This is a genomic window from Vibrio sp. Vb0667, from assembly GCF_033391095.1.
In genome coordinates, this window is the sequence record NZ_JAWPOL010000006.1 from 1 (window position 1) to 115,343 (window position 115,343).

Genomic DNA, 115,343 nt, shown 5'->3' on the forward strand with positions numbered 1-115,343 from the left:
TCGACCCCACACACTTTTGCTGCTTCTAAAAGGGTTAGACCCTCTTCTACAATTCTATATTTTCCATCGATGACAATTTCTATCATGCAACCCCCGCAGCAAAGCAAATCCAAATCTGCACAAGTAAAACCATGCATTCTATAAGGATAATCATTTGTAAGACAAGTTAGTGTGATGTAAAACTTATAAACCACATTTTTCACGTGTCATAAAAAGCGAGGGTTTCTTTCGCTAACTTTCAACACTCGGTGTTTAACAAACGTTTTACTCGCTCGAAAGTGCGAAAACTGAAGGGTTGGACTATTTTGATAATAAGAGTAATAAATGATTGACCTTACCCTTAGGTTAACCTTTAGAATCGAAGGGTTTTCATCATTTTCATCAAACACATGGGAAAGGGTATGCACTTAAAGCCGCTGCATACAATCTGGTTAACTCTCTTCACGACGCTAGTACTATTGGTATCTAGTGTGGCGAACAGTGAGCCGTTGATGAATATTCAAATGATGTCTACTGGCATGGCTCACCATCCCTCTATGATGAGTGACAGCGAACACTGCGGTATGCCTGGCATGATGGACGTCTCCATGACAGACGCTTCTCTGTCCGAAGATGGCGATGCAAGAGAAACCAGCATGAACTGTGGTGGAGGCTCCGGCATGGTTCATACCTGCTGTAGTGCCGCGTGTACGATAGTTTTCGTCCCCCTACCGAATCCTATCAATAGCCCAATGCCCGTCGTCTATCGCGCAACCATTACTCCTGAAGTTGCTTCCCCAGTCGTACACGTCAGCCGCGACCTGTACCGACCTCCTATAGCCTAAATCCGTCCTAGCATTCGACCCTGCGCGTGTATCGCAGGTTGTTTTAATGCGCCTGAACGATGAGGTGACAAGGCTTTACTGTTCCCGCAATAAAATCCGCACCTCCATCGATCCGGCGAACACTGGATTTAGATTATGGATATCAAACCATACCGCTTAGCTGCACCTATTTTTATGGTGGCTCTGGTCGCTGCGCCAACCTTGGTTAACGCCGCTGGTAAAGAGACGCACGCAGCACAAAATTCCGCATCAAGTGAGCGAGCTTCGACGACCAAGCTTGCCCAACTGATCAACGTCGCTTTGAGTAACGATGGCAATCGTAAGCAATACTCAGCGCAATCTGCTGCCATGCGTGAAACGGGCGTCGCGAGTGCGACCTTAATCGACCCAAAACTGAAAGTGGGTTTTGGTGGCTTGCCTGTCGACAGCTTCAAATTCGATGAAGACCCAATGACCAACATCTCCGTTGGTTTAATGCAACAATTTGAGCGTGGCTCGACGCTTGATTTACAGCAGAAGAAAGCCAATCAACAAGCTGACGGCCTTGGGCTTCAAGTCCATGCTCGTGAGCTTGAGGTAGCCAACAACATGACTCAACTTTGGTTAGAACTTGGTTACCAGCAACGCGCTGAACAAATCATGCTTGAGAACCGCAAGTTGATGAAGGAGATGGAAAGCTTTATTCAAACCAACTATTCGATTGGTAAGAGTGAAGCGCAAGATCTGCTTAACGCCCAACTTCAAGTCAGCAAGTTGGATGAGAAACTGCAAGCCAACGCACAAATGCAACGTCGTCTTATCTCTCAACTCTCCGAATGGTTGGGGTCAGATTGGTTGGCGAATGAACAGGCCCTGCATGCGAGCAATCAACTTAATTGGGACACACTGAACAGCAAACTTGCTGCCAGTCAGGGTTCCACCAAGCATTATCAGCAACTCAGTCAACACCCGATGGTTAAGATGGCCGACGTCAGCATTTCTGCCAATAAAACGCAGGTGGAAATTACTGAGCAAGCCTACACCCCACAATTTGGCGTCGAAGTAATGTACGCCTACCGCCAAGCCGACAACATGATGGGTGAGCCAGCATCAGATTTGGTCAGCGCTTACCTCACCATGGACATTCCGTTGTTTACGGGTGACCGCCAAGATCGCAATCTCGCGGCCGCTCAATACCAAGTTGGCGCGGCACAATCACAAAAAGACACCTTACTAACGCAGATGAATGCCAAGGTGAACACTTTGCTGGTTGATCGCGGCAACTTAACCCAACGCTTAGAACGTTATCAATCCACCTTATTGCCTCAAGCGAAAGCGCGCATCCAAGCCGTTGAGCGGGGTTATCAAAACAACACAGCGCAGTTTAACGATGTGATTTCCGCCACGACTGACGAGTTGGCTCTGCAATTGGAGCAACAACGTCTACTGACCGATCTCAACATCGCAAACAGCAATTTAGCCACCCTACTCGGTGGTTTCGACTATCAAGTGGCTTCACCGGAAGCTCGCTCTATTTCGACATATTAATTTGTGATTCCCCAAGACAGTTGGGGCTACAGCTAGGCGGCAAACGAGAGAATCCCATGAGCACTTTCCCTAACAAACTAAGGGATCTGCTATGTGATTTGGGTGAACGAGAGCAGGCAACAACGCTGTAGCGTCAAATGTGAAGGGGAAAATAAGGTAAAACAATGAAAACATTTAAAATTGCAACCATCGCGCTGATTGTTGGTGGTGCTTTAGGGTTTGGTGCTAATCATTTTCTTACGGGCTCGACTCACGACATGAGTGCTATGGGTGGCGAATCTGCTGCAAGCTCTAATGATCCGCTTTACTGGGTTGCCCCAATGGATCCGAATTACAAACGCGACAAGCCGGGTAAGTCCCCAATGGGCATGGATTTGATTCCGGTTTACGCAGAAGACCTATCCGGTGAACAAGACGCACCGGGTACAGTGACTATTGACCCTTCAGTAGAGAACAACCTCGGGGTTAAAACCGCAAACGCGACACTACAACAGCTATCACCACGCATCGAAACGGTTGGCTATATTGCCTTTGATGAAAGTCTGTTATGGCAAACCAACGTTCGTGTGGCGGGTTGGGTAGAAAAACTCTACATCAATGCCGTGGGTGAGAAAGTGAAGAAAGGCGATGTGCTTTTCACTCTCTACTCTCCTGAACTGGTTAAAGCACAAGAAGAATTGCTGAATGCGTACCGCACTGGCCGCAAAGGTCTTGAAAAAGGCGCGACCGAGCGCTTGGTAACGCTTGGGGTTGACCGTGCTCAAATCAAATCCATTACTCGTAGTGGTAAAGCATCGCAAACCATTGAAATCAAAGCGCCTGCTGATGGCGTTATCGCGAGCTTAAACGTGCGTGAAGGTGGCTATTTGTCCCCTGCTCAAGCGGTGATCAGTGCAGGTCCTTTGGACAATGTTTGGGTTGATGCAGAAGTCTTTGAGCGTCAAGCGCACTGGATGAAAGCGGGTTCTCAAGCCACGATGACCCTTGACGCGATTCCGGGCAATGAATGGCAAGGTGTTGTCGATTACGTGTACCCAATCCTTGATCCGAAAACACGTACGTTGCGTGTGCGTCTTAAATTCCCTAATCCAGATGGCGCATTGAAGCCAAACATGTTCGCCAATATTGCCTTGCAGCCTGTTACTGACGACGCAGTGTTAACGATTCCTAAATCATCTGTTATCCGCTCTGGTGGTATGACTCGCGTTGTTCTAGCTGAGGGCGAAGGCAAATATCGCTCCGCTCGAATTGAAGTTGGCCGTGAAGCTGGCGAACAAATCGAAGTATTACAAGGACTTAAACAAGGCGATAAGATCGTTACTTCATCTCACTTCATGCTCGATTCTGAATCAAGCCAGTCGGCGGATCTGTCTCGCATCAATGGTGTAGAAGCAGCGGCAGAAACAGCATGGGCCAAAGGTGAAATCACAGACGTAATGAAAGATCACCGCATGCTGACCATCAACCACCAACCTGTACCAGAATGGGATTGGCCGGGCATGGTAATGAACTTCACTTTCGCAGATGGCGTTGAAATGGGTGACTTGAAAAAAGGTCAGGCTATCGAATTTGAAATGCAAAAGACGGAGTCCGGTCAGTACCAAATCATCGAGTATAAGGCAGACAACAGCGTCATTGCCGCAGAAGTTTGGCTAACTGGTGACATTAGCATGCTGATGGCTGATTTTGGCATGATCACCTTAAACCACCTACCGGTTGCAGAATGGAACTGGGATGCAGGCGAGATGAACTTCTCTGTGGGTGAAGACGTTGATCTATCGGGTTTTGAAGAAGGACAGAAAGTTCGGTTTCTAGTTGAAAAACAAGGTTCTGACTACGTTCTTAAACAGCTAGTTCCTGCAACAACAGCCGTCGAGGGTTAATTATGATCAATGCTATTATTCGTTGGTCACTGAGCAACCGATTCCTAGTGTTGGTCGCGACCTTAGCCCTTGTATTAGGCGGACTTTACAGTGTAAAGAATACGCCTGTTGATGCGATTCCGGATCTTTCTGATGTGCAAGTGATCATCAAGACAAGCTATCCGGGTCAGGCTCCTCAAGTCGTCGAGGATCAAGTCACTTACCCACTCACCACCGCCATGCTTGCCGTGCCGGGTGCTGAGACAGTTCGTGGTTACTCCTTCTTTGGTGACTCTTACGTTTATATCATTTTCAACGATGATACCGACATGTACTGGGCACGTTCGCGCGTGTTGGAGTACTTAAGCCAAGTAGCACCAAAGCTGCCACCGAACGCAAAACCAACCCTAGGTCCTGATGCAACGGGCGTGGGCTGGGTTTACAGCTACGTATTACAAGACAAAACCGGCAAGCATGATTTGGCGGATCTTCGCAGCCTGCAAGACTGGTTCTTGAAATACGAATTGCAAACCGTTGATGGCGTTTCTGAAGTCGCTACCGTGGGCGGTATGGTGAAGCAGTATCAAGTGCAGATTGATCCTGCCAAACTGCGTGCGTACAACCTCACTTTGCAACAAGTGAACATGGCAATCCAAAACGGTAACCAAGAAACCGGCGCGTCCGTTATCGAAGTTGCGGAAGCCGAACACATGGTTCGTACCACGGGTTACCTAACCAGCATTGAAGACATCAAATCACTGCCTCTAAAAGTCACCGAGAAAGGCACGCCGTTGCTATTAGGAGACATCGCAGACATTAACCTTGGCCCACAAATGCGCCGTGGTATCTCAGAGCTGAATGGCGAAGGTGAAGCGGTAGGTGGCGTTATCGTGATGCGCTTTGGTGAAAACGCCAGTGAAGTGATTGCGAAAGTCAAAGACAAACTCGCAGACCTACAACGCAGCCTGCCAGAAGGCGTGGAAATTGTTGCAACTTACGATCGCTCTACCCTTATCGATTCAGCGGTAGAAAACCTATGGAAGAAGCTTGCAGAAGAGTTCATTGTCGTTGCGATTGTGTGCGCGTTATTCTTATTCCACATTCGTTCTTCGTTGGTTATCGCTCTGAGCCTACCGGTTGGCATTCTCACTGCGTTTATCGTAATGCATTGGCAAGGCATCAACGCCAACATCATGTCCTTGGGTGGTATTGCAATTGCCATCGGTGCCATGGTGGATGGGGCAATCGTAATGATTGAAAACGTTCACAAGCACATTGAACGAACGCCATTGACCGACAAGAACCGCTGGCAAGTAATCGGCAAAGCCGCAGAAGAGGTCGGCGCACCGCTGTTCTTCTCGTTGCTTATCATCACTCTTAGCTTCGTACCAGTGTTCGCCTTAGAAGGCCAAGAAGGCAAGATGTTCTCGCCGCTTGCGTTCACTAAGACTTACGCAATGGCAGCGGCAGCAGGTTTGGCAATCACACTCGTCCCTGTTCTTATGGGCTACTTCATTCGCGGTAAGGTGTTACCGGAACACAAAAACCCAGTTAACCGTGGCTTGGTCGCGTTGTACCGTCCGCTGTTGAACACCAGCTTAAAATACCCTAAGACCATGATTGTTATCGCATTAGGTCTGATGGCATCGGCTTACTACCCAACCAGTAAACTGGGTAGCGAGTTCATCCCTCCGCTGGATGAAGGGGACTTGATGTACATGCCAACAACCTATCCGGGTATCTCAATTGGTAAAGCACGCGAGCTTCTACAACAAACCAACAAGCTGATCAAAACCGTTCCAGAAGTGAAAACCGTATGGGGCAAGATTGGCCGAGCTGAAACTGCAACCGATCCAGCGCCACTCACCATGATTGAAACCGTGATTCAGTTGAAGCCACGCGACCAATGGCGTGAAGGGGTAACAACCGAGTCACTGCGCAAAGAGTTCGACAAGCTGGTTCAGTTCCCTGGTCTTACTAACGCTTGGGTAATGCCGATCAAAACGCGTATCGACATGTTGGCAACGGGCATCAAAACCCCTATCGGCATTAAGATCTCCGGACCCGATCTGAAAGTGATTGAGAAGATCGGTTCTCAGTTGGAGCCAATTCTTAACGGCGTACAAGGCACGGCATCGGTTTATGCAGAACGTGTAGCAGGTGGTCGTTATGTCACGATCGACATTAAACGTCGTGCCGCAGCGCGTTATGGCTTAAGCATCAAAGACGTTCAGCAAGTGATCTCCACTGCGGTGGGCGGTATGAATGTGGGTGAAACCATTGAAGGCTTGGAGCGTTACCCAATCAACGTTCGCTACCCACAAGACTACCGAGATTCAGTGGTTAAACTGCAAAACCTACCATTGGTGACACCAAATGGCGCTCGTATTGCGCTGGCTGATGTAGCGGACATTCGTTACGAAGACGGCCCTCCGATGATCAAGACAGAAAACGCGCGTCCAAACGGCTGGGTATTTGTCGACATCGATGGTCGTGACCTTGGCTCTTACGTAGTGGAAGCACAGCAAGTCGTGGCCGATCAACTAGAACTTCCTGCGGGTTACTCGCTGGCTTGGTCTGGTCAATACGAATACATGGAGCGTGCGAAAGATCGCTTGAGTGTCGTGGTACCAATCACCATCGCCATCATTATGCTGCTGCTTTACTTCAGCTTCCGTCGTGTCGGTGAAGTGATGATCATCATGCTTACCCTACCACTCGCTATGGTTGGTGGTTTGTGGCTCATGCATATCCTCAACTACAACTTCTCGATTGCCGTTGGGGTCGGCTTTATTGCCCTAGCAGGCGTCGCGGTTGAAATTGGGGTCATCATGCTCGTCTACCTCAACCAAGCGTGGCACTACAAAAAACTCGATGCAGAAGAGAGCCAACAGAAGCTTGAGGCGAAAGACCTAACTGATGCCATTCGTGAAGGTGCAGGCCTACGTGTTCGCCCAGTAATGATGACGGTACTGACGGTCATTATTGGTCTGATTCCGATCATGTACGGCGAAGGGACAGGATCAGAAGTAATGCAACGTATCGCCGCACCAATGATTGGTGGTATGGCATCAGCACTGCTGCTGACGCTGTTGGTGCTTCCAGCCATCTTCAAGCTGTGGAAACAACGTGAGTTGCGCCAAAGCAATGCAACTAATCACCAAGCTAGTGATGTAAACAACAAGGCTTAACCCCTACCTTCCTCTCAAACATGCCGTTTGAGGGGAAGCAACCAAGTTAATAATGAATTAAAACAAGGATATAAAAATGAAAAAGACACTAATCACTCTTGCTCTAGCCCTAACAACAACGACTGCGTTTGCCCAAGTGGATCATTCAAACATGGACCACGCGAACATGGATCATAGCAACATGAAGCATGAAAATATGGACCACGGCAGCATGAAGATGGACCACAGTAAAATGGACCATTCAAACATGATGGATATGCCGGGCATGTCGGCAGTTGGTATGCCAGCAAAAGGGGCAAAGCCAGACAAGGTGGTACACGTTATCTTGGGTGATGACATGACCATCAAGTTCAAAAAAGACGTTAAAATTGAGCCAAACGATGTGGTGCAATTTGTGGTCATGAACACCGGTAAGATCAACCACGAGTTTACGATTGGTTCGGCTAAAGAGCAGCTAGAACATCGCGAAATGATGAAGACAATGAGTGGCGATCACATGCATGACTCAGGCAACGCAGTTACGGTAGAACCAGGTAAAGCGAAGCAATTACTGTGGCACTTCCACGGTGACAACAAGGTTGAGTTCGCGTGCAACATTCCGGGCCATGCAGAATCGGGCATGGTTAAAAAGATTGAACTGTAAGTAATTATCCAACTAGACAAAGGAGCTGATGATTCAGCTCCTTTTATTTCTCTGGATCAAACTATTCGTTAGCTCATGATAAGAAATTCTGAGCCAGTGTCTCACGCTAAGATATTTTTATGACCGAATCACCGACGTAATATATAAGCCAAACTACGGGCCTTGATAGCAACACTCTTCTCCTCATATTGAGACCGTATTAGCGTATTGCAAAGAATCCTACATAAAATAGACATAGATTTAACAGTGTTTAGAGTATTGGCTCGTTATAGTTTACGTGACATCGCTACGGTGCGAACTAAAACTAAAATTGAAGAACACGATCCATGAAAAAGTTATTTTTGTTGGCTGGGCTAATGGTTTGCTCAACCCTAAGTTACGCGTCCCAACTGAATGAGGACATTTCTCTCCTCGAGCAACAAACCTCAAGCAGAATTGGGGTGTCAGTTTGGGATACCCAAGCAGACGAGCGTTGGGACTACCGTGGCGATGAACGCTTCCCACTCATGAGCACATTCAAAACCCTAGCTTGTGCCAAAATGCTAAGTGATATGGACAGCGGTAAGCTAAGTAAGAATGCGACCGCAAAAGTCGATGAGCGCAGTATCGTTGTATGGTCTCCAGTGATGGATAAGCTCGCAGGCCAAAACACACGCATAGAGCACGCGTGTGAAGCCGCTATGTTAATGAGTGATAATACTGCAGCCAACTTGGTATTAAATGAAATTGGCGGCCCTAAAGCCGTAACAATGTTTCTGCGAACAATTGGAGATAAAGCAACGCGCCTAGACAGAATAGAACCTCGCTTGAACGAAGCCACACCAGGCGACAGCCGCGACACAACCACACCTAACGCCATACTAAACACTCTTCGAACTTTGGTCGAAGGCGAAACGTTGTCTTATGAGTCTCGTGTACAATTAAAAATCTGGATGCAGGACAACAAAGTTTCAGACTCGTTAATGCGTTCTGTATTACCAACAGGTTGGTCTATTGCAGACCGTTCTGGTGCGGGTGGTCATGGTTCGCGTGGCATTAACGCGATTATATGGAAGGAAAATCATCGACCTGTTTACATTAGTATTTATGTCACAGAAACCGAGCTCTCACTTCAAGCTAGGGACCAGCTCGTTGCGCAGATAAGTCAGTTGATTTTACAAAAGTACAAAGACAATTAAGTCTCTACTCACCTGACCCCATTTGTATCCTTTTCTAGCCCTTCTCTTCCAGAAGGGCTCATTCTGTACTTCCATCTTAAAAACACCACTTATTGAGTAATGACTTACTTATAAATAGGTATAAGATTTACTTATTTAGGGTGAGTTAACGCCCACATTAAGCAACCAAATGCACACAAACGGCGATAATTAAACCATACTCTTACCAAGAAGCACATTTTCTACAAAATAGCTTCACGTAATTTATTGTTGGTATTTGCAACATTGCCAAGGAGATGTCTATTGAGACTTGAAAGAACTTTTAACCCTGATGACTTATCGATGCAAAACATGGAAAGTCCGATATGTATGCCGATAGGGTTTGTTCACTTTTTAGCTCAATCGGAAACACTACAGCAAGTACTTGATACGGTGGCAGAATGGATAAATCGTATATTTAATTCTGACCGTGCGAGTATCACACTTTATGAAAACAATGATCATCTAAAGGTCTACTCTTTCTCTGGTAGTAAAGCGATTCCCGCTGAATTTTTAGTGCCCATTCATCAAGCGTTTGTTGGCCGAGTGTTCAAAAAGCAACAACTGATGATCTGCGATGATGTTACGCAATCTGATGAGATCGATTGTATGATGCTCGCATCCAATGGTATGGGTACGTGTATGGACGCGCCTTTAATGCACGGTAAAGTCTGCCTAGGAACGCTTAATGTTGCGCATCATCAAACGCACATTTACACAAACGAACAAGCGGCACAGCTTCAGTGCATCGCTAATTGGATTGCTTTAAACATTGCCCTTCATATACAGATTATGAAGATGGAGCACCTCGCCACGACGGATGATCTAACAGGTATTCCAAACCGCAGAGAGTTCATGCGACAAATCGAAAGCCGCCTAAATGAATACCGAACCCAGGGCATTGACTTCCATGTTGCTATTTTAGATCTCGACAATTTTAAAAGCCTCAATGACCGATTTGGTCATGACGCAGGCGATAAATCACTGATCCATGCAGTTAATACTATTAAAAGTCATCTACTTGATTGTGACTTACTTGCCAGAGTTGGCGGTGAAGAGTTTGCCATCGTATTAAGAAGTCGCTCATCACAGCAAGCTCTAGACACATTAGAAACGATTCGTAATGCACTAGAAACGACGACCGTTCAACATTCAGGTTGTGATATGAGCTTCACCGCGAGTATTGGGGTAACTCAAGTCTGTCGTCTCGACGACTCATTTGAACCATTAGTTAAACGCGCCGACTTAGCACTTTACAAGGCAAAAGAAACTGGAAGAAATCGCGTTGAGTTTCATATTGGTGAAGAAAGGTAGAAAAAATAAAAAAAGGTAGCGACTCATTGCGCTACCTTTTATCGATTCTAACCCGCTTAAAATAACTAATACGAACTTTAAGCCAGTTAAAAATAAGAATGAGCAAATTTAATTATGCTTTCTTAAGATCTTTAGCTGGGTAAGTTAGTGTTTTTTCGCCTGCTTTTACATGTGTGTAAAAACCGCCACTGCTTAAACCTGTAACAACCATTTCGCCAAGATCGATACCTTTAGTCGCTACTACTACGTCACCGATTGAAAACATATTGAATACCTTGTTTGTTTAGATTAAGACACTAAGTCGTTGCGCGGTATTTAATACGATATTAGGCAAAGCACCTAATCGAGTTTTTTATCGTAAAGATTAATTTATATTTGTCGTGAACTCTAAGTTTCCACATTGAAAATCACAGGATATTTTCCAAAAAAAGATGCGCTATTCTTGTGAAATACGGTAATATTTTCTAGCATCAAGTGCGGAGGTATTCTCCGCCCTCATTGGAGAAAAATGATGAAGAAAGGCCTAAAAATGCGTGCATTAGAGCGTTCTGATTTGCGCTTTATTCATGAACTGAATAACAACCGAAATATCATGGCCTACTGGTTCGAAGAACCTTACGAGTCTTATGACGAGCTCGAAGAACTTTATCGAAAACATATACATGATGACGCTGAAAGGCGTTTTGTCGTCGAAGATGAAGACGGCATCGTAATTGGCTTAGTTGAGCTGATCGAGATTAACTACATTCACCGCAGCGCGGAATTTCAGATAATCATCGCCCCAGAGCATCAAGGCCGAGGTTATGCGACAGAGATGATTAATCGTGCGTTAGATTACTCATTCTCAATTCTTAATCTACGTAAAATCTACTTATTAGTCGCAGTGGATAACGAAGTCGCTATTCACTTATACAAAAAGTGCGGCTTTATCGAAGAAGGTCACCTTGTAGAAGAATACTTTATTAACGGCGCTTACAGCGATGTTAAGCGCATGTATATATTAAAACACCAGTACCAGAAAAAGATCGAAGAAAACAACTCAATTCACTAGTTCATTCTATCAAAGTAAAAACGCAGCTATTTGGGCTGCGTTTTTATTTATTCAAATTGATATTGATATGATAATACGATGCGCTTGTCTGCTTCATCCAAATAGGTGTTGTTGTCCATGCCAAACGTCATTACGTTAAAAGAGTGGCGTTTGCTCACGAGGTAACCAAGACCAATACCACCAAAGAAGCCTTTGTAGTTCTCTCCTTCACTGTTTTCTGAGCCGTAAGTGCCTGCTGCAAAGCTGATTAACGTCAGCTCTTTGGTAAACGATTTCAGCGCAAATGCACCAACGTAACCGCTACTGCCTGAAGAGCTCATCATATTGAAGCCATTCTCTGCACTTGGCGTACCCGTAAAGTTAGGCTCGCTACAGAGACTACTTTCTGCACCGTCACAAACAGGAACATCACCAGTGTTGTACGTATAGCCTGCCATTGGGAAAATTTGGAAGCCTGCTGGCTCAATCCCGAAATAACTTAGCGGCATAAAGGTACCAACGCTGTAGTTGGTTTGATCCGCGCCGTTTACGTATTCATTTTTACCGAAGTTGAAGTTCACGATACCGACCGGAAACAACCACGAGCCACCAATACGCCACTCGCTCGCATCATCATTGATACGCAGGTTGATTTTGCGCGCTTGGTCAAGCGCAAGTGAGCCCGAGAATGAGATGTTTTGATCATCAAAATCGTAGTTGTTTGCGTACGACGCGCCAAATTTCGTGATGACTTTTGTTGGGTCATCCGCCAACTTGTTTTTATTGTCTTTTACTCGATGCTCGGCACCATGAGCCAGCGTACTGACCAACAAAGTTATACACACTAACGCTAGTTTATTTTTCATTTTTCAGTCCTTTGAGATGTTGAATACCCGCACTTAGCTGCGCAGATATTTTTTGAATCATCACTCACTGGATGTGACAAAAGCGCCCTAACTACCTTAGATGGCGTGACAGCATCCAGTGCAGGTAGTTAGGGTAGAATGGCCTGTAAGGAAGGCGTTTTAGCGATTAGGAATGATTAGTTTTTCCAGTTGTAGCTCATGCTCATGAAGTACAGTGCAGGCTCATCAAAGCCCGCTTGGAAGCGTGGCGTTTCTGACGATTCCATCAAGATCGCTTCAAACGCGAAACCAATTGAGTTTTCTGAATCCAATTTGTAATCAATGCCTGTACCAATGCGGTACGCCTTGCCAGTAGGAACGGTAATGTCACCGTTTGATTGGCTTTCATACATGCTGGTATCGAATGCAAAACCTGCATTCCACATCATTTTTTCATTCAGTTTGTACTGAGTACCCAATGCGATTTGGTAAGTGTCTTGTGTCTCTACGCCCAGCGTGGTTGTGTATTCGCTCCAGTCTTGCCAGTTCACGTTCCACATCACCGCTAGGTCATCATTCACTTCATGGTAAGCACTGAAGATCAGTTGTTGTGGAGCAATGGAGTTACTATTGTCGAATTCAAATTCGGTTTCAGAAGAGTAAGACAGGCCAAGACGCGTACCTGGTGTTGCCTCATAAAGCACACCTACTCGGCCGTTAACCTGTGTGTCTTGGTCTTCGTCATTGAAGTTCAAGGCTCCCTTCGTTTCTACTTCATACATACCGTACTGAATGCCAAGCGCCGCACCCACAGACCAGTGATCATTGATGCGGTAAGAAGCGGAAGGTTGAATGGTCAAGGCTTGCGTCGTTGCTGTAGGAATATCTAAATGATTATTCAAAAGACCTTCGTACTCGAGGCCAAGGCCGTAATTGCCATACAGACCAATACCCAGCGTCCATTTGTCGTTCACTTGTTGGCTGTAAAATGCCGACGCCATAGGAACAAAACCAATCACGTTGCCCGCATCGCCAGTCATCGTGTCTAGTTGCGCGTCACCGTAAAGGCCAATCAGGTTACCAGAGAAAGATTTACCAGAAATATTCGCCAGACCAGCCGGGTTTGCTGCCATTACTGAGGCATCTTGCGCACGAGCCGCCATACCAGCGGATGCCAAACCAATATCCGATGCTGTTGTTTCGTAAAGGTATAACCCACCCGCTTGCGCAGCAGCACAAGTCAGTAGAGAACTCGCTACGACGATTTTTGAAAGATTTTTCATGTTAAAACCTATTATTGTTAGGGGAACCCACGCTGCGACGGTGGTTGTATATCAATGAAAGGCATTGGCCAATCGCACACAGCGTGGGGGTGTTGTGGAGTCAGTCAGTTGAAATCAGCGTTATTGCTCGCTCACCTCAAGTTCAGTGGGTTTCTTTCGCTTAAACTTCTCGCGCAGAGATTGCATCATCACGAAGAACACTGGCGTCAGCAACGTGCCTACAAACGTAGAGAGAATCATGCCGCCGAATACTGCAAAGCCCAGTGAGTGACGAGATGCCGCACCGGCACCCGATGCAATCACCAACGGGAATACCCCCCAGATGAAGGCGAATGCGGTCATCTGTACTGCACGGAAACGGATTCGAGCAGCTTCTTTGGCAGAATCAATGATGGATAAGCCCTTTTCTTCTCGCAGAACTTTGGCAAATTCCACGATAAGAATCGCCACTTTGGCGGACATACCGATCAAGATGACCACACCAATCTGCACATACAAGTCGAACGGTTGTCCCACCAGCAGTAGCGTGCCCATTGCGCCGAGAATCGCGACTGGAACCGCCATCATTACCGCAGCAGGAATGGTCCAACTTTCGTACTGAGCCACCAAGAACAAGTAGGTGAACAGCAAAGACAATGCGAACGCGATTGGTGCCATGTTGCCTGCTTTCATCTCTTGGTAAGTCATGCCGGACCACTCGTACGAGTAACCACTTGGCAAAGATTCTGCAGCCAGTTTTTCAATCGCTTTTACAACATCACCCGAGCTGTAGCCTGGCGCTGGCGCACCGTTCACGGTTGCAGAACTGAACATGTTGTAGTTCGACAAGGTATCTGGGCCGAAGATCGGCTTCACTTTCACTAGCGTTGCCAGTGACACCATTTTTCCAGAGCTTGAGCGAACAAACAGATGGTTGATGTCGTCGATATTGTCACGGTATTGCTCTTCTGCTTGCACTTTCACTTGGTACGAACGACCAAACAAGTTGAAGTCAGAAATGTAGGCGCCGCCCAACTGTGCTTGCAGTGTGCTGAAGATTTCATTCAACGGTACGCCCATCGAAATCGCTTTATCGCGATCAATATCGATGTAACGTTGCGGAATATTCGCACGGAAAATCGAGAACGCACGTGCCACTTCAGGCAGTTGGTTGATTTGGGCAACAAAATCAGCGGTTGTTTTTGCCAACTCTTGTGGAGAACGGCCCAAGTTGTCCTGCAGCACAAGGTTGAAACCATCCACCGCACCCATACCTTTGATTGCCGGTGTCGCGAAAACGAACGAAGCGGCATCTGGCGTTGAGTTCAGCATTTGGTTAACTTTATTCATCAATGCGCGTTGGTGTAGCTCAGGGTCTTTACGTTTGCTCCAGTTATCCAGTTTGATGATCAACATGCCCGAGTTTGGAATCGACGCCATGTTAATTACCGAGAAGCCCGCAACCGAAACCACGTTCTCCACACCTTCCATCTGTTTTAGCTCATCAACGTACTGCTTCATTAATGGTGCAGTACGCTGCAATGCTGCTGCGTCTGGCAAACGCATTTCGACCATGAACACGCCTTTATCTTCGTTCGGTACGAAAGAGGAAGGTACGGTCATGAACGCAAATGCCAGCACCGCAATAAGCGCGCCATAAACACCGATACTCAGCACAATGCGACGGCTCAAGAAGCCAACTACACCTTGGTATTTGCGCGTTATTGCCTCAAAACCTCGGTTAAACGCACGCAAAGGCGCAATAGGCTGCGAGTGAGTTGATTTCAACATCAACGCACAAAGCGCTGGCGTTAACGTTAATGCGTTGATCGCAGAGATCAGCACCGACACACAGATGGTGACTGCGAACTGGTTGAACATTCGACCGGAAATACCCGGCAATAGCGCAACCGGTACGAATACCGCCAACAAAATAAGCGTTGTTGCCAATACTGGCCCCGTCACTTCTTTCATAGCTTGGATCGTGGCCGGAATCGGGTCTAAATGCTCTTCATGGATAACCCGCTCCACGTTCTCTACCACGATGATCGCATCGTCCACCACGATACCGATGGCGAGGATCAAGCCAAACAACGAGATCGTGTTAATGGTCATGCCCATCACGCCCATGATTGCGAACGTCGCAATGATGGAAACCGGAATCGCTAAGGTTGGAATGATGGTCGCTCGCCAGTTCTGCAAGAAAACGTACACAACGAAGGTGACAAGAAGTACCGCAATCACCAGCGTCTCGTAAACTTCATCAATCGACGTCTCTACGTATTCAGTAGAGTCATAAGCGATGTCATAGACCAAATCATCAGGAAACGATTTTTCGTACTCTGTCATGGCCTCTTTCACGCGTTCCATCACGTCTAGCGCGTTCGCGGTCGGTAACTGGTACAAGGCCAGAACGGCGGCTGGTTCGTTATTCATACGACCATCAGCTTCGTAACCTTGTGCGCCAACTTCCACACGAGCCACATCTTTCAAGCGAATCAAAGAACCTTTCTTGCTCGCACGAATGATGATGTTCTCGAACTCTTCCGCAGAAGTGAGTCGACCTTTAGTTTGCAAAACATATTGATATTGCTGATCATCTGGAGCTGGCATACCACCGATCTTACCCGCCGCCACTTGGATGTTTTGCGTTTTAATTGCGCCAATAACGTCGCTAGCAGAAAGCTTCAAGGTAGCCAGTTTATTTGGGTTCAACCAAATTCGCATTGAGTAGTCTTTCTTACCCAGAAGCGTAATGTCACTCATACCTTCGATACGTTTTAGACGCTCGACAATATTGAGATCCGCGTAGTTAGAAAGGTAGATACTGTCGTGAGACTGTTTCGGAGAACGCAGTGTGATAACGCCCAGCATGTCGGAAGATTTCTTCTTAACCGTCACACCGATTTGGTTTACTTCTTGTGGTAGAGACGACGTCGCCTGTGCCACCAAGTTGTTCACACGAACCTGCGCCATATCGCCATCTGCGCCCACTCGGAAGTAAATACGCAATGTGTATGAGCCATCGTTACCAATCACAGAAGACATGTAAATCATGTCTTCAACGCCGTTGACTTTGGCTTCTATCGGTTGTGCTACGGTCTTTTTAACCACGTCCGCGTTTGCACCCGGATACATGGTGCTCACCGTAATTACCGTTGGAGAGATTTGAGGATACTCAGAAATTGGCAAGACTTTCAGGGCGATCATACCCATCAATGTCATCGCCAGTGAGATCACCAAAGCAAACTTCGGCCGATGAATGAAAAATTTACTTAACATCAGTACTCACTCAGCCTTGTTCACTCTGTAGTTCAACGTCTTTCACCGTTGCACCCGGACGCACTTTTTGTAGACCATTAACGATGACTTTTTCGTTAGCCGCCAAGCCAGTCAGCACAGCACGTTTCACACCGTAGGTCTGACCGAGTTCAACGTTACGACGTGACACCACGTGATCATCACCAACCACCATGACGTAGTCACCCGCTTGGTCTTGCTGAACAGCCGCCGATGGGATAAGCAAACCATCAATGGTTTTGTTGCGCAGCTTGATGGTCAAGTTGCCATATTCACCCGGCATAAGCGCGTAAGTTGGGTTATCGAATTGTGCTTCTGCTCGAATTGAGCCTGTTTCTAAATCGATCTTGTTGCCAACGGCGTAGATCTTGCCATCAAGCGGATACAATGAACCGTCTGAAAGCGTCAGTGTTAAATCAACATCCAGTTTGTCATCGTTACGATGAGCCACATCAATCGCGCTTCTTACGCGGCGGTAGAGCTTCTCATCAACATCAAAGCCAAAGCGAATTGGGTCGATTTGAGTGATCGAAACAAGAGGAACGAGTTGAATTTTCGAAATACGGTCACCCACTCGGAAGTTGCTGAAACCCACGCGGCCAGAGAAAGGAGCACGCACAGAGCTAAATTCAAGATCGAGCCTTGCTGAAACCAGCGTCGCTTTCGCCTCTTCTACCGAGGCAATCGCTGCGGCGTGCGCAGCAATGGCGTCATCGTATTGCTGCTCACTGATGCTTTTATCTTTGATAAGTTTCTTCACACGTTCTGCATCACGCGTAGTTTGAACGAGTTGTGCTTTTGCTTTTTGCAACGACGCTTTTGCATACGCCAGTGCCGCTTTGTAAGGACGGTCGTCGATTTCAAACAGCAATTGGCCTTTTTCGACCATATCGCCATCTTTAAAATGAATCGCGGTTAATTCGCCACCGACTCGAGGCATAATATCAACGTCATTTACCGCTTCAGTTCGACCGATAAAAGTATGATAAGGAGTGATTTTTGTTTCGGTTAGGGTAACGGTTTCAACAGAGGGTGCTTGGGCAGTTTTCGTTGCGATATCGCCAGTTTTGCATCCTGATAGCAATGCAGAAGATATAGCAATAGATACCAACGCAAATTTATATTTGGCTTTCATGATAAACCTACTTTATTTAGAAAGTGCCCTAGCCTAAATATATAAATATATGGATAAACACACTTTCTATTCTGGAAATAAACGAGGGAGTTAGAATTGGTAGTTAAATTCGATACGGTGATCACCATCACCGAAATTAACGTGCTCATTCCAGTTTGCAAAGTAACGAATATTTGCGCGAGGATTAATTTGATAAGACAACGCAAACTCATGAGTCAAGATATTATCTTCACCCGCGTAATAAGTATCTTTATATTGACTAGACCCTGACAACGTATGCATATACATTGGGTTGTAGTTAACCCAGATTTTATCGGTTAATTCAATTTTTGAGTACATACCGACAACGGTGAAAGTACCTGGAATTTCGTAACCTTTGTCATCACCACTAAAATCATTAGCAATAGTGACACCCGCACCAGCTAAAGGAAATAACTGCAACATACCAAACTTAGGTAGACCTTGAATAAAGCTATAAGATGCATCTAATTTATCGTTATCAACGTCGTAGTTTACATCTAATTGACGGCCTAGACCTTTTGCGACTTCTACTTGGAAATTACGTAGTCGGAAAGAGTCAATGCTGTCATCAACGTTGGCATATATTGGATCATCATTGTCGCGAATGCCAAATAGCTCACCACCAATGCCTTTCATTTCAATGATGTTCATCGCCATGGTACCAGGCTGGCTAGATTGGTAAGTTTGACCGATTTTGATGTTCGCGCCTTTATCAGTAATACCAAAGCCCGCTTGGGTGTATACCGCAAGTGGGTCAGACATATCTTGTAGTTCTTCGTTATTGTTTGTCTGCGCATAGGCAGAAGACGCGAGTTGTAGGGCTGCAACCATAATGGCAACAGACGGTTTCACTAAATTCATAAAACTGTATCCATTTTAATGATTATAAAATTATTCACGTCATGAGGTCATCATAAATAGCAAGCAACACAACTCGCTTTGGATAACATAAATTATCAAAGCAAATTCAATAATGACGAAACATTCGACGTTTTAATTAAAATAAAATAAAGCATCGTAAAAGTTCAATCACCGCTACTTATATCTTATATAACTTGAAATTTGGTAATACCAATGAAGAAGGAAATATTAAAACTTATGAAAATTCAATTATCATTAGAACAAATGATTAATTAATTTTACCATATAAATAGAGAGTGCAATGGATTTAGGTGATCGCGATCAATGTTTCATTTCGATCGTACAACACTCTTCAGATTAATTAGAACATTATAATAATTTAAAAACCTTAGTTTGATTAGCCTAGCATCAGATTAGAATAGTAGGCCTATAATAAATAAAAAGGGAATCACTCTCTGTGATTCCCTTTTATTATCGAGCGATAAAGCGCCGATGCGTTTCGATAACTAAAACGCAAACAATTCGCACTATTGCAGTTTCTCTATTCCCATATTGAACAGTGCAAAACTATAAATATCTGCATTTGTCTCAATTATTTTACGCGTTGGTGTGCCTGCACCATGTCCTGCATTGGTTTCGATGCGAATTAAGGTCGGATTTGAACCCGCTTGCTTCGATTGCAACTCAGCAGCAAATTTGTATGAGTGAGCAGGAACAACACGGTCATCATGATCACCGGTTGTAATCAATGTTGCTGGGTATTCCACCCCTGCTTTTACATTGTGCACCGGCGAATAACTTTTCAGATATTGGAACATCTCTTTACTTTGCTCTGCCGTGCCGTAGTCATACGCCCAACCAGCACCTGCGGTAAAAGTATGGTAACGCAGCATATCCAGTACGCCGACTGCTGGCAGCGCCACTTTAAACAGCTCTGGACGTTGCGTCATAACGGCCCCTACTAACAAGCCACCATTCGATCCACCGTTAATGGCTAACTTGTTTGATGACGTTACCTTTTCATCAATTAGGAATTCAGCCGCAGCAATAAAGTCATCAAACACATTTTGCTTTTGCATTTGAATGCCAGCGTTGTGCCATTCTTTGCCATATTCCCCACCACCACGAATGTTCGCTACCGCGTAAACACCACCAAGCTCTAACCAAGCCGCACGTGTCGGGCTAAAAGATGGCGTGAGGCTAATGTTGAAACCGCCATAACCATATAGGATGGTTGGTGCACTGCCGTCCATCGGTGTCCCTTTTTTATAGGTGATGATCATCGGCACTTTTGTTCCGTCTTTTGAGGTGTAAAACACCTGGCGAGATTCATACAAAGCAGGATCAAATGGCGCTTTAGATTTGTAGTACACCTCGCTATCACCGTCTTTGATGTTCAGACGATAGGTCGTGCTTGGCATCTTGTAGTTGGTGAAAGAATAGTAGACTTCGGTTTCTTCTTTTTTCCCCGAGAAACCGTATGCGCTGCCAATATCAGGCAATTTGATTTCTCGGATGAGTTTGCCGTTCATGTCGTATTGCTTCACCATCGAGATCGCATCAACAATATAGCTCGCAAACAAATTGCCACCCGCGGTAGAAACACGTAACACGTTCTTTGTTTCAGGAATCACATCTTTCCAGTTTTTGGGCTGCGGCTGACTCGCATCCACCGTCACGACGCGTTTGTTCGGCGCATTAAGGTTCGTAACCAAGTACAGTTTCGTGCCTTGGTTGTCTATCACCCAAGTATCAGAACTGGTGTTATCTAAAATGGTTTTCAGCGGGCTATTTGGCTTACTCAGGTCTTTGAAGAACAGTTTGTTACCCGACGTCGATACGCTGGCTGAGATAAACAAGTAGCGTTCATCTTCCGACGTGTAACCCCCAACGTAGCGATACTTTTCGTCCTTTACACCACCGAAAATTAATTGGTCTTCACTTTGTTTCGTCCCTAGTTTATGAAAGTAGAGCTTGTGTTGGTCTGTCTTCGCGGAAAGTTCACTCCCTTTTGGCTTGTCATAACTTGAGTAATAGAAGCCTTGATTGCCGAGCCAACTGATGCCACTGAACTTAATATCCACCAGCGTTTCACCGACGGGCTTTTTGGTTTCTGTGTCTAACACAATGACTTTGCGCCAATCGCTACCGCCTTCCGAAATGCTGTATGCAACCAAAGAACCATCACGTGAAAAGCTCACTCCCGCTAACGATGTGGTGCCATCTTCACTAAAAGTATTTGGATCGAGGAAAATTTCTGCTTCGCCATCACCTAACTGCCGATGAAGCACATCTTGGTTTTGTAGCCCGTCATTTTTGTAAAAATAAGTGAACTTACCCTCTTTGAACGGTTGGCTTTGCTTTTCGTAGTCCATGAGCTTAGTGATGCGCTCTTCAATCTGCTCGCGGTAAGGGATTTTCGACAGATAATCAAACGTCACTGCATTTTGTGCCTTCACCCATTCTGCGGTTTCTGGGCTGAGATCGTCTTCCAACCAGCGATAAGGATCACTCACTTTTGTACCAAAGTAGTCATCGACAACATCCACTTTTTGTGTGGTTGGATACGTGATGGTTTTCGGGGTTACCTGTTCAACCGACGATTGCGCCGCTTCATTTGCATACGCCACAGACAACACACTTCCGAGTACGAGAGCCGTTGTGAGTGCTAGGGTATTCTTTTTCATGAAATTCCTTTTTATTTTTCTGTTGTCTTTTTGTGCAATACATCAGAACTCTACTATATATCGACAAAATGAATCTAATTTCATTAAACGAGTTGTGAAAGCCATCCTAACTCCCTCATTTCCTTCCAGTTCTACAAACTAGTAAGTGGCGGTGTAGAACTTGGGAACAATACTGAAGAGCTACGATGGCGTTTACTCTCTTTCGTCTAAGTCAGCTCGATTTGGCGCAAAACCCCAGACTCAGAAGCGAAATCTTGGTCGTGACTAATCAGAACAAATCCACCTTTGTATGTGTTTAACGCCTGACTAAGCATTATTTTTGACTCGAGGTCGAGATGGTTATCTGGTTCATCAAGCAGCAGCAAAGGCTGAGAATTTTGGTGGCTGACTATCAGCATCGCGAGCTTCATCTTCTCGCCACCGCTCAGTAGGCGCCCCAACCGAAACACTGCATCTCGACGAAAACCGATCCCGGCCAATAAGGTCCTCGCTTCACTTTCCGTCATCTCTTGGCAGCTCTCCATTACGTTCTCAAGTAACGAAAGATTTGGATTCACTGCACCAAAATGTTGGTCGAGATAATACAAAGGCGTATTCACTTGCAACTCACCACTCTGCAACGATAACTCGCCAAGCAACGTCTTTAACAAGGTTGATTTTCCGCAGCCATTTCTCCCTTTGAGATGGACTTTGTCGTTCGCAAAAATCTGCAACGTGATAGGCGTAGAATTCCCAAAAGGTAATATACCTTCTTGTATCGACAACACTTTTCGCGAACGGTTCGGATTATCTGTAAGATAAAGCTTTTGCGCCTTGAGTTGCTCATGTCGCGATTTCAACGCCTGTTCTTTGGCTTGTAAATGCGCTTGTCTGAGTTGCTCATTCTTATTGCGATTTGAAGCGCTGGCGGTCGCGCTATCCTTTTTTCCATCAAGCAAAATTTTGGGCTGACTGCCGCCTTTGCGCAGTTTGTTCCCTTGCGCGGCGCGTTGGTCTGCTTTTTCGCGATTTTTCTGGGCTTGCTCGGCTAACCGTTTTTTCTGTTTATCGACTTGCGCTAACTGCCTCTCGACCGCTTGCAGTTCAGTGCGTTTTTTCTCGGCGTACACATCGTAATTTCCACCAAAAGCCTGTAAACCTAGGCCCGATAGCTCCCAAATTTCCTCCATCTCTCGCAGCAGCTCACGATCGTGACTGATGAGTAAAATCGCACCGCTGAAATGCGTCATAGACTCTATCAGCCATTGTTTCGCCTCGGTATCGAGGTGATTGGATGGCTCATCGAGAATCAAAAGATCCGTTTCGTTTTCAAATAACTGCCATAACTGCAAACGCGCCAACTGACCACCACTGAGCCGAGCACAAGAGAAATCAGGGTCTTGCGGCAAGCCCATCGCAGCAAGCTGCTGTTTGAGTTTCAGTTCAATATCCCACTGTTCGCCAACCAGTTCGAACCAATGCTCAGAAACATCACCTTGTTCAATCTGCTTCAAAGCATGTAAGACCGCATCTTTGCCCAGAAACTGGGCGATCGATTGCTGACCTGAAAGCAGATCAGACGGCTGCTGGCAATACATCATGAAAGAAGAGGGAGCAGTCACAACACCGCTGGCAGGCTGAATTTCTCCCGCTAAAATGGAAGCCAAAAGCGACTTGCCGATGCCATTGCGCCCAACCAAACCAACACGTCGTTTAGTCATGGAACAAGAAATAGACTGGAATAGCGTATCGCCATTATCAAACTGATGGCTAACATTAAAAGCTTGTAAAACTGGCATAATTTGCCTCCTGTATGACAGGGACAACAGCCGTAGCTATGATTTGAAATGGCAACAAAACGCGTGCACAAACGCATTAAGCTCTATGTAAAGCTCGACGATATACGTCAAATCAAAAAGTCGTCTTGTTGCAAAGAAATATCGGAAAGTGAGCTACGCCTACTAACCCTGCAGATCCAAAAAATAAGTAAAAATATGGATAACAGGTTTAGTTCTTCATGTTGGCGTAATCTCCTAGAGAAATGATGCGCAGAGTGTAGCCGCTTTTTTGTTCAAGAAGCAAGCTTTCTAACCAAATGTGAACAAAAAGAAAGTTTCACAGTAAGTTGTTATATCACATTAACTTTTTAACAAGTCTTTGAACAATTTCGAGATCTTAGCAACACAATTTTTATCCAAGCCATACTATGCTTAGGGTAAAGATAATCCACATAAGGGCGTGGTTATGAAATACAAACATATCCTTGTTGCACTCGAACTGTCAGATGAAAGCACCGTGCTTATCGACAGAGCGGTATCAATGGCAAACTATCTCGACTCCGATATCTCTTTTATTCATATTGATGGTACGCACGGAGAAATCTATCGTGAGCTTGTAGACATTAAAGAAAACCCGGATCAAAGGCCGTTGAATGAGCATTCAATGGAATGTTTAAAAACATTTAGTGATTACATGGACTACCCACTTAAACACTTCTTTGTAGGTACGGGTGATTTGGCTGATAAATTGGAAGTCACCATTAAAGAGCAAGAAGTGGATCTGCTGATTTGTGGTCACCACCAAGATTTCTGGAGCAAGATCATTTCTTACTCCAGACACTTAATTAACAAGTCACCGGTGGATATTCTAGTCGTCCCTATTCATGATTAGTAAAACGTAACGCTTCCCAAAACCACCAATTTATTTGGTGGTTTTTTATTGATATTGAAACAGCTTAAACAGTTTTCCAAACTAGCTTGGCGATCATTTATGAGTTACATTTTCTAACCAACCCGCGCTCCTACTGGGCATGGTTATTTAGATAGCAAGGATCCCTATGGCAAATAAAAAAGTACTCATTCTCTTTGCTCATCCTTCCCAGCATCGTTCAGAAGTGAATACTCCACTTTTCAAAGAAGCTCAAAAAATTGAAGGCGTGACATGTGTTGATCTCTATGGCGAATACCCTCGTTTCGATATTAATATCGACCGTGAGCAGCAACGCTTACGTGAGCATGACGTGGTGATTTTCCAATTCCCACTATATTGGTATTCAACGCCTGCGATTTTAAAAGAGTGGCAAGATCTGGTTTTGGAATATGGCTTTGCTTACGGTACAGATGGCACAGCACTGCAAGGCAAGACCATGCTTTGTGTGCTGTCTGCAGGGGGCAAAGAAGAAGCTTATAAGGCAGAGGGCTACAACCACTTTACGATTCGTCAACTGCTTGCGCCTATTGAACAAATGTCCGCACTGACCGGCATGAACTACATTGCCCCTCTCGCGATGTTTGGCGCACGTACAGCAGATGAAGAAGGGCGAATCCCTCGTCATGTTGAGCGGTACAAGAGCCTGCTAACAGCTTTAGTCGAAGATAGGTTGGATGTTGAAGCTGCGGCGTCATTAATCAAGCTTAACAGCGCATTGCCAGAGCTCATTAAGGAGGCTTCATGACAGGGATATTCTTACAAGCCTTCGTATATTTGATTGCTGCTGTAATTGCAGTCCCACTTGCTAAGCGTTTGGGACTTGGGTCCGTTTTAGGCTATCTCATCGCAGGTGTGGTTATTGGCCCAATTATCGGTTTAGTCGGTGAAGAAACAACAACAATCCAGCACTTTGCCGAGTTTGGCGTGGTGATGATGCTGTTTCTCGTTGGCTTAGAGCTCGAACCCAAAATGTTGTGGGCGATGCGCAATCGCTTAATGGGCTTAGGAGGTCTGCAAGTCGGCGGTACCGTCGCGGCGATTATGGGTATTGCCTTATACTTTGACCAGCCTTGGACCATAGCCTTAGCCATAGGTTTGATCTTCGCCCTCTCTTCTACTGCGATTGTTTTGCAAACTTTTAGCGAAAAAGGATTAACGAAGACGGAAGGTGGACAAAACGCTTTCTCCGTGTTGCTTTTTCAAGATATTGCAGTGATACCAATGTTGGCGTTCATTCCCCTATTGGCCTTACCTGAATTAATTGAACAGGCACAGTCCGCAGCACAAACAGCCGCAGCGCACCATGAAGAATTAAGCCTCGTTGCGGGGTTGCCAGGCTGGGCATACGGCATCGTAATCACAGCATCGATAGCAATCGTCGTCGTTGGTGGACACTTTTTAAGTCGACCGCTGCTCAATTATGTGGCTAGCTCTGGTTTGCGAGAAATCTTTACCGCAACTGCACTCATGCTTGTCATTGGTATCGCTGCACTGATGAGTTTAGTGGGCTTATCTCCTGCCTTAGGAACCTTCTTGGCTGGCGTTGTATTGGCGAACAGTGAATTCCGCCACGAGTTAGAATCCAATATCGAACCATTTAAAGGCCTATTGTTAGGTCTGTTCTTTATTACCGTTGGCGCAGGGATCAACTTCTCGGTCCTTTTTGATAATTTCTGGTTGGTCATGGCATTGACCATTGGCGTGATGGTTTTGAAAGCCTTGGTGCTGTTTATTCTTGCACTGATATTTAGGGTGAAAGGCAGCAACCGCTGGCTGTTTACCCTAAGCTTGGCTCAAGCAGGTGAATTCGGCTTTGTGCTTCTAAGCTTTTCAGTGCAAAACCACGTCATCCCATTTGAACTCTCACAAACTCTTGCGTTAGTGGTTGCGATTTCGATGTTCCTGACACCAGGTTTGTTTATTCTGTTTGATAGAGTGATTCTGCCGCGCTTTGAAAGCCAGTCAAATGAACGCGAAAGCGATACGATTGAGGAAACAGGCACGGTGATCATCGCCGGCATCGGCCGCTTTGGACAAATAGTGAATCGCCTATTGGTATCAAACGGCGTGACTACCGTGGTACTTGACCATCAATCTGACCAAGTCGATAACATGCGCCAAATTGGCACTCGCGCCTATTTTGGCGACGCGACTCGACCAGATATGCTACATACAGCCGGCATTGAGCACGCCGCTGCTTTGGTTGTGGCGATTGATAACCAAGAATCGAGTGTAGAACTGGTGAAGTACGTTAAGCACACGTACCCAAAAGTAACAGTGATTGCACGTGCCTTTGACCGTGGACATGGCTATCTTTTGCGTCAAGCGGGGGCTGATATTATTGAATCAGAGACCTACCATTCTGCATTGGAGATGGGCGGTCATACAATGAAAGCCCTTGGCATTCACCCCTTCTTCGTTGAACAACAGAAGGCGACATATAAGCGTGTTGAAGCACGTAAGTCAGAAATACTTTACAAAGCTTGGGAGGATGATTCTGAAGGTGAACGCTATGACAACAATTTCCGACAACTGTTTATTCAGTTAGAGGAGAAAATGGCGGAAGAGATGCAAAAAGATCGTCATGACAAACTATCGCGGTCAGAACGTGGTTGGACACCGCCACCTAAAGGTTACGCCGATGACTTTAATGAAGATAACGTCCAAGAGCTAACACCACCAAGAGAAGAGCCTATCCAACGATAACGCACTCCATATTAAAAACCTCCCACTTGGGAGGTTTTTATTTTTTCAGTACAGAGCCACACGCCGTGCAGGATAAAATGATCTTCTCGATATTACATAAGATCATTCATTAAAATCTCATACTCTTCGTTTGCTTCTTCCACTAAATGAGAAAGCTCTAACGCATCAGTAACTGCAAGATTGAACTGCCACGGAGTTGTGTCTTCTTTACCACAGATTCGAGTTTCACACCCACGACTCTCAAAAGACAAATCATCAAACTCTGTGGTGTGGCGCTCTTGAAGTTCAACAATCTCAACTTCTAATTTACCGACAGGATTGACTTTAACGTGGGCATGTAACTCCGAACTGTTAGACAAACAATAATCTCTATGAACCGCAATCATGGCCGCCTCCTTGGTCTGCCAACTGACAACTCAACATTGAGTGTAGACGAGGGATTTTGAACGTGGCGTGAAATAATAATGAAGATTGATCTGTCTCATTAGAACAGACAATTGTTGTCATGAAGGCATGAGCCAGTATGAATCTCATCTGATTTAAACTGTTCTGAGATCGTAATAGTTGGCATTTACCGAGACTTTCCCTATTATCGAAACAAAATTACTGTGGTCATTCTTTAGAGGTCAGTATGGAGCTTGAAGCCGTTGCTAAAGCACTAAAAGAGTTAGGGCATCCGACTCGTTTAAGTATTTACAAAGAAGTCGTCAAAGCGGGATACAAAGGTATCGCGGTAGGCGGCGTACAAGAAAAGCTTGGCATTCCAGCATCCACTCTCTCTCATCATATCTCGAGCCTTGCTTCAGCTGGTCTTCTCACCCAGCGCCGCGAGGGTAGAACCCTTTTTTGTGTTGCAGAGTATCAGTGCTTAGATGACGTAATTGGTTTTTTAAAAGCAGAATGTTGCGTTAACGAGTGCTCATAAATTTCTAGCAAAAACGAGAGAGTTTGAGTTTCTATTGAACTTCAGCAGAACGTGAATGACGATGAAAAACATACACACCGAAGTTGCTAACCTCGGTGTGTACATCTTCTACTTCGCGACGAGTAACATCGACGACTTAGATGGTACGATTAACTTACCGTCAGTTGGAATGATTTGTTCTGTCATCAAATCAACCCAATTACCATCGATTTTTAATGTCAAAGACTGTTGACGCTGTGATTTATTAAGCACCACAATACCTTTGTCACCTCGCTTCAGTACGAGCATGTCATCGTTACCTTCAAGAACACTCATCGGCTCGCCATGCGTCATATTATGGAACTGGATCATTTTTGCCATTCTCGGATCGCTCCATGCACCTTGCCATCTTGGCTGACCATTTTTACCTTTAATACCGCTGGTGTTTAAGTCGGTATAAATCAACGGCACACCACCATCTCGGCCTAGAATATAGGCATAAGCTAACCATTCGTTCTCCTCGTCCATGATGAGATCAAGAAAGACATCATTGTTAGGAATATCATGTGTGATAGCAAATGTAATCGCACGACCGGGGGACAGAGCCTGACCAAAACAATAGGGATCAATCAGAGACTTGAAGCTGCCCTTTTTAGCAAACGCCTTAAACATGGTTGAGAACAAAGGGAAATCGTACGCACCTAGGCGAGTTTCCTGTAGATACGGCTCAAGAAACAGCTGATACTCTTCTTCCGTCGCACCGCCATCGGTAATAATTTCACCAAATATATGCACATCCCGCGTGATGTCGTCTGTCCAAACACGCTTAAGATGCTCTAACGTCATGTGTTTCGCAGCGTCAATACGAAAACCTTTCACACCAATAGCTTTCAGCGCCTTTAGGTACGCTCGCTGCTGCTCAACGACATGGTCACAAACACGAAGAGTTGGCAAGCCAGGATCGGTTGGCCCACCTGTGATACGTCCGTTTTGAACCTGCCACTTATCTTTCCAGTCTTTGATGCCGAATGCTTCAACAAAGTCCTCTTCATCAAAAAGTGGTTGAGATAGATCGCCAAACAACGCTAGCGACTGATATTTCTGTTTGTCGTTCTGGTATTCCTCCAAGACCTCTTGTCTTGGGTACTGAAGGTCTCTGCGAAGGTGGGCCTCATTTGCCATATGGTTAAACACTACGTCGGCATAAACCCACACACCAACTTGCTCCAGTTCACGAACCATATGAATAAAATCTTTGGTATCACCCAAATCATTATCGATAACACGATAATCTTGTGGTTGATAACGCTGCCACCAGCGCTCATCGTGTGCGCTTTTCATTGGTGGCGAAACCAACACAGAGCCATAACCAAGCTCGCGGATTTCTTTTGCTCGTTGGGCAATGTCAGCATACTTCCAATCAAACGCATGTAAGATAACGTTTGCACCGAATGATTGTGTTTCCTGTGAGCCACTCATGTTGTTCTCCTGCTCGTTTCCACTCACGATTACTTGTTTGCATTTTTTTGTGAGTGAATTCAATAATCGAGATTATAAAAGCTATTCATCAGAGGCACTCACCCTTTTAGCACTAACTCAAGGCTGAAATCGAAGGCGTAGCGACTCATCCATTGCACAGCGATAAATCGTTCTGAGTGAATAACGGGCACACGACATACAACCCGAACAGACCAACACAAAACTAAGGCATTGTTTTGATTAACAAAAACTTAAATTTAAAAAGATAGAACATAAGACCTATGTACGCCCTAAAATAGGCCCAAAGGATAAAAATAGCCAAGCCAACCCGTTGAGTAATCAATTGTTAATAAAACGAAACTGGCAGATGGATCACGTTTGGCGCGTTTCAAAAATCCAGTAAATCACCATACCTAGCGTTAAAAGACTAAAGATTTCCGTTTGTATCTGTCCCGAAATGACTTCAAAATGCGAAACTTAGCTTATCTCTATGGGGTATGCTCTACCTTGGAGGATAATAATGAATATCAAAGAATTTTCTGACCTCGTCGGGCTATCTGCTCATACACTTCGATACTATGAAAAAATCGGTTTACTTAAACATGTCCATAGAAACGCGAGTGGACATCGAATGTATAGTTCGAAAGATCTAAACTGGATAAGCTTTGTTAAGCGTTTAAAAGAAACTGCAATGCCACTTGAAGAGATTCTAGAGTATGCCAAATTAAGGGAAGTCGGCTCTCAATCTGTACCACAACGTCAAGCTCTGTTAGAACAACACCAAGAAAACCTCAAACGCCACATTGATCAGCAGAAAAAGCACTTATCGGCTCTAGAAGAAAAAATTGCCTTGTATAAAAGCGGAAAAGTTCGTTGACTTAGAGTTAACTCTAACGATTAAGGTGTGTTTACGTTTATTCACTAGGAACATACCGATGGAACAATCACGCTTTAACAAAGGATTAGAACTACTCTCGCAAATTGATGGCGACGCTGGTCATAATGTCATCGAAACCTTACAAGATATTTGTCCAGATTTAGCTCAGTACACCATTGAGTATCCGTTTGGCGATATTTATGCTCGCCCGGGCTTAGACCTAAAATCGAGAGAAATCGCAACCGTCGCCGCGCTAACGGCAATGGGGAATTGCGCGCCGCAACTAAAAGTGCACTTAAATGCAGCGCTGAATGTAGGCTGTAGCGAGGATGAGATTAAAGAGATCATTTTGCAGATGTCCGTCTACGCAGGGTTTCCCGCGGCATTAAACGGCATGTTTGCATTCAAAGAAGTGCTAGCGGAAAGAGCAGAGCAATAACGACGTTGAAATCAATTTAACCGCAATTAAAAACGGCCCTTGGGGTTCGGGCCGTGATTAAAACAACGAGTGAATTAGCGCTCAGGAGTTTCAAGCAGTTTAACCGCGCAATCTACCGCGTTGTTAATGCCTTGACTGCTCTCCAACTTGCCTGAACTTGCAGGACCAAGGGCACAAGAATACAAAGCCAGCTGCTTATCGAACGGCAGATCCAACTGTTCATAGAGATTTTGTCGGATTCTTGCATGTTGTTCTGGTTCTTGGTTAGCAAGGCTAATCAACGTTTCATAAATAAGCGTTTTCATGTCTTTCCCTTTTCACTTTATTGCACGGGGTGCATATATATTGTATCCATTTGGGAAACACAAATCAGAAGCTAGGTCACAGAACGCGTCGCTAAAAAAGTTTATGTGCGCGGTAAATTGCAATACAAACCTAAAGCCGTTTAGAAAAAGGGCAACTGATAACTCGATAGATCAGCCGATTAACTAGCATTCGCCGCTGTTTGTTTATAATCGTGTCCGATATAAACAAAAACGTCGCTGTATCAGCGACGTTTTATCTCGACTTTAGTTAATCGAACCTGTTTAGTTGAAGTGCACTAGCATTTCAACGTCATCGCCTTGCTCTGGAGCCTGAAGAGCGAAGTGCACGTACCCTGCTTCAGTAACAGGAATCGCAAGGTATTCATTGCTGCCTGCATAGTTGGACGCATACTCGTGCTGCTCTACTGTAGGCCAATGCTCCCTACTCGCGTATAGATCGACATTACCAGTTTGAGAGTGAGCCGTTAGCCATACACGAACCTCTTCTACACCTTCAGGCACATGAACTGCTGCATAACGCTGCTTGTGAACGGTAAGCATTTTGGCTTCACCAGACTCTAGTACCACAGGTGCTAAATCATCTTGCACTTGGGTTGGCGGTGTTTGCGCTTCCACTTCTAACGCAGCCACAAGATTTACTGAGTCATAGCTATCACGTCCAGTTAAGCTGATGTAGTAACGACCCGCTTTAACGTAACCATCTTGCTCTGGTTCAAACACAATCTCTTCATTGCTGCCATCAGCATATTGACTCATTTCGAAATCATAGTAATGCGCGACTTTGTTGTAGCTCATGTAAAGATCCGCATCACCCGCACCCTCAATAGATACATTGAAGTTAACGGTGTTGGCTGGAACATCAACGTAGAACAGTTTTTCGCTGTATGCTTCGCCACTGAGCTGAAGGCTTTGGTTCGCCGTCAATTCAGTCACTTGTGCTTCAGGGCTTGTTGGTTCTGTTGGCTCTTCTGGGTCTGTATCAGGTTGCTCAGGTTCCACTTTTAATGTGTCCAACCAACGTTCAAACTCAGCATCGTATTGTTGACCTAAAGACGTCACCTGCTGTGCCCATTGTTCGAACTGGCCAGAGCGCGACAATGCCAACAAGCTTTCGACGTCTTGTGGATGATTTTCTAACATGAATCGAACAGCTAGATAACCCCAACGATAGATACGATTGGTATCGTGAGAGTACGTGGTATCAAACACAGTGGAAAGGCTCAGTTTACCATCTGCAATCAGCTCAATCGCAGCTTGGTAACCTTGCTTGTAATGCATGTATTCAGCAAAACCTTCTAGCCACCAAACAATATGACCATGAGCCAAGTTATCGCTGAACGAACCGTATTGGTTAAATCGTGCATCTAAATAGTGCGTGTATTCATGTTCTAGGTTCAAGATAGAGAGATCTTCACCATTCGCGTAGCGATAAGCGACGAAACGCGCAGTATTGTCCGCTTTTGAAGGGTCACCTTCTAGGTACTGACCACCGTTGTCCGTTGTATTACCAAATAGGAATGAAGAGTAATCAACGTAACTAGTGTTACTCGCGAATACCGCCACTTCAACACGATCATTCAAATCATCAGCGACAGGTTGATTACCCGTATTCGCAACTCGATGGAAGTCGGCTTCTTTTGCCGCTAGCACTTCACACGCTTTCGCTGCTTGAGCATCGGTCAGATCCTCAGAGCGAATAATGGCAGGTCCCTGACATTCAAAACGATTTGGCATTACACGTGCAGCTAAATCTTGCTTGGCTTGCTCAATATTCAGACCATTTAGGCCTTCTGGTGCGTAGTAGCTCATCATTTCAACGGCAGCAAGCCATAGTTTGTCATGCTCACTACCCAGTGGATAACGCTGCATCACCTGTTGCATTACTGCCAATGCTTTGCGTTTGGTCTCCTGATCTGGGCTCGCGAGCAAACGACCAGTTTCACGTAATGCATTGAAAACGATAAAGCTTGCATCCGTATCTAATGCCCAAGCATTATCAGATGCGAATTTCACCAACGTATCAATATGGTGTGTATTGTTTGCCATGTATCGGTAGAACGCATCGTTCGCCGCATGGCCTGCCATAGAGCGGAACAAGTTGTTCAAACCATCGACCCATTGCGTGTCCTGCGCGGTTTCACGATTAAAGTGCATCAACGCGACCATCATGCTATCCATGGTCAGCGGCAACTGCTTAACGTTATCAACCATCAAAGTCAGGCTCTTCATTGCACCAACTTGTTCACGACCCTGATCCAAAGCATGAGGGTTGTTTAGGAATAGGTTCGTCGACTGAGCAAAACGCTGACTCAACGCTTGCGAAAACTCAGGTGTACCAGTACCAGCGTTGTAGCGAACGTAGTAGGCCGCTCGAACAAATTCGCCTAAGTTCTCTAGAACACGGGCTTGATCTGCTTCACCACGATAGCGAGCGATTTCTTGATCCAGCGCGACTTGGATACGGCTTAGGCTCGCTTCACTATAGATATCATTCAGCGTTTCTGAAGGTGCTGAAAACCAAGCGTGGTAGCAATCATACTCAGCACCAGAAACGGCAGTAGCCAGATCTCGCGATTGTTGTAAATCAGCAACAGCACACTGATTTTGTGCAAAAGAGAAGCCAGACACACTCGCTAGCATACAAGCAAGCGCCAAACGATGGCGCGGGAAAAAACGGATATGAGACATAACAACACTCATTGATTATTAACATACATTGAGTGGGGATTTATATTCTTTACAGCTCAAACAGTGAAATCAGTGTCATAAAATTTATGAAACCGCTCCCAAAAATAGGTTTTTTACTCTAATTAAATGGGAGCAATCCCACTCCCAAAAAACTCACAATTATCAATAAAAACATTAATTTACCTTTTTCTAAATAACGACTTTATGAGGAAAATTGACCTTAAACGCCCCCCTTAACTCTTCCAGATAGAGTTCACGACAATCAAAGGTTCTAAATTAAATTTTGATGCTTGATACCATCTATTTTTATTTGTGACTCATTCCCAATAAGTCATCGAGTGCATATCAAAAGGCTGGCGTTAATGGTAAATTCTCCGCCAAATCAAACACATTTACTCCTCCAGTCATTGATGAGTGAATAAAGCAGATATTTGGCTAGGGATAATACATGTCACTTTGGGGATTTTTGGGAGCGGGGATTGCCTACTTCATGACAACGTTTGCCTTTGTTTTTGGCGGCATTTTTTGGTTATGTGCTGAAGGTAATACATTAAGAGAAACAAAGCGCCAATCATCAATAATGTCCGGGGTTATTGCTTGTACTATTGGAACTTGGGTGCTTGCTTTTGGTGTTTACGTTTACGGTTACTTTTGGGATAACTCTTCTCACTATTATTTTTATTTGCTCGCTCCATGGGGACTTGCCATTTTTGGGGTAAAACTTCGTAACCGCTGGGTTAAGCAATACGCGCGTGTAAAACACGCAAAAGAAGAACAGTGGCAAAAGCGCTGGCGAGAATTATTAGGGGAAGATACTGAAGATCTTCCACCATATACACATGATTACGAGCTCTACTCGGGCATTTGGCAAGCCAATGAAGCGCTCCGAGAACAGTGTTTTGCGGCCCTTCCTCACGGGAAAGCAGTCTACGAGAGAGTGAAAGCCTTCCAAACGATGGCCTCCCCCGCTGGTGACATAAACAATCAAGTTTTGCTGAGTAAACTCGATCAACTAGAGGATGAAATCATTCAAGTTCTTGAGCAACACTCGCAAAAGAAAGTAAGCATTGAAACTGGCGCTGGTACTTTACGCAAAGAGTCAAAACGCAATGTTTATCACCATGAGAATAGCCCAACAGAAGAGCAACTGTACGACTCAATCAACCTCCAACATGATTTGGATCGAGAGCTACGCAACATTATCTATGATCGGCTCGGTTACGATGGCGAAGATGAGTACTTTTTCCTCCAAGCGCCACTCGAAGAGCTTACCGAGAATGAAACCGCAATCAACTGGATGCTCTGGGGGTTAGTAAGCGACCATTTTGCTGTTGACCCATACCAAACGGCGTTGGATCTCAGCCTAATGAATGCGGAACCAAGATGGGGGCAAAATGAACGGTTTGTAATGATTACGGCTCAATAAACGCAAGTACTAAGTCTAACTTTAATACAACCTATTCTGAGACCACCCTCGCGTTGGTTAACTTAGCCAATAAGCGGCCAACGCGATCGCGCATTTCACGTCTATCGACAATCATATCTAACGCACCATGCGCTAGTAAAAATTCACTTCGCTGAAACTCGTCTGGTAACTTTTCACGTACCGTTTGCTCAATGACCCGTCTTCCCGCAAAGCCAATACTTGCTTTAGGTTCACCAATATTGATGTCTCCTAACATGGCTAAACTCGCCGAGACGCCACCATAAGTTTGGTCCGTCAATACTGAGATATAGGGTAATCTGTGCTCAGATAAGTGGTTTAACGCGGCGCTGGTTTTTGACATTTGCATGAGAGCCACCAAAGACTCTTGCATGCGCGCCCCTCCGCAAGCGGAAAAACATACTAACCCAGATTTTGTATTAATTGCGCTTTCAACTGCTCGGACAAACTTCTCGCCAACCACTGCGCCCATCGAGCCTGCCATGAAAGAGAATTCGAATGCACACGCAACAACAGGCAGCCCCAATAACTTGCCCTCCATCACCACCAACGCATCTTTTTCTCCAGTCGTTTTCTGTGCTAAAGCAATTCGCTCTTTATATCGCTTTAAGTCTTTAAAACCCAAAATATCTTGTGGCTCCAACTCACTTGCCAACTCTTGTTGTGTTCCATGGTCCAGAAAAGAGATCAACCTTTGACGCGCAGCCATTCTCATGTGATATGAGCATTTAGGGCATACTTCCAAATTTTCTTTTAACGCGGCACGATAAAGTATTTGTTCACACTCAGGACACTTTGTCCAAACGCCCTCAGGGATAGACGCTTTGCGCGAACCTATTATATTTTTATTCTCAAATAACCGTTCTAACCAGCTCATAAATTCACCACTATTGATTACGTCCTAGCGCGATATCTCGTTGTTTGTTCGCTTAAACTTGTAAATAAAATTGTATGTAACTTAGTACAGGGATAAAGTGCGATATGCTGGCTTGATAATCCAATAAAGTGGGATAATGAAATGTTTGATAACGTTGACCAAATCTGGTTAAAAAGTTTTCACTGTGTTTATGAGAACAACAGCTTTAAGCGAGCCGCTGAGTGTTTGAATATACCAACATCAAATATCAGCCGACACATTGCCCTGCTTGAAGAAAAGTTAAACATTAGGTTGTTCAATAGAACAACAAGGCGAATGACGCCTACCGAGGCTGGAGAAGAGCTCTATAGCAGCACTCGTCCGTTATTGGAGCAACTCAACGCCGCACTAGAAACGGTAACGCGCCACTCACACACGGTAACAGGGGAACTGCGAATTCTTATGCCAGGCACACCTGTACTCGCCAAAGCGGTTGTCACCTTTTGCACGCAATACCCGTCAATCTCTTTGTCTTGCGATACAACGCTAAACCCTAAAGATGATGTTATTGACAGCTTTGATGTCATTTTGAGTTTTCATAGAGGGACTTTGTCAGACAGTAACTGGGTGGCGAGAGAGATAAAACGCTGGCCCAGTGCCATTTTAGCCGCGCCTCAACTAATTGAGAAATACGCCACCCCTTACAAAATTACGGATCTAAGTCATGTTCCCTGCATCACGACGCTTACCGCAGTAAATGGTGCACCATGGGTATTCAGAAGCCCTGCTGGGGGCCATATTACTCAAACTGTGCAATCTTCATTCAAAGTAAACAGCGGTCATCTCGCCAGATATGGCGCGTTATCAGGGCTTGGGTACGCAATATTGCCAATTGAGTCATGCCAAAATGAGATCAAAAATGGTGAGCTAGAAATCGTCACTCTAGAGTACGAACCTGAGGATTTAGTGCTTTACGCCTTTTACTCGTCTAGAAAACATGTAGCTAAGAAAATATCTATGTTTGTTGAACATTTAAAGCAAAATGCGAAACTTAACGCTTAGCTAAGCTTTACTCAACTAATTTATCATATTTTGTTTTATCGTCTAGAAAGGACAGACACCGCTAAGCGATTTGAGACTCGATTTTTTCAAATAAAAAAGCCAGCAATTAACATTTACTGGCTTTTTATTAAAGAGGGTCAGTTGGCGTTTAGATTCTAAACGCTCCCACGTGACGATCGAGTGTTCGCGATAGCTCCGCGAGTTGTTGACTTGATGCTTCTAGTTGCTCACTCGCCGTTAGCGCACTTTTCACTGAGTGGCTGACGGTATCCATGTTCATATTAATTTCGTTTGCTACCGTTGATTGCTGTTCTGTTGCGGTTGCTACTTGAGTATTGATATCTGAAATAGTCGTCACTTGTGCAGCTATTGCTTCTAAAGCCTGTCGAGCTAACTCGGTTTCTGCCGTTCCTTCTTCAATAAGAGTCTTACTATTGCTCATTGAATTCACCGCACTTTGAGCTTCAGTTTGTAGCTGGTGAATCATGTTGTCAATTTCATCGGTAGAATGAGCCGTTTTAGTCGCTAGGTTGCGAACTTCATCAGCTACGACTGCAAAACCTCGGCCGGCATCACCAGCGCGTGCAGCTTCGATAGCCGCATTGAGAGCCAATAGATTGGTTTGCTCCGAAATACCTCTAATCACCTCTAGAATACTACCAATCGACTGAGTATTTTCAGCAAGACTCACGATAATGTTGGAAGTGCTGTTCATCTCGTTTTCAAGATTAGTCATCGCCGTTTTGGTTCTTTCTAGCGTCGTGTAGCCATCTTGCGCTTCATTACTTGCTGCACTCGCAGCATTTGCCGCTCCAGCAGCATTGGAGGCAATTTCATTGACCGTCGCAATCATTTCGTTCATGGATGTGACAACCAGCATGGTTTGCTCGTTCTGCTCTTGCCCTCTTGTGAGCGCTTGTTGAGATTGCCCACGCAAAGCGACAGCTGAACTATTAAGCTCCACACCAGTATTTACAACTTGTGTAATAATCTCATGTACTTTCCCAACAAAAACGTTGAAAGCAGAAGAAATTTGCGCGACTTCGTCATTACCTTTCGCTGGCAAACGAACGGTTAAGTCTCCGTCTCCTTTTGAGATGTCTTGTAGAGCGTCTTTAAGCGCAGAAAGCGGTCTCATCAGTTTATTTAGCAGAAGTGACAGAATCAAAACACACATAACGAAGATCGCCACCATAGAGATCAACTGGTAAGTAATAATTCCATTCGTCGCTTGGCTCACTTCGGTAATAGGAATACCAATATCAAAAGTACCGTATAACTGACCATCCACATAAATTGGTGCCATGATGTCAAACACCCATACTTTCTGTACATCGGCATACCACTTTGAGTACTGTTGAACACCTCTCGTCGCGCCTTCAACAGTATATTCGTCGTTATAGGTTTTGTTCAGCTTGTGCTTATCACTGTGGGCTACTGCCGTCACGTTACGATCAATTACAACGGCATAGCTCACGTCTGAACGTTGTTTCAGCCCCTCAACAAGCGATTGTAAATCTTGCATTGGATTGGCTGAGTTCTCCAAAATATAACTCGCATTTCCCGCTAGAAACTCAGCTTGAACTTGGGATTTGTTTAAGATGATGTCATCGATTTTCTGACTCGAAATTAGGTACGTTGATGCCATACTCGCCACGACAGCAATACCAAACATGGCGCAGACTGCTAATAAGATGATTCTTTTCATTATAATTGTCTCAATACAATTCAATTGATGCTCATTAATCGAGCGCTAAGCCTTTCTTCTCCAAAACCAACCAAACTGCATTTTGGGTCTGTTTGGCAGAGCAAGACATAACTTTATAACTATGTATCTGCTTGGTTCCCGATTACTTTAGACAGAAGGAAAAAAAGTCTTCAAAACGTCACATTTCTACGAGGTTTGGCGAAGGGACGAGTACGCAAAAGGAAACGTTTGCATAGTTAAATTTAACTATGCGACCAAATTGGTATCGAACATTAAAGAAAAGAGTTCTAATTAGCGTTTTGCCGTCGGGAGCGCTGTGGTCAGTGCTCCCGTTTTATCATTTAGTATCTCAGGTTCAGATATTAGAGCCACAATTGCAGCGGTTGTAATCCGAGATGCTTGGTGAAGCGAGAATGACTTGGTTTGTAGATATGGCAGCGATGTCGGATCGAGTGATTCTCAATCAAGAATCGGCAGCAAAACATGCAAACCAAGGCATGAAGCCATTACCCATACAAAAAGAAAGGAAAAGAGTCTTTATCATAGAGTTTAACTCGTCAGCGATATGTATCCATGCATACCCATGTATAAACCAACTGCACTGATCAAGACGCCCGATAAGTAAGGAGCTCGACGTGCAACATCATTCAAACCGCTCCATTTAGATGTCGCTTTTTGCACGCCCACTGCTGCCACAACGCCAACAGCAACCAGAGTCAAGGCTAAGCCAATACTGAATGACACAACTAAAGTCGCACCAAGAGTCATTGCCTTAAGCTGCAAACAGATAAGCAAAACCGTTACCGCAGCAGGGCATGGAATCAAACCGCCCGTTAATCCAAACAGCAGAATTTGCCCATTCGTCACGTCTCGATTCTCAAAGCGTTTTTGAATGTCTAAAGCGTGAGCGCGTTCGTGAGCATCTTGATATTCCTTATCTTCGCTTTCTAAATGAGAACCAGGACGGAAATGTACATCAAAGTCATGGGTATGATCATGGTGCCCGATGATCAAAGTGACAGAAAGTCCATTAGAGACTTTAATGCAAGACGCCGATTCCAAGTATCCATCACGCTCTATAAAGTTATAGATATCAGCAGGTTGATAACCATCACTCGATACCGAAACCTTGATACCTTCAGCAGTTAAAGGTTTACCGCTGAGTGTTCGCAACTGGAAACGGTGATGCTCCCCTTCCTCTGTAATCGAAAGCGAAACATGCCCATGTCCTGTATCCACAACTTGCGTCGTCCAGTCGCGAGCATGATCCTGAGCTTTGTTCCAAGCTCGCTCATCGCTCCATGTCCGCCAAAACATCCATACGCCGGTTGTCACGATAATGACCCCAGAGATAAGTTGCATCCATGGTTCAGCCGCTTCAGCGGTGAATTTCTGGCTAACATACATCCCGCCAACAGCGATTAACCATACAATTGCAGTGTGAGAAAGTGTGGCAGCTAAACCCAGCATCACGGCTTGTTTGACCGTTCCTTTCACCGCGACAATGAACGCCGCCATCATCGTTTTAGAGTGCCCAGGTTCTAAACCGTGCAAGGCGCCAAGCAAAATGGCACTGGGAATAAAGAACCACCCATTACCTTGTTGTAGTAACGCGACAAAATCCATTGTTGTTCTCTGTTGTTGATTCTAATTTATCGCAAACTATACTCCCCCCTAGTATTAAATACTACCCCCCAGTATAAATTGAGTGCTACATTATCAGTTAGAATAACTCGGCCCGTAACTTAAAGAAGATAAGACATGTCGCATACAACCAGAGATCAAAAGAAGCTCAACACTCGAGTCAGTAAAATACAGGGTCAGGTGAATGGACTTAAAAAAATGCTGGAAGAAGAGCATGAATGCCAAGATGTGTTGCAGCAGATTGCCGCTATTCGGGGAGCAGTAAATGGTTTGATGCGAGAAGTAATTAAAGGTCACTTACTTGAACACGTCGTACTTGAGGAAGACAAAACTCAACGTGAAAAAGATATGGAAGTCGTATTAAAAGTACTGGACTCTTATATAAAGTAACCCTACTTCGCTAGAGTAAAGTCACTAGGGTTACACTCGAATATATCCTTTATATGTAATCGCTTACTAAGCGGGAAATAACAATTCCATTTCATATTGATTAAGTTGAAAATGGAACCTATATCGGTTCAAGTTAAATAGTTTATTTATAAGAACTAAAACGGCCCAAACATAGGGCCGTTCATATTATTAAAAAACTCTAAACTATCTGATAAAAATACATATTGTGATAGGTTTTTACTTTATGGAAGAGTACAAGTAAACCTTTATACCTCTTGTAATTCGACGTGCTTAGCGCTGTAAGATTTTGTAAATGCAACACACCCCAAAAGTACAGCAAGTGGTAACACAGGATCAAAGATTGAACCATGAGATCCGAAGAATAAGTTAAGAATCATGACTAATGAACCACCAATAGCCCAAGCAATTGTTGTTGGAATAGTCCAAATAATGAGTTGTTTCTTAACCTCAGTCACCCCCATTAATCGATTAACAATATGGAATAGCGAGTCATTAAAGTAGCCAGCAAATAGAGATCCCATCGTAGCTGCCGTCGCTGCGAATAAAAGGTTAACGTCAGGAATATTCACTAAAACTGGGGCAGATATAGAAGCAGCGGTTATCATGGAGACTGTACCAGAGCCCTGAATAATACGAACTAACGTCGCAATAATAAATGGAATCATAACCGCAGAAATAGGAAGCCCTGCAACTTGGTTAGCAATCTCTGCGCCCGCACCCGTTTCACGCAATACGGCACCTAACGCGCCACCAGCTCCTGTTACTAACAAAATGATGCCACAAGTGGAGATTCCTTGTTCCATCTTTTCATTCGCTTCTTCTTTGGTAAGGTTATTACCCAATGTGTAAACCGCTAATAACGTCGCTATTGATAGTGCAATAGTAGGGCTGCCGATAAAAGCGATAAATTGACCAAATGTTGTTGCAGTCAGCCCTTCGAAACCGAAAGTCCCCTCTAATAAACCCATCACTGATTTCGCAAGTATAAGTAAAATTGGGATAATAATTGGAGCGATAGATTTACTTAAAGATGGTAGGTCTTTCGCTTCTTTACTTGCAATGTACTCTTTGTGATCATTAATCAGTTGCTCACTAGACTTCGAGAAATGTTCGGTTGGAATGAATTCAGGAAACTGCTTTTCTAACCATCTTGCATACCAAACAATACCCATGACACAAGGCGCTGCGATCATCAAACCAAAACCTAACATGCTGGCAAGATCGACACCAAAGATACCAGCAACTCCCAAAGGCCCTGGAGTCGGCGGAATAGCGTGATGCGCTACGACCAAGCCGCCCGCCAGAGCAACCGTAAGCGTTAAAATCGAGCGATTGGACGTTTTTGACAAAGACTTCGCTATTGGATAAAGAATGATAAGCGCGCTATCCACAAAGATTGGGATGCTAACAATATAGCCAGTTACAGCAAGAGCGGCCTCTTCTTTCTTTTTTCCTAACCACTTTATAAAATTATAGGCAATACTTTCTCCTGCTCCAGAAGCCTCTAAAATAGCCCCCATCATAACGCCGAGACCGATGACAATCCCTATACCGCCTAATGTTCCACCAAATCCTTTGCTAACGGTCGCAATCGTGTCGTCAACACTTAACCCACCAATAATACCTGCGATACATGCCGCAATTAACATCGCAATTAACACATGTACTTTTGTACGTAATACAAGAAAAACAAGGACTGATACGGCTACTATTAGTCCAATTACTGAGGTTGGTAACATTAGACAATCTCCATATTGTTAACAGAAATAAATTGTTGTAATACATCCTTGAAATTACTGTCTGATTTAAATCCAAGCTCCAGTTCTTTAGTACAATCAATTTTTTGTGGCCAACTACTCACAATACGATCAATACCCGCATCATGCTCATAGGTAATATAATTAGAAAGTTGTTTACCCATTAGAGTGTCCATTGTTTGAATCATCTCAGCTGGTGTAGTTTGAATACCAGGTAAATTAAGCGTTCTATAGGACAGATTATTTAACTGCTCATAAGGCATTAGCCCTGCATATTGAATATTGTCCACCACTCTAGACGGGCTCGATATCCAAAGTTTTAGCGTAGGGTCTACAGGACAATTTGATTCTTGAGCATTCAAAGGCTCACGAATAATTCCGCTTACGAAAGAGCTAGCGGCAAGGTTTGGTTTCCCAGGGCGAATACAAATAGTCGGTAAACGTACGGATACAGCTTTAACAAAGCCTTTACGGGCATAGTCGTTCACCAATAACTCACCTATAGCTTTTTGCGTCCCGTAGGATGACTGAGGATGAAGTGCTGTTATTGGTGTAATCGTTTCCGGAAGATCACCACCAAATACAGCTAAAGATGAAGCAAACGTAAAACGAATATTAGGGTTTACTTTACGGCAACGCTCAAGCAATAACTGTGTGGTCGTCAGGTTTACAGCTACGCCTAAATCAAAATCTTGCTCAGCATGGCTCGATACAATTGCCGCTAAATGAAAAATGTGTGTCGTTTCGGCAGTAATAACTTGGTCTATATTTTCTCGCTTTGTCATATCCATGACTAAAGAAACGACTCGGTCATCAATGCCCTCTAAGCGCGACTTTTGAATGTCGACAATAGTAATACTTTCAGCTTTGTTTTCTTTTAGTAGTGATTTGGCAAGTAGGGTTCCGAGAAAACCCGCCCCTCCAGTTATGATAATATTCATAGTCACGACCCTTTGTTTTTGTAATTGGTTTCAAGTTATTTATGGATAGAAATTAAAATTGTTATAGGTATGGTTTAACCCAACTAAGGCCCAGCTGCGTGCTATGCCTTGGGTTGTATTCACAACCGATCCAGCCTTGGTAACCAGAGTCATCCAAAACATTGAATAGGTGTGGGTAATTCAGTTCGCCTTCCGATGGTTCGTGCCTTTCAGGCACAGAAGCAATTTGAATATGGCCTGTGTATGGCGCCACATCGCGAATCAACGTACTCAGATCACCGTCCATAATTTGTGCGTGATAGAGATCGAGCTGCAATTTCACGTTTGGACGAGCCACTTGTTTGATGAGTTCCACCGCTTCACGTTGATGTGCAACGAAGTAGTTCGGTACATCGCGATTGTTGAGTGGCTCAATCATCAGCTCAACACCATGTTCGGCAAACTTATCCGCTGCATAACGAATGTTTGAGATAAAGGTTTCAATATGCTGATCACGAGTGAAGCGTGAATCAACAATGCCAGACATAGCGTGAACCTTTTTACAGTTCAGTGCCTTGGCGTACATCAGCGCAGTCTCGACGCTCGTTTTAAATTCATCCTCACGCCCCGGAATAGCTGCAAAACCTCGTTCACCTGCATCCCAATCACCTGGAGGCATGTTGAATAACGCTTGCTCAAAACCAAACTGCTGTATCTTGCTTGCTAGTTCTTGCGCTTCGAATGCGTATGGGAAAAGGTATTCCACCGCTTTGAAGCCCGCTTGGTGTGCTTTTTCGAAACGATCTAGAAAAGGAACTTCTGTGAATAACATTGTCAGATTTGCCGCGAATTTAGCCATTACTTACCTCTCCCTTTTAGGTCTTGAATCTCAGTATCCGTTAAGTAGCGGATGTTGCTGTCTTTAAGAATGAACGCTAGCTTCGCTGTCTCTTCTAGCTCTTCTGCGTTATCCACTGCATCTTCAAAGTCCGTACCCGTGATCACTGGACCATGGTTCGCCAGGAGGAAAGCTCGGTAGTCACTAGCCCGTTGCGCAAGTTCTTCAGCAATCTGAGGGTCGCCCGGGCGCAGGTACGGAATCACTGGCAGTTCGCCAATGCGCATTACAAAGTAAGGTGTAAAAGCTTTGATGGCATTCTCGCGATCTAGACCTTCAAGACAAGAAAGCGCCGTCAAGTAAGTAGAATGCAGATGCACAATCGCATTACACTTTGAGTTATTTCGATAAATCGCCAGATGAAAAGCGACTTCTTTTGATGGCTTTTCACCAGAGATATGGTTGCCATCAATATCCACAACCGAAAGCTCTTCAGCAATCAAGCGGCCGAACGAAGAACCAGTTGGCGTTGCCAGAAAGTGTCCATTAGGCAGTTTTAGAGAAAGGTTGCCAGCGCCGCCAGTCGCATAGCCACGTTCAAACATAGAGCGCGCCATAGTGACCATTTGCTCTCGCAGTTGTTGTTCTGTCATCAATTCTTTATTCATCACAACCTCACCTATTCAAAAAACGACTGTGCTTTGGCAAAGAAGTGTTCATCGCCGAAGTTGCCCGATTTCAGAGCCAAAGAAAGCTCGCCTTCAAGTGACTTCACCCAAGGTACACCTGGTGCGATTTGAGGACCGATATGAAAACCTTTTACGGCTAGGCTTTGGGTTACAACCCCTGAGGTTTCCCCACCCGCAACGATGAAATTTTTCACACCGTTCTGCTGAAGTTTAACTGCAAGTTGGCTAAAGAATTGTTCAACCGCGTGACTTGAAGCATGCGCGCCAAACTCTTGTTGAATCGCTTTTAACGCCGCTGCATCTGCGGTTGCGTAAACCAGTGGTGCGAACTCGCTTTCGATGTTGGTCATGACCCAATCAAACACTTGATTTAAGTAATCTTCTTCCGTCAGACACGCCTTCACATCAATAGCAAAGTGTGGCGCTTTTTCTTTGTAAACAGCGACCTGTTGGTTGGTCATGACAGAACAAGATCCAGATAACACAACGGTTGGTGCCTTTTTAGGGTTCCCCTCTTGCTTCGCATCACTTTGATCTTCAAGGTTCTCTATCCAGTTCTTAGCAATACCCGCAGCCAAACCAGAACCACCAGTTACCAGTTTTAGAGACTTCGCCGCTTGACCAAGTGTGACAAGATGCTCTGCATTGAATGCATCAACCACTGCATAGCGGTTGCCTTGTACTTTTAGCTCTTCAAAGCGCCCAATTACCGCTTTTGGACCTTGTTCAATTATTTGGAAGTTCACCAGGCCAGATTTGCCTTGAGATTGAGCATCCATCATACGAACTAGGCTTGAATCAGTCATTGGTGTCACAGGGTGATTACGCATACCTGAGTCGCTTAGCAAGTCTTGGAATACAAATAGATGGCCGTTGTAAACTGTGCGACCATTCACTGGTAATGATGGGCATACAATGGTGAACGCTTCACCTAGCTCTGCAAGCAGTGCATCCGTTACAGGACCAATGTTACCTTCTGCTGTGCTGTCAAACGTTGAGCAGTACTTGAAGTAAAACTGCTGACAGCCATTTGCTTGCAGCCACTTAAGCGCCGCTACTGAATCCTCGATTGCCTCATCTACAGGACAAGAGCGAGATTTAAGACTGATCACGACCGCATCTGCGTTTACATCAATCTCTTCTTTTGGAATACCGTTAAGCTGAACTGTGCGCATGCCGTTTTCTACAAGAAAACCTGCGATGTCTGTTGCGCCAGTAAAGTCGTCTGCGATAACGCCTAATAACATCATTTTTTCTCCGTTTTACGTGCGCTTATTTCTGTTTGTTTTCTACACCTGGAAGCTCAATACCATCAAAAATCTTGATAACGGCACTGTCGTCCTCCTGGCCAAAACCAGCATTGCTTGCACTCAAAAACATGTTTAGTGCTGTGCTTGATAGAGGAAGTGGAAATTTGAGATCTTTTGCTGTGTCCGATACGAGGTTTAAATCTTTCACAAAGATGTCGACCATAGATTTAGGGGAGTAATCACCATCAACTACATGCTTCATGCGGTTCTCAAACATCCAAGAGTTACCCGCTGCATTCGTCACCACGTCGTACATCAGGTCAAGAGGAATGTTTGCACGTGCCGCTAATGCCATTGCTTCAGCACCAGCTGCGATATGAACACCTGCTAGCAATTGGTGGATAATCTTCACAGTTGCGCCTAGGCCAATCGCTTCACCGATGTTGTAGACTTTAGCTGCCGTTGCGTTGAGTACTGGTTCAAGTGCATCAAATGTGCTTTGCGCTCCCGACGCCATAATAGTCATCTCACCTAATTCTGCTTTTGCAGCACCACCAGATACCGGTGCATCAAGCATCACAAGATTGTGTTCTGCCAATTTCGCTTCAATTTGTTTTGCGTCTTCTGCTGAGATGGTTGCTGAAACCATTACTGGCGTATTCGGCTTAAGCGCTGTAGCAAGACCGGTTTTGAACAAGACCGTGTTAACTTGAGCTGCGTTCACAACAAGAACTAGAACCGAATCAAGCTTATCTGCAAACTCAACTGCATTTGTAGAAACAGCTTTTGCACCGAATGAACCTAACTCTTCAAGCGCTTGAGAATTTAAATCGAAACCATAGACATCTAGGCCTGCACGCACACATGACTTTGCGGCGCCCATTCCCATAGAGCCTAAACCGATAACACCTACAGATTGAACTTCACTCATAAAAACAATGCCTTCTGGTCTATTAAACTTTGTTAATTCTTGTTTGGTTGATGTGATTATATGTGAAGATTAATACTAAGACCTCGCTTTGAATCACATTTTTTCACACAAATTAACAATGTCGTGATATATACCTCTTTATGGGCAGAGATATTCCGAGCAGTTAACACAAGCGAAGGCTGTTCTTACAACGTTGAGAACATAATTCACAGATATTCACAACAAATGAAAAGATTGGTAGGATACTGAAAAACAAGAATATAGAAGTGAAACTATGATCCCAGCAGAACGTCAAAGAACCATATTATCCCTGTTATCACATCAAGAAGTGTTAAGCATTTCAGATTTAACCGACCACCTTGGCGTATCACATATGACCATTCGTCGTGATATCGTGAAGCTTGAATCCTCAGGTAAAGTCGTTTCTGTTTCTGGTGGAGTGCAACTCGCTCAAGCTCTACATTCCGAACTTTCCCATGATGCGAAGGTCGAGCAACAAGCGGATGAAAAAATTCAAATTGGTAAGCTGGCGGCTACGTTAATTGGTCAAGACGCTACGATTTACTTGGATGCGGGAACAACCTCTCTAGAAATCGCCCATCAAATAGCAAATCGTAATGATCTTTTAGTGATCACCAATGACTTCTCTATTGCTGCTTTCCTTATGACGCACAGTGAATGTGAGCTTTACCACACTGGGGGAAAAATTGACCGCGAGAACCAATCCACCATTGGAGGAAAAGTCGCAGAGTTCTTGAATGGGCTAAATATTGATATCGCCTTTATTTCGACTTCATCTTGGAGCTTGAAAGGCTTATCAACACCTAATGAAAATAAAGTTCTCGTTAAAAAAGCAATCATCAAGGCGGCACAAACCAATTATCTGATCTCAGACTCAACTAAATACGGTCAGATAGCGAGCTTTCATGCATTAGACATCGAGCAATTGGACGGAATTATTACCGATCGAAACCTATCCGAAGTGGTCACTCAAGAATTAACGGATAAAGGATTACGTGTGTATAAAGAGTAACACTACCTAAATATCTGAGTTCGCGTAACTTTTATACTCGTTAATTTATAGGTGCTTCCAATATACATAGACCGTGCTGTGTACTTTCTGGCAGAAAACACATCCTTTTGTTTTCTAAATTACCAAATTACTGATTACATCTGGGATATGGAAGCTCACTTCGCTTTATCGCTGCTCGTCACTTGTCATCAAAAATCAAATTCACCGCAATTGCCATCAAAACTAAGCCTAAGATTGGCAGCAAGACACCCAATGGTGAGCGCTCTATGTAAGGCAAGTTTTCAGCAATCAATAAGCCCCACTCAGGTTCGGGCGGCTTAACGCCAAGTCCGATAAAACTCAGAGACGTCAGGCTAAGCGTAATGTAAGGCAAACGCAGAAACGCATGACGAATCAATGGCGGCAGCACATAAGGCAACAAGTAGTAACGGAGTACTCGCCACTGACTGGTTCCCCAAATGGGCGCAAGATGCGTATATGGCTGCGCTTTGGCTTCCATCAACAAGCTCGCACAGTGCGCCGCTAATGGTGCCCATGACACCATAACAATCGCAATCAAGGCACTGTTTGGGTTCATCCCCGTTAGACCAGCAATCAGTAGACCCGCCACGATGTATGGCACACCTTTGGTGATCTCAATTAAGCCTTGGCTATAACGAGTCACGAAGCCGAGCAGCAAACCAATCACCAAACTTAGGAACGTCGCGATGATGCCCATTTTGATTGTCGACATCATACCGCCGCCAACACGAGCAAGCAGATCTCGCCCGACCGCATCGGCACCAAACGGTGCTGCTAAGCTTGGCGATTCAAGGCGGGTAAATTGGATAGTGTAAGGATCGCGCATTAAGGCCCATCCCGCACAACCAATCAGCAAGGCAAAGATTATGGCACTGACGATGCGTTTGGTGGTGCTTTGGGTAAAACGGAACGTGCTGTGACTGCTGATCAGCTTGCCACTTGTGACACTGTGCCCGAGTAACCAGCGTTGCAATAAGATGCTCGCACTACTGATCAACATCGAGAACACCAGCAACACCAACAAGCCACCTTGCAGCATCGGCAGATCTTGTGACTTCGCTGCACCTAAGATCAATCGTCCAATACCCGGAATGGAAAACACCTGTTCCACAGCAACCGCACCGCCGGTTAAACCAATCACCGTCATTGCGATTTGAGGAATCAAGTTACTAACGGCACGCCACAAGGCAAAGCGTAAGATTTGAAACTTACTGACGTTCGCCGATAGCCAAGTGATCACCCAAGGTTCATCTAATACACGCTTGAGGCTGTCATTGAGCAAACGACCGAACAAACCAGCAGCAGGCAATGCCATTGCCAAACTGGGTAACCAGAGGTTTTGCACGCCTTGCCAACCATAAGGTGGGAACCAACCCAACCAAATGGAAAACACCATGATCAGCAGCGAAGCAATCACGTATTCCGGCAGTGAAACCAACACCGAACTGAGCGTGTCATGATGTTTGTCTAAACGATTCTGTTGCCAACGACGCACAGTGTAAAGCACGCTCGCCATGCACATTACAAATGCCATGCCCAGCGCTGTAAGCATCAGTAGTAACGACGTTTTTGCGGTTTGTTGAACGCTCTCCATCACGGATGCGCCGCTCACCCAAGAGACACCTAAGTCTCCTTGCATGGCAAGCGTCAACCAATCCCACAATCGCTCAGCAGCGCTGCGGTCAAGTTGAAGATCCTCTCGAATGGCTTGCAGAGCTTCTGCCGTCAGCAATTGTTGAGCACCCGCACGAGCACGGAGGATTGATTGGCTTGGGTCGATACCTGCAATATCCGGCATCAAACCCACCAGCACAACCACTACCCCGAGTGACAGGAAGCGCGACAAAAAACGCGTAAACCATTCAGGCATACAAGCGCTCCAACGAGAGCGCATGTTGGCAACAGACGACATCGAGTTAGTTCACCTCAGTAAACTGGTCGATCAGGCGACGCTCACGTGGGTCACGTTGTGCATTCTTCACGCGGTCACTCTCACCTTGGATTACACGCTCGTGAAGCAGTGGAATCACAGCGTATTGCTCAAGGATTTTGCTTTCTGCTTCGATGATCGCTTGTTGGCGTTTCTCACCCAAAGGCTGACGATCAGCGTGTTTCAATGCTGCGTCCACTTCTTCAGAGCAGAACTGACCTAGGTTGTAAGAACCTTTACAGCTAAAGTCACTTTGCATGTACGCCACTGGGTCACCAGAATCCAGCACCGTTGCACGTGACAACAAGAACGCATCGAACTTACCTGCTAGTGCATCGTTTTCGATTTGTGCGTATTCACGAACGTCTAGCTCAACCACAAAGCCAGCCGCTTCAAGTTGTTGCTTTAGCAGCACCGCTACTTCTGGCAACTCAGCACGGTCGGTAAATGTACCGATGGTGATCTTCTCACCGTTCGCGTGGCGCATTTCCATGGTTTCCATACGAGGGTTCGCATCACGAATTGGTTGAGCCCATGCCAATGCTGGACCTAACAGACCTTTCGCTGAATCGGCGTGGTTCTCGTAAACCGTTTTGATGATTTGCTCACGGTTAACCGCTTGAGCTGCAGCTTTACGCAAACCGAACTGGCCAAACACGTCTGATTTATTGTTTAGGTAAAGCGTGTTGGTACGCGGCATTGCGACTTCGTGCAGCTGTGAAGATTCCATCATCGCGATTTGCGATACAGGAACCGCTTCAACGACATCCGCCTCACCGGTACGCAGCGCTGCAGCACGAGCAAAACCGTTTGGTACGTATTCCGCAAAAATGCTATCTACTTTCGCTTTTTCACCCCAGTAACCATCAAAACGCTTCAATTTAGCGCTGGTTGTCCCGTTGATTTCTGTCAGAACGAATGGGCCCGTACCCGCATTGATTGGCACAACACGACCGTTTTCTTGGTATGCAGCACCAGAAAGGATCGCTAACTGTGGACTAGATAGACGACTTGGCAACAATGGATCGTTAAAGGTCGTTTTGATTTCAACAGTGAAGTCGTCCAATGCGCTAACTTGCCATTCGATACCATCCAAAATGCGTGGTTTTGGTGCGGCATCTAATGCTTTTTGTAGAGAGTTCACAACCGCGTTGGCATCAAGGTCAGAACCATCGTGGAATTTCACGCCCTTACGTACCGTAAATTGCCACGTCATCGGGTCAACTTGTTCCCACTCCGTTGCCAGCATAGGCTCTGCTACCGACTGATCGTTTAGGTTCACTAGCGTTTCTGCCGTGCTCCAACGTGACAGTTTGAACGCGTCATCTGAAAGTGGCGACAAACCTGTGCGTGGTGGCTGCATCATGGCAACGCGAATTTTCGTTGCTTGCGGTGCCGCTGCTTTTTCCGCATCTGGCTTACTTTCGCCAGAGTCAAAACAACCCGTCAGTAGTGCGCTTAAAGCCAGCGACAAAGCTAACTTGGGAGTACTAAGGTGCATAAGAAACCTCTCCAATGGTTTTTGTGAATTCATTACTTTTGTGTTGAGCGCTCATCAAGGCTCTCGTGATCAAGTGCGATGGGTTATTTGTCACGTTTTGTGCCGTGCCGTGTTCGACAACGCGTCCTTTGTCTAACACTAGGATTTCATCGCATAGGGTTTGTGCCGCATCGAGGTCATGTGTCACCAAAATCAGGCGCATCTGACGACTCTTTTGAATGCCTGCCAACAAGTCGAGAATCTGTTTACGACTGACGGGGTCTAAGCTGCTGGTTGGCTCATCGGCAACCAATACACAAGGCTCAACAATCAAAGCTCTGGCGATAGCCACACGTTGGGCTTGCCCAACTGATAATTGCTGCGGGTTACGATCCAACAATGTGAGATCCAAACCGACATCCGCCAACACCTTTTCCACCTTCTCATTGAGCTCTTGTGTCAAACCAATGTTGCTTAGCGGCTCCAGTAAGATCTGGCGAACGGCGTAATAAGGATTCAAGCTCGATTGCGGCTCTTGCGGAATCAATTGAATGTGCTGGCACAACTCTTGGCGCTGCTTAGCCGAGCTACGCGATAGCGGATAGCCACACACATACACTTCACCAGATGTGGGTTTACGAAGACCAAACAGAAGCTCAATCAAAGTCGATTTACCCGCACCAGAAGGACCAACAATCGCAATGTTCTTTGTGTCGATGGAAAGATCCAATTGTTCGAGCGCTTTAAACGGTTTGCCCCCCAACCAACTTGGTTTGGAGTAATAGTGAACACTGGCTTGCTCAAAGCGAACTTCCGCCGATTTAGGCTGCGTGTGCCCGCTCAAGTTGTGCTTAGTCAAAATAGGCTCCAGAGATGAGGTTAAGGCAGCAGTTGCGCAAGTTGTTGGCAGAAAGGATGCGAACTTTGCTGAATGGCTTGCCAAGGTGCGCCATAAGCCACCATGGTGTTGTCCGCAATCACCAAGACTTTGTCACACGCCAAAGCCGCAGATAGATCGTGCGTGATCAACAAACCACTGATGTTGCGTTGCTGAACACTACTGCGAAACAACTCAAGGATCTCCGCTTCGGTGATTGGATCGAGCGCACTGGTGGGCTCATCAGCGATGATCAAGTTGGCACTACCAAGCAACGCAATCGCAATACAAATACGCTGGCGCTGACCACCAGATAACTGGCTTGGATGCTGCGCCAATGCTGCTTTTGGATCTGCAAATCCGAGTTGAGACAACAAGGTCGTCACCGTTTCTCGGTTTGCTGAAGACAAGCGTGTTTTGTTGCCCGTCAATGCCAAACACAGTTGTTGCTCGACAGACGCCAATGGATTCAGCGCTTTAAGTGCATCTTGGAAAATGACCGCGGGACGCTGGGATTGACTCCGTTGCAGCATGGCAGTTTGTGCGACTTCACTGCTGTTAAGCTGGATACTTCCGTCTACCCAAATATCTGACGGCAAAAAACCTGCGACGGCTTTCGACAACATGGATTTACCAATGCCGGAAGGTCCCATAATGGCAAGAGCTTCACCTTGAAACAGCTCAAAAGAAATGTCTTTGAAGAGTGTGCGTTCTGAGTCTGTAAGGCTGAGATTATTAACGGAGAGTATTGGTTGAGAAATCACGGCATCAAACTAAATGTAATAATATAACATCACAAATAATATCATGCGGGTTAAAGCAAGGAAACCAGTCGGAAAGGTTATTTCATCACCTTTTTCAGATTTATCAGCAAGGGCAGATGGCTCCACCCTTGTCATAAGAACATCTAAATTAGGTCGTTTGTGACAGTGTGAATTAAAGACACTTTTGTTTAACTTGACCGAGGTATGGGAACAAGAAGACAAAACGCCCAACGTAGAACAAAGTGAATGCCAGCCACAAACCGTGATTGCCCCAATATTGCACCGCAATAAATTGGGTCACTAAGAACAACACCATGGTTAGAAAGGTAGAGTTACGCACTGGTCGCGTCGTCCCTGTACCGGTAAAGATGCCGTAAAACGTAAGACCAAAACCAGCAACCAACGGAAATGCCAATAACCAAGGGCTCATGTCTAGATACAGCTCAACAAGGTTTGGCAAAGTGGTAAATAACGACACCACTTGATGTTTGAACAGCACTAACAGCAAGGTCAAGACAACAACGAACGCCGCGGTCCATTGCGTGTTTAGCTTAATCACGTTATCAAGCAATGTCGGATTCTTCTGGCCTACGGCTTTACCTGCGAAGACGCTCGACGCATTCGCCACACCATCGAACATGTAGCTGACGATAAAGGTCACTTGCATCAAGATTGCGTTCGCAGCAAGCACATCAGAACCAAGCTGAGAGCCTACACGCGCCATCATGTTGAAGAACACCAATAGACACACAGTGCGAAGCAGCAGATCCATATTGGAAGACGCGATAACTTTGAGATCTTTACGCGTCATTTTCGCGGTCTGAATGTAATCAAACAGCGGGAAGCGACAGGTTTTCAACACCAGCACCGCACCAATAACAAACGTCGAAATTTGCGCGATAAGTGTCGCTACCGCAACGCCAGCAATGCCCATATCGAAGTACAACACAAAGACGATATCCAGCACGATGTTCAGCACGTTACCAAACACTTGCGTGAACAAGGTTTCTTTGGCTTTCGCCTGTCCCATCAACCAACCAATCACGGTGTAGTTCAGCAGTACAAACGGCGCACCAAAGATCATGATATCGAAGTAAGTCTTAGCGTTTTCTGCCACGACTGCATCAGGGGAGATAATCAGCTCTGCCCCCATCCAAATCACGGACTGCAACGCAATGAAAATCAAGCCAAGGCAGAGCGAAAGCACGAAAGGACGGAATAAGCTGCTCGCTTGATCTTCTGGGCTATTTTTACCTAATGCGATTGCACTTTGCCCGGTAGTACTGACGCGGAAGAAGCCAAACAGCCAATACAAGGTATTCATGATGACGGTGCCGATCGCTACACCACCAATCATCTCAGCCACACCGAGTTTACCGATCACCGCGGTGTCCACCGCCCCCAATAATGGTTGGGTTACCGTAGAAACGATGAAAGGAAATGCGATTTTAAAATAGTCTTTATGAGTCAGGGACATCTTAAATTATGAACAAGATTAATTTTTATAAGGTCGCTATCATATGCGAATGGCGCCCGAACATGAACCAAAGTTCACCCGCAAGGAATAGCATTGATAATTGATACAACCAGCCAACGTATTCTCATACCAAAGCTTGAAATAGGATAACGACTTATGAGAAAAGCCAAGTTAACTGCATATAAATGAGTTTCTAGTTTGGAAAGATTAGCGTTTGGTTGAGCATGGCAGATCAGAATGTATCTGCCATGTCATAACGGTAGTGATTGGTGAAAAGAGACCGTACAGATGATATTTAATGCTTGTGGGTTTCATCTGACAATGTTTAGGTCGATACCAAGCCTTATGTTCTGTAAAGCACCTTTACAACATGCCAACCGAACTTGGTTTTAACTAGATGCGGCGTTAACACTTCGCCAGAAAAGCACACTTTGTCGAATTGAGGTACCATTTGACCACGGCGGAATTCACCAAGGTCACCACCGCGTTTGCCTGACGGGCAAGTTGAATACTTCTTCGCTAATGTCTGAAACTTTGCGCCTTTTTTCAGTTGCTTGATTATGTCTTCCGCTTGCTCTTTGTGCTTCACAAGAATATGTAATGCGGCTGCTGTATTTGCCATTGATCTATCTCTCACTATTCTGGTCGCGCAAGTGTACCCAATCCTTTTTAACAGACCAAACATTTCTTAATAATAGCTCAGCGGTAAAGGCCCAAATACACGAGGAATATAAAATCGTCTACATAATGAGTTTAAAATACAAACAAGTTTTGCTCAGTTAATCACTATTCTCTAAAAGATTGTCTAAAAAGCTCACATTTGTCTCTCCGATGGTTGAAGCCTTCGTCTGATAAGATTAGATTAGACACAATTCGGTGGTATTTATAAGGTTATTTTCATGGCAAAAGTCGTTAGCAAAGCGAATCAATCTCAGGGCATGTTGATGTTTAAGCTCACCCTGCAACAGAGTTTCGCTATCGGTACGCTAAAAGTCCGTGAAATCGTCCCGTACATGCCAACGACAAAGATCCCTTACTCGCATCATCACGTCATTGGAACCGTTACGATACGTAACTTAACAGTACCAGTGATCGATATGTCAGCGGCTGTTGGCTTTCGTCCTATTAATGAAGAAGAATATAAAAGCTGCTACTTGATCGTGACAGATTGCTTGCGAACCGTGGTTGCGTTTATGGTTCGTAGTATAGAGAAGATCATTGAGTGTGATTGGAAAGCTATTGAAACGCCACCTCCGAGCGCTGGAAAAAATATTTTCGTGACTGGAATTACTCGCTACGAGGACAAAACTGTTCAAATGCTGGATGTGGAGCTGCTACTTTCCAAAATTTATCCGCAGTACGAGAATTCAAAGATACCAATGCTGACAGATATTGAGCGAGAACGCCTAAAAGCACTCAGTATTCTATTGGTGGATGACTCTTCCATCGCTCGTAAACAGCTGTGTGACGCACTCGATAGCATCAATATTGGGTATCAAATCTGTAAAAATGGTTTAGATGCATTGGAACTGATGAAAAGTGACGCTGCGGCTCATCGCCCAATTGATATTCTGGTCAGCGATATTGAAATGCCCGGATTAGACGGTTATGAATTAGCATTTGAAGTTCAGAATAATTCCTCTCTGAACCATTCATACCGCATTTTACATACATCGTTATCGAGCGAAATCTGTGTAGACAGAGCTCACCAAGTTGGCGCGCATGAGGCACTTGAGAAATTCAATGCAGGAGAACTAATCGAAGCGATGCTTCGCGGAGCAAAAGAGCTAGAAGCCAAAGCTATGACTTCTTAACTCTTATTGGACGAGTTGATTTGAGAATATAATGCAGTGCTTGTCCTATCCCTGATGCTCACATCCGCTAATTTCTCAGCTCACTTCTTTGGCATCGCGTAACTACGAGAAACGAATTCCGTCTCTTTGACTTGGTGAGCATGATTAATATAAGAAGCTAGGCTGTAAAGTACATTCGCTAATAAGTTCGCGTAACGAAACAAAATAGGTGCGGGCTGCTTCTTACCTGTATGTTCAACGGCAACTAATGCTCGTACCGTTTTTTTAGCTTGGCAACGGCACAAATGCAATTGACTGGCTGCCGGGTGCCCCCCGGGTAGAACAAAGCCTTTGAAGCCGCCATCAATACGTTGCTTGAGCAAAGCATAATCGGCCTTTAACTCTTCAACTTCCGTCTCTGTAATCGCTAATTTCCCGCGAACCGAACCATTTAGATGATAAACATTAGGCTGCATTCTTGTCAGTATATCGCGGCTAAACTCGTCCAACTCCATAGCGAGAACAAGGCCAATACGACTACAAAGTTCATCTGCTGTAATTTCAAAGTCACAAACCGGACTGTCCTCGTAAATAAACGGATAGCAAATCTCGCTCAATTCCTTACTTACAGGTTTCATGCTTTTGTTCCAATATAAAAAAGGGAGTCAGTATAACCTAACTCCCTTTAAACGTTCATTATGCCAAATGAGCGACATTCATATGATCGGTTTACAATCAGGCACTTTCGACTTTCTTGTGACCTTCTTGAAGGTGAACAAAATCGACTAAATCATCACCAGACACTTGATACGCCTGACCAAAACCTTTAACAAATAGCCCCGATTCTGGCTTTAAGTTGAACAAAACGAAATCCTCTAGCTGGCTTAGACCATCAATAATCTCACCAAAACGCTCTTTCATTTGTCCAACAACTTGTTGCCACATCTCTGTGTCTCGCTCAACTACATTTGCTACCGCATCAAAAGTTAAGCGCTTACGAGCAAACAGCTGCTTTGAAGACTCTTCATCTTCGATCATCATCAATGAAACATTTGGATTTTCTAAAAGGTTACGGGCATGACGAGCGATTTTAGAAATGAGAACGAAATAACCTTCCTGGTTTTGGACATAAGGCGCGTAGCTTACATTCGGGCGACCTTCTGCATCGACAGTTGCAAGCTGAAGTGTACGACGCTCCTGACGGAACTCTTTGATCTCTGGCCCTAAACGACCTTGCAAACGCTCTTGTTTAACTTGTTGATCCATATTGATACCTGACTTTACTAATTAGTATTCGAGTTAAGCCTCGATTATGTTTGTGATTACTTTTTTAATTCGGCTTGTAGGGCGCGAAATGCGGTTACTTGCTCTTCAATCAACTCGCGCTTTTCGTTACGGCCTAAATAAACCTTGAAAATATTGCTTCCGCACTCCGAGAAAAAACCAAAATAGTGACTCTCTCTACCCATAAACGGTTTACTGACTAATGCGACATTTTTAACGTTATCTAATTTAAGGTGGCCGTGCAGTTCACCTTCTCTACCCATTAAATTGTAATAGCCACGCGCCACTTTTCCTTTTGGAAACGGCGCTTTAACTTCAAAGATAGAACCAAAAGAGTGGACGATGGTCGTCACCGGGCCAAAACCAACCAAACTTTCTAGGATGCTTTGCGCTTGCTCTCCTGGTGCAATAGCCACCATTTCCTGAGGTAGAGCCGCAACAACCTCAAACTCGGAAATGCCAAGACGCTCTGCCATCGCAGCTGGCAATAATTGTGGTTCTTGCTCTAGTAATACTTCAACTTGTTGCTTGATTGATTCCATTGTGTCTTCCGTTTTTGTTCAATTTGTTTTCATTAATTATTGGATGCTTTCGGTACGGTTTCGTTCATCTCCGACGTGAGTACCTGAATACAACTTTGAGCCAATGACACTGCCCAGAAGCTGCCTGCAAGAGTAAGGACTGCGCTACGTTCATGTAGTTGTACTAAGCCTTTCGCTTGCCACACTTTAAATAGAGGCAATAAAAACCCGAACGCGTCCTCTCCCATAAATGATGGAAGTTGATTTGCTTGAACAATGCCACGGTCAAACGCAGATTTGAGTGCAGAAAAAAGTGGTTCTAGAGGGCTTTGCTTCATCATCATCGCGATGGTGCTTTGACCTTCTTTGACCGCTTTAATATAGGTCTCTAGTGTGCGGTGTTGCATCATCCCGTAGCCACCGATATTACCTCCAGCACCACAGCCAATTGGCAATACCTCTGCATAAGTCTTGGCTAAACTATTGTATAAACTACGCTCGCGGTTATCGATTGCCCAATGGTTCACACTCAGTTGCTTCATATGGTGTTTGGCCATAAAGTTCACACCGAGCTCATACATTCCCGCTTTTTCTGGTGTGGTCGCAGGTGGCGGGATTTTTCCCTTTTCTACGAGGTTGAGCATGGGAGCTGACCCGCCAACCACTAACTGATACAAATCTAGTCCGTGTGCGCCAGTCGAGAGGAAATCATTTAAATCTTGCTCTAATACTTCTTTGGTTTGATAAGGTAAGCCATAGAGTAAATCGATAATGACCGGAATTTTGTCTTCTTTGGCGATCTCGCTCACTCGTTTGAGGACATCTTCCCTATCATCTAAACGTTTTGCGCTGCGGCGCACTTGTGTATTAAAACTTTGCACACCAAAAGAGAAACGATTAAACCCACCCTCTAAAGCGCCTTGATACAACTCATCAGAAAAACGATTGATGCGACCTTCTAAGGTGATTTCGCAGTCTGCAGCCAAAGGAAAGTGGTCTCGGATAGCCTGGCCTAACACACGAACCTGTACTGGAGATAAATCCGTTGGCGTTCCGCCCCCGATATATACGGCGTGAAAAATACCATTTTGTGTCCAAGGTAATGCCGCTTTCTCTCTAAGCTCCTGCATTAATGCTTCAAAGTACTCATCAACCAGTGTGCGACTTGCAGCATTTTGAAAGAAGTTACAAAAAGTGCAACGAACGCGACAAAACGGAACATGAATATAAAGACAGCGTTTATTGGTCGCTTTAACTGAGTTAGCCGTAATACTCGAAAAAATCGCCTGTTGTTGAGACGAGGGCACAGGTACGCTCGCTCCCCCGGCATGTGCAGAATGCTTCTTAACAAAAGCAAATCGCAATGGATCAGGACTATCACTGCCCAACACTGATTCATCAAGCTTATCGATATCGACGCTCATATATACTCGCTTAACTCCCATCATGTAAGGGATGGAAGCTGATCTTAAAAATTCTGCAAGAATCATAATTTGAGCGTAATGATAATGCAATTGATAATTGATCTTATTTCCATTGTAAGTAATAATCTGCCCAAGTTTTCATAGTTTCCCGAGATATTCCGTGAACGTACAAAGATATGTCATTGCAGGAGGTGCTTCCCTTGCCATCCATGCCGCACTTCTTTTTGTTTCTCAAGAGACAAAGGTGTTCGCGATGCCGGCTGGAAACCCAGCAAGTTCGGTAAGTCTAAATCTTGTGTCTGCTCCTCCCGCTGTCGAAAAATCTACACCAGAAAATGTAGCGCCACCAAAAGAGCAGCCTCAAGACCAACCTGAACCAGAAAAGAAGATTGTAAAAAAACAGGTCGTCAAGAAAGACGCTGTTAAGAAGAAGGTAGTAGAGAAAAAACCTGAACCGGTTAAACAATCTAAACCTAAAGCGGTCGAGCCCACCAAAACCGTAACAAAGCAAAAGGTTCAGCCCGAAGCGAAACCAAAGAAAAAAACGGAACCGGTGAAGAAAGAGACGGTAGCTCAACAATCCGCACCTGCGAGCCAATCCAAAGGGGCAACATCTCAGCCTGTCTTGGTCGACAAACCAACGTTTGTGAGTCAACCAACACAACCCCGTTACCCAAGGTCTGCACAAAGACGCGGTATTGAAGGTGTAGCCTTGTATGAGATATGGCTAGATGAGAATGGTAACCAGATTAAACAGGTTTTGATTGAGTCTTCCGGCACAGAGTCGCTAGATGCCTCAGCACTTCGTGCGATCAAACAGTGGCAATTTACACCACATATTTCAGGTGGGCTAAAAGTCGCTCACCGAGTACAAGTACCTGTTCGTTTTAAGTTGGATGGATAATGGAACAACTACAAGAATTACAAACTCAATTTGGGCTGATGACATGGCCTTTGATCATTTGCTCAGCTCTAACCGTGATGATCATCGCCGAGCGATTATTCCATGTGTTAATTAGCCTTGGTGTAGGAAAGCGAGCCATTCGCCAAAAGCTCACAGGATTAGACCCAACAAATGGGAGCGAGCTTGAAGCACTTGCTGAAGAGTTGTCGAATAAGCGGCCGCTTCTGTACCGTGGTGTTGCGATGTTGCTTGCTCATCATTCTTTCTCGAAATCTTTAAGAGAAGATGCCGCAGGTATTTGGCTGCAAGAAAAACGCCATCAGCTGCATTCCGGCCTTCGTTTGCTGACGCTGATTGGTGTCATCAGTCCTTTAATTGGCTTGCTTGGTACGGTACTTGGCTTAATTGACATGTTTAAAGGCATCGCGGTTTCAACGGGGAATATCACTCCGAATGATTTGGCTGACGGCCTAGGTCTTGCTATGCGCACCACTGCCGCGGGTCTCATTATCGCACTTCCTGCCATTTCAGGAGCGCAGATCATTGGTTTGTGGGCGGATCGTGTAATCGCCAAGCTTGAGCACACTTTAAACTACGTCAACTTATGGCTTGAAGGTATCTCGTTACAGCATGTCTCGCCAGACCACTCAAAAGTAACACTGCGCTCTTCTGAGAAGATTGAGGCTGCAACTCAATGATTAAAACACCACAAGAAAATAGTCGTAACGGTTTAACCCCCGATTTAACACCGCTGTTAGACATTATTTTTATCGTCATGGTTTTCCTGATGTTAACCGCAGCGGTCAAACTCGATTCATTAGACGTCAATTTACCGAGCACAGAATCTCAGGCTGTTGCAGATGTCGATAAGCAATCCATCACGGTAAATATTCTTAAAGACGAGCCTTACTGGGCTATTAACGGCAAGACATATATCGATTGGGACAACTTTACCCTCGCGCTGTTAGAAGAGAGTAAGTCAAGCGATAAACCGATTGTAATTGGAGCAGAAAAAACCGCGAATATTCAGTCGCTAGTACAACTTCTCGGCTTTTTACAAGAAAACGGAATTCAAGCAACTCAGTTACTCACTGAAGAGCCATCATAAAAATAAGTAAGATAGAGATCCTTTCAAAATGAAGAACACACGCATCACTATTCATGCTGTTGTCACGGCAGCTATTTCCCTACTTGCGAGTAGTCAACTTTTTGCCAATGAAACGCCATCCTCAGAGCGCGTTGTTAGCGCAGGCAGCGCCGTCACTGAACTCTTGCTTGAACTCGACGCTAAAGATAGCTTGGTTGCTATCGACGTCACCAGTCAATTACCAAAAGGAATGGAACTGCCTAAAGTGGGCTACCATCGTCGTCTTTCAGCGGAGGGGTTGCTCGCCTTACGTCCGACAAAAGTCATTGGTTCTGATGAGATGGGGCCGAAAACAACATTGAGCCAATTGAAATCGGCTGGCGTAGATGTAGAAATCGTTAATACTGATGCAAATGTCGAGGGCCTTTATCAACGTATTGATCAAATTGCGAACCTTATGGATCGCAAAGCTCAAGCTGAAAGCTTAAAGCAAGATGTCCAGGCGCAAGTACAAGCACTCAATGCAAACCAACCTGATCAAGCGAAGAAAAAGAAAGTGCTCTTTCTGCTGATCCATGAAGGGCGACCTGCAAATGTTGCGGGCTCACAAACGACACCCGATGCAATTATTCAACTCGCCGGCGGACAAAACCCAGCCGCTACACAACTCTCGTCTTACAAGCCTCTATCCACAGAAGCGATGGTAGAGATGCAGCCTGACGTGATTCTTGTTAGTGGTCGCAGCTATGAAACGTTGGGTGGTGCCGATGCAATTTTAAAAGCAATGCCGCTTCTTGCTGCAACACCCGCTGGAAAGAACAAAGACATCATAACGATTGATGGCCATGCTCTGGTAGGTGGTTTGGGCCTTAAAAGCCTTGCAGAAGCTAAACGCTTGAATGCACTGCTTTACCCATAGAGACATGACATGTTGTTAAGACGCATCCCCCTTTCAACGACGTTATCAGTGCTTAGTGGATTTTTAGCATTTATTGCTATCGCCTCTATTACCGTTGGCCCAATGAACATTAGCTTTGCTGACAGTTTGCGTAGCCTAACGGGAGGCAGTTCTGATCTCGCTCCTCACATTCAGTTGGTCATTAACGAAATCCGATTGCCTCGCACCATTTTGTGTATGTTCATCGGCGCCATTTTAGCAATTTGTGGTGTGGTTATGCAGGGCTTGTTCCGTAACCCATTAGCCGAGCCTGGTATCATTGGTGTGTCTGCTGGCGCTGCTCTTGGTGGTGCATTCGCTATTGTTGTATTTGCTGAATTTAGCCAAAACTATCCGCAACTAATGAACTTAGCGGCTCTGCCTCTTTTTGCTTTCCTTGGCGGTGCACTAACGACTATTCTCGTTTATAAACTCGGCACAAGTAAGTTTGGTACCTCAGTTACAATTATGTTGTTAGCCGGCGTTGCCATCAGCGCGCTCTCGGGTGCTGCGATTGGCTACATGAACTTTATCGCAGATGATCAGATGCTGCGAGATTTGACGCTTTGGTCGATGGGCTCATTAGCTGGTGCAAATTGGTCAGGGATTGCTCTATCTGCTGTAACACTCGTCATCCTATTACTCTGGTTTCAGAAGAAGTCGATGGCGCTGAATGCTCTGTTGTTAGGGGAATCAGAAGCAAGACACTTAGGAGTTCCGGTTCAAAAACTCAAACGTCAGCTTATTTTACTTTCTGCACTGGGTGTTGGTATTACGGTGAGCATCAGTGGTGCAATTGGCTTTATTGGGCTCGTGATTCCACACTTAGGGCGCATGCTCGCTGGGCCTGACCATCGAACGCTATTACCAATATCTGCCTTAATGGGAGCTCTGCTTCTTACTGCCGCAGATATGTTTGCTCGTGTTGCCGTGGCACCAGCTGAATTACCAGTTGGAATCGTGACCGCATTGATTGGCGCGCCCTTTTTCATCTACTTATTGTTCCAGCAAAAAGGGAAGATTTTGTAATGAACCAGATCGTTTTATCGGGGAAAAACATTTCGATGACATATGGCAACCGTGTGGTGCTCGATGACATCAACATTGATATCCGAGCTGGTGAAGTGACCGCCCTACTCGGCCCCAATGGCGCAGGTAAAAGTACTTTACTCAAGCTTCTATGCGGTGAGATCTCTTCGAATCATCACATCACCTACTTCGGTAAACAAAAGCATGATTGGGAGCCTGAAAAAAGCGCCAAACATATTGCAATGCTCCCGCAGCACAGCACCTTAACCTTCCCATTTCTAGCCAGAGAAGTAGTAGAGCTGGGGGCAATACCGCTATCACTGTCCAATAAAGAAACCACTAAACTGGCTTTACATTACATGGAACAAACCGACGTATTGCATTTAGCAGAAAGCCTGTACCCGTCTTTATCTGGTGGAGAAAAGCAACGACTGCATCTAGCACGAGTGATGACACAACTACATCAATCTGGCGAAAAACGAATCTTAATGCTTGATGAACCTACCTCAGCGTTGGATCTCGCCCATCAACACAACACGTTAAAAATTGCTCGTGAAACGGCAAAAGCACAGAACGCTGCGGTGGTTGTGGTGTTACATGACTTGAATCTAGCCTCTCAGTACGCAGACCGCCTTGTACTCTTGCATAACGGGAAACTAGTTTGTGATGACACGCCATGGAATGCACTAACGTCAGAGCGCATTGAGCAAGTTTATGGCTATCGCTCTATTGTGACAAAACATCCGACGCTAGACTTCCCTCAAGTGCATGCCGCAGCATAAAGCGTATCTCCTCTAAGCCGTCTCTAAAACACTTTGATACGACAAAGGCCCGCAATATGAGAATTGCGGGCCTTTGCTTTGATAGTGGCAGAATTTGGGGCTTTAAAGGCTATTACTTGCTCATTTGGATCAATGATCGACCAATCAACCACTCAAGCTCTTTGTCACCACCCGCACCAAACTGGCTTTCAACCATTTTGTATAAGCGGTCAATACCATTAGCAGCAAATTCTTGCGCATTTTCAGCGGTGACAATGTGATGGAATAGCAGTCGTAAAATCGCGAGAAACTCAGCATCTTCCAGCGCTTTAATCCAACTTTGTGAAAATGCATTTAATCCTTTATCAAACTCTAAGTGTTCAATAAACATTTTAAAGATACGGCCATCCAGTGCGGCGGTGAAGTCCGTTTTCTTAGGGAAGTGATGGCTAATACCGGTACGCGATATACCTGTCTGCTGGCTTAGCGTCGTGTACGACATTTTGTCGTAACCTAATCTGAGTAGCTGATCAATAACGGCATCCATGATCTTTTGGATAGTGATTTCGGTATCTTCTTTACTACGCTTTGGCATATTTTAAGCTCTTCTCTTTGTAAATCCATCTAACTCACTATTAAATGAGGCCAGAATGAAATCATTCTTAGCATTATACCCGGCTCGCCGATGCGGTTCGATTAGCGAAAACCTAGAAATCAGGTTGCTAAGCGCTGCACTTGAAAGCGCTTTGGGTATATGTATTGCGACTATTTAATATCATGTCGAGTTCCAAACCATAACGTCTTTACACTGCGTAATGTGTAATTTTCAGTTATGTTTTTGTCAATACATGCTACTCAAAATAAGGCGAAAAGTTAGTCTCATCAAAACCTTGCGCCAATTATTCATCGAAACTATTCAAAGACCAAGAATGATAATTATTAAAAATAATCAATCAAGAAATAGTCTTATAAATTAACCATTAGTTCAACTGGACTGAGCAAAATCTCGTCACTATGTTCGTTAATTGATTTTAAATGTTGATATATATCACATTAACGTTCTTGATGATTTAGTAATCCAATCTTTAACCCTTACTTAACAAGTGCCTATTCTGTTCCTTTTTTACGCAAAAGTCGTCATTTTTGTAGATACAGATCAAATACCTGATAGAATACCCTTAGTATTTACAAGAGGATTCGTTATGAGTGTCGAATTAGAAAAAAACCAAGTATGTGAGGCCTGCGGCTGTGCTGGCGAGATAGGCTTTATCATCAAAGAAGGTGACGAAGTTGCCGACGTAACGGTTTTCGCACAGACAAAAACAGAGCTAGAGTCTGAACTACAAAAATACATCGAGCTCGCTAAATCAGTATGTGCTGATGTTGAATACAATGTTTCAGAAATAACCGAAGAATCGAACCAAGCGACGGCTCGATTCAAATTTGAAGTAAGTGCTGAAAAACTTATCTTTGAATTAAAAACTCGCTCACTCGCGCGTTAGTAAATTACCACCTTCTAAAGAAGGTGGCTTTGTGTGAGCCCCCTAAAAGGGGGCCTTTGTTTAGTCCAGCGCCAATTGCTGCTGCTCTACTCGCTCTTGCTTCTCTTGATGTCTTACATATCGGCGTATTATTTCTTCATTGATTCCAACACTATCGACAAAATAGCCTCTTTGCCAAAAGTGATTACCCCAAAGCCTGTTCTTCCTAAGGTGAGGAAACTTGCTAAATAGCTTTAAGGCTATTTTGCCTTTCAATACCCCCATCAACTTGGATATCGAAAGCTTTGGTGGGACCTTTACAACTAAATGTACGTGGTCAACTTGTACGTTTAGCTCTACGACTTCACATCCAAGTTGATTACAGTAAACATAAATACATCGATAAACTTCTTTACCTATATTGTTCTTCAAGATCCTAAATCGATACTTTGGCGTCCACACTATATGGTATTGACAACGCCAAAATACGTGGGAAGCTTGATTGTATCTACTCATGTTATTTGTCCTCTTTGACTTCTGGAAAAATCAAAGACGCATTTAACATGAGTAGTTTTACAGGCAAAGCCGAAACGGATGATAACCACCTACTGAAGTAGGTGGTTTAGGGCTGAAAATGAAAAAAGCGAGCATGATGCTCGCTTTTTATTTTTCCAATCTCTTAATCTTAAACCGCTCTAAATGAAACAGACAACTTCGGCGCGTTTATTTCTCTTTTTTGAACACGACCCACTTTAACGAGCCATTGGTTTCAAAATCGTTCTCAGCGGTACACATCAGTAATACGCCTTCAACATTAATCACGGCCCCTGTGGTGTAGGCTTTATCATCGTAGTAACAGATACGCTGACCTACCTTACCGTCAGCAACTATTAGCGCTTTGTTTTCTGGTGTACTGTATGATTTAGCAAAAACGGAACCCGACAGCAGTACTGCAAAAACACTAGCGGTAAAAATAGATACACTTTTTAACTTCATGAAAATCTCCCTCAAACCTCAATAATACTAACAAGGACCCTTGTGAAGTTCTTGGAAGAATCTCATATTATTCAAATATCTACTGATATTTTTCTCACCTCTACGCTTGAATCTGCTTCACATTCAATCATTTAATTTATCTCATTTTAGTAAGCTTGAAGTTACTTAGCGCAGTAAAGAAGCGCACACTTTTAGCGTGCATCTCTAATTTGAATATTTAAGTTATGAATCAAAAACTGTGAGCAAAAAATGCATAATAGGTTTATTTAAGTATAAGATAAGCACCTGTTGATCTCGGTATTTAACTAAATCTTTGACTATGCGTTTTGTTTCCCTATGCCTTACTTCAATCCTGCTCTGCTCGTCTCCTTTGGCATATGAGCTAGATTACTATTCTAAGTTTGGTCACATCGATAATTACGGCAATCTTGATCTTAGAAACAAGCCTTACACCCAACTCCCCTCTGGCCTAGTGGTAAAGGGCAACTTAAACATCTCACAAACCCCTATCAAAACCTTGCCCAAAGGGCTTGATGTTGAAGGCAGTCTGGAAGCAACTAACAGCGCACTCAAAGTTATTCGCTCAGGAACAAAGATAAAAGGCTATGCAAACCTACTAGGTAGTAAGATCGAAAACTGGCCTAAAGGCATCAAACTAGGCGGTTACCTAAACCTGACAGATACACCGCTAAAAGCGCTTCCAGCTAAACTTCGAGTAAAAGGTGATCTAAGTGTTATTCGCACTCCCATTTCTGATCTTCCTGAAGGATTGGTGGTTGATGGTAATCTTTATATTGGAGGATCAGCGCTGAAAGTATTTCCAGACACAATGACGGTGAAAGGGAATATCTATTTAGGTGGTAACAGGATCACAAAATGGCCCAGCAATTTAACCCTTGGTGGCGCCGTCGCACCTTAAAGAGCAGATAAACAAAAGCCCCGGCAGACCGAGGCTTTAAGGCATTCTGAATCAACGAGTTCAGTGACGAAGATTACTCTTGGTTATTCACAGGATTGGCATAGCTCGCCACCAAATAAGGTCTTGCGCCTTCAGGTAGCTGATCCAACTTATCCGCGAGATGACGCTTAACTGCTTCCGTAATGATGCTCGAATCTTCATACCCAGCAGCTAACAAGTTGATTGGGTACAACTTGTAGTTGTTGTGAATTTGGCGGTCGATTTCACCAGCAAGAGATTCCGGCGTTTCAAACTCTTGCTCAATCACATCACCAAACGCAACATGTACACGGCCTTTATAGCCAACGATACCTTGAATGATGCTTTCGATATCTTCAAATTCGCCTTTTTCATAGCGGCCATTTTCTGCTTTTTCGTACAGCTCTTTTGCTTTGGCAATGTCACATGGATCATTTTCATAGGCAATCGAGACAGGAACGATTTTCAGAGAACGCGTGTACTCACCAAAGCTGATCTTTTGTTTACGACCTTCAACATGGAACATTTTTAAAATCGCAGGATCAGTAAAGTCGTTTCCATCTTTAGCACGGCCTTCCTTTTGGGCAATCCAAATTGAATTGCCAGTATCAAGCGAATGTTTGATATAGCTTGACAGTTGTCCCAATGCTTTCATCATTTCTCTAGGCGCTTTAGCAGAGCGCTTAACGATGAAGCTCTTATTGAGTCGCATCAATTCTGTCGCACATGGCTTCTTCAGCAGGTTATCGCCAATCGCTATACGAACTGTACGGTGCCCACTTTGGTACAAGCCATAATTTACGAGCGCGGGGTCCATCGCAATATCACGGTGGTTAGAAACGAATAGGTATGACGTGTTTTTATCCAGCTTATCCAAACCAGAAAAAGTGACGCCATCCGTTGTCTTATTCAATGTATCTTTCAGGTACTTCTTCACTTCAATCTGAATTGCTTCGACAGAATCAAGCTTGCTCCACTTAGCTTTCAGGTAGATTCGCAGGATCGGGCTCATTAGCGTTTTGAACCACGCTGCTTTATTAGCAAAGCGATGCTCTAGGATAGCAGTGATAAATTCATCATCTTGGATTAGACGATCCAGCGCTGCTGGAATTTCTTCGTCGTTGTAAGGACGAATTTCAATATAAGGATCGGTATTGGCTGTCATTGTTCATTACATATCAAAAAAAGCTGGCACATTTTACGCATAGTTTTGCTGACAAGCAGCATTTCAACCCATACTTTTAACATGGTCATACCAGTTAAGCCACCATTTATCATGCTAAAAAATTATCTCAGCTGGTTGGAATCGTATGGGTTTAACGTTACCCTTAGCGCCAAAAAACACTGGTACTCATAATGAACTACGCAATTGAATTTCACGACGCTAAATACCCCTTTCTTGATGTAGCTGCGCGTAAAAAAGCACTGAAGCACAGTCTACTATCTGTCATCGAAGGGTTAGCCGTCATTAAATTGGGTAAGCAGGAGTATGCCATTGAACCAGGCCAATATTTTTGGATTCCTCAAGGATGTTTGAGCTCCCTCACCTTTTTACCTAATTCTCGTGTATATCGTTGTGATTTTTCTGTGCGTTTAAATGACGACTTCTCACAACAGGCGGGCTTTGTGAAGCCTTCACCGCTACTAAAAGCGCTCGTCGAGAAGCTAGCAACAACTGCCGAACGCTCGGATCTGCAAACCGATCTACTGACAGTAGTAAGACATGAAGTATTGACGCTGTCTCCTAAACTAGCGCACTCAACGTTAACGAGAACCATCAATCAATGGACTCCTGGCTGTGACATGAATATTTCTAAAGAGCTTTGCTTGGTACTAACACTACGTGAAGCAAGAAAAATGAAACTGTCGGGGAAGAAGGAAGAGCAAATTGTTGACTCTCTTTTTGCTGGTAACACCGAAGAATATGAACAGCTTTGCTTTTTAGTCTTTGGAGAAGCGCTATAACTTGCTCTTCAACAAGCTACGTCTTCAGCATTACGGACACAGAAAGTAGATTAAAACAAAAAGGGCGTACATTGATAATGTACGCCCTTTTTTCATTTGCTTGAGATGTCTAGAAAGGTACTTCTATCTGCATCATCCAGTCAGCGTCATAATATTCGTGCCAACGATAATCAAACCGCATTCTTGGCTGTCCGTCTGATTTATCACCAAAACCAACGCTGAACATCACCCCGTGACTACGAAGCCACTCTTCTGTATCCATTTTACTCTCTTCGTCTCGGAGCTCTTCCGGCATCCAAAAACCAAGACCAAAGTAATTCTTTTCTAAGTTTTGAGTTAGAAGTGGGGTCTCTTCCGGCTTAATCGCCCACTCCTCCCAATAGTTTTCTGTTGGTCCTTCAAGCTTCGCTTCCGCTGCATACCAAATCAACGCTTCAGTACTTAACACACCGATGGAATCTAAAATTTCTTCACAGATTGGAAGAGTGTTATCTTCAAACACCACGGAACGATCAGAAAAATAGTTACACGCGGAATGAGCTTGTGTCACCACAAGCAGCGCACATGCACTAAATAAAACGACTCTGACCATGAAAATCTGACCTCTCAGTTCCCAGACAATGTTTCTCTGTATAAGCCTTTACTAAGTAATAAATCACGTACGGAAGGTGTTGTATAGGCACCGATCTCTTCACCCTCGGCCAATGCTTTGCGAATATCTGTGCTTCTGACTTTTACTTTTTCAGGACATGCCATAACAGTCCAACGTTCCGTAATCTCTTCAGCTCTACTAAATTTAGCAAATTTGAAGAAATTATCAGGACCAATGACAAAAGTTATATCGGCAGTTGGGTAGATTTCTTGAATTTTTTCTAACAACGCATAGGTCGTCACACTTTGTCCAGGTTGGTATAAAGCTTGCTCTGCATCAGAACGCTGAACATTAGAAAGCCCCATATCCTTGATGAACGCGTCAACCATTTTGCACCGAGTTGGGTAATCAAGCATGTTCTTGCCCCAAGCGTGTGCAATGCTTGGCTCAAGTAGCACAAGATCAAAGTGGCTCAAAGACTCAATAACACTTTTATGCCCTAAACTAGGTGGGTTAAATGCACTACCAAAAATGGCGATTTTTTTCATATCCGGTGATTACCTGGTTGAAGAGAGTTTTCTAATCTGATGATTTCGGTATGATACTACTAATCTTTAAAGCTTTTGACCCTAAAGTCGCGTTTAATGAGCCTCAACTGTATGGTTTATCACCATTTGAGCAAATGTGCTTTAGAGTCTGAAATATTTGCAGGAAAAGGAACCCTAAATGGAACAATCCATCCGTGACGAAATGCGCGTACTCCCTTCAATTGATCCGCATTTTGAAATTGAACGCCGTGTCGCTTTTATTAAGCGTAAATTGCAAGAAGCGGGCTGTAAGTCTCTTGTTCTTGGCATCAGCGGTGGCGTTGACTCAACGACATGTGGTCGTTTAGCTCAGTTGGCTGTAGACCAACTAAACGAAGAAGCGGGCAACAATAGCTACCAATTTATCGCAGTTCGCCTGCCTTACGGGGAGCAAAAAGATGAAGATGAGGCTCAGCTCGCTCTGTCTTTTATCCAGCCAACCCATTCTGTATCGGTGAACATCAAAGCAGGTGTTGACGGGCTTCATTCGGCTTCTCACGTTGCATTAGAAGGCACAGATCTTCTACCAACTGATGCAGCAAAAGTCGACTTCGTAAAAGGCAATGTAAAAGCGCGGGCTCGCATGGTTGCTCAATACGAGATCGCGGGCTACGTAGGCGGCCTTGTTCTTGGTACTGATCACTCAGCAGAAAACATCACTGGTTTCTACACTAAATTTGGTGATGGCGCTTGTGACATGGCACCATTGTTCGGATTAAGTAAGCGCCAAGTTCGTGAAGTAGCTGCTACATTGGGTGCACCTGAGCAACTAGTGAAGAAAGTGCCAACAGCAGACTTAGAAGAGCTTGCTCCACAAAAAGCAGATGAAGATGCGCTAAGCCTAACTTACGAGCAAATCGACGACTTCTTAGAGGGCAAACCTGTTCCACAGCAAGTGAGTGACCGTCTGGTAGCGATTTACAAAGCAACGCAGCACAAACGCCAGCCAATTCCGACGATTTACGACTAAGCGATATTTTCAGCTCTCTTTAAAACTCAAAACGCTGCTAAAAATAGCAGCGTTTTTTTGTCGAAGGACAAAGTTGCTCTCGCCTAGTTGGTTACTGTTACGTCCGTCTCTGGCACAGCACAACACGCCAATACGGTTCCCATTGCACGTTCCTCATCAGTCAGCACGGGCACGTCCGGATGATGTACTTGACCCGACGTAAGCTGAACTTTACAGGCACCACATAAGCCTGCACGACAGCTATTGCTGATGACCTTCCCAGCATCTTCGAGCTGATCTAACAACGTTTTTTGGTTGTTGCCTACGACTTTCGTTCCATTAAAGTCAATAGCGAGACTTTTCTCTGGCTTTGACGTAAGAGAAGAAACTCCAAACGCTTCTTGATGGTAGTTTTCCTCTGGCAGCCCTTTTCTTAGTAGAAGACTTTTTGCTTTATCCATAAACCCATCCGGGCCACACACAAACACCTGACGCTGTTCAACATCTTTGATTTGCTTAATGTGTGACAAACTTAAACGCCCTTTCAAACCAAACCAATCAACAGCAGGTTGCGTTAAACAGACTTTTACTTCTAGCCCTGGGTGCTCACGCTTTAACTGCTCCAACTCTGAGCGACAAGGAATATCATTCTCGGTGCGACATTGATGGTAGAAAACCACGTTATCCAACTGATTGTGATCCGCTAAGTAACGCACCATTGATAACATTGGTGTTACTCCGCTACCCGCAGAGAGTAACAGCAGAGGCTGCGCTTCATGCGCTTTAAGGTGGAACTGACCGTCAGGTTGTTCTGCCTCTAAAACATCACCGACTTGTAAGTTGTCTAAGAGTGAGTTAGAGACTCTTCCACCCGCGATACGCTTTACAGAAATAGCATAACGACCCGGGCGAGAAGGACTGGATGATAAGGTATAGCGTCGACCCACTTTCTTACCATCAATATTCACCTCTATTGGCAGGTGTTGTCCTGGCAAGTAATTAGGCAACGAACCTTTGTTTGGCTCTAACCATAAGGTCACAAAGTCTTGGGCAATTTCTTCACGCTCAACACATGTAAGCTTCATGCGCACTGGCGAGTTATCTGCGTAAAACTCCGGCTCTTTGTACTCCAATACTTCAACTTTATCGCCTTGACGAATAATGCCTTCATTTCGCGCGACAAGATTCTGGCCAAAGAACACACCACCGACATCGTTTGCACGGAACTGTTGCAAGGTTTTGAGCGGCTCTTTGCTCTCACGGAATGTGCCTCTTTGGGTATTCACCGTAGTCAGGATACAGCGCTCGCAAGGTTTGAGAGACTCAAACTCTACCTCACCGATTCGTATGCGCTTCCATGAATCTTCTTCAAATGGCTTAGTATCAGAGACAACTAAGTTAGTACGAAACTGATCCATTGAGTGCAGCTCTGAACTTCTTCGATTCAGCTCATCAAGTGAAGCTTGGCTGATCACTAAAACCGGATAACCATCAGCAAAACTGACGTTTTGACCTAGCTTTTCACGGACACGATTCGATTGCTCACCACTAAATAACAACTCAACGCGCTGCCCCAAAACACGACTAAACCAGTCATCTGCATCATCTGTCGTGGTATAGGCAGTAAATGTATCTTTCCAAACCGTTGCAGGTGTCTCCTGCATTTTGAAATCTTGGTAACGGATTTTAAGTGGCTCCATACCCAAACTACTAAACACCACTCCATCGGACAATAAGGCAGACTTAATGGTTACCATTTGCGGATACTTTCGCGCAGTGATCATCGAGCCATCAGCTTTCGCAATCATAAAGCGACGATCGAAGCTCAATCCTTGCTTCTCAACCCATACGGACGACAGCGATAATCCGCCAACTGACTTAACCGGAAAAACATTAATTAGGGATAAAACGGGTTGCGACATGGCCTTCTTCCTACGGGTGTTTTTTATTTGTTGCGGTATTGTATACTCAAATCACATTAAGTTGCAGAGTCTGCTGCCTCTTCATCCATTTCAACTTTCTCGAAACCATATTCTTATAAATTTGGTTTTAGTGACAAGTATTTACTACACTCAATATTCGCGTTTTTTAACACCGTTCTGACCAAATACCGTTTGATAAAGTGTGATACGACACACATAATTCACCCAAGTTATCACTACTCCCATTTATCGATTTGGAGCTTAATTATGGATACAAGAAAACTGGTTCTGATTTTGTTATGTATCTTTCTTCCGCCTGTCGCGGTGTTTATGGAGAAAGGTCTAAATAAAGACTTTTTGATTAATCTAATATTGACGTGTTTCTTCTTTCTACCAGGTACGATCCATGCGCTTTGGTTAACAATGAAGTAACCACTTACACTCTCACTCTTTATAAAATTGAAAAATGGGATGAAATATGAGGGCAATTCCTCTATCATCCTGTCGCCTAAGCGCAAGCGTTTGCTCAAAAGCAAATACGGCGCTTAGGCTCCAATCAGACAACTTTTCAATGGTGGGAGCAATTAATGACAACACTGACTATCACTCGTCCTGACGACTGGCACGTTCACTTACGCGATGGGGAAGTTCTTAAAGACACCGTTCGCGACATCAGCCGCTACAATGGCCGTGCGCTGATTATGCCAAATACCGTCCCACCTGTTACTACAACTGAGCTCGCCCTAGCCTACCGTGACCGAATTCTCAAAGAGCAACATGGCGAACAGTTTAAGCCTTTAATGGCGCTTTACCTTACAGATAACACGACACCAGACGAAATACGTAAGGCTAAAGCAACCGGACACATTGTTGCTGCCAAGCTCTATCCTGCTGGCGCCACAACAAACTCAGATTCCGGTGTGACCAATGCGAAGAACATTTATCACGTTTTAGAAGCGATGGATGAAGTCGGAATGTTACTTCTGGTTCATGGCGAAGTAACACATCACGATGTTGATATCTTCGACCGAGAAAAAGAATTCCTTGATACCGTCCTCGCTCCTATCGTCAATGACTTCCCTAATCTTAAAATCGTTCTAGAACATATCACCACCGCCGACGCAGCAAACTTCGTTAACAACGCCTCAGACAACGTAGCGGCTACCATCACTGCCCACCACCTTCTTTTCAACCGTAACCACATGCTTGTGGGTGGTATTAAACCTCATTTCTACTGTTTGCCAATTCTTAAGCGCGGAACCCACCAGCAAGCGCTGATCGAAGCAGCAACTAGTGGTAGCAAGAAGTTTTTCCTAGGTACAGACTCAGCGCCACATGCGAAAGGGGCAAAAGAATCGGCTTGCGGTTGTGCTGGTTCTTACACTGCACACGCTGCGCTAGAGCTTTATGCAGAAGTCTTCGAAAAAGAAGGCAAGTTGGAAAACTTGGAAGCTTTCGCAAGCTTCAACGGTCCTGATTTTTACGGCATTGCACGTAACACAGATACAGTGACGTTAGAAAAATCCGCTTGGGATGTGCCAGAAACGATGCCATTTGGCAATGATATCGTTGTGCCTATTCGAGCAAATGAACAGATCGAGTGGAAAGTGAAGTAAGTACTTTACTGACGTTTCACCCATAAAACAGGGTCATGCTTTTTGTAAAAAGAAGTCATGACCCTTGTTATTATCGTCTCATGTTTTAGATGTGATTATTGACCACGAAGCTTTTCAACCATCGTCCATACCGCAACCACAACCAACCCCGCCACAAAGCCGATAATACCGTTCAGTAAAATAGGCAAAATGGCTGTAGCAACCGAATGACCACTAAAGTTCATAATAATCGGCTCTACAAAGTGATGAATGGCTGGCACGTTGTGCACCACAATTCCTCCACCCACCAAAAACATCGCAGCAGTTCCTACAATGGTTAACAACTTCATCAACTTTGGTGCAAAAGCGACCAAGGCCCCTCCGACTTTCGCCACCCAACCTTTACCGTTTGAGCGACTTTCAAGGTAAAGGCCTAAATCATCTAGCTTCACAATCCCAGCGACTAGTCCATAAACTCCAACCGTCATAATCACTGCAATTAAACTGACAACTAAAATTTGCGTAACAAGACTGGCTCCTGTCACGGTACCTAACGCAATCACGATGATCTCTGCTGAAAGGATAAAGTCTGTTCGAATCGCACCAGAAACTTTACGCTTTTCATACTCTTCTATCGACTCTCCAGTATTAACTAGCTCCTCTTTTTCTTCGTGCGGATGCGAGTGAGGAAACACTTTCTCAAGTACTTTCTCTGCCCCTTCAAAGCAGAGAAATAAGCCGCCAATTAGCAATAATGGCATAATAAGCCATGGAATAATCGCGCTAATAAGTAAAGCTGAAGGAACTAAAATCAATTTATTTTTGAATGAGCCTTTTGCAACCGCCCAAACCACTGGAATCTCTCGCTCAGATGCAACACCAGACACTTGTTGAGCGTTTAACGCTAGATCATCTCCCAATACACCTGCGGTTTTCTTTGCCGCCATTTTTGACATTAAGGCGACATCATCAAGCACCGTGGCAATATCATCCAACAGTGTGAGTAAACTTGCTCCAGCCATTTTTTGTCTCTTATATGAAATTGAGTAAGTAACAAAATGTAACACCAATGAATCACTCATCAAAGTGATGATTTTGCAAAGAGTACCACCCCAAATGGTGTTTTATATTGCCGTAAAGATAAGACAGGTCTAGTCTTGTGATACCTTTCAGCAGTCAAAAGAAAAAGTATAGATGAAAAGTGGATACATTTACCCGATCGGTACTCCTGGCCAACCTTGGACCGAAGAAGAACGTAAAGCTTGGTTAGCAACGCAAGAAGTAAAACGTAGCTACCAAGATGAAGTCGTCAGTAAAATCGATGCCCTACGCGGGCATTTTGATGTTGAACAATATGGTGCGCTCTCATACAACGAGGCACGCTTCCCTCTGTTTTGTATCAAAACACGCAATTGGGATTCAACTAAACCTGTTGTGTTGGTCACAGGCGGCGTGCACGGTTACGAAACCAGCGGTGTACATGGCGCATTAAAGTTTGTAGAAACGGAAGCAGAGCGCTATGCAGAGCATTTCAATATTGTCGTTGCCCCCTGCGTAAGCCCTTGGGGTTACGAGGTGATCAACCGCTGGAATCCAAACGCGATTGATCCAAACCGCTCTTTCTATAAGGATAGTCCTGTCGAAGAATCCGCTAACCTCATGAAGCTCGTTGCAACTTTAGGCGATGTGTTAATGCACATTGATCTACATGAAACGACAGATTCTGACGAAACTGAGTTCCGTCCAGCCTTAGCTGCTCGTGATGGTATTGAGTACATTGAAGGTATGATCCCAGATGGCTTTTACACGGTGGGAGATAGTGAAAACCCTCAGCCTGACTTCCAAAAAGCGGTCATTGAGTCAGTTGCAAAAGTGACTCACATTGCACCAGCAGATGAAAACGGCGAAATCATTGGTTCACCCGTCGTACAGTTTGGCGTTATCAACTACCCAATGGTAAAACTGGGCCTGTGTGGCGGCGTAACAAATTGCGTTTACGGCACGACAACGGAAGTGTACCCAGACAGCCCAACGGTGACCGACGAAGAATGCAACGATGCACAGGTTGCAGCCGTAGTTGGTGGTTTGAATTACGTACTAAGTAAGCTCGAATAACACAGGTTAACAATAAAGCAACTGACGATGTCTTTGAATTGTGAATCAGCTTTACTTTGCTCCAAAAGCAAGTTGAGACATTAATCCGCTAGTTTATTAGAAATTACCGCATTAACATCGCTAACACTGAAGATGCGAAGCATCACGACTTTATGACGCTATTTTAATGCGGTATCTAATAAATCCTAAAATACAAACGACATCTAGACATCATCGTCACTACTAACTCCTCTTCCTGAACAAACTATCGTCATACCATTTAAATCAAACCTCAACCAACGAGCTTCTGAAGCGAAAAACATCCTTAAACAATAAGAAAGCTTAATGCTCTTTGGCTTTATTTTTTAATCACTTACCCAAAAGCACATGCATTAGCCATTGCCTTGTTTTTTATACGCGATTGATCCTTTTAGAGAAACATATATGAGCCTCATTGCTTAACCGAAAAAACAAAGATATAATGAAAATAATTATCATTTGTATTTTAATTTTAAATCGAGAACCTCTTTCTCTTTGCATTGAAAGCGGCACTTTTCTTTTGCTAGTTAATCCAGTTTTAAAGCCAAATCAGCACGTTGAATTTTTAGGTATGGCCTAGTGATACTTTGAGGGCTGGATTGTGACCTTAATGTTTATAAAAAATAACTTGGTTATGTTTTGTTGGAATTTAGAACCTATATGCGAATAGATATTCATTATTCGTATTCCATCCCCAAGTCATAAGTTAAGAGAAACTCATTTTATTTTGGGGCAGATTCTGTATGAGTATTCACGTAGTAAGCCTGTTTTTTATACTGTGCTTAACTTCAATTTTCGTCGGCGCAAACCAACTAGATTGGTCGTTATTGCTGACCATGGATGACAAAGCTTGGCTACCGATTACTGCTAGCAGATTACCAAGGCTAATCGCACTAATTCTTACCGGATCTGGTCTCGCAATATGTGGTGTTATTCTTCAACATATTGTTAGAAATCGTTTTGTTGAGCCGGGCACCACAGGCGGTATCGATGCGGCAAAGCTCGGTATTTTGGTATCTATCGTCATGCTTCCATCCTCAGACAAGCTTGAACGTATGCTCTTCGCCGTACTATTTTGCTTCGCCGCTGGCCTTATCTACATTGCCATCGTACGAAAAATTAAATTCAGTAACTCTGCGTTAATACCTGTGATTGGGCTTATGTTTGGTAGTGTACTAAGTGCTATAGCGGAGTTTTATGCTTATCAAAACAACATCTTACAGAGTATGTCCGGTTGGTTAATGGGAGATTTCTCCAAAGTGGTCCAAGAACACTATGAAATAATTTTCTTGATTTTACCCATCACCCTACTGACTTACTTATATGCACATAAGTTTACTGTGATGGGAATGGGCGAAGATGTTGCGTCCAACTTAGGAATTAATATTGCGTTCACTGCCGCCTTGGGTCTAATGCTAGTTTCCGTGACAGTTGCTATAACAGTGGTGACCGTAGGTGCCATTCATTTTATCGGTTTAGTCATACCTAACCTAGTCGCACTAAAATATGGCGATCACCTTAAAAACACCCTACCAATCGTTGCACTAGGCGGCGCTTCGTTACTTATTTTTTGCGATGTCATAGGCAGAGTTGTTGCCTTTCCTTTTGAAGTCCCAATTGGATTAACAGCCAGTGCTATCGGGGGAGTCATGTTTCTTGTGTTTCTTTTGAAAGGAGCACGAGTATGAGATCACATTACTCAAACATGCGAGTGAGCATTATACTCGTTTGCATGCTGTCTATCGCCTTTATCTTTACAAGCTCTGGGTGGGATTTTGATTACGTCATCCCTAAGAGGCTGATTAAACTTGGTGCCATAGTTATTGGGGGCAGCTGCGTGGCCATCTCTGCTGTTATTTTCCAAGCTTTAGCTGGTAATCGTATTCTTACGCCATCCATTATGGGATATGAGTCGGTTTATCTGGTTTGGCAAACCCTACTCTTATTACTAGGGGGCACTTCTGGCATTGCTACATTAGGTGTTGTCGGTAATTTCGCTGTCTCTGCAATACTCATTCTGTTGTATTCCTTAACGATTCAATCTTGGGTACTCAATAGATTTAAACATGACATGCACCAAGTTCTGCTGATTGGCTTTGTTTTGACAATGGTGCTGACAACTCTTGCTCAATTTATCCAGCTCAGAATAAGCCCTGGAGAATTCTCTATCCTTCAAGGGCTCAGCTATACCTCGTTTGAGCGAGCGAAACCTTCTACGTTACTTTTTTCCAGTATTGCGTTAAGCGTTTTGGCACTCTTTGCTAACAGATGGTCACGCGAGCTAGATGTGATAGGTCTAGGTCGAGACCAAGCGATGTCATTAGGACTAAATGATAAGCAATATGTACCAAAGTTCTTTGCTGTAATCGCCATTTTAGTAGCAATTTCGACGAGCTTGATTGGCCCAACGGCTTTTATGGGAATTTTTATTGCCAATATTGCTTATTCCGTTACTAGCGCACCGAACTACAGACACATATTGCTCGTTGCTTGTGCTATTGCAATTGTCATGTTCTTGTCTGGTCAACTTCTGGTAGAGCACTTATTTAACTTTAAAACCACCGTCTCTATTTTGGTGAATGTCCTTTGTGGGGGATATTTCCTAGCCATCACGATAAGAACAAGAAGCCACATATGAAAACTGTTACTCGCCTGTTTAAAGACAACTCACTGACAAAAAGGAAATACCCCATGTTTAAGAGCCCCCTACGTTTGAGTATCGCGCTTGCTTGCTGCGCTCTAGGAACCTTATCAGGTTGCGAGCCGGAAATAATTAAAATTGAAGATACTCAGCCATTAGAAAAGCTCATCGTGATTGAACACAATCTCGGAGCAACTACTATTTCTCATCGCCCTCAACGAGTGGCAGCATTAGATATGAACGAAGTGGACTTTTTAGATCAGCTAAATGTTCCAATCTCAGGAATGGTGAAAGACTTTGTTCCTCACTTTCTAGCGAAATACAAAGACACACCTGAGATAGCGGATCTTGGTGCGATAGTTCAGCCTAATATGGAAAGGATCTATGCCCTAAAACCAGATCTCGTATTGATGACTCCGCTACATGCTAATCAGTATGAAGAACTCTCTCAACTCGCTCCGACTTTACATTTTGACATCAACTACCGTAATAGTCGTGACCATCACGTCGATACCATTAAGAAACACCTTGTAGAGCTTGGTGAGATCTTTGAAAAGCAGGAGCTAGCCCAACAGAAAGTTGCCGAAATCGATGCAAAAGTCGCAGAAGTGCGCGCTGTTACGAAAGAGCGTTCTGAAAAAGCTTTGGTTGTCATGCATAACAATGGTGCTTTCAGCTCATTTGGCGTTGAGTCTCGTTATGGCTTCGTTTTCGATGTTCTGGGGGTAAAACCAGCGAGTGAAAAAGTGGAGACAGGTTTGCATGGTCAGCCAATTTCTAGCGAGTTCATTAGCCAAGCTGATCCAGACATTCTTTACATCATTGATCGAACAGCAGTAATGGAAGGAAAGCCTGTCATTGATGCGGAACACTTAGCAAACCCACTACTCCGTCAAACCAAAGCATGGAAAAACGACAACGTCGTTTTTGTTGATGCCGATGCTTGGTACATCACTTCAGCAAGCATCACATCTCTGAAAATCATAATTGAAGACATCCTAAAAGGTTACCAAAGCTAAATCTAATAACAATGAGTTGGATCTTAAGTAATTCAACACTCAATCGACGTCAGAACGGATGTGAGCTAGCCCAAACAAAGAAAAGGAATCTATAATGACTCATGACTATCATCAGATAGCGATGGACTCTTCACAGAAAAACAAACCAAGCCCATGTCATATCGCCCTCTTTATTTCACTTCAATTTAGTACTTTTGTCGTACCAATTAGTATCGCTCAAGCTGAAGAAGTCGTAGATGAATCAATGACAGTTTATGGTGAAGCAAACAGAGTTTATGCCGCTGGCAAAGTTTCTCACGCGAGTAATATAGGAATGCTTGGCGACAAAAACTTCATGGAAACGCCTTTCAATACGATTGGATACACAGAAAAACACATTCAAGACCAACAAGCACGCGATATCTCAGATGTAATCTCAGCTTCTGATCCCTCTGTTTTCACCAGCGGTGAAACCGGCTTAAACAAAGAAAGTTTCAAAATAAGAGGTTTCAACTCAGACATTAGCGACGTTATGTTTAATGGATTGTATGGTATCGCTCCTTATTACCGAACCTCTCCTGAAATGTATCAACGTATTGATGTACTTAAAGGTCCTGCTTCTTTGCTCAACGGTATGCCACCGAATGGATCTGTTGGTGGCACCATCAACTTAGTGACAAAAAGAGCACAAGAAACACCAATCACATCTTTCACCGGCAGCTACTTATCGGACACTCAATTCGGAGGACATATCGATATTGGACGTCGCTTTGGTACAAATGAAGAATTTGGTATTCGTTTCAACGGTGCATTTAAAGATGGAGACACCGCGATAAACAACCAAAGCAACAAAACTCAACTTGCATCATTAAGCCTTGATTGGCGTAATGACATTGCTTTCCTTGAAGCAGATTTTTACTACAGTACAGAGCGAGTTGAAGGTGCAAACCGTGGGTTAAGCATCGCTTCTGGTCTCAAAATCCCATCACCTCCTCCATCTGACACATTATTGACGCCAAGTTGGGCCTACAATGATAGCGAAGATAAAGGGATGATGATTCGCGGGGAGCTAAGCGTTAGTGACTCTGTAACTGTATACAGCGCATTGGGTGGTAGCCGTACAGATTTTCATTCAAATGTACCGCAACGAATCAAAATCATCGATAACGAGGGTAACCTAGAGGTATCTCTCGGATCAGTTAAGCTTGAGAACAAACGGACTTCAGGTGAGATAGGTGTTCGTAGCAACTTTGACACTGGCCCAGTAGAACACCACCTTGTACTGAATAGTACTTACTTTAGAGAAGATAAAAATGATTCTCCAACAGGTAATAATAATCCAGCCCCTTGGAACTCGAATATTTATGATCCTGTTTGGGGACCAGAAAATTCAGTTTACGACAACTACTATGGTTTACCTATCGATTCAACTCAGGTCAGCTATGGCATTGCCGATACGTTATCTTTTGTTGATGGGAAATACCAAATCACGCTCGGCTTGCGTTACCAGAGCATTGATTATGAATCTGGAATAATAATGAACGGAATGTCGCTTCCTACCACCAAGTTTAAGGAAAGTACTTACACTCCCGCACTTGCAGCATTATACAAAGTTTCGAGCTCAGTTTCGCTTTATGGTAACTACACCGAAGGCTTAACGAATGGGAAAACAGCAGGCTCTAGCGCTGCAAACGCAGGAGAGGCTTTTGAACCCCAAAAAACCAAACAGACTGAAGCAGGCGTGAAGCTTGACCTGGACGGCTTTGCTCATACGTTCAGTTTATTTGAGATTAAAAAGCCAAATGGGTACCAAGATCCGGATACCAACATTTTTTCTTTCGGTGGTGAACAGCGCAATCGCGGTATTGAATGGGGGTTCTACGGCACACTATCAAAGGACTATACACTCATCGGTGGTATCGCCTATACAGATGCAGAGATTACAAAAGCAACAGATGTGACAGAGGAGGGGAAACAAGCAACTAAGCTACCCGATTTACAAGCTAAACTCGCATTAGAATGGAACCTCCCTGCGATGCGTGATCTCACGCTTATCGGCCAAGCGAACTATATGTCTGAACAATACATTGATGCACAAAACACTCAGGCATTACCTGCACAGACTATTCTTGATCTTGGCGCACGCTACAACTCAAAAATTGCTGAAACAAGCGTGGTTTGGCGCCTTAGCGTAAACAATGTACTGGATGAAGATTACTGGACAACCACCCACTATGCGGACCTAGCTCTTGGCGCACCACGTACAGTGATGCTGTCAGCTACTGCGGATTTCTAATCCCTCCACCTCCCCTTTAGCCTGCCTTCTAAGGGGGACTTACTCCCATTTGGCTGTTCATGAAAATTCACAACAAATCAAAGGAAGTACTCATCTTCAACATTCAAGCAGACAAAGAGCTCGCAACACCTACGGCCAAAGTTAATTCAAAACATAATCCATCAACGTCCACTTCCATAGGCTTTATATGAAAAACGATAAGAGCTCAATATGCTCTACCACGTTCTCCTTATTTTCGCTTGATAGGCTAGATAAGGTGACAATATGATAAGTAAAATCAGCCAACATTACGTTACGCCTAGCTTAATGCCAGCCTTAAAGCCATCGATTAAGAAGCTTGCTTTGGGAACGTTTTGTGAAGCACTTGCCGCTGTGGCAAAAGTTGGTGCACTGCTATGCTTGATAAACCTTATCGATAAATTTGCAAACCAATGGATTTACGGTGCCATAGGACTTTGGGCGGCTAGCGCACTTGCCTCATCAGTGGGCTCGTGGTTAGTTCATGATGCCGAGTCGCAGTTTTCCACTCGATTACGTCGCCAAGTTGCTCAGCACTTGACGCGCTTGCCAAGCAAGACCATCTCTCAATATGGTGATAATCAACTGCGTCGCATAGTTTCCGAAGACATCAGCACGCTTCACCACATGGTTGCGCATTTGCCTTCAGAACTCGTGACATTCATTGTCGTACCCGCAACTTCTATTTTTATCATGTTGAATCTCACAGGTCCGGTAGCGATGCTTACTCTGCTCCCTGGTCTAATTGCATCATTGTACTACCTACTCTTTTTACCTAGGTTCGCCGCTAAACATGGCAAAGAGCGCATGACAATAATGGGTGATATCGTTACCGCAGTAAACGACTACACAAAAGGTATCCGAGTAAATCGAATTTACGGCACGCAAGCAGGAGCACTCGACAGCTATAATGATGCCACAAGACGCTTTACTCACGGCATAGTGAAATGGGTTGGTAGCGTTGCCCTTCCAGCAGCAATTGCTACCGCATTACTTCAAGCGGTTTCGACTTTCGCAATGGCCTATACCATTGGCTATGAATTAAGTCCCGTGGCAATGGCGTCGCTATTCTTTTTTGGTTTGGCCGTCGTATCACCCGCACTGAAGCTTGGCCATGGATTGGACTACGTTAACGCAGGAAAGAATGCTGCAAAGAACATCAGCGACTTTTTACAGCAACCACAAATAGAAAGTGGCAGTTTGAGCGCGGGAGAAAAACCGCTATCACTACAAGCATCAAATATCGTAGTGGCTAATGGAACTGTTAATATTATTGATAACTTCTCCCACTACTTCCCACGGGGTTCATTTACAGCCATCATGGGGCCTAGCGGAGCAGGCAAAAGTACGTTACTACGTCTATTAGCAGGTCAAGAAACACCTCTTTCAGGCTTCGTTACCTTAGGAGGCAATCAACTGTCTAAACTCTCTGAGATATCCCGATACTCCGCCATACGCTATGTGCCCCAAGATATCGGTGTACTCAAAACTACCATTAGGCAGAATTTGAAACTATCAACGCCAAGTTCAAGTGACGACGAGCTGAACCAAGCTTTGCAACAAGCTCAATTAAAGATTGACCTCAATTCTGATGCAAGCGTGCTTTCAGGAGGCGAGCAACAACGTGTCGCAATAGCTAACACATTTCTAACTCAAGCCAACGTTCTATTACTGGATGAACCAACCAGTGCTCTCGATAAAAATACGGCCTTCACTGTGATCAGAAATCTCGCGAAGTTTGCGAAAACACAAGACAAGATATTGATCATAATTACTCACGACTCAGAACTCGCGAAACTTGCAGACACTACATTGATGCTCAACAGAAAGGCTCAACGACAGGATGAAGAAGTATGACGGCTCACAATACCCTCTATTCCAATTCGACAATTCCACAAAGTGCAAAGCACCGTCTATATCGAGTCGCTATAGGTTGGGGACTAGTTGCATTATTTGAGGCAACGGCTTACACATTTCTTGCAATATCTATTGTCGAACAAGCTTCACCATTGAACGTCATAATAGCTGCTGTTCTAACTGTGATAGTTACCGTTATTGTAACTCGTTCTGGATTTCTCTCTGGTGCGAAACTGGCTGGGGATCTTTATTCATCAGTAGGTCATTCGCTCAGTAAAGCAAAGTTAGCTTGGTTTAATGATCAGCATAGAACTCAGCTCACTCAACTAGCAGAACGAGGAATACCTGGCTTTATGGCCATTCCTGCTCATCAGCTACAAACATTTTTACACGCTCCAATGTTACCCATATTTTTAATTATCGGTATTGGGGTCGTTGGAGGAGGTGAAATTGCACTACTCAGTGCCGTATTGTTACTAGTTGCACTGCTCGTTCAGTACAAGGCGCAAAGATACCTAAGTCGCTCAGATAGCGACCGACATGACGCAGAGCTTCAAGCGACTAAATCAACACTTGAGCTCATAGATCACCTTGAGTTACTTCGCTCAACAGCGGGGCCTGAGCGCTCAATCGAGCGTATTGAACAGAGTTGGCACGCACAAGAAGAAGCTCATTCAACTATTAATCGTAACGCTTCTATCGCAACCTTAGTATCAGGATTGGCAACGATTTTACCCCTTGCAGGTATCGCCATCTATCTCGTCTTAGAGCCGATTACTCAACCCTTATTAGTCTTGGCTTTATTGATATTGATTACCCGTGCAGCTGCACCTTTGGGTGAACTCGCGTTGGCAGGCTTTGCGATTAACGACGTAAAATCCTCAATTAAAAATTACGCTCAGTTAACGAATGTCCCTGTTCTGCCTGAGCCTAATCCTCAATTTGCAACCTCCCCCAAAAACCATAAGTTCGAACTGAACCTTGTGGGCCATTTAGATCTCTTTGAAGATGCTAGCACGGAGATCAAACAAGGTGATACCGTCGTCATCAATGGAGTCAGTGGCAGTGGCAAAAGCACTTTACTGGGCCTGTTTCTAAGGTTTGATGATCCTGACCAAGGTCTTATTTCGCTCGGAGGGATAGATCTAAAGAATATCCCTTATGACGTGCTCACCCAGCATATAGCCTATGTTGCTCAAGAACCGGTCATTTTTACTGGCACATTGGCGGATAACATTCGGTTAGGTAATCCCAATGCAAGTGATTATGAAGTTGAGAGCTTTGCAAGACACGCACAATTGGACAAACTTATTGACTCATCTCCTAAAGGAATACATCAAACAGTAGGACAAAGAGGCTCAGGGTTGTCAGGAGGTGAAAGACAGAGAGTCGCAATTGCGCGAGCTCTCATTAAAAAGGCGCCAATCCTCATTTTCGACGAAGCGACGGCAGCATTAGACGAAGCAACCGAAAAAAGTATTGCTCAACATATTCAAACATTGAACTCGACCGTGATTATTGTGACGCATCGCGATCAGAATATATGGTCACCCACATTGGAACTCACGATTGAGGGTAGAAGAGTTATAGTTGCACAGTACAACTCTACTTCCTTGAAAAGTAGGGACAAATTGGCGGCTGAAGAAACTAATAACAATCAATACTTAAATCTAAGCGGTGTCAATTGAGTTTTTTGTCACTTTAGCACATTGTATCATCTAAAGAATCTTACAGGCATGTTGTAAAGCAATAATAATAAAGCGAATTCTCAAGGTTATAATTCTGACTCAATCTGACACAAGATAGACGTAAGTCTTTCCAATACCATCAGCTTTTCGAGTCGGTCATCATACAGCGCATTGTCAATTTTTTTAAAATAGACTCTACACTTTTACAACAATCGATTCTTGTATTGCTCCGGTGTCATGCCGGAGTATTTCTTGAACATCGCGATAAAAGGGCTAGCTTGGTTATAACCTAACGTCAGAGCGACTTCTTTTACGGTCTGCCCTTTACGCAGCAACTCCATAGAATGCAAATAACGTACACGTAAGCGCCACTCAGTAAAGCTCATTCCTAATTCACTCTGGCAATGTCTCGCTAACGTGCGTTCTGTGGTATGCACTTTTGCCGCCCACTCCGCCAAACTGATCTCATCCGTCGGCGATTCTTCTACTGCTTTTAAAATCGGTTCAAGATACTTATTGTCGGTAGTCGGTAAAAAGTGATGTTCGACTTCTTGCTTTGCAAGCTGGTCCAATAACACTTGTACCAAGCGCTTGTCTTCATCAGTTTGCGCCACGTTAATGTCTCGCTGACGAAAGTCCTCAATAATAGATGACACGATTGGAGTCACTTTGATCAAGCTCGTTTTGGTAGGAAAATGCGCTGTCAATTCAGGGGCAATGTTCAAAGAACAATATTCGATTGGCTTACGGTTGTAGCTAGTGTGACGAATTCCGGCGGGAACCCAAATAGCAAGATGTGGAGGTGCTAGAAATCTTGTGTCTTCTGCATCCATCTCAAGAATCCCACCGCTGATCAGTTGCACTTGCCCCCAAGGGTGGCTATGAATTCGTGTTTCTGTATTAGAGAGAAACGCTTCGAAATTCATAAATACATCTGATGGCGCACGATCTATTGATAAGGAGGGGTGAAGATTTCTGTCGCTCTTTTTCAAAATTGTCTTCCTATCGCTTACGATGTCTTTTAAGAGATACTTTTTATTATAAAGACCTGCCAGACTAGCGCCATCAATAATTGTGCTATAGGGTTCTCATGATTTATTTACTTCCGTTTTTCACCGTTATGATTTGGGGTGGTAACTCAATTGTGAACAAGATGGCAGCAAGCGCCATTGAACCAAGTGCGATGAGTTTCTACCGTTGGTTTGTCGCAATGGTACTCCTAACGCCATTTTGCCTGCCTGCAATCATCAAACAACGACACATTATTCGACCTTACTTAGCTAAGTTGGCGTTTCTTGCGTTACTTGGTATGGTTCTCAACCAGTCACTTGGATACTATGCCGGTTTAACAACAACGGCCTCTAATATGGCTCTGATCACCTCTTTAGTTCCTTTGCTCAGTGTGTTTTTAAGTGTCCCATTGCTCGGTAAATCTATATCAATGTTAAGTATCGTCGGTGGTGTCATTTCGCTCGGCGGCTTGGCATTTATGCTTGGTCACGGTGATATCACTTACTTTTTACATCAAGACTTAACGCAAGGTGACAGCTTAATGCTCGTTGCTGCCATGGTATACGCGGCTTATTGTGTTCTGCTAAAACGCTGGAAAATGCCATTCAGTAGTTTGACTCTGGTTTACATGCAGGGCTTCTTTTCTGTTTTGATGCTCACACCACTTTGGCTCTCTAGTGAGCAACTGTTACCAAGCCAAGACGCGCTACCATTAATCGCTTATGCTGGTATTGCTGCTTCCATTTTCGCGCCGCTGATGTGGGTCAAAGCGATTGATTCAATTGGTGCTGATTCAAGTGCTATGTTCATGAACCTAATGCCTGTGGTTTCCGTCATACTTGCTTCAACACTAATTGGTGAGAAAATTTACGCTTACCATATTATTGGTGGGTTGTTAGTCATCTCTGGCGTTATCCTGTCGCAAATAAAAGTAAGACAGAGAAAACTATTGTCCAATTCTGAGATTGCCTCTACCGCCAATTAACATCTACACCTCAAGCCACAGAGCTACGCTGTGGCTTGTCACTTCCAGCGTTCGAATAAAAGTTAATATTTTGTTTCATTCGCTATTCCCGAAAATTCATCTTGCTGCTAAATTGGGAAAACAATAACCCATCAAGGAAAGACAGATGAGCAGTGGTCAAAGAGACATTACCCTTCGCTTTTTAGCAGAACCCAGCGACGTAAATTTTGGCGGAAAAGTGCACGGCGGCGCCGTAATGAAATGGATCGACTTGGCAGCGTACGCCTGTTCTGCAGCGTGGAGTGGTAAATATTGCATTACCGCATATGCTGGCGGCATTCGGTTTGTTGCGCCGATTCATGTCGGCAACTTAGTCGAAGTTAGCGCGAAAGTCATTTATACCGGACGAAGCTCAATGCACATTGCGATTGACGTGCAAGCTAGTGATCCAAAGCAAATGAAAAACAGACTCACCACTCACTGTATCGTTATCATGGTTGCTGTAGATGAAAACGGAAAACCAACCGATGTACCGAAATGGATTCCAGAGTCAGATGAAGACAAAGCCTTAGAGCAATCCGCTATCCGTCTTATGAACATGCGTAAAGAGATTGGGGAAGAAATGGAAGCACACGTTAAATATCTCAAGTAACTGGCATCCGTTAAGAACGCTATTAAGTACCTCAACGTTACCTAGACCCAGAGTGTGGAGCAACATCATGGTTTCGCCATTTGTTTCACGCTCGCCCTTCTCTGTCATAAATCCTTCACCTAGCTTTGCTTAAATCCATCCATTATTTTAGAGTTGGATAGAGTTTGGATCTTGAGACTAAAAGAAACGACCTTAAGTGAAGAGACGTTGACCAATTTAAAAGCGGTCGAGTACCAGTGGGTGAGAACCATGTACGTCGAGGGGTATAACGAAACAGAAATTAATCATTACATTCAAACTTGCTTTGGCGGTGACGTTACCTTTGCTAATTTATTTCGTCGCGTCGCACTGCAGCAAGAAAGTTTGTACACGCTGCTTCAATACGTTGGATGCGCACCTTCCAGCCGAGAGTTTTAATCTCTTCCTTCCCTACCTCAATTTAGCTTTTTACTAAGCTCTAGTTATTTATGTGAAGTGCTACGCAGGGCATTATTCAAGCCCTGTGTAATCCATTGCAAAGCCGCTAATCTCTATCAACTTATTGCACAATTGCCTTTAACAGGCATAAAAAAACCTGAGTCTAAACTCAGGTTATGGTTACAAAAACTGTTAGTGATTGAATCGTAAGGAACTAAGCTAACAGCCAGCTATGCGTAACGCCAATAAAAGCCAAGATATTACTGATCGGCGGCCAAACCAAAATTGTAATATCCGTGCTAAGTATAAGGGCGACCATGTGGTCGCCCTTTTCTAGTTATTCTTATCAATCTCAGACCACAAGAGATTATCCTTTCACACCACCAGCGGTTAGACCACCAACCAACCAGCGCTGCGCAAGTAAGAATACGGCAGTGATTGGCACTGCTGAAAGTACAGCAGCTGCGGCAAAGTCACCCCACAAGTAGTTTTGTGGATATAGGTATTGCTGCATACCCACTGCAAGTGTGTACGAGTCTACATCAGAAAGCAGTAGTGACGCTACAGGAACTTCACCAATTACCATGATGAACGACAAGATGAAGACTACCGCTAGGATTGGCACAGACAGTGGCAGCAATACCAAACGGAATGCTTGCCATGGTGTAGCACCATCAAGAGCCGCCGCTTCTTCTAGAGACGAGTCAATACTTTCGAAGTAGCCTTTAATGGTCCAAACGTGCAGTGCGATACCACCTAAGTAAGCGAAGATCAGACCGCCATGCGTGTTCAGGCCAAGGAAAGGAATGTACTGACCCAGTTTGTCGAACAACGCGTACAGAGCAACCAATGCCAACACCGCAGGGAACATCTGGAAGATCATCATCGCTTTAAGAATGGTGTTCTTACCTTTGAACTTCATACGAGCAAACGCGTAAGCCGATGTGGTTGATAGCGCCACGATTAGGATTGCAGAAATACCACCCACTTTTACCGAGTTCCACAACCATGTCATTACTGGGAATGGCGGCGGTGTAACTGTACCGTCTGGATTAGTCACCGAGAAACCTAATGCCAATTTCCAGTGATCAAGTGTTGGGTTGTCTGGGATCAGGCTACCCGTTGCAAAGTTACCTTCACGGAATGAAATCGCGATGATCATCAGTAAAGGGAAAATAATCAGTGCCAAAAATGCCCACATTGCAATATGAGTAGCCCAAACACGATACTTTAATGACTTACCTTGTACCATTGCCATTGTAATTTCTCCTTAGTCCTGAGCTACTTTAGTTACGCGTAGGTTGATAAGTGCCAATGCGCCAACCAATAGGAAGATAAGCGTTGCTACTGCACTTGCTAGACCGAAGTCTTGACCACCAGCACCTTCGAATGCGATTCGGTAGGTGTAACTTACTAGCAGGTCGGTGTAACCCGCAGGCTCTGATGTACCAATCATGTTTGGACCACCGCCAGTCAACAACTGGATAAGTACGAAGTTGTTGAAGTTAAATGCAAAACTCGCGATCAACAATGGTGTTAACGGCTTCAACATCATTGGTAGTGTGATACGTGTGAAGTTCGTGACAAAGTTCGCACCATCAATTGCTGATGCTTCATATAAATCGTCTGGAATCGCTTTTAGTAAGCCCATACACAAAATCATCATGTAAGGGAAACCAAGCCAAGTGTTAACAATTAAGATCATGGTTTTCGCCATGAACGGGTCTGAGAACCAAGCCGGGCTAATGCCGAATAAGCCTTCCAACAACATGTTGATCTCACCAAAGCTTTGGTTAAACAAACCTTTAAAGATCAAGATAGAAATAAACGCCGGAACTGCATAAGGCAGGATTAGCAACAAACGGTAAACTGAGCGACCTTTAAGTGCTTCCCACTGAACCACACTGGCAAGGACAAGACCAATAACAAGCGTAAACAATACGGTTAGCGCAGAGAAAACAATGGTCCAGATAAAGATACTGATAAACGGCTCTTTGATACCATCATCTTTCCAAACACGCTCAAAGTTGTGGGTACCAATGTTCACCACGAAACCTGGTGACACTGTGCTGCCAACAAATTGACCGTTTTCATCGACAGGCTGGTAGTAACCTACTTCCATATTTGGACGTAGCGTTTCTTCAGTCCGGTTGTTGTAAAGCGTTTCACCATCTTCTTGTAATGTGTACAAAGGCACAACTGCAGCAAATTTGCGCAGCCCACTCATGCGGATATCATCACCACTTGGCAAATGTAAATCGACACTGCTCAACGCACTGCGGTTCTTAACAATCGCCTTGATTGATTCTTTTTCACCCGTTACTTCTTCAATTGGTGAAAGATCAAACTCCGATGCTGAAAGGTTATCAAGCTGAAAAGTCGGGCTTGCAAGTAGCTCACCATCTTTTTCAACCACAAGTTGATGGCCTTGCTCCGTTTTATACAAAGTGAACGGGTAGCTATCACCACTTTGGTAAGTTCGGTCCAAAAGTACGTTCTGAGCGCGATCAAAAGAGAGTTGGTTCTTCGCGCTATAGTTGGTAAACGCCAAACCTATGGTGTACGCCAAAGGAAAAAGAATGAAAAGGATCATCCCTGCTATACCAGGGTAGATGTAACGGTGTGCGTACGTCTTTTTGCTACCAAAGATGAACAACGCTAAAGCGGTAAGAATGAGCGTAAGTAGTGCAAACGCAATCTCACCGCGAGAATACATAAGGATTGTTGCGTAGCCATTGATGATGCCGACTGTGCCTAAAAGTGACCATTTCATGAACACTTTTTTGCTGCTCGGAAGGCTGGCTTCTGGTGCTGTCATAGCATTTGTACCTTGAACTGACTGCATAGGGAACCTGCTAGCGAATATAGAATAAATATAGAAAAGTAAGGAGGAGTTGCCTCCTCCTTAAAAAGGTCTTACTTAATTATTTAGTCATTTGTTTTTCTGCATCTGCAAGAGCTGCATCGACAGTTTGACGACCGTCAACTACGTTGATGATTGCGTTCTTAGCCGCACCCCAGAATGCGTTCATTTGAGGGATATTTGGCATGATTTCGCCGTTCATCGCGTTATCCATAGTCGCAGCGATACGAGTATCTGAATCTAGCTCACGTTGGAACGAGTTAAGTGCTACCGCACCTAGAGGCTTATCGTTGTTAACCATACGTAGGCCGTCGTTTGTTAGTAGATAGTTCTCAATGAACTCAACTGCTAGGTCTTTGTTTGGAGACGCAGTGCTGATACCAGCCGTTAGAACACCAACGAATGGCTTAGAAGATTGACCTTGGAACTTAGGTAGCGTAGTCACGCCGTAGTTAACGCCAGACTTCTCAATGTTGCCCCAAGACCATGGACCGTTGATCGTCATCGCTGTTTTGCCTTGGTTGAACGCAGACTCAGACACGGAGTAATCCATATCCGCAGAGATTACGCCTTTATCAACTAAGCCTTTTACGAAGCTCATTGCGTCTTTAACGCCTTCTTTCGCGATACCTGCGTCTTTAACATCGTAACCTTCAGAAGTGTATTTAAACGCGTAGCCGCCATCAGCCGCCATTAGTGGCCAAGTGAAGTACGGTTCTTTTAGGTTCCACATGATTGCAGACTTGCCGTCTTTTTTAAGTTTTGCATCTAATGCTGCAACCTCTTCCCAAGACTTTGGTGGGTTTGGAACTAGGTCTTTGTTGTAGATTAGAGATAGAGACTCAACCGCAACTGGATAGCCGATCAATTTGCCGTCGTAACGTACTGCATCCCAAGCGAAATCAACGATACCTTCTTGAATATTCTTAGAAGGTTTAATTTCTGCTAGCAGGCCAGCTTCTGCGTAACCACCGAAACGGTCGTGAGCCCAGAATACGATATCAGGACCGTCGCCAGTCGCTGCAGTTTGAGGGAATTTGTCTTGAAGGCCATCTGGGTGAGCCACAGTCACTTTAATGCCGGTGTCTTCTTCAAATTTCTTACCAACTTCAGCAAGGCCGTTGTAGCCTTTATCACCGTTGATCCAGATAGTAAGTTGTCCTTCTTCGATGGCAGCATTAGCACCAAAAGAACCCAAAGCAACAAGAGTACCTAGTGCTACAGCGCTTAACTTTTTCATGTTCGTATCCTTTTTATATTTTTGATGTAGGGCTAGTCCATTGAGGTTCAGCCGTATTTCGACATATATCATCTGAAATAATCCAATATGTCTCATCCTCCTAATCCCTACGCCCTTACAATTATGACGTATTTTCGTGATCTAAATCGCCAAGGGTAAGAGACTCAAATCACAAAATGGATAGTTCCTGTGATCGGTTTCAACTTTAGGTGGTGCAATAATGTGATTTCCGACCAACTGCTTTCTTCCTCCTCCTTTTTTACTCCTCCCTTTCTACTCCCCCTACAATTATTTCTATTAGGAGGATGTCGCACTACGCACAATCTTAGAAACTGCAGTCATCCAAGAGTGGATGGTAAGAACCCTTTCCCAGCAGTGCCTACGTATTAGGAAAAAGATTTGCTGGTTTTGCATTGCCAGACGAGTGGAATGTCATTATTAGTGTTGTTTGTGGTAATTATTTCACGGGGGAGACAATACGAATAATGTGGGGGAGAGAAACTCGTACTTGGCTATGATGGGTAGCACTTCTATTCAGGACATTTTATTGAAGTGCTACCCTACTTTTCTTACCAACCGCAAGAACTTACCGATTCCTACTGTTACTGCTCGCTAGATAATTCATATAATGATGAGCGGTGAATAATAAAAAATTGATCGAGGACGAGCTACATGGCGAGTGTCACGTTAAAAAATGTTTGTAAAGCGTATGGCGACGTACTGATTTCTAAGAACGTAGACCTAACAATCAACGAAGGTGAATTTGTTGTTTTTGTAGGTCCATCAGGTTGTGGTAAATCTACCCTTTTACGTTGTATTGCCGGTCTTGAAGACATTACTTCAGGTGATTTGTATATTGGTGACCAGCGCATGAATGACGTCGAACCATCCAAACGTGGTGTTGGTATGGTATTCCAGTCTTACGCTCTTTACCCGCACCTTAACTTATATGACAACATGTCATTTGGCTTGAAACTAGCAAAAGCAGACAAAGCAGAAATCGACAAGCGTGTTGAACAAGCAGCAGAAATCCTACAACTAGGCCACTTGCTTGAGCGCCAACCAAAAGCACTTTCTGGTGGACAGCGTCAACGTGTGGCGATTGGCCGAACATTGGTATCGCAGCCAAATGTATTCCTTCTAGACGAGCCACTATCAAACTTGGATGCGGCACTGCGTGTAAACATGCGTGCACAAATTACTAAGCTACAACGCCAACTTGGTTGTACCATGATCTACGTAACGCACGATCAGGTAGAAGCGATGACAATGGCAGATAAAATCGTTGTACTAGACGGCGGTTATGTATCGCAAGTTGGTAAGCCGCTTGAGCTTTACCATTACCCACAAAACCGCTTTGTAGCTGGCTTTATCGGTTCTCCGAAAATGAACTTCATGAGCGTATTCATTGATGAAGTAGAAGCAGAGCGCGTCAAAGTTCAACTATCTAACGGCGTATCTTTCTGGATTCCGGTGGATGGTACAACAGTTAACCGCGGCGACCGAATGTCTTTAGGCATTCGCCCTGAGCACCTATTATCCGCTTCTGAAGCTGATGCAAGTATTCACGGTGAAGTGATGATTGTTGAGAAGCTAGGTAACGAAACTCAAGTATACCTAAACCTAGAAGGTGCGGACGCCGACGTTATTTTCCGTCAGCCTGACACGCTTGCAGTCGACACTGGCGATAAAATCGAGATCGGTATTCCAGCTCATCGTTGTCACCTGTTCCACAGTGATGGTCGCGCATGCCGCCGCCTATACAAAGAAAACGGCGTAGAAGTCGAATAATTCATTCGTCCTTACTCAAAAAAATCCCTCTCAAGTGAGAGGGATTTTTTTATCTTAATAAATATCAGCAATTCGATACTAAATCATTAATCGTGAACGAATCAAATCACCCGTTTCTTCTACCCTCACATAAACCATTGTCTTTGTACTGATACTTCATTTTTAATACTTTTCCTCATTCCTCATAAGTAAGTACCAGCTTTTTCCTAACCCGCCAAACTTAGCCAAAGGGCTAAATATCATTCTTATTTCCACTTACCTCAACAAAGCAAATTTTTACACTTATCAACGAAATTACACGTGACAAAAAACTCAGCAGCATTCCACAGAATGCTCTGTGCACTAACTACTAATAACGTTCACGACACGGCAATTGGGGAAGACACCCAAGGGCGGTAGCGTGTCAGAAGGGAAACTGAGTCATGAAACAAAAAGGACTTATCCGCTCTCATGAGATGGAGTTCGCTTTTTTATATCGCATCTCAGATCTTGCTGTCATCGTCTCTTTTATGCTGCTTTTAGTGTTCAAAGACATGAATACTGCGATGGGGAAAGATTACGTCATATTGGCTTTCGTTGGAGGCATCTCTTTTCTATTTATGGCAGAAAGCGGCAATCTGTATCGCTCTTGGCGAACCAGTTCGTTTAAAGAGCAGATGTTTATTGTCTGTGTTTCTTGGGCGGTGACTTCTGCACTTATCTTTATTGTGCTGTATTTTTCTGAAGTCCATACCTTATTTGATAACACAATTTTAGTGCTGTGGTTTGCGATTACGCCCGCTCTGCTCTTAGCATGGCGAGTAACATTCCGTACCGGATTAGCCTATTTGAGAAAAAAAGGATTCAACACTCGCACTGCGATCATCATCGGCCAAACTCCTCACGGCATTACCCTAGCTAACGAAATTCAAAACCACACAGAACACGGCGTGCTTTTTGATGGCTTTTACGACGAACGATCTTCCGACAGATTGCCAAATTCTAATTATCCTATTAAAGGAGCTGTTGACCACGCCCTTGAGCGAGCTAAAAAAGGGGAAGTAGATTACGTCTATATCGCGATGCCAATGCACGCAAAAGAGCGCATTGCGTCACTTCTTAACCAATTCTCAGATACCACCGCAAATACGTATCTGATTCCCGACTTCTTCACTTATAACCTTTTACATTCTCGTTGGGCGCAGATCGGCCAAGTTCAAACACTAAGTGTCTTTGATACACCTTTTGCTGGAATTTCTTCTTGGGTAAAACGGTTTGAAGACATCTTGTTTTCGAGCATTATTTTGGTCTTAATCGCCCCTATTCTATTCGTCATTGCGATTGGCATTAAGGCAACGTCTAAAGGCCCTGTCATCTTTAAACAACATCGGTACGGTCTTGATGGACGCAAGATTGAAGTCTGGAAGTTCCGTTCAATGACAACCATGGATCAAGGTTCGAACGTGAAACAGGCGACAAAGAACGATCCTCGTATTACGCCTTTTGGCGGATTTCTACGTCGCACCTCTTTGGACGAACTACCTCAATTTATCAATGTACTGCAAGGGACCATGTCTATTGTCGGCCCACGCCCTCATGCCGTGGCACACAATGAAGAATACCGTCAGATCGTGGATCGCTACATGCTACGTCACAAAGTAAAACCAGGCATTACTGGCTGGGCACAGATTAATGGTTATCGCGGCGAAACCGACACCTTAGAAAAAATGGAAAAGAGAGTCGAGTTTGATTTGGATTACATCCACCATTGGTCGGTTTGGATGGACATCAAAATCATCTTTATGACCGTTTTCAAAGGCTTCACTGGTGCTAACGCTTACTAAGGTTGAGATTATGAAGAAACTGACAATGGCAATAGCATTGAGTCTGTTTTCTACTGACTTGCTCGCAGAACCGATGGCTTACCAAACCGAGTCTGGTATAGAGTTGATTCCCCTCGTAAAAACTTTCTACGAGGGAGATGACAACATCAATAAAGCGGAAAAATCCGGCAATGTAGAATCGGTCAATATTTGGGGTATAGAACCAAGCTTACTAGCACGTATAGAACGGAATCGCTATCGCGCAGATATTTTATATAAGTTAAAAGCGGGCTTTTCATCTGACGATCGCAACGACTTCGACGACCACACTTTTCAGTTTTCCAACTTTTTCGAATTTAATCATCGTCATCGTTTAGTGGTTGATTACCGTTTTCGCGCCCAGCATGAAGTTCGAGGAGAAGATATTACCGAAGGTAATGGTAGCGCAATCGACTCACCAATAGAGTTCAACCGTAACGATGTAAAAACCAATTATGTCTTTGGATCTAACGGTGCCAAAGGCAGACTCGAATTCGGTTTAGGCTATAGTGATAAAACCTATCAAAACTATCGTGACGGCTTGCCTGGGCGCCCAAACGCTAAAACTAAATACAACGATTTTCGAGCTCCCAATGCACATTTGGAGTTCTATTTAAGAGCGACGCCAAGAACCTATTGGTTAGTCGGAACAAACCAAATCGTAACCGAGTATCAGCACCGAAATTCTGCGCAGCCATCGAAAGATAACAACACCAGTTTCTATTACACCGGTGCCGAATGGGAAGTCACAGGAAAAACCAAAGGCATCGCTCGACTCGGTTATCAAATCAAAGATTTTGACAGCGCTCAACGAGAGACATTTAAAGGCTTTAGTTGGGATATCGGCTTTGAATGGTTGCCTCAAGAACAAACTCTAGTCAGCGTGAAAACCACTCAAGCGGCGGTTAACCCCGATCAAGATGGCGATTACAACCTACAAACTCGTTACCGACTGAACCTGAAGCACGATTGGAATAGTTACCTTGCAACTCGCTTAGGTGCTGTTTATCAACAAGATGATTACACGGGAATCTCCAGAAACGACGATCGGTACACTCTATCTTTTGGTATCGATTATCAGATCAAACGTTGGATACAGCTGCAAGCCGATTGGCAATACCAAGATAAAAACTCTAGCCGATCGGATTATAGCTTCGAACAAAATATTTGGACTTTAAGCGCACAGTTTTCTCTGTAAAAAGGATTATTAATGAAGGCATTCATCAAATTCATGAGTGTAGCGTTGTTGCTATTTAGCACTTTGGTCAACGCTGACTCAAACGAGGAAGATTACTTACTCGATACTGGCGATACCATTTCCGTGCAGGTCTATGGTGAAGAAGATCTTACGATTAAAAATATTCTAATAACGTCAGATGGCTACTTTGATTACCCCTACCTTGGCCGAATTAAAGCAATCAAAAAAACACCAAAACAACTCAAGTACGAAATAGAAACGGGCTTAAAAGGCGATTATCTCATCAATCCAAAAGTGATGGTCACCATCAATAACTTTCGTCTGTTTTACGTTAATGGAGAAGTCAGGAAACCTGGTGGATTTGAGTACCGTCCAGGGTTAACCATAGAGAAGGCCATCGCTCTAGCAGGTGGCTTGACCGACAGAGCCTCACGCAAAGGCATTAACCTCACCAAGCATAAAACAGGTCAAACGATGGAGGGGGTCAGTATGCACCGCAACGTTGAACCTGGTGACATTGTATTTATTGACCAGAGCTTCTTTTAAGTGACAGGGAATCAAATGAACGGGACTCATCCAAATAATCTCCAGATGAACAAAGTAGAACTGATTCGTTTTGGCCATCACTTCAAAGCGATTAAAAAGAATTGGCTAAGCATCGCAGCATTCACGCTTCTGTTCTCATTAACTTGTACTTGGTATATCTACTCCAAAGCATCGATATACCAAGCTACAGCTACGCTACTCATCCAAGAGGAGCAAAAAAGCGCCCTTTCAATCGAGGAAGTATATGGCGTCGACACGACAAAGAAAGAGTACTTTCAAACGCAAATCGCCATTTTAAAATCGAATCATATTGCAGATAAGGTCATTAGAGAGCTGAACCTCACCCAATTACCTGAATTCACAAGCTCAGGGGGGTTAAATAAAAAAATCGACCAAATAAAGTCGATTCCTTTTGTTCAAGACCTACTGAATGTGGCACCAAGCCCAAAAGAAACCGCGCAGTTTTCAGAGTCCTATTATCAGGCACTTCAAGCTTTCAGAAGTAAACTCGATATTGAGCCAGTACGTAACACCCAATTAGTCAGAATTCGCTTTCGTTCTACCGATCCTAAGCTTGCTACGACAATCGCCAACGCGGTCGGCCAAGCCTATATTGACGCAAATTTTGAAGCCAAATTGGTCGTTACACAAAATGCGGCTACTTGGTTGACAAATAACTCTCAAAAATTGGAGGAGCGATTACGTAACTCGGAGCAAGCGCTGCAAGAATTCTTGTTAAAAGAAGGGTTGATCGATATAAACGGTATTGATGAAATTTACGCAAATGAGCTAGAAGAACTCACTCGCAAGCTGAATATCGCTGTTAATAAGCGTATTGAAGCGCAGACGTTAATCCAACTGTTACGACGTAAATCTTCGCAAAGTTTAGACAGCTTGTTGTCAATTGATGAATTCGCTAATCAAGCGCAAATCCGCGATCTAAAATTGTCGGAAGCACAGGCAGCCAAAAATCTCTCTGAACTGGCACAGCGCTACGGACCTAAGCATGATCGAATGATTCAGGCGAAAGCACAGCTTGCTGAAATTCAATCAAGAACCCAGCAACTCATCCGTGACATTTCCTTCAGTAAGCAACAAGACCTTCTTGCTGCAAAAGCGCAAGAGGACATGCTTCGAGCAGAACTCGATAACAAAAAGTCAGACTTTCAATCGTTAGGGTCACAAAAAGCGCGTTACGAACAGTTAAAACGCGAGGTTGAATCCAATAAGGCACTCTATGAAGCGTTCTTAAATCGTGAGAAAGAGACCAACGCCACCAGCGACTACAAGAATGTCACTGCTCGCTTTACTGATAAAGCCATCATTCCTCTATTCCCGGTGGCACCACAACGAATCAAACTGGTACTAATTGCCACCTTTTTTGGCTTTGCCATTGCTTGCGCTCTAGTCATCATCTTAGAAACGATGCGAGAAGTTATCCGAAGCGCAGCCGATGTGCAGGAAAAACTTGGTGTTACGTGTTTAGGTGTGATTCCTATGGTCAAAAAACGCAATTTGCGTAAAAACGGCGTCAGTTATACCGCGTATTTAGATGATGAAGAAAAACTATTTAGTGAAGCTTGCCGCTCGGTCAGAACCTCGCTTCTGCTCAGATTAACCAACACGAAGCAAAAGATATTGCCCTTTACCTCTGCTATTCCAGAAGAAGGAAAAACATCGACCAGTATCAATATGGCGGTGTCGTTTTCAAAAATGGAAAAGGTGTTGATCATCGACTGCGATTTACGTCGACCTTCCATCGCAAAGCGATTCGGTATTGCTGAATCAAGCCCTGGCTTAACGCATATCCTGACTATGGATACGCCAATCAAAGATTGTGTTACACATATAAAAGAAGCCAACTTAGATGTATTACCGGCCGGCCTAATTCCGCCAAACCCACAGGAATTACTGGCTTCTGATCGCTTTAAAAAGTTGCTCGAACATTTTCAAAATAAGTATGACCGGATCATTATCGATACACCACCCCTACTGTCAGTGAGTGACGCACTTATTCTTGGTCAGTATGCCAATGGTCTGATCACCGTCATTCGCTCAGAATCAACAAAATCATCACTGGTTAACCTTGCGTTATCTAAACAAATACAACACTCAGTTCCATCTCTTGGCGTCTTAATCACACAAGCCAAGGCCAAGGAAGGAGAGACGCTTTATGTCCAGAAATACGCCTACTAACGTAAACCTATCTTGGTACCAAACGTTGAAAAGCCAAGAACAGCCGGTATTGATCTATCAAATGGGCAAAGTAGGTTCGAGTGCATTAGAGCATTCCATTCCTGACTCGATTCACTTGCACGACCTTATGACCGTCGATGCGCAAAAACAAATATCCCCCGTTAGAGCGCAATTGCATAAGCCTCAGATCAATGCGTTAAAGCGACGACTAAAGCGCATAACGATGAGCCGCATGTTAAAGCGTAAGAAAAAAGTTCGAATTATCTCGCTGGTGCGTGAACCGATCGGACGAAATGTCTCAATGTTCTTTCAAGCACTTCCTTTTTGGATGGCGGACAAATATCTAAAGGATGACAGCGCAATACGTACCGAACGACCGCAATTACTCCAAGAAGCATTTGATAAGCACATGAATCATCAATATGCGCTGCAGTGGTTTGACAACGAGATCAAACAACTAACAGGGATTGATGTGTTTAACGAGTCTTTTAATCACGAAGTAGGCTATCAAACATACCATAACAATAACTTCTCACTGTTGGTCATTCGAAGTGACAAGCTAACGAAGGCTAACTCCGCAGTTGAAGACTTTTTAGGTTACCCCGTGGATGTTGTTTATGAAAATCAATCAGACAACAAATGGTACTCGCCACTAATGAAAGAATTCAAAACGCAATTTCAACCTACACCCGAGTACGTTGAAGAAATGCTGAATTCTAAATTGACGAAGCACTTTTTCTCAAATACAGAAATCACCGACCTTAAACAGCAATATCTGACCAATTAATCATGAAAACCAAGATTCTACATATTATCAATGATCTTTCTCAGAACGGCGGTGCTCAGAAGTTCTTAGTCGACCTTGTTTTAGAACATAAGCCTGAATACGAAATCAAAATTTTGGTCTTGTGTGATGAAAATGATTACTTACCAATGCTATCCGCCCAAGGGGTAGAGTGTTTTAACTGGCGCACATTGTCATTGAGTGAGAAATTCTCTTTGCTGCGTTGGCCGGATGTCGTTCACGGGCACCTCTACCCTTCCATTTACCTAGCGCTATTGGCGGTAGGTAAAAAACGAATCCAGACTGAGCACTGTTCTTATAACCGTCGACGTGACTATCCGCTGTTTAAGTTCATGGAATACGTCTTATATTGGGGCCACGACTTGACGGTCAGTATTAGTGAAAAAGTACAAGATGAACTGGTGAAGTTCATGCCTCGCTACCAACACAAATATCACGTGGTGCACAATGGCGTTGATTTAAAAAGGTTTTCTATGACGCCAAGATTCGCCAGCCACCTAATCGACAAACCAGTTATCAAGATTGGAATGGTGGGCCGACTTCACCAACATAAAGATCATGAAACGCTTATCCAAGCACTTATCCATTTACCAAGACGATACGAACTCCACCTTGCGGGAGATGGAGAAAAAAAATCATCACTGCAAGCATTGGCAACAAAAATCAACGTCGCGCAACGTGTTCACTTTCATGGCGTAGTTTCTGACATTCCTGCCTTTTTGAACGACATGGATATTTACGTGCAATCGTCGCACGTCGAAGGCTTTGGCTTGGCGGCGGTTGAGGCCATGGCAGCAGGCTTACCCGTATTATCATCGGACGTACCTGGTTTGGATGACGTCACCGGACGTGCCGAATATTTATTTCAGGTTGGTAACGCCACTGAACTGAGCCAAAAAGTGCTCCAGCTGTGTGAAAGTGTTAAGCGGTATGACGCTGCAAGTCAATACTCAGTCAATAGGGCCTCTCTCTACACCATCGATAAATTTCGTGAAGGTTACTATGGAATCTACCAGCAGCTTTGCGCCAACAAATAGTTCCGCGCCATCGAGCCATCGCGCCTCATTGCTTGCAGCATGCCTATTAGTATTGTTCTTTATTCCAATGAAGTTTCGTGCTGGAGGAATAGCGCTAGCCCCATCTGACATCGCAAGCCTTTTGTCTATTGGTTTTACTGCATTAGTGGTATTGGAAGGAAAAGCTGAAAAACTCATGCATCCCTGTATGGGGTTCCTCCTATTGTTCACTGGGTATGTGTTCATAAATGGTCTGCTAAATCGCGTCCCTTTAATGCCGCTAGTTATAGAAACTGTGCAATGGTTAGCGATTTTGTGCCTACTGAGCCTAATGTACGCCTATGGCGTGTTTGATGACGAACGGGTAATGGTTTATTTCACGTATCTGTTGTTTTTCATCTGTACGCTCGTTGCCTTATGGCACTTTGCTCAGGGCTATCAAAGCGGGTTTAAGTTACTCGGGGTAAGTAAATACGGGTTCGGTGTACTGTGCTCGCTACTGTACCTTTATCGAGATAAAATTCGCGCTTTCCACCTTTTGATGCTCGTAGCTTTAGTATTACTGGTGTTGTCACAAGAAAGAAAAGCGCTACTTGGTTTTTGTCTGCTTTTCTTCTTTGACCAACTGCTCGTAAAAAACTTAATGAGAAAATCGCTCAGCGAAACGTACACGTGGACAATTTTATTAGCCTTGAGCTTCATTGTGTTTACTGCCGTCACAACCACACTCTACGTTGGGTTTGAAACGCTAGCAGACACATTGGAAATAACCCAAGAAGACGTCTTATTTGCCAACCAAAGTGAAGCCCGCTGGGTATCGAATCTTCATAGAAAACTTTTACTTGCCAATGGGCTAGATATTTTACTTCAACACCCGGTGTTAGGTGTCGGCGCGAAAATGTTACCCAACTTTATGATCAGTTACTTTAACTATGATGAGCTGGCGATCTACACCCACAACTTTGTGTTAGATACCGCAATTGAATACGGATTGCTTGGTATCGGTCTGCTGTTTGGTGGTTATTTTCTTTTTATTCGCTTTTGCTTCCGCAGCCTTAATGAAAACAGAAAAAGCCTATTACTTGCGATATACGCCCTCATCATGGTGTTTTTCGTTGCGGTAAACACCACCATAATTTTAATACTCTTGTTACCCGTCATGATCAGCATGAGCAACGACTCACGGGCCATTGCTCATACTTTTCCGGTAAACCATCACCACGAATATGAATAATCAAGGATAGGATAGATGAAGTATTCAATCTCTCGACAATTTGAAAAGAACCGAGAACTCCAAGCTGATAATTTTGTTTTAGTTTACCAAATGGGCAAAGTTGGCTCCTCATCAATTGAGCACACGCTAGGGGAGAAAAATATCCCGAGCTATCACATCCACACCTTTGATGATCACGAAGAATTTCACATGTATCACAATAAAAAAGACGTGAGTAAATTCTTCGACTTCCGAAACCGCGCACTCTATCGCTTAGTGCTCAAGCAGCGAAAACGTATCTTACAAAAACGAGAACAGATTAAAATCGTTACGCTGGTCCGCGATCCAATCGCAACTGTCTTTTCTCGCTTCTTTCAAGATCTCCATTTGCAATTTATCGAAGGCAAAAAGAACGATGCAATTCACCGAGATATGGAAGTCACGTATCAGCACCTCGAGCATTGTTTTGATAACTATATCAATCTCAACTATTTTGCGGACTGGTTCGACAACGAGTTAAAGCGTAATTTCAATATCGATGTGATGCGCCAAGAGCTGGACAACACTCAACCTTTCTTCACATTCCAGAACGATCAGGCCAACGTCATGCTAATCAAATGCGAACAGCTCAGTTCTCTTGATAAAGAAATCGGTGAGTTTCTTGAGTTGCAAGACTTCGTGCTGAAAAACAGCAACGAAGCGAAAAACAAGTGGTACTCCAATATCCACCAACACTTTAAGAATCACTACGACTTCTCAAAACTGTTCTATATGTACGATCTTCCCTTGTATCGCCACGTTTATTCAGAGCAAGAGCGTGATGCTTTTAAACACAAATGGATGCAAACACCAGGGACAAAATCATCATGAAGAAAGTGCTCCATGTTACAGAAGCATTTGGAGGTGGCGTTCAAACTGCTCTCTATAGTTATGTTCACTCATCCAGAGACGAGCCTTATCAGCATTTCTTGCTAGCCAGAGCCCGAGAAAACGACTTGACCAATGAGAACAACCACCACATTTTCGTACAGACAAAGTGGGTAGAAGGCGGCTTGCTTCAATTTATTCGCGATGCAAACCACATGATTGCATCACTTGGTCCCGACGTCGTGCATTTGCACTCGAGTAAAGCAGGATTTCTCGGCCGATTTCTAAAGCTTGGCAAGGCACGCTTGGTTTACACACCGCACTGTTATGCCTTCGAACGTGAAGATATCTCAGAGCTTGCACGCCAGATCTATAAAGCACTAGAGAAAGTAAAACTGAGCAAAATTGATGTGGTTGCAGGCTGTAGCCAACGAGAGTGTGACCTAGCCATTAGCATTGGTGCGAAACGTGCCGAACTGCTCAACAACTACGTGTCTTATCAAAGTGAAGATCGTATAGAGCGAAACAAGCAAGAAGCGCTGAAGCTCGTTGTACTTGGTCGTGTCGCGCCCCAAAAAGATCCTCAGTTTCTTATCAGCACATTGCAGTTCCTTAATCGGTATGCGCTTAACCGCCCGATAGAGATCACATGGATAGGTGGCGGTGACCAAGTACTCGAACAGAAATTACGTACTGAAAATGTGGATGTAACGGGTATGCTGCCTCGCGATGAGGTAGTTGAAAAGCTCAAGGGTTCAGACCTTTATCTACACACTGCAGCATGGGAAGGGATGCCGTTAACCATTCTAGAAGCATCCAAGTTACATCTTCCTATGGTTATTCGGACCATCGGCGCAACCAAAGATCTCAACTACCCGTTTTTAGCGCTCACACCTGAAGAAATGGCCAAGCAGATCGCGCATTGTGTCAATTATTATGAAGAGATCGATTTTCGCCAATATACAGCAGAATTAAACGATGCCTTCAGTGAAGAAAAACAGCGCCTAGCACTCAATAAACTATACGGTTAAATGCTCCTATGTTTCACACTGTTCAACAAAAATTACTGTTGATGCCCAGCGGTAAAAAAAGCTTGTTATCTACCGGATTAAAAACCGCAATCACGCGTGTGTTGAGTGCGCTATTTGCTTTTTTACTGACTCTGATTGTATCGAAGACCAGTGACGCTTCGACGGCCGGTCAATTTTTCTTTTTATTCAACCTAGTCTCGCTACTCGCTATCGTTTCTCAGCTAGGTTTTGATGTCTCGTTAGTTCGTTACAATGCGATCGCTTTTAATAACAAAGAGAAGCTTGAACAAAGCCAAAACTATAAAACCGCACTTTATCGAAGTATGGCATTTTGCTTGCTCGCCATAGGCGTTTTGTTGGCAGGGTTTAATCTGTTTCCAGAACAGCTAAACCAGACTCAATCACCAATGTATGCGATTACTTTATGCTTGCTTTGCATACCTTTCTTGGTGCTTGCGCAAACCAACAGTCGGGTGCTTCAAGCATGTAGAAAAGTTGTATCATCTCTGTTTGCGTTGCAGCTTGGGGTAAGTATGTTGATGGTCATTTTTGTCTTTGCCCTAGACTATATCGGTCAGCAAAATATCAACAATCTAATGACCGCACTGCTTTTAGCGAGCATAGGTGTCGCGGTCATATCTAGTGCCAATTGGCTTGGCTCAGATCAATATCAAACATCGGCTTTCGTACCAAACAAAAAAATGGTCTCTTCTGCCAAGCAAGTCTGGGTTGGCAGTATCTTCACGAATGTTCTTCAATGGGGAAGCCTTGTTATTACGGGCTTTTTTATCTCAACAGCGGAACTCGGTTTGTTAGCCGCAGCCCAACGTACATCACTACTGATTGGCTTCGTGCTGATTACCATTAACTTTGTGGTCGCCCCGATGTTTGCCTCTCTCTACAAAGAGCGTCAAATGCGCAAACTGCAGAACCTGAGCCGCTTGGCGTGCCGAGCTAATGTTGGTTTAGCGATTGTACCCGTAATTATTTGCACCCTCTTCCCCGAGTTTGTAATGCAGTTTTTTGGTGAGGAGTTTCTCGCCGCGGCGCCACTATTAGTCGTCCTTTCTCTGGGGCAGTTAGTCAATGTTGCGACTGGTTCAGTAGGTTTTTTATTATTAATGAGTGGTCATGAGAGAACCATGAAATACATTACAATTTCCTCCGGTACGGTGTCCATCTGCCTACTTGTTACGCTTTGCCAAATGTTTGGGGTGATTGGTGCAGCGTGGGCAATGGCAATTGGCATGGCTATCCAGAATTTAGCTGCACTGTACTTTGTAAAACGTTACTTAGGCTTCTTTCCAATAGGTTAATTATGGCTTTAATACTGGCACGCACGAGTTTTGTTTTAGTCCTGATGCTAACCGCTTCACTCTCTTTATGGAAAAGCTCTGACCTACACCATACTGCTTACCTGCAAATGGAAACCTACTTAGGCGGATCAAGTACGCTTCACTTTACTTTCAGTTTATTGATCGGCTTTTTATCGGTCTTCACGTTCCCTTCTCTGGTGAGCTCGAATAAAACCGACGTTTTTGGGATTCGTCTTTTGCTACTGCTGTTGGCTATCGTTTCAATGGAAGAAATAAGCCAACTTTTTATTCCAAATCGATCATTTAGTTTTGATGATCTCAGCACCAACTGGATAGGCGTTATCTCAGGTTACTTTAGTGCCAAGTTAATTCGCTTCATCCGCACTCGATCGTTCTAGTAATACAGGAATCTCTGGGGGATTTGGGTATATAATTACGCCAAACAACCAGACTAACGAGTACATCATGCCATCTCATCCAACCAAGATTACTTTTTTTGAATTCTTAACCCCGTTGATCACGTCAGGCAAAAAGACGATAACGATTCGAGACGAATCAGAAAGCCATTACGTTCCCAATACAGAAGTCGAAGTTTTTACCTTAGAAACGGATCGTAAAGTCTGCGATATCAAGATACGTTCTGTAGAACCACTTCACTTTGAAGATATTAATGAGTTTCATGCAGAACAAGAAGCCATCGAACTACCAAAACTCAAGCAGTTAATTCGAGAAATCTACCCAAATACCGACACGCTCTTTGTTATTGAGTATGAGCTGATTAAATAACCCACAACAAATTCTAGACGACTGGTCTAATTCATTCTATAGTACACTCCATGAACGCAAAGACGAATGACACACGCCAACATATTCTCGACGTCGGATACGAGTTGATCGTAAACCGAGGGTTCACGAGTGTTGGTCTTTCAGAGCTGTTAAAAAAGGCCGCAGTGCCAAAAGGCTCGTTTTATCATTACTTCAAGTCCAAAGAACAATTTGGTGAAGCGATGATTCAAGACTACTTTACTAAGTATTTTGAGCGTTTAAACGCACGCTTTACCAATACTGAACTGAGTGGCTACCAACGCCTAATGAGCTATTTCGAAGAAATGGTCAAAGTAGAAGACGACGTGTGTAATGCGAACAAATGTTTATTGGTCAAGTTAAGTGCAGAAGTCTCCGATCTCTCTGAGTCAATGCGCTTGGCATTACGCCAAGGAGCAGACAAAACCATTCAAGCGATAGCGGATTGCATAGACATCGGCATTCAAGATGGCTCAATCCCCAATGGTGACAGTGCGTTATTAGCAAGGCAGATATACTACCTTTGGAATGGCGCTAGCTTGCTGAACAAACTTTATCAAGATCAGGCAGCATTGACGCAAAGTCTGACCTATACTCAACACTTACTGCAGAATACGCGCACTTGTCCATAACAGGCGGCGTGGAAGCAGAATGAACACCCTACACACGTTTCACTGTCAGAAAAAGCGTCAGTGTTAACACAGTAAACCTTCCCGCTTTAAATAAGCGGGATATTTTGAAATAAATACTAGACGACCGGTCTAATCAACAAGTGAGATAGATATGACTAACGCAACAAATCGCAGAATCGTACTCGCGTCACGTCCCCATGGTGCACCGACACAAGAAAACTTTCGTTTAGAAGAGGTAACGAAACCGACTCCGAGAGAGGGTGAAATGCTATTGAGAACGGTTTATTTATCTCTAGATCCATACATGCGTGGTCGCATGAGTGATGCCGAATCATACGCTGACCCTGTTGCAATTGATGACGTAATGGTCGGTGGTACAGTTTGTCAGGTAGAAGCATCAAACCACCCAGATTACGAAGCAGGTGAATGGGTTCTTGCCTACACTGTTGGCTGGCAAGACTACGCTATCTCAACTGGTGAGATGGTCATTAAACTTGGTAAAGAACCGCAAAATCCTTCTTACGCGCTAGGCGTTGCAGGTATGCCAGGATTTACCGCGTACATGGGTTTACTCGACATTGGTCAGCCAAAACCAGGGGAAACCATCGTGGTAGCAGCTGCTACGGGGCCTGTAGGCGCAACAGTTGGTCAAATTGGTAAAATCAAAGGTTGCCGAGTTGTTGGTATAGCAGGCGGAGAAGAAAAATGCCGTTACGCTAAAGAGGTGCTTGGTTTCGATGAGTGTATTGATCACAAAGCTGAAGACTTTGCAGAACAACTGAAAAATGCCTGTGACAAAGGTATTGATGTTTACTTCGAAAACGTAGGTGGCAAAGTATTCGAGGCTGTAATGCCACTTCTGAATACAAATGCACGTATCCCACTTTGTGGTTTGATTTCTCAGTACAACGCGACAGAGCTGCCTCAAGGTACCGACCACCTTCCATTACTAATGGGTAAGCTCCTGACCAAACGAATCAAGGTGCAAGGCTTCATCATTTTTGATGATTACGGACATCGTTACGGTGAATTTGCGCAAGATATTAATCAATGGTTGGCAGAAGGAAAGATCCAATACCGCGAACATCTAGTACAAGGACTGGATAATGCGCCAGAAGCATTCATCGGTCTGTTGGAAGGTAAGAATTTCGGCAAGCTTGTAGTACAGATTAACGACCCATTATAAAAAGGGATATGTAAATGATTAAACTTCACCACCTCAATCAGTCTCGTTCAAAGCGCATCATTTGGTTACTTGAAGAGCTAGATGTAAATTACGAGATTGTACCCTATGTCCGTGATTCCGTGACCTTCATGGCACCGCCAGAACTAAAAAGTGTTCACCCATTAGGAAAGTCACCTGTTCTTGAAGATAACGGCGAGATTATCATTGAGTCAGGTGCAATGACCGAATATTTGATTGAGAAATACAGTGACGGAGCCTTTGCTCCTGAGCGTGGTACAAAAGCACACACAGAATATTTGCAATGGATGCACTTTGCAGAAAGCTCTGCAATTTTACCTATGCTGCTAAAAATCTTCGTAAGCAAAGAGCCAAATGAAACTCAGTTTTTATCAGGCTATGCCGACAAGGAAGCAATGAATGTACTAGGCTACTTCGAGCAATCCTTAGAAGGCAAAACTTACCTAGTAGAAGAGCGTCTGACTGGCGCTGACATCATGATGTCTTTCATTGTCGAATTGGTTCAAAAGTTTGGTTTAGTTAATCACTTCCCTAATATTGAACGTTATGGGAAACAGCTCGCGACACACCCAGCATTTGCAAAAGCTGAACAACTTGAAGTGAAGTACTCTTAATTACTTCCCCCCTTTCGCCCCTTTGATGACACGTAAAACTTCATTTAAGGGGCGATATTACTAGCATCGCAGACACGCTAACTGGATAGCGCTCCCCCCAGTCAATCGCTTTCGAGAACGCCGATTGTTATGTCAATCAAGCTAATGTAGTAAATTTCTGATTCTAATATAGTTTCGACCATAGTCACCATCTATTGAATTGATAAGCAATATCAGTTTTCTCCCCCAGCTTTTCCGTAATAACCTCCTCTACAGTTTCTAAGGTATTGAACCCTGGAGGGGGAAGAAAAATGACAAACAAGAAATTGACTACAGCAGCAGGTTGCCCTGTCGCACATAACCAAAACGTTATGACTGCAGGTCCTCGTGGCCCTCAACTATTACAAGACGTTTGGTTCCTTGAAAAATTGGCACACTTTGACCGCGAAGTGATCCCTGAGCGTCGTATGCACGCAAAAGGTTCTGGTGCTTACGGTACGTTCACAGTAACGCACGACATCACAAAATACACTCGCGCTAAGATCTTCTCTGACATCGGCAAAAAAACAGAACTATTCGCTCGCTTCACTACTGTAGCTGGTGAGCGCGGTGCAGCAGACGCAGAACGCGACATCCGTGGTTTCGCACTAAAATTCTACACTGAAGAAGGTAACTGGGACTTGGTTGGTAACAACACACCAGTATTCTTCCTACGTGACCCACTAAAATTCCCAGACCTAAACCACGCAGTAAAACGCGACCCTCGCACTAACATGCGTAGCTCTACCAACAACTGGGATTTCTGGACGTCATTACCTGAAGCATTCCACCAAGTGACTATCGTAATGAGTGACCGTGGTATCCCTGCTTCTTACCGTCATATGCATGGTTTTGGTAGCCACACATTCAGCTTCATCAACGCAGAAAACGAGCGTTACTGGGTTAAATTCCACTTCAAAACTCAGCAAGGCATCAAAAACCTAACTGACCAAGAAGCAGAAGCGATCGTAGGTAAAGACCGCGAAAGCCATCACCGTGACCTTTACGAAGCGATTGAGCGTCAAGACTTCCCTAAATGGAAGATGTACGTACAGATCATGCCTGAGTTAGAAGCGGATGAAGTCAACTTCAACCCATTCGACCTAACACGTGTATGGTCTCAAAAAGACTACCCACTGATCCCAGTTGGTGAGTTCGAACTGAACCGTAACCCAGAAAACTTCTACGCAGAAGTTGAGCAATCAGCGTTTAACCCAGCAGCAGTTGTACCTGGTATCGGCTTCTCTCCAGATAAGATGCTACAAGGTCGTCTGTTCGCTTACGGCGATGCTCAGCGTTACCGTCTAGGTGTGAACCATCATCAAATCCCAGTGAACGCACCTCGTTGCCCTGTTCACAGCTACCACCGTGATGGCGCAATGCGCGTTGATGGCAACTTTGGTTCAACACTAGGTTACGAGCCAAACTACAAACAAGAATGGGCAGAGCAACCAGATTACTCCGAGCCACCTCTACGCATCAATGGCAACGCTGATCACTACGATCATCGTGTAGACGAAGACTACTTCAGCCAAGCGGGTGACCTATTCCGTCTGATGAGCGAAGAGCAACGTCAAACTCTGTTCGATAACACATCTCGCGCAATGGACGGTGTGCCAGAGTTCATCCAACAGCGCCACGTTCAACACGCATACCAAGCGGACGAAGCGTACGGCAAAGGTCTTGAAATTGCACTAGGCTTAAACAAGTAAGCGAACGCTGCAATCATTACACTGTGTGATTTAAAGACGAAAAAAAGGAGGTGCTCTACAGCACCTCCTGATTTCAAATCACTAATCCTTAATCACAAGTCACAAACCATGCTCAAGGAGATTCATTATGATTAACTTAGATTTCTTTAAGCTCTTTGATACCAAAGAACTGTTTATCTATTACTGATTCATCAACTACTGATTTTTAGCTACCGCTTTGATCAGTACTGATGTATCCATGCGACCTAAACCATCACGTTGAAGGTCTGCGTATTGCTCATCCACTTTCTTAGTCAGTGGAAGTTCTAGACCTACTCGCTCAGCTTCTTGCAGACAGAAACCTAAGTCTTTGCGCATCCAATCAATAGCGAAGCCAAAATCGAACTTGTCTTCAGCCATCGTATTTGCGCGGTTTTCCATCTGCCAAGAACCTGCAGCGCCATGCTTAAGCGTTTCTACAACTTGAGCGATGTCCAAGCCTGATTTTTGTGCTAGCAACAAAGCTTCACTCAGACCTTGTAAAACGCCTCCAATACAGATTTGGTTTACCATCTTACAGCGTTGACCCTGACCGTTTTCACCCAGTAGCGTCATCTGCTTCGCGTACACATCCATCGCCGGAGACACACGGTCAAAAATGCATTGTTCACCACCACACATGATGGTTAGAACACCATTTTCTGCGCCCGCTTGACCACCAGAAACTGGCGCGTCAATAAAGTGATTACCGTACTTAACACACGCTTCAGCCAGCTCAACCGCTAGGTCTGCAGAAGTCGTCGTGTGATCGACTAACACTGCATCCGCTTTCAAACCGACCAGAATGCCTTCTTCACCGTAAACAACGCTACGAACGTCATCATCATTACCCACACAGGTAAAAACGATGTCACAGCCTTCTGCCGCTTCACGTGGTGTTTCACAAGCGACGCCTCGGTATTCTTCAGCCCACTTGTCGGCTTTCGCTTTTGTGCGGTTGTATACTTTGGTTTCAAAGCCCGCTTTACTTAGGTAACCAGCCATTGGGTACCCCATCACACCCAGACCAATAAATGCTACTCGTTGTTTTTCCATTGCACGCTTCCCTTAGTTCACCTGACTGAAATGTTTCGTAACATGCTACTAAAGAATTGAAATCATTACTCGTGATTTCTCTTTCCACGGTCTCGATGATCCAGTATTTCAGTTCGTTTATTGCGCTTTCTACACCCCTTTACTTGACGATTAGCATAACAGTCAAAGCACTTAAAAAGGTTTACTACTGCTTAGCGTGGAACATCGCTTGCCCACTCTTGTCCTTATTCGACCAGAAATTGATGTTGAACTGAGCATCATCGCTCATCTCAATACGATGCCAGTACTGCGGTGGGCTGGTAGCAAACTGGCCTGCATTAATCACCACCACCACTTCTGCTTCTGTGGCATGTTCATCAGCAAAGCCGTAGTAAGTCACTTGCCCTTCCATGACGCAAAGCTGTCCAAACACTCCCTCAGCGGTATTGTGATGAGTCAGTAGCGCTGGTGGCACATTGTCTTTAGTGAAGAAAGGCGTTGAACGTTGAACAGTCCAGTCTTTAGGAATTCGTAGATGCGACATAATAATACCCTCTCTAATTACAATTCTTTTCGTTTAAATCGGTTAAGCCTGCGCGGCTTGAGACAACTCTCGAAGTAATGGAAATGCTTGCGTAACTTGTTCTCCCGTCACGACGAAGCCCATGAGTCGGCTATTTTCATCTTCTGCTTTCGCGGCAATGCCAGTTTGAGAAATCTGCACGCTCCAGTTCGTCACCGAACTAAAATCGCCTGCCAATTGAATTGGGTAGCTCGGCGTTTTCACCTTTACCATCATAGGCGGTAGTTTCAACTCTGCATCTTGCCCCAGTAGCTGTTTGCCCAAAGCATTGGCACTTAGCACGATCGGTTGGAGGTACGGCATCATTCGACCTTGGATCTCGGCGCAATCGCCCAATGCAAATACATTGGCAACTGATGTCTGTAATCGGGCATCTACCTCGATGCCTTTATCGACACTCAACCCACAAGCCTTCGCTAACCAAGTGTTAGCACGTAAACCCGCCGCTGAAATCACTACATCGG

General features: G+C 44.3%; 104 protein-coding genes (1 of these 104 running past the window's edge). 58 read left to right on the forward strand and 46 right to left on the reverse strand.

From position 1 onward, the window contains the following. Positions 1-401 precede the first annotated feature (401 nt). The 7 genes from R8269_RS08845 (at position 402) to R8269_RS08875 (ending at position 10,557) form a co-directional block, all read left to right on the forward strand. Positions 402-824: a hypothetical protein gene (locus R8269_RS08845; protein WP_318222512.1), complete on the forward strand. Its 423-nt coding sequence runs from the start codon at positions 402-404 to the stop codon at positions 822-824. A gap of 135 nt (positions 825-959) precedes the next feature. Then, complete coding sequence (locus R8269_RS08850; RefSeq protein ID WP_258477401.1) at positions 960-2,351, forward strand: TolC family protein; 1,392 nt, start codon at positions 960-962, stop codon at positions 2,349-2,351. Between the two features lie 164 nt (positions 2,352-2,515). Next, the gene (locus tag R8269_RS08855; protein ID WP_213971311.1) at positions 2,516-4,234 is read left to right on the forward strand and encodes an efflux RND transporter periplasmic adaptor subunit; all 1,719 of its coding nucleotides are present in this window, start codon (positions 2,516-2,518) and stop codon (positions 4,232-4,234) included. A gap of 2 nt (positions 4,235-4,236) precedes the next feature. Further along, the gene (locus R8269_RS08860; RefSeq protein WP_186585169.1) at positions 4,237-7,404 is read left to right on the forward strand and encodes an efflux RND transporter permease subunit; all 3,168 of its coding nucleotides are present in this window, start codon (positions 4,237-4,239) and stop codon (positions 7,402-7,404) included. A gap of 76 nt (positions 7,405-7,480) precedes the next feature. After that, positions 7,481-8,047 carry a copper-resistant cuproprotein CopI gene (copI, locus tag R8269_RS08865; RefSeq protein ID WP_064376773.1) on the forward strand — a complete coding sequence of 189 codons (567 nt, stop codon included), beginning with the start codon at positions 7,481-7,483 and terminating at the stop codon, positions 8,045-8,047. A 326-nt stretch (positions 8,048-8,373) separates the two neighbouring features. Beyond that, the gene (locus tag R8269_RS08870; RefSeq protein WP_005375420.1) at positions 8,374-9,225 is read left to right on the forward strand and encodes a carbenicillin-hydrolyzing class A beta-lactamase CARB-42; all 852 of its coding nucleotides are present in this window, start codon (positions 8,374-8,376) and stop codon (positions 9,223-9,225) included. A gap of 282 nt (positions 9,226-9,507) precedes the next feature. Next, positions 9,508-10,557, forward strand: coding sequence for a sensor domain-containing diguanylate cyclase (locus R8269_RS08875; protein WP_021707655.1), 1,050 nt, complete (start codon positions 9,508-9,510; stop codon positions 10,555-10,557). Between the two features lie 112 nt (positions 10,558-10,669). Here R8269_RS08875 and R8269_RS08880 read toward each other — a convergent pair whose 3' ends face one another. Next, positions 10,670-10,822, reverse strand: a complete 153-nt coding sequence (locus tag R8269_RS08880; protein WP_005375418.1) for a hypothetical protein — start codon at positions 10,820-10,822, stop codon at positions 10,670-10,672. A 246-nt stretch (positions 10,823-11,068) separates the two neighbouring features. On the opposite strand from R8269_RS08880, the gene speG reads away from it, so the two are divergent. Continuing rightward, positions 11,069-11,608 carry a spermidine N1-acetyltransferase gene (gene speG, locus R8269_RS08885; protein ID WP_005375417.1) on the forward strand — a complete coding sequence of 180 codons (540 nt, stop codon included), beginning with the start codon at positions 11,069-11,071 and terminating at the stop codon, positions 11,606-11,608. A gap of 47 nt (positions 11,609-11,655) precedes the next feature. Here speG and R8269_RS08890 read toward each other — a convergent pair whose 3' ends face one another. The 7 genes from R8269_RS08890 to R8269_RS08920 form a co-directional block, all read right to left on the reverse strand. Continuing rightward, a complete protein-coding gene (locus tag R8269_RS08890; RefSeq protein ID WP_186585167.1) occupies positions 11,656-12,453 on the reverse strand; it encodes a hypothetical protein in 798 nt (265 codons plus the stop codon). 176 nt (positions 12,454-12,629) lie between these two features. Further along, positions 12,630-13,715 (reverse strand): OmpP1/FadL family transporter, encoded by a 1,086-nt coding sequence (locus R8269_RS08895; protein WP_186585165.1) that lies wholly within the window; start codon positions 13,713-13,715, stop codon positions 12,630-12,632. A gap of 120 nt (positions 13,716-13,835) precedes the next feature. Next, positions 13,836-16,976: an efflux RND transporter permease subunit VmeQ gene (vmeQ, locus tag R8269_RS08900; protein ID WP_213971309.1), complete on the reverse strand. Its 3,141-nt coding sequence runs from the start codon at positions 16,974-16,976 to the stop codon at positions 13,836-13,838. Between the two features lie 10 nt (positions 16,977-16,986). Next, complete coding sequence (gene vmeP, locus R8269_RS08905) at positions 16,987-18,129, reverse strand: efflux RND transporter periplasmic adaptor subunit VmeP (protein ID WP_005391278.1); 1,143 nt, start codon at positions 18,127-18,129, stop codon at positions 16,987-16,989. A gap of 90 nt (positions 18,130-18,219) precedes the next feature. Continuing rightward, on the reverse strand, positions 18,220-19,011 hold the full coding sequence (locus tag R8269_RS08910; RefSeq protein WP_054574444.1) for a hypothetical protein: 792 nt from the start codon (positions 19,009-19,011) through the stop codon (positions 18,220-18,222). A gap of 527 nt (positions 19,012-19,538) precedes the next feature. Then, positions 19,539-21,698, reverse strand: coding sequence for a prolyl oligopeptidase family serine peptidase (locus tag R8269_RS08915; protein ID WP_054574445.1), 2,160 nt, complete (start codon positions 21,696-21,698; stop codon positions 19,539-19,541). A 206-nt stretch (positions 21,699-21,904) separates the two neighbouring features. Beyond that, on the reverse strand, positions 21,905-23,476 hold the full coding sequence (locus R8269_RS08920; RefSeq protein WP_064369130.1) for an ABC-F family ATP-binding cassette domain-containing protein: 1,572 nt from the start codon (positions 23,474-23,476) through the stop codon (positions 21,905-21,907). 445 nt (positions 23,477-23,921) lie between these two features. Here R8269_RS08920 and R8269_RS08925 point away from each other — a divergent pair, with 445 nt between their 5' ends. The 3 genes from R8269_RS08925 to R8269_RS08935 all read left to right on the forward strand — a co-directional run bounded on the left by R8269_RS08925 (position 23,922) and on the right by R8269_RS08935 (position 27,092). After that, positions 23,922-24,347 carry a universal stress protein gene (locus R8269_RS08925; protein ID WP_005375398.1) on the forward strand — a complete coding sequence of 142 codons (426 nt, stop codon included), beginning with the start codon at positions 23,922-23,924 and terminating at the stop codon, positions 24,345-24,347. Between the two features lie 166 nt (positions 24,348-24,513). Further along, complete coding sequence (locus R8269_RS08930) at positions 24,514-25,131, forward strand: NAD(P)H-dependent oxidoreductase (RefSeq protein WP_005375391.1); 618 nt, start codon at positions 24,514-24,516, stop codon at positions 25,129-25,131. Continuing rightward, a complete protein-coding gene (locus R8269_RS08935; RefSeq protein ID WP_054574447.1) occupies positions 25,128-27,092 on the forward strand; it encodes a monovalent cation:proton antiporter-2 (CPA2) family protein in 1,965 nt (654 codons plus the stop codon). Before R8269_RS08930 ends, R8269_RS08935 begins: the two co-directional genes overlap by 4 nt. A gap of 92 nt (positions 27,093-27,184) precedes the next feature. Here R8269_RS08935 and R8269_RS08940 read toward each other — a convergent pair whose 3' ends face one another. Then, positions 27,185-27,478, reverse strand: coding sequence for a hypothetical protein (locus tag R8269_RS08940; RefSeq protein WP_005375389.1), 294 nt, complete (start codon positions 27,476-27,478; stop codon positions 27,185-27,187). Between the two features lie 245 nt (positions 27,479-27,723). Here R8269_RS08940 and R8269_RS08945 point away from each other — a divergent pair, with 245 nt between their 5' ends. Further along, on the forward strand, positions 27,724-28,017 hold the full coding sequence (locus R8269_RS08945; RefSeq protein ID WP_005375388.1) for an ArsR/SmtB family transcription factor: 294 nt from the start codon (positions 27,724-27,726) through the stop codon (positions 28,015-28,017). Between the two features lie 108 nt (positions 28,018-28,125). Here the strand turns inward: R8269_RS08945 and R8269_RS08950 are convergent, their stop codons facing one another. Further along, the gene (locus tag R8269_RS08950) at positions 28,126-29,475 is read right to left on the reverse strand and encodes an alpha-amylase family protein (RefSeq protein ID WP_054574448.1); all 1,350 of its coding nucleotides are present in this window, start codon (positions 29,473-29,475) and stop codon (positions 28,126-28,128) included. Positions 29,476-29,995: 520 nt separating this feature from the next. On the opposite strand from R8269_RS08950, the gene R8269_RS08955 reads away from it, so the two are divergent. Together R8269_RS08955 and R8269_RS08960 are read left to right on the forward strand one after the other, a co-directional pair. After that, entirely contained in the window at positions 29,996-30,352 is a 357-nt protein-coding gene (locus R8269_RS08955) for a MerR family transcriptional regulator (protein ID WP_017635251.1), read from the forward strand. A gap of 58 nt (positions 30,353-30,410) precedes the next feature. Next, positions 30,411-30,791 carry a carboxymuconolactone decarboxylase family protein gene (locus tag R8269_RS08960; protein ID WP_054574449.1) on the forward strand — a complete coding sequence of 127 codons (381 nt, stop codon included), beginning with the start codon at positions 30,411-30,413 and terminating at the stop codon, positions 30,789-30,791. A gap of 74 nt (positions 30,792-30,865) precedes the next feature. Here R8269_RS08960 and R8269_RS08965 read toward each other — a convergent pair whose 3' ends face one another. After that, entirely contained in the window at positions 30,866-31,096 is a 231-nt protein-coding gene (locus R8269_RS08965) for a PAS factor family protein (RefSeq protein ID WP_005375384.1), read from the reverse strand. A gap of 282 nt (positions 31,097-31,378) precedes the next feature. Beyond that, a complete protein-coding gene (locus R8269_RS08970; RefSeq protein ID WP_213907585.1) occupies positions 31,379-33,805 on the reverse strand; it encodes a M9 family metallopeptidase in 2,427 nt (808 codons plus the stop codon). A 448-nt stretch (positions 33,806-34,253) separates the two neighbouring features. Here R8269_RS08970 and R8269_RS08975 point away from each other — a divergent pair, with 448 nt between their 5' ends. Further along, positions 34,254-35,231 (forward strand): hypothetical protein, encoded by a 978-nt coding sequence (locus R8269_RS08975; protein ID WP_145472128.1) that lies wholly within the window; start codon positions 34,254-34,256, stop codon positions 35,229-35,231. 31 nt (positions 35,232-35,262) lie between these two features. Here R8269_RS08975 and accD read toward each other — a convergent pair whose 3' ends face one another. Further along, on the reverse strand, positions 35,263-36,126 hold the full coding sequence (accD, locus tag R8269_RS08980; RefSeq protein WP_017821534.1) for an acetyl-CoA carboxylase, carboxyltransferase subunit beta: 864 nt from the start codon (positions 36,124-36,126) through the stop codon (positions 35,263-35,265). 141 nt (positions 36,127-36,267) lie between these two features. Between accD and R8269_RS08985 the strand changes: the two genes are divergently transcribed. Further along, on the forward strand, positions 36,268-37,167 hold the full coding sequence (locus R8269_RS08985) for a LysR family transcriptional regulator (protein WP_213907583.1): 900 nt from the start codon (positions 36,268-36,270) through the stop codon (positions 37,165-37,167). 148 nt (positions 37,168-37,315) lie between these two features. Here R8269_RS08985 and R8269_RS08990 read toward each other — a convergent pair whose 3' ends face one another. Continuing rightward, positions 37,316-38,875: a methyl-accepting chemotaxis protein gene (locus R8269_RS08990; RefSeq protein WP_031778895.1), complete on the reverse strand. Its 1,560-nt coding sequence runs from the start codon at positions 38,873-38,875 to the stop codon at positions 37,316-37,318. A 549-nt stretch (positions 38,876-39,424) separates the two neighbouring features. Beyond that, positions 39,425-40,501: a nickel/cobalt efflux protein RcnA gene (locus R8269_RS08995; protein ID WP_206949069.1), complete on the reverse strand. Its 1,077-nt coding sequence runs from the start codon at positions 40,499-40,501 to the stop codon at positions 39,425-39,427. 135 nt (positions 40,502-40,636) lie between these two features. Here R8269_RS08995 and rcnR point away from each other — a divergent pair, with 135 nt between their 5' ends. Continuing rightward, positions 40,637-40,909, forward strand: a complete 273-nt coding sequence (gene rcnR, locus R8269_RS09000) for a Ni(II)/Co(II)-binding transcriptional repressor RcnR (RefSeq protein ID WP_005375370.1) — start codon at positions 40,637-40,639, stop codon at positions 40,907-40,909. Positions 40,910-41,175: 266 nt separating this feature from the next. Here the strand turns inward: rcnR and R8269_RS09005 are convergent, their stop codons facing one another. The 6 genes from R8269_RS09005 to ltnD all read right to left on the reverse strand — a co-directional run bounded on the left by R8269_RS09005 (position 41,176) and on the right by ltnD (position 47,315). Continuing rightward, positions 41,176-42,669 (reverse strand): GntP family permease, encoded by a 1,494-nt coding sequence (locus R8269_RS09005; RefSeq protein ID WP_005375369.1) that lies wholly within the window; start codon positions 42,667-42,669, stop codon positions 41,176-41,178. After that, a complete protein-coding gene (gene denD, locus R8269_RS09010; protein ID WP_005375367.1) occupies positions 42,669-43,628 on the reverse strand; it encodes a D-erythronate dehydrogenase in 960 nt (319 codons plus the stop codon). The genes R8269_RS09005 and denD overlap by 1 nt, the downstream gene beginning before the upstream one ends. A 61-nt stretch (positions 43,629-43,689) precedes the next feature. Beyond that, complete coding sequence (otnI, locus tag R8269_RS09015) at positions 43,690-44,466, reverse strand: 2-oxo-tetronate isomerase (RefSeq protein WP_005375365.1); 777 nt, start codon at positions 44,464-44,466, stop codon at positions 43,690-43,692. Next, a complete protein-coding gene (locus tag R8269_RS09020) occupies positions 44,466-45,113 on the reverse strand; it encodes an aldolase (protein ID WP_005385078.1) in 648 nt (215 codons plus the stop codon). The genes otnI and R8269_RS09020 overlap by 1 nt, the downstream gene beginning before the upstream one ends. A gap of 11 nt (positions 45,114-45,124) precedes the next feature. Further along, positions 45,125-46,381, reverse strand: a complete 1,257-nt coding sequence (otnK, locus tag R8269_RS09025; protein ID WP_005375358.1) for a 3-oxo-tetronate kinase — start codon at positions 46,379-46,381, stop codon at positions 45,125-45,127. Positions 46,382-46,406: 25 nt separating this feature from the next. Next, positions 46,407-47,315, reverse strand: a complete 909-nt coding sequence (gene ltnD / locus R8269_RS09030) for an L-threonate dehydrogenase (protein WP_005375356.1) — start codon at positions 47,313-47,315, stop codon at positions 46,407-46,409. A gap of 274 nt (positions 47,316-47,589) precedes the next feature. On the opposite strand from ltnD, the gene R8269_RS09035 reads away from it, so the two are divergent. Further along, positions 47,590-48,348, forward strand: coding sequence for a DeoR/GlpR family DNA-binding transcription regulator (locus tag R8269_RS09035; protein WP_005375354.1), 759 nt, complete (start codon positions 47,590-47,592; stop codon positions 48,346-48,348). 178 nt (positions 48,349-48,526) lie between these two features. On the opposite strand, the gene R8269_RS09040 is transcribed toward R8269_RS09035, so the two are convergent. The 6 genes from R8269_RS09040 to ppiC all read right to left on the reverse strand — a co-directional run bounded on the left by R8269_RS09040 (position 48,527) and on the right by ppiC (position 55,582). Next, complete coding sequence (locus R8269_RS09040) at positions 48,527-50,281, reverse strand: ABC transporter permease subunit (RefSeq protein ID WP_005375352.1); 1,755 nt, start codon at positions 50,279-50,281, stop codon at positions 48,527-48,529. A gap of 4 nt (positions 50,282-50,285) precedes the next feature. Beyond that, positions 50,286-51,800 (reverse strand): ABC transporter substrate-binding protein, encoded by a 1,515-nt coding sequence (locus tag R8269_RS09045; RefSeq protein WP_005375350.1) that lies wholly within the window; start codon positions 51,798-51,800, stop codon positions 50,286-50,288. After that, positions 51,790-52,638, reverse strand: coding sequence for an ABC transporter ATP-binding protein (locus R8269_RS09050; RefSeq protein WP_005375349.1), 849 nt, complete (start codon positions 52,636-52,638; stop codon positions 51,790-51,792). Before R8269_RS09050 ends, R8269_RS09045 begins: the two co-directional genes overlap by 11 nt. A gap of 20 nt (positions 52,639-52,658) precedes the next feature. Then, positions 52,659-53,420 (reverse strand): ATP-binding cassette domain-containing protein, encoded by a 762-nt coding sequence (locus R8269_RS09055; RefSeq protein ID WP_005375347.1) that lies wholly within the window; start codon positions 53,418-53,420, stop codon positions 52,659-52,661. Positions 53,421-53,592: 172 nt separating this feature from the next. Next, positions 53,593-54,897 carry an MATE family efflux transporter gene (locus R8269_RS09060; RefSeq protein WP_005375345.1) on the reverse strand — a complete coding sequence of 435 codons (1,305 nt, stop codon included), beginning with the start codon at positions 54,895-54,897 and terminating at the stop codon, positions 53,593-53,595. A gap of 343 nt (positions 54,898-55,240) precedes the next feature. After that, complete coding sequence (ppiC, locus tag R8269_RS09065) at positions 55,241-55,582, reverse strand: peptidylprolyl isomerase PpiC (RefSeq protein ID WP_080276970.1); 342 nt, start codon at positions 55,580-55,582, stop codon at positions 55,241-55,243. A gap of 214 nt (positions 55,583-55,796) precedes the next feature. On the opposite strand from ppiC, the gene R8269_RS09070 reads away from it, so the two are divergent. Then, positions 55,797-56,711, forward strand: coding sequence for a chemotaxis protein (locus tag R8269_RS09070; RefSeq protein WP_005375335.1), 915 nt, complete (start codon positions 55,797-55,799; stop codon positions 56,709-56,711). Between the two features lie 80 nt (positions 56,712-56,791). On the opposite strand, the gene R8269_RS09075 is transcribed toward R8269_RS09070, so the two are convergent. From R8269_RS09075 to hutW, 4 genes are all read right to left on the reverse strand, one after another. After that, complete coding sequence (locus R8269_RS09075; RefSeq protein ID WP_005375333.1) at positions 56,792-57,328, reverse strand: ATP:cob(I)alamin adenosyltransferase; 537 nt, start codon at positions 57,326-57,328, stop codon at positions 56,792-56,794. A 97-nt stretch (positions 57,329-57,425) separates the two neighbouring features. Continuing rightward, positions 57,426-57,956 carry a heme utilization protein HutZ gene (gene hutZ, locus R8269_RS09080; protein WP_005375331.1) on the reverse strand — a complete coding sequence of 177 codons (531 nt, stop codon included), beginning with the start codon at positions 57,954-57,956 and terminating at the stop codon, positions 57,426-57,428. 56 nt (positions 57,957-58,012) lie between these two features. Continuing rightward, entirely contained in the window at positions 58,013-58,516 is a 504-nt protein-coding gene (gene hutX, locus R8269_RS09085; protein ID WP_005385051.1) for a heme utilization cystosolic carrier protein HutX, read from the reverse strand. 32 nt (positions 58,517-58,548) lie between these two features. After that, the gene (gene hutW, locus R8269_RS09090; RefSeq protein WP_033906779.1) at positions 58,549-59,919 is read right to left on the reverse strand and encodes a heme anaerobic degradation radical SAM methyltransferase ChuW/HutW; all 1,371 of its coding nucleotides are present in this window, start codon (positions 59,917-59,919) and stop codon (positions 58,549-58,551) included. 160 nt (positions 59,920-60,079) lie between these two features. Here hutW and R8269_RS09095 point away from each other — a divergent pair, with 160 nt between their 5' ends. From R8269_RS09095 to R8269_RS09120, 6 genes are read left to right on the forward strand one after another with little or no spacing between them, the layout of a single operon-like run. Then, positions 60,080-60,823 carry an energy transducer TonB gene (locus R8269_RS09095; RefSeq protein WP_025998667.1) on the forward strand — a complete coding sequence of 248 codons (744 nt, stop codon included), beginning with the start codon at positions 60,080-60,082 and terminating at the stop codon, positions 60,821-60,823. Next, complete coding sequence (locus R8269_RS09100) at positions 60,823-61,521, forward strand: MotA/TolQ/ExbB proton channel family protein (RefSeq protein WP_005385044.1); 699 nt, start codon at positions 60,823-60,825, stop codon at positions 61,519-61,521. The genes R8269_RS09095 and R8269_RS09100 overlap by 1 nt, the downstream gene beginning before the upstream one ends. After that, positions 61,518-61,931, forward strand: a complete 414-nt coding sequence (locus R8269_RS09105; protein ID WP_005375322.1) for an ExbD/TolR family protein — start codon at positions 61,518-61,520, stop codon at positions 61,929-61,931. The genes R8269_RS09100 and R8269_RS09105 overlap by 4 nt, the downstream gene beginning before the upstream one ends. Positions 61,932-61,959: 28 nt before the next feature. Continuing rightward, the gene (locus tag R8269_RS09110; RefSeq protein WP_005375320.1) at positions 61,960-62,829 is read left to right on the forward strand and encodes a heme/hemin ABC transporter substrate-binding protein; all 870 of its coding nucleotides are present in this window, start codon (positions 61,960-61,962) and stop codon (positions 62,827-62,829) included. A 9-nt stretch (positions 62,830-62,838) separates the two neighbouring features. Further along, the gene (locus tag R8269_RS09115; RefSeq protein ID WP_005375318.1) at positions 62,839-63,876 is read left to right on the forward strand and encodes a FecCD family ABC transporter permease; all 1,038 of its coding nucleotides are present in this window, start codon (positions 62,839-62,841) and stop codon (positions 63,874-63,876) included. After that, positions 63,876-64,658: a heme ABC transporter ATP-binding protein gene (locus tag R8269_RS09120; protein ID WP_005385036.1), complete on the forward strand. Its 783-nt coding sequence runs from the start codon at positions 63,876-63,878 to the stop codon at positions 64,656-64,658. Before R8269_RS09115 ends, R8269_RS09120 begins: the two co-directional genes overlap by 1 nt. A gap of 112 nt (positions 64,659-64,770) precedes the next feature. Here the strand turns inward: R8269_RS09120 and R8269_RS09125 are convergent, their stop codons facing one another. Then, positions 64,771-65,232 (reverse strand): TetR/AcrR family transcriptional regulator, encoded by a 462-nt coding sequence (locus R8269_RS09125; RefSeq protein ID WP_005385033.1) that lies wholly within the window; start codon positions 65,230-65,232, stop codon positions 64,771-64,773. A 607-nt stretch (positions 65,233-65,839) separates the two neighbouring features. On the opposite strand from R8269_RS09125, the gene R8269_RS09130 reads away from it, so the two are divergent. Continuing rightward, positions 65,840-66,139: a YfcZ/YiiS family protein gene (locus R8269_RS09130; RefSeq protein ID WP_005375307.1), complete on the forward strand. Its 300-nt coding sequence runs from the start codon at positions 65,840-65,842 to the stop codon at positions 66,137-66,139. A gap of 60 nt (positions 66,140-66,199) precedes the next feature. Here R8269_RS09130 and tnpA read toward each other — a convergent pair whose 3' ends face one another. Continuing rightward, positions 66,200-66,634, reverse strand: coding sequence for an IS200/IS605 family transposase (gene tnpA / locus R8269_RS09135; protein ID WP_017633711.1), 435 nt, complete (start codon positions 66,632-66,634; stop codon positions 66,200-66,202). 207 nt (positions 66,635-66,841) lie between these two features. Continuing rightward, positions 66,842-67,114, reverse strand: coding sequence for a YnjH family protein (locus R8269_RS09140; protein WP_258477466.1), 273 nt, complete (start codon positions 67,112-67,114; stop codon positions 66,842-66,844). A gap of 319 nt (positions 67,115-67,433) precedes the next feature. On the opposite strand from R8269_RS09140, the gene R8269_RS09145 reads away from it, so the two are divergent. Next, positions 67,434-68,033, forward strand: coding sequence for a hypothetical protein (locus R8269_RS09145; RefSeq protein WP_005375305.1), 600 nt, complete (start codon positions 67,434-67,436; stop codon positions 68,031-68,033). Between the two features lie 73 nt (positions 68,034-68,106). On the opposite strand, the gene R8269_RS09150 is transcribed toward R8269_RS09145, so the two are convergent. Next, complete coding sequence (locus R8269_RS09150) at positions 68,107-69,216, reverse strand: 1-acyl-sn-glycerol-3-phosphate acyltransferase (protein WP_025768511.1); 1,110 nt, start codon at positions 69,214-69,216, stop codon at positions 68,107-68,109. Positions 69,217-69,407: 191 nt separating this feature from the next. Here R8269_RS09150 and R8269_RS09155 point away from each other — a divergent pair, with 191 nt between their 5' ends. Continuing rightward, positions 69,408-70,016 (forward strand): hypothetical protein, encoded by a 609-nt coding sequence (locus tag R8269_RS09155; protein WP_005375302.1) that lies wholly within the window; start codon positions 69,408-69,410, stop codon positions 70,014-70,016. Positions 70,017-70,125: 109 nt separating this feature from the next. On the opposite strand, the gene R8269_RS09160 is transcribed toward R8269_RS09155, so the two are convergent. Further along, positions 70,126-70,608, reverse strand: a complete 483-nt coding sequence (locus tag R8269_RS09160; RefSeq protein WP_318222513.1) for a hypothetical protein — start codon at positions 70,606-70,608, stop codon at positions 70,126-70,128. Positions 70,609-70,622: 14 nt separating this feature from the next. Beyond that, the gene (locus R8269_RS09165) at positions 70,623-71,156 is read right to left on the reverse strand and encodes a nicotinate-nicotinamide nucleotide adenylyltransferase (protein ID WP_005375300.1); all 534 of its coding nucleotides are present in this window, start codon (positions 71,154-71,156) and stop codon (positions 70,623-70,625) included. 178 nt (positions 71,157-71,334) lie between these two features. Between R8269_RS09165 and nadE the strand changes: the two genes are divergently transcribed. Then, positions 71,335-72,165, forward strand: a complete 831-nt coding sequence (gene nadE, locus R8269_RS09170) for an ammonia-dependent NAD(+) synthetase (RefSeq protein WP_005375299.1) — start codon at positions 71,335-71,337, stop codon at positions 72,163-72,165. An 83-nt stretch (positions 72,166-72,248) separates the two neighbouring features. Here the strand turns inward: nadE and R8269_RS09175 are convergent, their stop codons facing one another. Next, positions 72,249-74,066, reverse strand: a complete 1,818-nt coding sequence (locus tag R8269_RS09175; protein WP_005375298.1) for a hybrid-cluster NAD(P)-dependent oxidoreductase — start codon at positions 74,064-74,066, stop codon at positions 72,249-72,251. Positions 74,067-74,333: 267 nt separating this feature from the next. Here R8269_RS09175 and R8269_RS09180 point away from each other — a divergent pair, with 267 nt between their 5' ends. Together R8269_RS09180 and pyrC are read left to right on the forward strand one after the other, a co-directional pair. Next, positions 74,334-74,498, forward strand: a complete 165-nt coding sequence (locus R8269_RS09180; RefSeq protein ID WP_005375297.1) for a YqaE/Pmp3 family membrane protein — start codon at positions 74,334-74,336, stop codon at positions 74,496-74,498. A gap of 155 nt (positions 74,499-74,653) precedes the next feature. Beyond that, the gene (pyrC, locus tag R8269_RS09185) at positions 74,654-75,682 is read left to right on the forward strand and encodes a dihydroorotase (protein ID WP_005375294.1); all 1,029 of its coding nucleotides are present in this window, start codon (positions 74,654-74,656) and stop codon (positions 75,680-75,682) included. 95 nt (positions 75,683-75,777) lie between these two features. Here pyrC and R8269_RS09190 read toward each other — a convergent pair whose 3' ends face one another. After that, complete coding sequence (locus tag R8269_RS09190) at positions 75,778-76,683, reverse strand: DUF808 domain-containing protein (protein ID WP_017821242.1); 906 nt, start codon at positions 76,681-76,683, stop codon at positions 75,778-75,780. Positions 76,684-76,855: 172 nt separating this feature from the next. Here R8269_RS09190 and R8269_RS09195 point away from each other — a divergent pair, with 172 nt between their 5' ends. The 7 genes from R8269_RS09195 to R8269_RS09225 all read left to right on the forward strand — a co-directional run bounded on the left by R8269_RS09195 (position 76,856) and on the right by R8269_RS09225 (position 87,292). Further along, positions 76,856-77,776, forward strand: coding sequence for a M14 family metallocarboxypeptidase (locus R8269_RS09195; RefSeq protein WP_151515377.1), 921 nt, complete (start codon positions 76,856-76,858; stop codon positions 77,774-77,776). Between the two features lie 761 nt (positions 77,777-78,537). After that, positions 78,538-79,482, forward strand: coding sequence for an ABC transporter permease (locus R8269_RS09200; protein ID WP_033906772.1), 945 nt, complete (start codon positions 78,538-78,540; stop codon positions 79,480-79,482). Continuing rightward, positions 79,479-80,432, forward strand: a complete 954-nt coding sequence (locus R8269_RS09205; protein ID WP_104976461.1) for an iron chelate uptake ABC transporter family permease subunit — start codon at positions 79,479-79,481, stop codon at positions 80,430-80,432. Before R8269_RS09200 ends, R8269_RS09205 begins: the two co-directional genes overlap by 4 nt. 53 nt (positions 80,433-80,485) lie before the next feature. Then, a complete protein-coding gene (locus R8269_RS09210; protein WP_104976460.1) occupies positions 80,486-81,454 on the forward strand; it encodes a siderophore ABC transporter substrate-binding protein in 969 nt (322 codons plus the stop codon). A gap of 94 nt (positions 81,455-81,548) precedes the next feature. Continuing rightward, complete coding sequence (locus R8269_RS09215) at positions 81,549-83,729, forward strand: TonB-dependent receptor (protein WP_085569339.1); 2,181 nt, start codon at positions 81,549-81,551, stop codon at positions 83,727-83,729. Positions 83,730-83,993: 264 nt separating this feature from the next. Beyond that, a complete protein-coding gene (locus R8269_RS09220) occupies positions 83,994-85,604 on the forward strand; it encodes an ATP-binding cassette domain-containing protein (protein ID WP_258477464.1) in 1,611 nt (536 codons plus the stop codon). Continuing rightward, positions 85,601-87,292 (forward strand): ABC transporter ATP-binding protein, encoded by a 1,692-nt coding sequence (locus tag R8269_RS09225; protein ID WP_033906768.1) that lies wholly within the window; start codon positions 85,601-85,603, stop codon positions 87,290-87,292. Before R8269_RS09220 ends, R8269_RS09225 begins: the two co-directional genes overlap by 4 nt. Before the next feature lie 203 nt (positions 87,293-87,495). Here R8269_RS09225 and R8269_RS09230 read toward each other — a convergent pair whose 3' ends face one another. After that, positions 87,496-88,284 carry an AraC family transcriptional regulator gene (locus R8269_RS09230; RefSeq protein ID WP_138939648.1) on the reverse strand — a complete coding sequence of 263 codons (789 nt, stop codon included), beginning with the start codon at positions 88,282-88,284 and terminating at the stop codon, positions 87,496-87,498. A gap of 98 nt (positions 88,285-88,382) precedes the next feature. Between R8269_RS09230 and R8269_RS09235 the strand changes: the two genes are divergently transcribed. From R8269_RS09235 to R8269_RS09245, 3 genes are all read left to right on the forward strand, one after another. Beyond that, positions 88,383-89,288 carry a DMT family transporter gene (locus R8269_RS09235; RefSeq protein ID WP_158173198.1) on the forward strand — a complete coding sequence of 302 codons (906 nt, stop codon included), beginning with the start codon at positions 88,383-88,385 and terminating at the stop codon, positions 89,286-89,288. A 145-nt stretch (positions 89,289-89,433) separates the two neighbouring features. After that, positions 89,434-89,919, forward strand: a complete 486-nt coding sequence (locus R8269_RS09240) for an acyl-CoA thioesterase (protein ID WP_005375279.1) — start codon at positions 89,434-89,436, stop codon at positions 89,917-89,919. Positions 89,920-90,090: 171 nt separating this feature from the next. Beyond that, a complete protein-coding gene (locus R8269_RS09245) occupies positions 90,091-90,336 on the forward strand; it encodes a hypothetical protein (RefSeq protein WP_005375277.1) in 246 nt (81 codons plus the stop codon). A 367-nt stretch (positions 90,337-90,703) separates the two neighbouring features. Here R8269_RS09245 and malG read toward each other — a convergent pair whose 3' ends face one another. From malG to malE, 3 genes are all read right to left on the reverse strand, one after another. Further along, positions 90,704-91,594: a maltose ABC transporter permease MalG gene (gene malG / locus R8269_RS09250; RefSeq protein ID WP_005375275.1), complete on the reverse strand. Its 891-nt coding sequence runs from the start codon at positions 91,592-91,594 to the stop codon at positions 90,704-90,706. A 12-nt stretch (positions 91,595-91,606) separates the two neighbouring features. Further along, complete coding sequence (gene malF / locus R8269_RS09255; RefSeq protein ID WP_005375273.1) at positions 91,607-93,181, reverse strand: maltose ABC transporter permease MalF; 1,575 nt, start codon at positions 93,179-93,181, stop codon at positions 91,607-91,609. A 79-nt stretch (positions 93,182-93,260) separates the two neighbouring features. Further along, on the reverse strand, positions 93,261-94,439 hold the full coding sequence (gene malE / locus R8269_RS09260; protein ID WP_005375272.1) for a maltose/maltodextrin ABC transporter substrate-binding protein MalE: 1,179 nt from the start codon (positions 94,437-94,439) through the stop codon (positions 93,261-93,263). Between the two features lie 672 nt (positions 94,440-95,111). On the opposite strand from malE, the gene malK reads away from it, so the two are divergent. The 17 genes from malK to R8269_RS09345 all read left to right on the forward strand — a co-directional run bounded on the left by malK (position 95,112) and on the right by R8269_RS09345 (position 113,243). Continuing rightward, complete coding sequence (gene malK, locus R8269_RS09265) at positions 95,112-96,230, forward strand: maltose/maltodextrin ABC transporter ATP-binding protein MalK (RefSeq protein ID WP_005375271.1); 1,119 nt, start codon at positions 95,112-95,114, stop codon at positions 96,228-96,230. A gap of 422 nt (positions 96,231-96,652) precedes the next feature. Continuing rightward, on the forward strand, positions 96,653-98,053 hold the full coding sequence (locus R8269_RS09270; protein ID WP_213907579.1) for an undecaprenyl-phosphate glucose phosphotransferase: 1,401 nt from the start codon (positions 96,653-96,655) through the stop codon (positions 98,051-98,053). 10 nt (positions 98,054-98,063) lie between these two features. Further along, complete coding sequence (locus R8269_RS09275) at positions 98,064-99,269, forward strand: outer membrane beta-barrel protein (RefSeq protein WP_017635284.1); 1,206 nt, start codon at positions 98,064-98,066, stop codon at positions 99,267-99,269. 12 nt (positions 99,270-99,281) lie between these two features. Beyond that, on the forward strand, positions 99,282-99,815 hold the full coding sequence (locus tag R8269_RS09280; RefSeq protein ID WP_005375265.1) for a polysaccharide biosynthesis/export family protein: 534 nt from the start codon (positions 99,282-99,284) through the stop codon (positions 99,813-99,815). 15 nt (positions 99,816-99,830) lie between these two features. Beyond that, positions 99,831-102,011: a GumC family protein gene (locus tag R8269_RS09285; protein ID WP_171053541.1), complete on the forward strand. Its 2,181-nt coding sequence runs from the start codon at positions 99,831-99,833 to the stop codon at positions 102,009-102,011. Continuing rightward, complete coding sequence (locus tag R8269_RS09290; protein WP_053303826.1) at positions 101,989-102,798, forward strand: putative capsular polysaccharide synthesis family protein; 810 nt, start codon at positions 101,989-101,991, stop codon at positions 102,796-102,798. The genes R8269_RS09285 and R8269_RS09290 overlap by 23 nt, the downstream gene beginning before the upstream one ends. Positions 102,799-102,800: 2 nt before the next feature. After that, entirely contained in the window at positions 102,801-103,853 is a 1,053-nt protein-coding gene (locus R8269_RS09295; protein ID WP_258477457.1) for a glycosyltransferase, read from the forward strand. Further along, positions 103,819-105,066: an O-antigen ligase family protein gene (locus R8269_RS09300; protein WP_258477456.1), complete on the forward strand. Its 1,248-nt coding sequence runs from the start codon at positions 103,819-103,821 to the stop codon at positions 105,064-105,066. The genes R8269_RS09295 and R8269_RS09300 overlap by 35 nt, the downstream gene beginning before the upstream one ends. A gap of 15 nt (positions 105,067-105,081) precedes the next feature. After that, complete coding sequence (locus R8269_RS09305; RefSeq protein WP_005375258.1) at positions 105,082-105,915, forward strand: putative capsular polysaccharide synthesis family protein; 834 nt, start codon at positions 105,082-105,084, stop codon at positions 105,913-105,915. Beyond that, positions 105,912-106,943: a glycosyltransferase family 4 protein gene (locus R8269_RS09310; RefSeq protein ID WP_258477454.1), complete on the forward strand. Its 1,032-nt coding sequence runs from the start codon at positions 105,912-105,914 to the stop codon at positions 106,941-106,943. Before R8269_RS09305 ends, R8269_RS09310 begins: the two co-directional genes overlap by 4 nt. 8 nt (positions 106,944-106,951) lie before the next feature. Beyond that, positions 106,952-108,259 (forward strand): oligosaccharide flippase family protein, encoded by a 1,308-nt coding sequence (locus R8269_RS09315; RefSeq protein WP_021707644.1) that lies wholly within the window; start codon positions 106,952-106,954, stop codon positions 108,257-108,259. A 2-nt stretch (positions 108,260-108,261) separates the two neighbouring features. Then, the gene (locus R8269_RS09320; RefSeq protein WP_053350073.1) at positions 108,262-108,657 is read left to right on the forward strand and encodes a VanZ family protein; all 396 of its coding nucleotides are present in this window, start codon (positions 108,262-108,264) and stop codon (positions 108,655-108,657) included. Between the two features lie 67 nt (positions 108,658-108,724). Next, positions 108,725-109,045 (forward strand): N(4)-acetylcytidine aminohydrolase, encoded by a 321-nt coding sequence (yqfB, locus tag R8269_RS09325; RefSeq protein ID WP_005385855.1) that lies wholly within the window; start codon positions 108,725-108,727, stop codon positions 109,043-109,045. A 50-nt stretch (positions 109,046-109,095) separates the two neighbouring features. Beyond that, positions 109,096-109,695, forward strand: coding sequence for a TetR/AcrR family transcriptional regulator (locus R8269_RS09330; protein WP_005385858.1), 600 nt, complete (start codon positions 109,096-109,098; stop codon positions 109,693-109,695). 151 nt (positions 109,696-109,846) lie between these two features. Beyond that, a complete protein-coding gene (locus R8269_RS09335; RefSeq protein WP_258477449.1) occupies positions 109,847-110,881 on the forward strand; it encodes an NADP-dependent oxidoreductase in 1,035 nt (344 codons plus the stop codon). Between the two features lie 14 nt (positions 110,882-110,895). Continuing rightward, entirely contained in the window at positions 110,896-111,513 is a 618-nt protein-coding gene (locus R8269_RS09340) for a glutathione S-transferase family protein (protein ID WP_005375238.1), read from the forward strand. Between the two features lie 290 nt (positions 111,514-111,803). Beyond that, entirely contained in the window at positions 111,804-113,243 is a 1,440-nt protein-coding gene (locus R8269_RS09345) for a catalase (protein ID WP_206225743.1), read from the forward strand. Between the two features lie 195 nt (positions 113,244-113,438). Here the strand turns inward: R8269_RS09345 and R8269_RS09350 are convergent, their stop codons facing one another. From R8269_RS09350 to norW, 3 genes are all read right to left on the reverse strand, one after another. Then, positions 113,439-114,317 (reverse strand): NAD(P)-dependent oxidoreductase, encoded by an 879-nt coding sequence (locus R8269_RS09350; protein ID WP_206225744.1) that lies wholly within the window; start codon positions 114,315-114,317, stop codon positions 113,439-113,441. Between the two features lie 184 nt (positions 114,318-114,501). Then, positions 114,502-114,840 carry a DUF1971 domain-containing protein gene (locus tag R8269_RS09355; RefSeq protein ID WP_017635297.1) on the reverse strand — a complete coding sequence of 113 codons (339 nt, stop codon included), beginning with the start codon at positions 114,838-114,840 and terminating at the stop codon, positions 114,502-114,504. 42 nt (positions 114,841-114,882) lie between these two features. Continuing rightward, positions 114,883-115,343, reverse strand: the 3' portion of a protein-coding gene (norW, locus tag R8269_RS09360) for an NADH:flavorubredoxin reductase NorW (protein WP_206225745.1). 688 nt of this gene lie beyond the right edge of the window; the window shows 461 of its 1,149 coding nt (coding positions 689-1,149); its start codon lies off the right edge, out of view; it ends in the stop codon at positions 114,883-114,885.

Coding starts and splice junctions, on each gene's coding strand:
- R8269_RS08845 (WP_318222512.1), top strand. CDS start 402: ATGCACTTAAAGCCGCTGCATACAATCTGGTTAACTCTCTTCACGACG.
- R8269_RS08850 (WP_258477401.1), top strand. CDS start 960: ATGGATATCAAACCATACCGCTTAGCTGCACCTATTTTTATGGTGGCT.
- R8269_RS08855 (WP_213971311.1), top strand. CDS start 2,516: ATGAAAACATTTAAAATTGCAACCATCGCGCTGATTGTTGGTGGTGCT.
- R8269_RS08860 (WP_186585169.1), top strand. CDS start 4,237: ATGATCAATGCTATTATTCGTTGGTCACTGAGCAACCGATTCCTAGTG.
- copI (WP_064376773.1), top strand. CDS start 7,481: ATGAAAAAGACACTAATCACTCTTGCTCTAGCCCTAACAACAACGACT.
- R8269_RS08870 (WP_005375420.1), top strand. CDS start 8,374: ATGAAAAAGTTATTTTTGTTGGCTGGGCTAATGGTTTGCTCAACCCTA.
- R8269_RS08880 (WP_005375418.1), bottom strand. CDS start 10,822: ATGTTTTCAATCGGTGACGTAGTAGTAGCGACTAAAGGTATCGATCTT.
- speG (WP_005375417.1), top strand. CDS start 11,069: ATGAAGAAAGGCCTAAAAATGCGTGCATTAGAGCGTTCTGATTTGCGC.
- R8269_RS08890 (WP_186585167.1), bottom strand. CDS start 12,453: ATGAAAAATAAACTAGCGTTAGTGTGTATAACTTTGTTGGTCAGTACG.
- R8269_RS08895 (WP_186585165.1), bottom strand. CDS start 13,715: ATGAAAAATCTTTCAAAAATCGTCGTAGCGAGTTCTCTACTGACTTGT.
- vmeQ (WP_213971309.1), bottom strand. CDS start 16,976: ATGTTAAGTAAATTTTTCATTCATCGGCCGAAGTTTGCTTTGGTGATC.
- vmeP (WP_005391278.1), bottom strand. CDS start 18,129: ATGAAAGCCAAATATAAATTTGCGTTGGTATCTATTGCTATATCTTCT.
- R8269_RS08910 (WP_054574444.1), bottom strand. CDS start 19,011: ATGAATTTAGTGAAACCGTCTGTTGCCATTATGGTTGCAGCCCTACAA.
- R8269_RS08915 (WP_054574445.1), bottom strand. CDS start 21,698: ATGAAAAAGAATACCCTAGCACTCACAACGGCTCTCGTACTCGGAAGT.
- R8269_RS08920 (WP_064369130.1), bottom strand. CDS start 23,476: ATGCCAGTTTTACAAGCTTTTAATGTTAGCCATCAGTTTGATAATGGC.
- R8269_RS08925 (WP_005375398.1), top strand. CDS start 23,922: ATGAAATACAAACATATCCTTGTTGCACTCGAACTGTCAGATGAAAGC.
- R8269_RS08930 (WP_005375391.1), top strand. CDS start 24,514: ATGGCAAATAAAAAAGTACTCATTCTCTTTGCTCATCCTTCCCAGCAT.
- R8269_RS08935 (WP_054574447.1), top strand. CDS start 25,128: ATGACAGGGATATTCTTACAAGCCTTCGTATATTTGATTGCTGCTGTA.
- R8269_RS08940 (WP_005375389.1), bottom strand. CDS start 27,478: ATGATTGCGGTTCATAGAGATTATTGTTTGTCTAACAGTTCGGAGTTA.
- R8269_RS08945 (WP_005375388.1), top strand. CDS start 27,724: ATGGAGCTTGAAGCCGTTGCTAAAGCACTAAAAGAGTTAGGGCATCCG.
- R8269_RS08950 (WP_054574448.1), bottom strand. CDS start 29,475: ATGAGTGGCTCACAGGAAACACAATCATTCGGTGCAAACGTTATCTTA.
- R8269_RS08955 (WP_017635251.1), top strand. CDS start 29,996: ATGAATATCAAAGAATTTTCTGACCTCGTCGGGCTATCTGCTCATACA.
- R8269_RS08960 (WP_054574449.1), top strand. CDS start 30,411: ATGGAACAATCACGCTTTAACAAAGGATTAGAACTACTCTCGCAAATT.
- R8269_RS08965 (WP_005375384.1), bottom strand. CDS start 31,096: ATGAAAACGCTTATTTATGAAACGTTGATTAGCCTTGCTAACCAAGAA.
- R8269_RS08970 (WP_213907585.1), bottom strand. CDS start 33,805: ATGTCTCATATCCGTTTTTTCCCGCGCCATCGTTTGGCGCTTGCTTGT.
- R8269_RS08975 (WP_145472128.1), top strand. CDS start 34,254: ATGTCACTTTGGGGATTTTTGGGAGCGGGGATTGCCTACTTCATGACA.
- accD (WP_017821534.1), bottom strand. CDS start 36,126: ATGAGCTGGTTAGAACGGTTATTTGAGAATAAAAATATAATAGGTTCG.
- R8269_RS08985 (WP_213907583.1), top strand. CDS start 36,268: ATGTTTGATAACGTTGACCAAATCTGGTTAAAAAGTTTTCACTGTGTT.
- R8269_RS08990 (WP_031778895.1), bottom strand. CDS start 38,875: ATGAAAAGAATCATCTTATTAGCAGTCTGCGCCATGTTTGGTATTGCT.
- R8269_RS08995 (WP_206949069.1), bottom strand. CDS start 40,501: ATGGATTTTGTCGCGTTACTACAACAAGGTAATGGGTGGTTCTTTATT.
- rcnR (WP_005375370.1), top strand. CDS start 40,637: ATGTCGCATACAACCAGAGATCAAAAGAAGCTCAACACTCGAGTCAGT.
- R8269_RS09005 (WP_005375369.1), bottom strand. CDS start 42,669: ATGTTACCAACCTCAGTAATTGGACTAATAGTAGCCGTATCAGTCCTT.
- denD (WP_005375367.1), bottom strand. CDS start 43,628: ATGAATATTATCATAACTGGAGGGGCGGGTTTTCTCGGAACCCTACTT.
- otnI (WP_005375365.1), bottom strand. CDS start 44,466: ATGGCTAAATTCGCGGCAAATCTGACAATGTTATTCACAGAAGTTCCT.
- R8269_RS09020 (WP_005385078.1), bottom strand. CDS start 45,113: ATGAATAAAGAATTGATGACAGAACAACAACTGCGAGAGCAAATGGTC.
- otnK (WP_005375358.1), bottom strand. CDS start 46,381: ATGTTATTAGGCGTTATCGCAGACGACTTTACTGGCGCAACAGACATC.
- ltnD (WP_005375356.1), bottom strand. CDS start 47,315: ATGAGTGAAGTTCAATCTGTAGGTGTTATCGGTTTAGGCTCTATGGGA.
- R8269_RS09035 (WP_005375354.1), top strand. CDS start 47,590: ATGATCCCAGCAGAACGTCAAAGAACCATATTATCCCTGTTATCACAT.
- R8269_RS09040 (WP_005375352.1), bottom strand. CDS start 50,281: ATGTCGTCTGTTGCCAACATGCGCTCTCGTTGGAGCGCTTGTATGCCT.
- R8269_RS09045 (WP_005375350.1), bottom strand. CDS start 51,800: ATGCACCTTAGTACTCCCAAGTTAGCTTTGTCGCTGGCTTTAAGCGCA.
- R8269_RS09060 (WP_005375345.1), bottom strand. CDS start 54,897: ATGTCCCTGACTCATAAAGACTATTTTAAAATCGCATTTCCTTTCATC.
- ppiC (WP_080276970.1), bottom strand. CDS start 55,582: ATGTTTGGTCTGTTAAAAAGGATTGGGTACACTTGCGCGACCAGAATA.
- R8269_RS09070 (WP_005375335.1), top strand. CDS start 55,797: ATGGCAAAAGTCGTTAGCAAAGCGAATCAATCTCAGGGCATGTTGATG.
- R8269_RS09075 (WP_005375333.1), bottom strand. CDS start 57,328: ATGAAACCTGTAAGTAAGGAATTGAGCGAGATTTGCTATCCGTTTATT.
- hutZ (WP_005375331.1), bottom strand. CDS start 57,956: ATGGATCAACAAGTTAAACAAGAGCGTTTGCAAGGTCGTTTAGGGCCA.
- hutX (WP_005385051.1), bottom strand. CDS start 58,516: ATGGAATCAATCAAGCAACAAGTTGAAGTATTACTAGAGCAAGAACCA.
- hutW (WP_033906779.1), bottom strand. CDS start 59,919: ATGAGCGTCGATATCGATAAGCTTGATGAATCAGTGTTGGGCAGTGAT.
- R8269_RS09100 (WP_005385044.1), top strand. CDS start 60,823: ATGGAACAACTACAAGAATTACAAACTCAATTTGGGCTGATGACATGG.
- R8269_RS09105 (WP_005375322.1), top strand. CDS start 61,518: ATGATTAAAACACCACAAGAAAATAGTCGTAACGGTTTAACCCCCGAT.
- R8269_RS09110 (WP_005375320.1), top strand. CDS start 61,960: ATGAAGAACACACGCATCACTATTCATGCTGTTGTCACGGCAGCTATT.
- R8269_RS09115 (WP_005375318.1), top strand. CDS start 62,839: ATGTTGTTAAGACGCATCCCCCTTTCAACGACGTTATCAGTGCTTAGT.
- R8269_RS09120 (WP_005385036.1), top strand. CDS start 63,876: ATGAACCAGATCGTTTTATCGGGGAAAAACATTTCGATGACATATGGC.
- R8269_RS09125 (WP_005385033.1), bottom strand. CDS start 65,232: ATGCCAAAGCGTAGTAAAGAAGATACCGAAATCACTATCCAAAAGATC.
- R8269_RS09130 (WP_005375307.1), top strand. CDS start 65,840: ATGAGTGTCGAATTAGAAAAAAACCAAGTATGTGAGGCCTGCGGCTGT.
- tnpA (WP_017633711.1), bottom strand. CDS start 66,634: ATGAGTAGATACAATCAAGCTTCCCACGTATTTTGGCGTTGTCAATAC.
- R8269_RS09140 (WP_258477466.1), bottom strand. CDS start 67,114: ATGAAGTTAAAAAGTGTATCTATTTTTACCGCTAGTGTTTTTGCAGTA.
- R8269_RS09145 (WP_005375305.1), top strand. CDS start 67,434: ATGCGTTTTGTTTCCCTATGCCTTACTTCAATCCTGCTCTGCTCGTCT.
- R8269_RS09150 (WP_025768511.1), bottom strand. CDS start 69,216: ATGACAGCCAATACCGATCCTTATATTGAAATTCGTCCTTACAACGAC.
- R8269_RS09155 (WP_005375302.1), top strand. CDS start 69,408: ATGAACTACGCAATTGAATTTCACGACGCTAAATACCCCTTTCTTGAT.
- R8269_RS09160 (WP_318222513.1), bottom strand. CDS start 70,608: ATGGTCAGAGTCGTTTTATTTAGTGCATGTGCGCTGCTTGTGGTGACA.
- R8269_RS09165 (WP_005375300.1), bottom strand. CDS start 71,156: ATGAAAAAAATCGCCATTTTTGGTAGTGCATTTAACCCACCTAGTTTA.
- nadE (WP_005375299.1), top strand. CDS start 71,335: ATGGAACAATCCATCCGTGACGAAATGCGCGTACTCCCTTCAATTGAT.
- R8269_RS09175 (WP_005375298.1), bottom strand. CDS start 74,066: ATGTCGCAACCCGTTTTATCCCTAATTAATGTTTTTCCGGTTAAGTCA.
- R8269_RS09180 (WP_005375297.1), top strand. CDS start 74,334: ATGGATACAAGAAAACTGGTTCTGATTTTGTTATGTATCTTTCTTCCG.
- pyrC (WP_005375294.1), top strand. CDS start 74,654: ATGACAACACTGACTATCACTCGTCCTGACGACTGGCACGTTCACTTA.
- R8269_RS09190 (WP_017821242.1), bottom strand. CDS start 76,683: ATGGCTGGAGCAAGTTTACTCACACTGTTGGATGATATTGCCACGGTG.
- R8269_RS09195 (WP_151515377.1), top strand. CDS start 76,856: ATGAAAAGTGGATACATTTACCCGATCGGTACTCCTGGCCAACCTTGG.
- R8269_RS09200 (WP_033906772.1), top strand. CDS start 78,538: ATGAGTATTCACGTAGTAAGCCTGTTTTTTATACTGTGCTTAACTTCA.
- R8269_RS09205 (WP_104976461.1), top strand. CDS start 79,479: ATGAGATCACATTACTCAAACATGCGAGTGAGCATTATACTCGTTTGC.
- R8269_RS09210 (WP_104976460.1), top strand. CDS start 80,486: ATGTTTAAGAGCCCCCTACGTTTGAGTATCGCGCTTGCTTGCTGCGCT.
- R8269_RS09215 (WP_085569339.1), top strand. CDS start 81,549: ATGACTCATGACTATCATCAGATAGCGATGGACTCTTCACAGAAAAAC.
- R8269_RS09220 (WP_258477464.1), top strand. CDS start 83,994: ATGATAAGTAAAATCAGCCAACATTACGTTACGCCTAGCTTAATGCCA.
- R8269_RS09225 (WP_033906768.1), top strand. CDS start 85,601: ATGACGGCTCACAATACCCTCTATTCCAATTCGACAATTCCACAAAGT.
- R8269_RS09235 (WP_158173198.1), top strand. CDS start 88,383: ATGATTTATTTACTTCCGTTTTTCACCGTTATGATTTGGGGTGGTAAC.
- R8269_RS09240 (WP_005375279.1), top strand. CDS start 89,434: ATGAGCAGTGGTCAAAGAGACATTACCCTTCGCTTTTTAGCAGAACCC.
- malG (WP_005375275.1), bottom strand. CDS start 91,594: ATGGCAATGGTACAAGGTAAGTCATTAAAGTATCGTGTTTGGGCTACT.
- malF (WP_005375273.1), bottom strand. CDS start 93,181: ATGCAGTCAGTTCAAGGTACAAATGCTATGACAGCACCAGAAGCCAGC.
- malE (WP_005375272.1), bottom strand. CDS start 94,439: ATGAAAAAGTTAAGCGCTGTAGCACTAGGTACTCTTGTTGCTTTGGGT.
- malK (WP_005375271.1), top strand. CDS start 95,112: ATGGCGAGTGTCACGTTAAAAAATGTTTGTAAAGCGTATGGCGACGTA.
- R8269_RS09270 (WP_213907579.1), top strand. CDS start 96,653: ATGAAACAAAAAGGACTTATCCGCTCTCATGAGATGGAGTTCGCTTTT.
- R8269_RS09275 (WP_017635284.1), top strand. CDS start 98,064: ATGAAGAAACTGACAATGGCAATAGCATTGAGTCTGTTTTCTACTGAC.
- R8269_RS09280 (WP_005375265.1), top strand. CDS start 99,282: ATGAAGGCATTCATCAAATTCATGAGTGTAGCGTTGTTGCTATTTAGC.
- R8269_RS09285 (WP_171053541.1), top strand. CDS start 99,831: ATGAACGGGACTCATCCAAATAATCTCCAGATGAACAAAGTAGAACTG.
- R8269_RS09290 (WP_053303826.1), top strand. CDS start 101,989: ATGTCCAGAAATACGCCTACTAACGTAAACCTATCTTGGTACCAAACG.
- R8269_RS09295 (WP_258477457.1), top strand. CDS start 102,801: ATGAAAACCAAGATTCTACATATTATCAATGATCTTTCTCAGAACGGC.
- R8269_RS09300 (WP_258477456.1), top strand. CDS start 103,819: ATGGAATCTACCAGCAGCTTTGCGCCAACAAATAGTTCCGCGCCATCG.
- R8269_RS09305 (WP_005375258.1), top strand. CDS start 105,082: ATGAAGTATTCAATCTCTCGACAATTTGAAAAGAACCGAGAACTCCAA.
- R8269_RS09310 (WP_258477454.1), top strand. CDS start 105,912: ATGAAGAAAGTGCTCCATGTTACAGAAGCATTTGGAGGTGGCGTTCAA.
- R8269_RS09315 (WP_021707644.1), top strand. CDS start 106,952: ATGTTTCACACTGTTCAACAAAAATTACTGTTGATGCCCAGCGGTAAA.
- R8269_RS09320 (WP_053350073.1), top strand. CDS start 108,262: ATGGCTTTAATACTGGCACGCACGAGTTTTGTTTTAGTCCTGATGCTA.
- yqfB (WP_005385855.1), top strand. CDS start 108,725: ATGCCATCTCATCCAACCAAGATTACTTTTTTTGAATTCTTAACCCCG.
- R8269_RS09330 (WP_005385858.1), top strand. CDS start 109,096: ATGAACGCAAAGACGAATGACACACGCCAACATATTCTCGACGTCGGA.
- R8269_RS09335 (WP_258477449.1), top strand. CDS start 109,847: ATGACTAACGCAACAAATCGCAGAATCGTACTCGCGTCACGTCCCCAT.
- R8269_RS09340 (WP_005375238.1), top strand. CDS start 110,896: ATGATTAAACTTCACCACCTCAATCAGTCTCGTTCAAAGCGCATCATT.
- R8269_RS09345 (WP_206225743.1), top strand. CDS start 111,804: ATGACAAACAAGAAATTGACTACAGCAGCAGGTTGCCCTGTCGCACAT.
- R8269_RS09350 (WP_206225744.1), bottom strand. CDS start 114,317: ATGGAAAAACAACGAGTAGCATTTATTGGTCTGGGTGTGATGGGGTAC.
- R8269_RS09355 (WP_017635297.1), bottom strand. CDS start 114,840: ATGTCGCATCTACGAATTCCTAAAGACTGGACTGTTCAACGTTCAACG.